112 protein-coding genes, 1 other RNA gene, 1 pseudogene and 1 riboswitch (2 of these 115 only partly in view) are annotated in these 111,218 nt (G+C 63.4%); of the genes and pseudogenes, 63 read left to right on the top strand and 51 right to left on the bottom strand.

Features of this window, described 5'->3' with window-relative positions:
* From pyc to NLY42_RS09620, 4 genes are all read left to right on the top strand, one after another.
* Positions 1–3,090 carry the 3' portion of a pyruvate carboxylase gene (gene pyc / locus NLY42_RS09605; RefSeq protein WP_023755543.1) on the top strand. It extends 369 nt beyond the left edge of the window, so 3,090 of the gene's 3,459 nt are visible here — the last part of the coding sequence; the start codon falls outside the window, past its left edge; the stop codon is at positions 3,088–3,090.
* Positions 3,091–3,240: 150 nt separating this feature from the next.
* Complete coding sequence (locus NLY42_RS09610) at positions 3,241–3,501, top strand: DUF2312 domain-containing protein (protein WP_023668722.1); 261 nt, start codon at positions 3,241–3,243, stop codon at positions 3,499–3,501.
* A 93-nt stretch (positions 3,502–3,594) separates the two neighbouring features.
* A complete protein-coding gene (locus tag NLY42_RS09615) occupies positions 3,595–4,035 on the top strand; it encodes a hypothetical protein (RefSeq protein WP_023688925.1) in 441 nt (146 codons plus the stop codon).
* Positions 4,036–4,042: 7 nt separating this feature from the next.
* The gene (locus NLY42_RS09620) at positions 4,043–4,354 is read left to right on the top strand and encodes a hypothetical protein (protein WP_023688926.1); all 312 of its coding nucleotides are present in this window, start codon (positions 4,043–4,045) and stop codon (positions 4,352–4,354) included.
* A gap of 62 nt (positions 4,355–4,416) precedes the next feature.
* Here NLY42_RS09620 and msrB read toward each other — a convergent pair whose 3' ends face one another.
* The 6 genes from msrB to NLY42_RS09650 all read right to left on the bottom strand — a co-directional run bounded on the left by msrB (position 4,417) and on the right by NLY42_RS09650 (position 8,600).
* On the bottom strand, positions 4,417–4,821 hold the full coding sequence (msrB, locus tag NLY42_RS09625) for a peptide-methionine (R)-S-oxide reductase MsrB (RefSeq protein WP_023688927.1): 405 nt from the start codon (positions 4,819–4,821) through the stop codon (positions 4,417–4,419).
* A gap of 88 nt (positions 4,822–4,909) precedes the next feature.
* Positions 4,910–5,719, bottom strand: coding sequence for an MBL fold metallo-hydrolase (locus tag NLY42_RS09630; RefSeq protein ID WP_023755544.1), 810 nt, complete (start codon positions 5,717–5,719; stop codon positions 4,910–4,912).
* 16 nt (positions 5,720–5,735) lie between these two features.
* Positions 5,736–6,926, bottom strand: a complete 1,191-nt coding sequence (locus NLY42_RS09635; RefSeq protein ID WP_023755545.1) for a vWA domain-containing protein — start codon at positions 6,924–6,926, stop codon at positions 5,736–5,738.
* A gap of 9 nt (positions 6,927–6,935) precedes the next feature.
* Positions 6,936–7,196 carry a type II toxin-antitoxin system HicB family antitoxin gene (locus NLY42_RS09640; RefSeq protein ID WP_050485875.1) on the bottom strand — a complete coding sequence of 87 codons (261 nt, stop codon included), beginning with the start codon at positions 7,194–7,196 and terminating at the stop codon, positions 6,936–6,938.
* 35 nt (positions 7,197–7,231) lie between these two features.
* Positions 7,232–7,678, bottom strand: a complete 447-nt coding sequence (locus tag NLY42_RS09645) for a GNAT family N-acetyltransferase (RefSeq protein WP_023726162.1) — start codon at positions 7,676–7,678, stop codon at positions 7,232–7,234.
* A gap of 58 nt (positions 7,679–7,736) precedes the next feature.
* A complete protein-coding gene (locus NLY42_RS09650) occupies positions 7,737–8,600 on the bottom strand; it encodes a LysR family transcriptional regulator (RefSeq protein ID WP_023737887.1) in 864 nt (287 codons plus the stop codon).
* Between the two features lie 142 nt (positions 8,601–8,742).
* Here NLY42_RS09650 and NLY42_RS09655 point away from each other — a divergent pair, with 142 nt between their 5' ends.
* A complete protein-coding gene (locus NLY42_RS09655; protein WP_023755546.1) occupies positions 8,743–10,281 on the top strand; it encodes an MFS transporter in 1,539 nt (512 codons plus the stop codon).
* 43 nt (positions 10,282–10,324) lie between these two features.
* On the opposite strand, the gene NLY42_RS09660 is transcribed toward NLY42_RS09655, so the two are convergent.
* Entirely contained in the window at positions 10,325–11,164 is an 840-nt protein-coding gene (locus NLY42_RS09660) for an AAA family ATPase (protein WP_023716052.1), read from the bottom strand.
* A gap of 149 nt (positions 11,165–11,313) precedes the next feature.
* Between NLY42_RS09660 and ssrS the strand changes: the two genes are divergently transcribed.
* The 5 genes from ssrS to NLY42_RS09685 all read left to right on the top strand — a co-directional run bounded on the left by ssrS (position 11,314) and on the right by NLY42_RS09685 (position 14,472).
* A non-coding RNA gene (gene ssrS / locus NLY42_RS09665) (6S RNA) lies at positions 11,314–11,469 on the top strand.
* A 92-nt stretch (positions 11,470–11,561) separates the two neighbouring features.
* On the top strand, positions 11,562–12,146 hold the full coding sequence (locus NLY42_RS09670; protein WP_023668732.1) for a 5-formyltetrahydrofolate cyclo-ligase: 585 nt from the start codon (positions 11,562–11,564) through the stop codon (positions 12,144–12,146).
* 82 nt (positions 12,147–12,228) lie between these two features.
* Positions 12,229–12,756 (top strand): DUF3592 domain-containing protein, encoded by a 528-nt coding sequence (locus NLY42_RS09675; RefSeq protein WP_196813862.1) that lies wholly within the window; start codon positions 12,229–12,231, stop codon positions 12,754–12,756.
* 56 nt (positions 12,757–12,812) lie between these two features.
* Positions 12,813–13,637, top strand: a complete 825-nt coding sequence (locus NLY42_RS09680; protein ID WP_023668734.1) for a TIGR00282 family metallophosphoesterase — start codon at positions 12,813–12,815, stop codon at positions 13,635–13,637.
* Between the two features lie 73 nt (positions 13,638–13,710).
* A complete protein-coding gene (locus tag NLY42_RS09685) occupies positions 13,711–14,472 on the top strand; it encodes a TerC family protein (protein WP_023694576.1) in 762 nt (253 codons plus the stop codon).
* A gap of 21 nt (positions 14,473–14,493) precedes the next feature.
* Here NLY42_RS09685 and NLY42_RS09690 read toward each other — a convergent pair whose 3' ends face one another.
* From NLY42_RS09690 to NLY42_RS09700, 3 genes are read right to left on the bottom strand one after another with little or no spacing between them, the layout of a single operon-like run.
* Positions 14,494–14,976 (bottom strand): SRPBCC family protein, encoded by a 483-nt coding sequence (locus NLY42_RS09690; protein ID WP_023755547.1) that lies wholly within the window; start codon positions 14,974–14,976, stop codon positions 14,494–14,496.
* Positions 14,977–15,003: 27 nt separating this feature from the next.
* The gene (locus NLY42_RS09695; RefSeq protein ID WP_023755548.1) at positions 15,004–15,366 is read right to left on the bottom strand and encodes a VOC family protein; all 363 of its coding nucleotides are present in this window, start codon (positions 15,364–15,366) and stop codon (positions 15,004–15,006) included.
* Positions 15,367–15,386: 20 nt separating this feature from the next.
* Complete coding sequence (locus NLY42_RS09700; protein WP_023755549.1) at positions 15,387–15,869, bottom strand: SRPBCC domain-containing protein; 483 nt, start codon at positions 15,867–15,869, stop codon at positions 15,387–15,389.
* 51 nt (positions 15,870–15,920) lie between these two features.
* Here NLY42_RS09700 and NLY42_RS09705 point away from each other — a divergent pair, with 51 nt between their 5' ends.
* The 4 genes from NLY42_RS09705 to NLY42_RS09720 all read left to right on the top strand — a co-directional run bounded on the left by NLY42_RS09705 (position 15,921) and on the right by NLY42_RS09720 (position 18,360).
* The gene (locus NLY42_RS09705; protein WP_023728640.1) at positions 15,921–16,244 is read left to right on the top strand and encodes an ArsR/SmtB family transcription factor; all 324 of its coding nucleotides are present in this window, start codon (positions 15,921–15,923) and stop codon (positions 16,242–16,244) included.
* A 179-nt stretch (positions 16,245–16,423) separates the two neighbouring features.
* Entirely contained in the window at positions 16,424–17,173 is a 750-nt protein-coding gene (locus tag NLY42_RS09710; protein WP_023728639.1) for a YebC/PmpR family DNA-binding transcriptional regulator, read from the top strand.
* A 561-nt stretch (positions 17,174–17,734) separates the two neighbouring features.
* Positions 17,735–18,052 (top strand): hypothetical protein, encoded by a 318-nt coding sequence (locus NLY42_RS09715; RefSeq protein ID WP_348528093.1) that lies wholly within the window; start codon positions 17,735–17,737, stop codon positions 18,050–18,052.
* Positions 18,049–18,360, top strand: a complete 312-nt coding sequence (locus tag NLY42_RS09720) for an Rdx family protein (protein WP_023755551.1) — start codon at positions 18,049–18,051, stop codon at positions 18,358–18,360. The genes NLY42_RS09715 and NLY42_RS09720 overlap by 4 nt, the downstream gene beginning before the upstream one ends.
* Before the next feature lie 33 nt (positions 18,361–18,393).
* On the opposite strand, the gene NLY42_RS09725 is transcribed toward NLY42_RS09720, so the two are convergent.
* Positions 18,394–18,870: an anthrone oxygenase family protein gene (locus NLY42_RS09725; protein ID WP_023755552.1), complete on the bottom strand. Its 477-nt coding sequence runs from the start codon at positions 18,868–18,870 to the stop codon at positions 18,394–18,396.
* A gap of 1 nt (position 18,871) precedes the next feature.
* Positions 18,872–19,700 (bottom strand): annotated as a pseudogene (locus NLY42_RS09730) (NAD(P)H-binding protein).
* A 118-nt stretch (positions 19,701–19,818) separates the two neighbouring features.
* On the opposite strand from NLY42_RS09730, the gene NLY42_RS09735 reads away from it, so the two are divergent.
* Positions 19,819–20,460: a TetR/AcrR family transcriptional regulator gene (locus NLY42_RS09735; RefSeq protein WP_023700270.1), complete on the top strand. Its 642-nt coding sequence runs from the start codon at positions 19,819–19,821 to the stop codon at positions 20,458–20,460.
* Positions 20,461–20,644: 184 nt separating this feature from the next.
* Here NLY42_RS09735 and rpmE read toward each other — a convergent pair whose 3' ends face one another.
* A complete protein-coding gene (rpmE, locus tag NLY42_RS09740; protein ID WP_023668748.1) occupies positions 20,645–20,866 on the bottom strand; it encodes a 50S ribosomal protein L31 in 222 nt (73 codons plus the stop codon).
* Between the two features lie 205 nt (positions 20,867–21,071).
* Between rpmE and NLY42_RS09745 the strand changes: the two genes are divergently transcribed.
* Positions 21,072–22,874: an ABC transporter transmembrane domain-containing protein gene (locus tag NLY42_RS09745; protein WP_023755553.1), complete on the top strand. Its 1,803-nt coding sequence runs from the start codon at positions 21,072–21,074 to the stop codon at positions 22,872–22,874.
* Positions 22,875–22,884: 10 nt separating this feature from the next.
* Here the strand turns inward: NLY42_RS09745 and NLY42_RS09750 are convergent, their stop codons facing one another.
* Entirely contained in the window at positions 22,885–24,372 is a 1,488-nt protein-coding gene (locus NLY42_RS09750; protein WP_023755554.1) for a carboxypeptidase M32, read from the bottom strand.
* Between the two features lie 146 nt (positions 24,373–24,518).
* Here NLY42_RS09750 and NLY42_RS09755 point away from each other — a divergent pair, with 146 nt between their 5' ends.
* Positions 24,519–24,872 carry a DUF1304 domain-containing protein gene (locus NLY42_RS09755; RefSeq protein WP_023668751.1) on the top strand — a complete coding sequence of 118 codons (354 nt, stop codon included), beginning with the start codon at positions 24,519–24,521 and terminating at the stop codon, positions 24,870–24,872.
* A gap of 78 nt (positions 24,873–24,950) precedes the next feature.
* Here NLY42_RS09755 and NLY42_RS09760 read toward each other — a convergent pair whose 3' ends face one another.
* From NLY42_RS09760 to NLY42_RS09790, 7 genes are all read right to left on the bottom strand, one after another.
* Positions 24,951–25,376 (bottom strand): hypothetical protein, encoded by a 426-nt coding sequence (locus tag NLY42_RS09760; protein ID WP_023688945.1) that lies wholly within the window; start codon positions 25,374–25,376, stop codon positions 24,951–24,953.
* Positions 25,377–25,615: 239 nt separating this feature from the next.
* The gene (locus NLY42_RS09765) at positions 25,616–26,647 is read right to left on the bottom strand and encodes a peptidoglycan -binding protein (protein ID WP_023684164.1); all 1,032 of its coding nucleotides are present in this window, start codon (positions 26,645–26,647) and stop codon (positions 25,616–25,618) included.
* Position 26,648: 1 nt separating this feature from the next.
* Positions 26,649–27,674: a MotA/TolQ/ExbB proton channel family protein gene (locus tag NLY42_RS09770; RefSeq protein WP_023668754.1), complete on the bottom strand. Its 1,026-nt coding sequence runs from the start codon at positions 27,672–27,674 to the stop codon at positions 26,649–26,651.
* Positions 27,675–27,853: 179 nt separating this feature from the next.
* Positions 27,854–28,474: a PAQR family membrane homeostasis protein TrhA gene (trhA, locus tag NLY42_RS09775; RefSeq protein ID WP_286489130.1), complete on the bottom strand. Its 621-nt coding sequence runs from the start codon at positions 28,472–28,474 to the stop codon at positions 27,854–27,856.
* Positions 28,475–28,680: 206 nt separating this feature from the next.
* Positions 28,681–29,481: an inositol monophosphatase family protein gene (locus tag NLY42_RS09780; RefSeq protein WP_023684166.1), complete on the bottom strand. Its 801-nt coding sequence runs from the start codon at positions 29,479–29,481 to the stop codon at positions 28,681–28,683.
* Positions 29,482–29,503: 22 nt separating this feature from the next.
* Positions 29,504–30,070, bottom strand: coding sequence for an elongation factor P (gene efp, locus NLY42_RS09785; RefSeq protein ID WP_023668757.1), 567 nt, complete (start codon positions 30,068–30,070; stop codon positions 29,504–29,506).
* Positions 30,071–30,212: 142 nt separating this feature from the next.
* Positions 30,213–31,064 (bottom strand): LysR family transcriptional regulator, encoded by an 852-nt coding sequence (locus NLY42_RS09790; RefSeq protein WP_023755556.1) that lies wholly within the window; start codon positions 31,062–31,064, stop codon positions 30,213–30,215.
* Between the two features lie 113 nt (positions 31,065–31,177).
* Here NLY42_RS09790 and NLY42_RS09795 point away from each other — a divergent pair, with 113 nt between their 5' ends.
* Positions 31,178–32,194: a zinc-dependent alcohol dehydrogenase family protein gene (locus tag NLY42_RS09795; RefSeq protein WP_023711985.1), complete on the top strand. Its 1,017-nt coding sequence runs from the start codon at positions 31,178–31,180 to the stop codon at positions 32,192–32,194.
* 9 nt (positions 32,195–32,203) lie between these two features.
* On the opposite strand, the gene NLY42_RS09800 is transcribed toward NLY42_RS09795, so the two are convergent.
* From NLY42_RS09800 to NLY42_RS09810, 3 genes are all read right to left on the bottom strand, one after another.
* Positions 32,204–33,268: a tetratricopeptide repeat protein gene (locus tag NLY42_RS09800; protein WP_023694591.1), complete on the bottom strand. Its 1,065-nt coding sequence runs from the start codon at positions 33,266–33,268 to the stop codon at positions 32,204–32,206.
* A 46-nt stretch (positions 33,269–33,314) separates the two neighbouring features.
* Positions 33,315–33,962 carry a thiamine phosphate synthase gene (locus NLY42_RS09805; RefSeq protein WP_023694592.1) on the bottom strand — a complete coding sequence of 216 codons (648 nt, stop codon included), beginning with the start codon at positions 33,960–33,962 and terminating at the stop codon, positions 33,315–33,317.
* A 142-nt stretch (positions 33,963–34,104) separates the two neighbouring features.
* Positions 34,105–35,022, bottom strand: a complete 918-nt coding sequence (locus tag NLY42_RS09810; RefSeq protein WP_023755557.1) for a DMT family transporter — start codon at positions 35,020–35,022, stop codon at positions 34,105–34,107.
* Between the two features lie 129 nt (positions 35,023–35,151).
* On the opposite strand from NLY42_RS09810, the gene NLY42_RS09815 reads away from it, so the two are divergent.
* Positions 35,152–35,589, top strand: a complete 438-nt coding sequence (locus tag NLY42_RS09815) for an Lrp/AsnC family transcriptional regulator (protein WP_023704892.1) — start codon at positions 35,152–35,154, stop codon at positions 35,587–35,589.
* Here NLY42_RS09815 and NLY42_RS09820 read toward each other — a convergent pair.
* A complete protein-coding gene (locus NLY42_RS09820) occupies positions 35,546–36,043 on the bottom strand; it encodes a GNAT family N-acetyltransferase (protein WP_023684173.1) in 498 nt (165 codons plus the stop codon). The genes NLY42_RS09815 and NLY42_RS09820 overlap by 44 nt on opposite strands.
* Before the next feature lie 208 nt (positions 36,044–36,251).
* Here NLY42_RS09820 and NLY42_RS09825 point away from each other — a divergent pair, with 208 nt between their 5' ends.
* On the top strand, positions 36,252–37,022 hold the full coding sequence (locus tag NLY42_RS09825; RefSeq protein ID WP_023668765.1) for a sulfite exporter TauE/SafE family protein: 771 nt from the start codon (positions 36,252–36,254) through the stop codon (positions 37,020–37,022).
* Positions 37,023–37,029: 7 nt separating this feature from the next.
* Here the strand turns inward: NLY42_RS09825 and NLY42_RS09830 are convergent, their stop codons facing one another.
* Positions 37,030–37,581 carry a DUF2269 family protein gene (locus tag NLY42_RS09830; RefSeq protein ID WP_023755558.1) on the bottom strand — a complete coding sequence of 184 codons (552 nt, stop codon included), beginning with the start codon at positions 37,579–37,581 and terminating at the stop codon, positions 37,030–37,032.
* 311 nt (positions 37,582–37,892) lie between these two features.
* Here NLY42_RS09830 and NLY42_RS09835 point away from each other — a divergent pair, with 311 nt between their 5' ends.
* The 6 genes from NLY42_RS09835 to NLY42_RS09860 all read left to right on the top strand — a co-directional run bounded on the left by NLY42_RS09835 (position 37,893) and on the right by NLY42_RS09860 (position 42,508).
* Entirely contained in the window at positions 37,893–38,273 is a 381-nt protein-coding gene (locus tag NLY42_RS09835; RefSeq protein ID WP_023668767.1) for a hypothetical protein, read from the top strand.
* Positions 38,274–38,658: 385 nt separating this feature from the next.
* The gene (rcdA, locus tag NLY42_RS09840; RefSeq protein WP_023668768.1) at positions 38,659–39,189 is read left to right on the top strand and encodes a protease adaptor protein RcdA; all 531 of its coding nucleotides are present in this window, start codon (positions 38,659–38,661) and stop codon (positions 39,187–39,189) included.
* A 66-nt stretch (positions 39,190–39,255) separates the two neighbouring features.
* Positions 39,256–39,762, top strand: coding sequence for a crossover junction endodeoxyribonuclease RuvC (gene ruvC / locus NLY42_RS09845; protein ID WP_023668769.1), 507 nt, complete (start codon positions 39,256–39,258; stop codon positions 39,760–39,762).
* A 10-nt stretch (positions 39,763–39,772) separates the two neighbouring features.
* Positions 39,773–40,393 carry a Holliday junction branch migration protein RuvA gene (ruvA, locus tag NLY42_RS09850; RefSeq protein ID WP_023668770.1) on the top strand — a complete coding sequence of 207 codons (621 nt, stop codon included), beginning with the start codon at positions 39,773–39,775 and terminating at the stop codon, positions 40,391–40,393.
* 43 nt (positions 40,394–40,436) lie between these two features.
* The gene (ruvB, locus tag NLY42_RS09855; protein ID WP_023688958.1) at positions 40,437–41,474 is read left to right on the top strand and encodes a Holliday junction branch migration DNA helicase RuvB; all 1,038 of its coding nucleotides are present in this window, start codon (positions 40,437–40,439) and stop codon (positions 41,472–41,474) included.
* 134 nt (positions 41,475–41,608) lie between these two features.
* Positions 41,609–42,508: a metallophosphoesterase gene (locus NLY42_RS09860; RefSeq protein WP_023726179.1), complete on the top strand. Its 900-nt coding sequence runs from the start codon at positions 41,609–41,611 to the stop codon at positions 42,506–42,508.
* Between the two features lie 144 nt (positions 42,509–42,652).
* Here NLY42_RS09860 and NLY42_RS09865 read toward each other — a convergent pair whose 3' ends face one another.
* The gene (locus NLY42_RS09865) at positions 42,653–43,903 is read right to left on the bottom strand and encodes a glycoside hydrolase family 5 protein (protein WP_023700289.1); all 1,251 of its coding nucleotides are present in this window, start codon (positions 43,901–43,903) and stop codon (positions 42,653–42,655) included.
* A 65-nt stretch (positions 43,904–43,968) separates the two neighbouring features.
* Between NLY42_RS09865 and ybgC the strand changes: the two genes are divergently transcribed.
* The 9 genes from ybgC (at position 43,969) to ftsH (ending at position 53,971) form a co-directional block, all read left to right on the top strand.
* A complete protein-coding gene (ybgC, locus tag NLY42_RS09870; RefSeq protein WP_023700290.1) occupies positions 43,969–44,439 on the top strand; it encodes a tol-pal system-associated acyl-CoA thioesterase in 471 nt (156 codons plus the stop codon).
* A gap of 312 nt (positions 44,440–44,751) precedes the next feature.
* Positions 44,752–45,462: a protein TolQ gene (tolQ, locus tag NLY42_RS09875; protein WP_023673844.1), complete on the top strand. Its 711-nt coding sequence runs from the start codon at positions 44,752–44,754 to the stop codon at positions 45,460–45,462.
* A 9-nt stretch (positions 45,463–45,471) separates the two neighbouring features.
* A complete protein-coding gene (tolR, locus tag NLY42_RS09880) occupies positions 45,472–45,924 on the top strand; it encodes a protein TolR (protein ID WP_023673843.1) in 453 nt (150 codons plus the stop codon).
* Between the two features lie 7 nt (positions 45,925–45,931).
* A complete protein-coding gene (tolA, locus tag NLY42_RS09885; protein ID WP_023700291.1) occupies positions 45,932–47,089 on the top strand; it encodes a cell envelope integrity protein TolA in 1,158 nt (385 codons plus the stop codon).
* Positions 47,090–47,127: 38 nt separating this feature from the next.
* Positions 47,128–48,432, top strand: coding sequence for a Tol-Pal system beta propeller repeat protein TolB (tolB, locus tag NLY42_RS09890; RefSeq protein WP_023673841.1), 1,305 nt, complete (start codon positions 47,128–47,130; stop codon positions 48,430–48,432).
* Between the two features lie 249 nt (positions 48,433–48,681).
* The gene (pal, locus tag NLY42_RS09895) at positions 48,682–49,188 is read left to right on the top strand and encodes a peptidoglycan-associated lipoprotein Pal (protein ID WP_027050585.1); all 507 of its coding nucleotides are present in this window, start codon (positions 48,682–48,684) and stop codon (positions 49,186–49,188) included.
* Positions 49,189–49,401: 213 nt separating this feature from the next.
* Entirely contained in the window at positions 49,402–50,484 is a 1,083-nt protein-coding gene (ybgF, locus tag NLY42_RS09900) for a tol-pal system protein YbgF (RefSeq protein ID WP_023726183.1), read from the top strand.
* Between the two features lie 51 nt (positions 50,485–50,535).
* Positions 50,536–51,942, top strand: a complete 1,407-nt coding sequence (gene tilS, locus NLY42_RS09905; protein ID WP_023755559.1) for a tRNA lysidine(34) synthetase TilS — start codon at positions 50,536–50,538, stop codon at positions 51,940–51,942.
* A gap of 103 nt (positions 51,943–52,045) precedes the next feature.
* A complete protein-coding gene (gene ftsH / locus NLY42_RS09910; protein ID WP_023673598.1) occupies positions 52,046–53,971 on the top strand; it encodes an ATP-dependent zinc metalloprotease FtsH in 1,926 nt (641 codons plus the stop codon).
* Between the two features lie 66 nt (positions 53,972–54,037).
* Here the strand turns inward: ftsH and NLY42_RS09915 are convergent, their stop codons facing one another.
* A complete protein-coding gene (locus NLY42_RS09915; RefSeq protein ID WP_023726185.1) occupies positions 54,038–54,406 on the bottom strand; it encodes a winged helix-turn-helix transcriptional regulator in 369 nt (122 codons plus the stop codon).
* 185 nt (positions 54,407–54,591) lie between these two features.
* On the opposite strand from NLY42_RS09915, the gene NLY42_RS09920 reads away from it, so the two are divergent.
* The gene (locus NLY42_RS09920; protein WP_023726186.1) at positions 54,592–55,356 is read left to right on the top strand and encodes an SDR family oxidoreductase; all 765 of its coding nucleotides are present in this window, start codon (positions 54,592–54,594) and stop codon (positions 55,354–55,356) included.
* 28 nt (positions 55,357–55,384) lie between these two features.
* Positions 55,385–56,173, top strand: coding sequence for an NAD(P)-dependent oxidoreductase (locus NLY42_RS09925; protein ID WP_198022218.1), 789 nt, complete (start codon positions 55,385–55,387; stop codon positions 56,171–56,173).
* Positions 56,174–56,332: 159 nt separating this feature from the next.
* On the opposite strand, the gene NLY42_RS09930 is transcribed toward NLY42_RS09925, so the two are convergent.
* Together NLY42_RS09930 and NLY42_RS09935 are read right to left on the bottom strand one after the other, a co-directional pair.
* Entirely contained in the window at positions 56,333–56,785 is a 453-nt protein-coding gene (locus NLY42_RS09930; RefSeq protein ID WP_023726188.1) for a hypothetical protein, read from the bottom strand.
* Positions 56,786–57,024: 239 nt separating this feature from the next.
* Entirely contained in the window at positions 57,025–58,029 is a 1,005-nt protein-coding gene (locus tag NLY42_RS09935) for a hypothetical protein (RefSeq protein WP_023755560.1), read from the bottom strand.
* A gap of 343 nt (positions 58,030–58,372) precedes the next feature.
* On the opposite strand from NLY42_RS09935, the gene glmM reads away from it, so the two are divergent.
* The 5 genes from glmM (at position 58,373) to serA (ending at position 64,949) form a co-directional block, all read left to right on the top strand.
* Positions 58,373–59,725 (top strand): phosphoglucosamine mutase, encoded by a 1,353-nt coding sequence (gene glmM / locus NLY42_RS09940; RefSeq protein ID WP_023704880.1) that lies wholly within the window; start codon positions 58,373–58,375, stop codon positions 59,723–59,725.
* 251 nt (positions 59,726–59,976) lie between these two features.
* The gene (locus tag NLY42_RS09945) at positions 59,977–60,822 is read left to right on the top strand and encodes an outer membrane protein (RefSeq protein WP_023673590.1); all 846 of its coding nucleotides are present in this window, start codon (positions 59,977–59,979) and stop codon (positions 60,820–60,822) included.
* Positions 60,823–61,051: 229 nt separating this feature from the next.
* Positions 61,052–61,912, top strand: coding sequence for an outer membrane protein (locus NLY42_RS09950; RefSeq protein WP_023694608.1), 861 nt, complete (start codon positions 61,052–61,054; stop codon positions 61,910–61,912).
* 201 nt (positions 61,913–62,113) lie between these two features.
* Entirely contained in the window at positions 62,114–63,289 is a 1,176-nt protein-coding gene (locus NLY42_RS09955) for a phosphoserine transaminase (protein WP_023737853.1), read from the top strand.
* 58 nt (positions 63,290–63,347) lie between these two features.
* Positions 63,348–64,949 carry a phosphoglycerate dehydrogenase gene (gene serA / locus NLY42_RS09960; RefSeq protein WP_023699182.1) on the top strand — a complete coding sequence of 534 codons (1,602 nt, stop codon included), beginning with the start codon at positions 63,348–63,350 and terminating at the stop codon, positions 64,947–64,949.
* Positions 64,950–65,013: 64 nt separating this feature from the next.
* On the opposite strand, the gene NLY42_RS09965 is transcribed toward serA, so the two are convergent.
* Both NLY42_RS09965 and NLY42_RS09970 read right to left on the bottom strand, forming a co-directional pair.
* Positions 65,014–65,478 carry a DUF2231 domain-containing protein gene (locus NLY42_RS09965; RefSeq protein ID WP_023755561.1) on the bottom strand — a complete coding sequence of 155 codons (465 nt, stop codon included), beginning with the start codon at positions 65,476–65,478 and terminating at the stop codon, positions 65,014–65,016.
* A 105-nt stretch (positions 65,479–65,583) separates the two neighbouring features.
* Positions 65,584–66,489, bottom strand: coding sequence for a DMT family transporter (locus tag NLY42_RS09970; protein WP_023755562.1), 906 nt, complete (start codon positions 66,487–66,489; stop codon positions 65,584–65,586).
* A 209-nt stretch (positions 66,490–66,698) separates the two neighbouring features.
* On the opposite strand from NLY42_RS09970, the gene NLY42_RS09975 reads away from it, so the two are divergent.
* Positions 66,699–67,997, top strand: a complete 1,299-nt coding sequence (locus tag NLY42_RS09975; protein WP_023684197.1) for an adenylosuccinate synthase — start codon at positions 66,699–66,701, stop codon at positions 67,995–67,997.
* 76 nt (positions 67,998–68,073) lie between these two features.
* Positions 68,074–69,714 carry a hypothetical protein gene (locus NLY42_RS09980; RefSeq protein WP_027050813.1) on the top strand — a complete coding sequence of 547 codons (1,641 nt, stop codon included), beginning with the start codon at positions 68,074–68,076 and terminating at the stop codon, positions 69,712–69,714.
* A gap of 26 nt (positions 69,715–69,740) precedes the next feature.
* On the opposite strand, the gene NLY42_RS09985 is transcribed toward NLY42_RS09980, so the two are convergent.
* The 4 genes from NLY42_RS09985 to NLY42_RS10000 are packed head-to-tail and all read right to left on the bottom strand — an operon-like array spanning position 69,741 to position 72,819.
* Positions 69,741–70,040 carry a CcdB family protein gene (locus tag NLY42_RS09985; protein WP_023673676.1) on the bottom strand — a complete coding sequence of 100 codons (300 nt, stop codon included), beginning with the start codon at positions 70,038–70,040 and terminating at the stop codon, positions 69,741–69,743.
* On the bottom strand, positions 70,040–70,282 hold the full coding sequence (locus NLY42_RS09990; protein ID WP_023693600.1) for a type II toxin-antitoxin system CcdA family antitoxin: 243 nt from the start codon (positions 70,280–70,282) through the stop codon (positions 70,040–70,042). The genes NLY42_RS09985 and NLY42_RS09990 overlap by 1 nt, the downstream gene beginning before the upstream one ends.
* Positions 70,283–70,337: 55 nt before the next feature.
* Positions 70,338–72,158 (bottom strand): ABC-F family ATP-binding cassette domain-containing protein, encoded by a 1,821-nt coding sequence (locus NLY42_RS09995; protein WP_023737032.1) that lies wholly within the window; start codon positions 72,156–72,158, stop codon positions 70,338–70,340.
* Position 72,159: 1 nt separating this feature from the next.
* A complete protein-coding gene (locus tag NLY42_RS10000) occupies positions 72,160–72,819 on the bottom strand; it encodes a thiamine diphosphokinase (protein WP_023737031.1) in 660 nt (219 codons plus the stop codon).
* A 162-nt stretch (positions 72,820–72,981) separates the two neighbouring features.
* Positions 72,982–73,096: riboswitch (TPP riboswitch) on the top strand.
* Between the two features lie 43 nt (positions 73,097–73,139).
* Between NLY42_RS10000 and thiB the strand changes: the two genes are divergently transcribed.
* The 4 genes from thiB to NLY42_RS10020 all read left to right on the top strand — a co-directional run bounded on the left by thiB (position 73,140) and on the right by NLY42_RS10020 (position 78,463).
* Complete coding sequence (gene thiB / locus NLY42_RS10005) at positions 73,140–74,147, top strand: thiamine ABC transporter substrate binding subunit (RefSeq protein ID WP_023754101.1); 1,008 nt, start codon at positions 73,140–73,142, stop codon at positions 74,145–74,147.
* A 219-nt stretch (positions 74,148–74,366) separates the two neighbouring features.
* On the top strand, positions 74,367–75,965 hold the full coding sequence (thiP, locus tag NLY42_RS10010) for a thiamine/thiamine pyrophosphate ABC transporter permease (RefSeq protein ID WP_023754102.1): 1,599 nt from the start codon (positions 74,367–74,369) through the stop codon (positions 75,963–75,965).
* Positions 75,962–76,726 carry a thiamine ABC transporter ATP-binding protein gene (gene thiQ / locus NLY42_RS10015; RefSeq protein WP_027050812.1) on the top strand — a complete coding sequence of 255 codons (765 nt, stop codon included), beginning with the start codon at positions 75,962–75,964 and terminating at the stop codon, positions 76,724–76,726. The genes thiP and thiQ overlap by 4 nt, the downstream gene beginning before the upstream one ends.
* 330 nt (positions 76,727–77,056) lie before the next feature.
* Positions 77,057–78,463: a M48 family metalloprotease gene (locus tag NLY42_RS10020; protein WP_245260137.1), complete on the top strand. Its 1,407-nt coding sequence runs from the start codon at positions 77,057–77,059 to the stop codon at positions 78,461–78,463.
* Positions 78,464–78,555: 92 nt separating this feature from the next.
* On the opposite strand, the gene NLY42_RS10025 is transcribed toward NLY42_RS10020, so the two are convergent.
* Positions 78,556–79,413: an RNA polymerase factor sigma-32 gene (locus NLY42_RS10025; protein ID WP_023685806.1), complete on the bottom strand. Its 858-nt coding sequence runs from the start codon at positions 79,411–79,413 to the stop codon at positions 78,556–78,558.
* 397 nt (positions 79,414–79,810) lie between these two features.
* On the opposite strand from NLY42_RS10025, the gene NLY42_RS10030 reads away from it, so the two are divergent.
* The 3 genes from NLY42_RS10030 (at position 79,811) to NLY42_RS10040 (ending at position 82,166) form a co-directional block, all read left to right on the top strand.
* Positions 79,811–80,584, top strand: coding sequence for an amino acid ABC transporter substrate-binding protein (locus NLY42_RS10030; RefSeq protein WP_023673667.1), 774 nt, complete (start codon positions 79,811–79,813; stop codon positions 80,582–80,584).
* A 137-nt stretch (positions 80,585–80,721) separates the two neighbouring features.
* A complete protein-coding gene (locus NLY42_RS10035; RefSeq protein WP_023754105.1) occupies positions 80,722–81,402 on the top strand; it encodes an amino acid ABC transporter permease in 681 nt (226 codons plus the stop codon).
* Positions 81,399–82,166 carry an amino acid ABC transporter ATP-binding protein gene (locus NLY42_RS10040; RefSeq protein WP_023673665.1) on the top strand — a complete coding sequence of 256 codons (768 nt, stop codon included), beginning with the start codon at positions 81,399–81,401 and terminating at the stop codon, positions 82,164–82,166. The genes NLY42_RS10035 and NLY42_RS10040 overlap by 4 nt, the downstream gene beginning before the upstream one ends.
* A gap of 196 nt (positions 82,167–82,362) precedes the next feature.
* Here the strand turns inward: NLY42_RS10040 and NLY42_RS10045 are convergent, their stop codons facing one another.
* From NLY42_RS10045 to NLY42_RS10070, 6 genes are all read right to left on the bottom strand, one after another.
* Complete coding sequence (locus tag NLY42_RS10045) at positions 82,363–82,944, bottom strand: CarD family transcriptional regulator (RefSeq protein ID WP_023673664.1); 582 nt, start codon at positions 82,942–82,944, stop codon at positions 82,363–82,365.
* Between the two features lie 426 nt (positions 82,945–83,370).
* A complete protein-coding gene (fdxA, locus tag NLY42_RS10050; RefSeq protein WP_013529180.1) occupies positions 83,371–83,709 on the bottom strand; it encodes a ferredoxin FdxA in 339 nt (112 codons plus the stop codon).
* Positions 83,710–83,962: 253 nt separating this feature from the next.
* Positions 83,963–84,349, bottom strand: a complete 387-nt coding sequence (locus tag NLY42_RS10055; RefSeq protein WP_023748301.1) for an RNA-binding S4 domain-containing protein — start codon at positions 84,347–84,349, stop codon at positions 83,963–83,965.
* Positions 84,350–84,424: 75 nt separating this feature from the next.
* A complete protein-coding gene (locus NLY42_RS10060; protein WP_286489252.1) occupies positions 84,425–87,925 on the bottom strand; it encodes a helicase-related protein in 3,501 nt (1,166 codons plus the stop codon).
* Positions 87,926–88,618: 693 nt separating this feature from the next.
* Positions 88,619–89,344, bottom strand: a complete 726-nt coding sequence (gene phbB / locus NLY42_RS10065; protein WP_023698448.1) for an acetoacetyl-CoA reductase — start codon at positions 89,342–89,344, stop codon at positions 88,619–88,621.
* Between the two features lie 129 nt (positions 89,345–89,473).
* The gene (locus NLY42_RS10070) at positions 89,474–90,658 is read right to left on the bottom strand and encodes an acetyl-CoA C-acetyltransferase (RefSeq protein ID WP_023754107.1); all 1,185 of its coding nucleotides are present in this window, start codon (positions 90,656–90,658) and stop codon (positions 89,474–89,476) included.
* Positions 90,659–90,960: 302 nt separating this feature from the next.
* Here NLY42_RS10070 and phaR point away from each other — a divergent pair, with 302 nt between their 5' ends.
* Entirely contained in the window at positions 90,961–91,575 is a 615-nt protein-coding gene (phaR, locus tag NLY42_RS10075) for a polyhydroxyalkanoate synthesis repressor PhaR (protein ID WP_023754109.1), read from the top strand.
* Between the two features lie 45 nt (positions 91,576–91,620).
* Here the strand turns inward: phaR and NLY42_RS10080 are convergent, their stop codons facing one another.
* Positions 91,621–92,076 carry a GNAT family N-acetyltransferase gene (locus NLY42_RS10080; protein ID WP_031244794.1) on the bottom strand — a complete coding sequence of 152 codons (456 nt, stop codon included), beginning with the start codon at positions 92,074–92,076 and terminating at the stop codon, positions 91,621–91,623.
* Positions 92,077–92,126: 50 nt separating this feature from the next.
* The gene (locus NLY42_RS10085; protein ID WP_023754111.1) at positions 92,127–92,546 is read right to left on the bottom strand and encodes a rhodanese-like domain-containing protein; all 420 of its coding nucleotides are present in this window, start codon (positions 92,544–92,546) and stop codon (positions 92,127–92,129) included.
* A gap of 89 nt (positions 92,547–92,635) precedes the next feature.
* On the opposite strand from NLY42_RS10085, the gene ftrA reads away from it, so the two are divergent.
* A complete protein-coding gene (gene ftrA, locus NLY42_RS10090; RefSeq protein WP_023754112.1) occupies positions 92,636–93,628 on the top strand; it encodes a transcriptional regulator FtrA in 993 nt (330 codons plus the stop codon).
* Here ftrA and NLY42_RS10095 read toward each other — a convergent pair.
* Positions 93,625–94,764, bottom strand: a complete 1,140-nt coding sequence (locus tag NLY42_RS10095) for a citrate synthase (RefSeq protein WP_023754113.1) — start codon at positions 94,762–94,764, stop codon at positions 93,625–93,627. The two genes, ftrA and NLY42_RS10095, sit on opposite strands and share 4 nt — an antisense overlap.
* A gap of 93 nt (positions 94,765–94,857) precedes the next feature.
* Between NLY42_RS10095 and NLY42_RS10100 the strand changes: the two genes are divergently transcribed.
* From NLY42_RS10100 to NLY42_RS10140, 9 genes are all read left to right on the top strand, one after another.
* A complete protein-coding gene (locus tag NLY42_RS10100) occupies positions 94,858–95,946 on the top strand; it encodes a citrate synthase/methylcitrate synthase (protein WP_286489134.1) in 1,089 nt (362 codons plus the stop codon).
* Positions 95,947–96,331: 385 nt separating this feature from the next.
* A complete protein-coding gene (locus tag NLY42_RS10105) occupies positions 96,332–97,462 on the top strand; it encodes a patatin-like phospholipase family protein (protein ID WP_023754115.1) in 1,131 nt (376 codons plus the stop codon).
* A 521-nt stretch (positions 97,463–97,983) separates the two neighbouring features.
* Positions 97,984–99,180: an efflux RND transporter periplasmic adaptor subunit gene (locus tag NLY42_RS10110; RefSeq protein ID WP_023754116.1), complete on the top strand. Its 1,197-nt coding sequence runs from the start codon at positions 97,984–97,986 to the stop codon at positions 99,178–99,180.
* A gap of 65 nt (positions 99,181–99,245) precedes the next feature.
* A complete protein-coding gene (locus tag NLY42_RS10115; RefSeq protein ID WP_023737021.1) occupies positions 99,246–102,410 on the top strand; it encodes an efflux RND transporter permease subunit in 3,165 nt (1,054 codons plus the stop codon).
* A gap of 96 nt (positions 102,411–102,506) precedes the next feature.
* On the top strand, positions 102,507–102,665 hold the full coding sequence (locus tag NLY42_RS10120; protein WP_023702789.1) for a DUF3309 family protein: 159 nt from the start codon (positions 102,507–102,509) through the stop codon (positions 102,663–102,665).
* A 348-nt stretch (positions 102,666–103,013) separates the two neighbouring features.
* Complete coding sequence (locus NLY42_RS10125) at positions 103,014–103,430, top strand: DOPA 4,5-dioxygenase family protein (protein ID WP_023712827.1); 417 nt, start codon at positions 103,014–103,016, stop codon at positions 103,428–103,430.
* A gap of 530 nt (positions 103,431–103,960) precedes the next feature.
* Positions 103,961–104,569: a hypothetical protein gene (locus tag NLY42_RS10130; protein WP_023752870.1), complete on the top strand. Its 609-nt coding sequence runs from the start codon at positions 103,961–103,963 to the stop codon at positions 104,567–104,569.
* On the top strand, positions 104,566–104,958 hold the full coding sequence (locus NLY42_RS10135) for a phage holin family protein (protein ID WP_023693628.1): 393 nt from the start codon (positions 104,566–104,568) through the stop codon (positions 104,956–104,958). The genes NLY42_RS10130 and NLY42_RS10135 overlap by 4 nt, the downstream gene beginning before the upstream one ends.
* A complete protein-coding gene (locus NLY42_RS10140) occupies positions 104,955–105,797 on the top strand; it encodes a DUF3618 domain-containing protein (protein ID WP_023752871.1) in 843 nt (280 codons plus the stop codon). Before NLY42_RS10135 ends, NLY42_RS10140 begins: the two co-directional genes overlap by 4 nt.
* 276 nt (positions 105,798–106,073) lie before the next feature.
* On the opposite strand, the gene NLY42_RS10145 is transcribed toward NLY42_RS10140, so the two are convergent.
* The 5 genes from NLY42_RS10145 to NLY42_RS10165 all read right to left on the bottom strand — a co-directional run bounded on the left by NLY42_RS10145 (position 106,074) and on the right by NLY42_RS10165 (position 111,106).
* Entirely contained in the window at positions 106,074–106,319 is a 246-nt protein-coding gene (locus NLY42_RS10145) for a MoaD/ThiS family protein (protein ID WP_023712829.1), read from the bottom strand.
* A 48-nt stretch (positions 106,320–106,367) separates the two neighbouring features.
* The gene (locus NLY42_RS10150) at positions 106,368–108,632 is read right to left on the bottom strand and encodes a xanthine dehydrogenase family protein molybdopterin-binding subunit (RefSeq protein ID WP_023752872.1); all 2,265 of its coding nucleotides are present in this window, start codon (positions 108,630–108,632) and stop codon (positions 106,368–106,370) included.
* Entirely contained in the window at positions 108,629–109,111 is a 483-nt protein-coding gene (locus NLY42_RS10155; RefSeq protein WP_023684040.1) for a (2Fe-2S)-binding protein, read from the bottom strand. The genes NLY42_RS10150 and NLY42_RS10155 overlap by 4 nt, the downstream gene beginning before the upstream one ends.
* Positions 109,111–109,971: an FAD binding domain-containing protein gene (locus NLY42_RS10160; RefSeq protein WP_023752873.1), complete on the bottom strand. Its 861-nt coding sequence runs from the start codon at positions 109,969–109,971 to the stop codon at positions 109,111–109,113. The genes NLY42_RS10155 and NLY42_RS10160 overlap by 1 nt, the downstream gene beginning before the upstream one ends.
* A 178-nt stretch (positions 109,972–110,149) precedes the next feature.
* Positions 110,150–111,106 (bottom strand): SDR family oxidoreductase, encoded by a 957-nt coding sequence (locus tag NLY42_RS10165; protein ID WP_023715050.1) that lies wholly within the window; start codon positions 111,104–111,106, stop codon positions 110,150–110,152.
* A gap of 94 nt (positions 111,107–111,200) precedes the next feature.
* Between NLY42_RS10165 and NLY42_RS10170 the strand changes: the two genes are divergently transcribed.
* On the top strand, positions 111,201–111,218 hold the 5' end (the start) of the coding sequence (locus NLY42_RS10170; protein ID WP_023752874.1) for a LysR family transcriptional regulator. 891 nt of this gene lie beyond the right edge of the window; only the first 18 of its 909 coding nucleotides appear in the window; the start codon lies at positions 111,201–111,203; the stop codon falls past the right edge of the window.

Raw genomic sequence — 111,218 nt, forward strand, 5'->3', positions numbered from 1 at the left:
AAGGTCGCCGCGCGCAATCTGGCCATCGAGGTCGGCGTGCCGGTGGTGCCGGCAACCGAACCGCTGCCGGACGACATGGAAGCAGTCAAGCAGCTCGCCAAGACAGTCGGCTATCCGGTAATGCTCAAGGCATCATGGGGCGGGGGCGGGCGCGGCATGCGCGCCATTCGCGCCGAAGCCGACCTCGCCCGCGAGGTGATGGAGGGCAAGCGCGAGGCCAAGGCCGCCTTCGGCAAGGACGAGGTCTATCTCGAAAAGCTGATCGAGCGCGCTCGCCATGTCGAGGTCCAGGTGCTCGGCGACACGCATGGCAACTCGGTGCATCTGTTCGAGCGCGACTGCTCGATCCAGCGCCGCAACCAGAAGGTCGTCGAACGGGCGCCGGCGCCCTATCTCAGCGAGGCATTGCGCCAGGAGCTTTGCGGCTATGCGCTCAAGATCGCGCGCGAGACCAGCTATATCGGCGCCGGTACGGTGGAATTCCTGCAGGACGCCGACACCGGCAAATTCTACTTCATCGAGGTCAATCCGCGCATCCAGGTCGAGCACACCGTCACCGAGCAGGTGACCGGCATCGACATCGTCAAGGCGCAGATCCACATACTGGACGGCTTTGCCATAGGCACGAAAGAGTCGGGCGTGCCGGCGCAGGCCGACATCAGGCTGAACGGTCACGCGCTGCAGTGCCGCATCACGACCGAGGATCCGGAGCATAGTTTCATTCCGGACTACGGCCGCATCACCGCTTATCGCGAAGCCGCCGGTTTCGGCATCCGCCTCGACGGCGGCACCGCCTATTCGGGCGCGGTCATCACCCGCTTCTACGATCCGCTGCTGGAGAAGGTGACTGCCTGGGCCCCGACACCGGCCGAGGCGATCGCCCGCATGAATCGGGCCCTGCGCGAGTTCCGCATCCGCGGCGTGGCCACCAACCTCACCTTCCTCGAGGCAATCATCAACCACCCGCGCTTCGCCGACAATTCCTACACGACCAGGTTCATCGACACGACGCCGGAGCTGTTCGCGCAGGTGAAGCGGCAGGACCGCGCCACCAAGCTGCTCAACTATCTGGCCGACGTCAGCGTCAACGGCCATCCCGAAACCCGCGGCCGACCGATGCCCAAGACCGATGCGGCAGCGCCTGTCGTGCCCTATCTCAACGGCAATGTGCCTGATGGCAGCAAGCAGAAGCTAGACGCGTTGGGGCCGGAGAAATTCGCTGCCTGGATGCGTGAGCAAAAAGAGGTGCTGGTCACCGACACGACGATGCGCGACGGCCACCAGTCGCTGCTCGCCACCCGCATGCGTACGCATGACATTGCCGGCATTGCCGGCACCTATGCGCGGGCGCTGCCGCGGCTGCTGTCGCTGGAATGCTGGGGCGGCGCCACTTTCGACGTCGCCATGCGCTTCCTGACCGAGGATCCGTGGGAGCGGCTGAGCAAAGTGCGCGAAGCGGCCCCCAACCTTTTGCTGCAGATGCTTCTGCGCGGCGCCAACGGCGTCGGCTACACCAACTATCCCGACAATGTGGTGCAACATTTCGTCAGCCAGGCGGCGGCCGGCGGCGTCGACCTGTTCCGCGTCTTCGACTGCCTGAACTGGGTCGAGAACATGCGCGTCGCCATGGACGCGGTGGGCGCCGAGGGCAAGCTGGTCGAAGCGGCGATCTGCTACACCGGCGACATCCTCGATCCGGCGCGCGCCAAATACGACCTTAAGTACTATGTCGGGCTGGCGAAGGAATTGCAGGCCGCCGGCGCCCATATCATCGCCGTCAAGGACATGGCCGGGCTTTTGAAGCCGGCTGCCGCCCGCGTGCTGTTCAAGGCGCTGCGCGAGGCGACCGACCTGCCGATCCATTTCCACACCCACGACACGTCAGGCCTGTCGGCGGCGACGGTGCTGGCCGGCGTGGAAAGTGGCGTCGACGCCATCGACGCGGCGATGGATTCCTTCTCCGGCAACACCTCGCAGCCTTGCCTGGGCTCGATCGTCGAGGCGCTGAAGGGAACCGAGCGCGATCCCGGCCTCGATCCGCAATGGATCCGCAACATCTCCTTCTACTGGGAAGCGGTGCGCAACCAGTATGCGGCCTTCGAAAGCGATCTCAAGGGGCCAGCCTCGGAAGTCTATCTGCACGAAATGCCGGGCGGCCAGTTCACCAACCTCAAGGAGCAGGCGCGTTCGCTCGGGCTGGAAACGCGTTGGCACGAGGTGGCACAAGCCTATCACGACGTCAATTTGATGTTCGGTGACATCGTCAAGGTGACGCCGTCGTCCAAGGTGGTCGGCGACATGGCGCTGATGATGGTGAGCCAGGATCTGACCGTTGCCGACGTCGAAAACCCGGCCAAGGACATCGCGTTCCCGGACTCGGTCGTCTCGATGCTGCGCGGCGATCTCGGCCAGTCGCCCGGCGGCTGGCCTGCGAAGCTGCAGAAGAAGGCACTGAAGGAAAGCAAGCCGATCACCGTGCGGCCGGGCTCGCTGCTCAAGCCAGCCGACCTCAAGGCCAGCCGCAAGGAGATCGAGCAGAAGCTGGAGCGCAAGCTCTCGGAGTACGAATTCGCCTCCTGGCTGATGTATCCGAAGGTGTTCACCGACTTCGCCGCCGCGCAGGAAACCTACGGGCCGGTCAGTGTGCTGCCGACGCCGACCTATTTCTACGGCATGAAGTCCGAGGATGAGATCTTCCTGGACATCGAAAAAGGCAAGACGCTTGTAGTGCGCTGCCTTGCGATCGGCGACGTCGATGAGAAGGGCATGGTCACCGTGTTCTTCGAGCTCAACGGCCAGCCGCGCCGTGTCCGGGTGCCGGACAGGGCGCATGGCGCCTCGGCGGCCAAGGCTCGGCGCAAGGCCGAGCCCGGCAACGAGGCGCATGTCGGCGCGCCGATGCCGGGCGTGGTCTCCGCCCTTTCAGTTGCCGCCGGCCAAGCGGTCAAGGCCGGCGACGTGCTGTTGTCGATCGAAGCCATGAAGATGGAGACGGCCCTGCATGCCGAGCGCGACGGCACAGTGGCCGAAGTGCTGGTCAAGGCCGGCGATCAGATCGATGCGAAGGATCTGTTGATCGCGTTTGGCTGACGCGCGGATCCATCACACTGGGGACGGCTGGCAGCAGCCGTTGATGGAGCATCGATAATGGCTTGACCCGCCGCGCCTGCTCGGGCATCGAACCCGCTCCCAATTTACGGCGCCAGAATCGCGGTGCTTAAAAAGTAGCGGAGAAAAAACATGGCCGACGACATCACAGATACCAGCCAGACTGTTGCCGCCGGCCAGTTGCGCGCCTTCATCGAGCGCATCGAGCGGCTCGAGGAAGAAAAGAAGACCATCGCCGACGACATCAAGGAAGTGTTCGCCGAGGCCAAGGGCACCGGCTTCGACACCAAGGCGATGCGGTCGATCATCCGGCTGCGCAAGAAGGACCAGGCCGAGCGCCAGGAAGAGGAAACCATCCTCGATCTCTACAAGGCCGCGCTCGGCATGGTGTAAGGCTGTCTGGAAATTCTACTCCGGCTGATATCGCCGGAGCGAATTTCGAAACAGTCTCGGGCCAAGGAATGATGCTGGAACGGGCATCGAACAATGAGCGAATTCGACTTCGGCGCCCGCCGCGCCTCTGAATTCCGCCAACGCAGCTTCTGGGCGCTGTTCGCCGAACGGCATCCGGAGGAACGCGCTTCCATGGCGCGGCGCGGACCCTGGTTCTGGCAGCGCGGGCTGCCTGACTTCGCTCTGGTCCTGTCGATGTATGTCGCGCCGGCGCAAAGCCAAGTTGGCGTCTTTTTCGGCCGTAACGGGAAGTTCGGCGCGACCGGGGTCTGGTCGCGGCTGAAGCCGTTCCAACCGGCAATCGAAGACAGGCTGAAGCTCAGGCCGGAGCAGAGCTGCGAGGGCCTCGGCATCAATTCGATGTGGCGGGTGAACTGCTATGCCGAGGACAACTGGCCGGCCATGGCCGACTGGCTGGTGACGGAATGCTCGCGCTTCGAGCGCGCCGTCACCGACGTGCTGGGAGAGGGATAGCTATCAGGTGTTGGTGCAAAGCATCGGATCCTTCTTCGGCTCGCGCTGGCAAGGCGCGGTGCCGGTCGAGCGGTTGTTCTGGCGCGATCTAGTCCTTGTCGGCACGGCGATCAACATCGCCTCGTCGGTGGCCGCGCTCATTCTGCTCGGCTTGAAGCTGCCGCTCGCCGTCGTCCTGGCGGTGCATTTCGCGCCCGTGCCCTACAACATCTTTCTGACCTTTGCCGTCTGGCGAACCACGGAAAAATCCAGTGGCGCCAAGGCTTCGTTGATGACGCTCGGGGCTACGCTTTGGCTGATCCTGGTGGTGGTTGTCTGAGAAGATTGACACGAAAAAGGGCGGCCGAAGCCGCCCTTTGAAGATGGTGGTCAAGCTGCGGTTTAAGCCGTCGGCTCGAATTTCAGCGCCACGCCGTTGATGCAATAGCGCAGGCCGGTCGGCGGCGGGCCGTCCTCGAAGACATGGCCGAGATGGCTGCCGCAGCGGGCGCAGTGGCATTCGGTGCGGACCATGCCGTAGCTGCGGTCGACGGTGTTTTCGACCGAACCGGGCACCGGATCATTGAAGCTCGGCCAGCCGGTGCCGCTCTCGAACTTGAGCTTGGATTCGAACAGCGGCTGGTCGCAGCCGACGCAGGAAAAGGTGCCGGCGCGCTTTTCGTAGAGCAGGGCGCAGCTTCCGGGCCGTTCGGTGCCATGGCCGCGCATGACCGCATATTGCTCGGGCGTCAGGCGGGCGCGCCATTCAGCGTCGGTGCGGGTGACAGGGTAGGTGTGGGTGTCCATTTGATCTCCTCAGCCTTGGCGGCTTGTTGTTGGTTGCAAGCTATATTCGCTTAGAGATAGGCGTTTGTTACGTGTTTTGCTCGCATTTTCAGCCGAGCTCCTGCCCAATCGCCTGAAGATAGCGGGCGATCGACGCATGAAATGCCGTTCTTGCGCCGCCGATGATGTTCTGCTGCCACCACGCGCCGTAGATGTCGTCGAATTCGAAAGGCTCAAGTGCCGCCGCGATGCGTCGCACGGCCGGCGCATTGAGCGGAATGTAGTTCGGATAGCTGTACATGAAGCTGACATGGCGACGCGTCGGCGTCACCTGCAATATGTCGCCGGACAGCAGGGCGTTACCGTCATCGCGTTTCCAATGCAGCACCTGGCCGCCGGCAAAATGGCCACCGCAACGCACGAGTGTCAGCGACGGGTTTATGGCCAGCGTCTCGCCCGCCCAGCTGACGATGGCGTTGTGCGGCCGCATGATCCACTGGCGGTCGTCGGCATGGAGATAGATCGGCACGCCGCCAAACGCCTCGCTCCACTCGACCATCACCGAATAATAGTGGCAGTGCGAAATGGCGATCGCGGCCAGGCCGCCGCGACGGTTGATTTCGGCTACCGCCTCGTCGCTCACCATCGAGATGCAATCCCACAGCACATTGCCGTGCGGCGTCTGCGCCAGCAGCGCCCGCTGGCCGATAGCAAAGCGCGGCTCGATGCCGAAAGCGAGAACGCCGGCATCGTCCTTCATCACAAGCCTATGCCCGGCAGAGAGTTCTTCCCCAGTGATCCAGGCCTGGCCTTCCCAGCGCACATATTGTCGCTCGTCCTCGCAGATCGGGCAATTTTCTGGAGGGGTCTGCGTTGCCGCGAACTGGACGCCGCATTGCGGGCAAAGAAAGCAGGTCATCGGTTTTCCTCTCATATCAATGCTTGCGTGAGAGCTGCTTCGTCGCGGCTTCCAACCCGGCCAGCGTCAGTGGGAACATGCGGCCGCCGAAGAGATCGCGGATCATCGCGATCGAATGGGTGAAGCCCCAGTTTTTCTGGTTTTCGGGGTTCAGCCAGACCGCATTCGGCCATTGCTGGATGAGGCGGCCAAGCCAGACACTGCCGGCTTCCGGATTCCAATGCTCGACCGAACCGCCGGGATGCGCGATCTCGTAAGGGCTCATCGAGGCATCGCCGACGACGATCACCTTGTAGTCGGGGCCGTATTTGTGAAGCAGATCGAAGGTCGGGATGGTCTCGGCATGCCTGCGCCGGTTGTCCTTCCAGACGCCCTCGTAAAGGCAGTTGTGGAAGTAAAAATATTCGAGCTGGCGGAATTCGGCGCGGGCGGCCGAAAACAGCTCCTCGACGCTTTTGATGTGGTCGTCCATCGAGCCGCCGACATCGAAGAACATCAAGAGCTTCACGGCGTTGCGCCGTTCGGGGCGCGTCTGCACATCGAGATAGCCGTGCTCGGCGGTGGCATGGATGGTGCCGGGCAGGTCGAACTCTTCCTCCGCACCCTCGCGCACCCAGCGGCGCAGGCGCTTCAGCGCCACCTTGATGTTGCGGGTGCCGAGCTCGACGGCGTCGTCGAAATTTTTGAACTCGCGCTTGTCCCAGACTTTCACCGCACGGCGATTTCGGCTTTCATGCTGGCCGATGCGCACGCCTTCGGGATTGTAGCCATAGGCGCCGAAAGGCGAAGTGCCGCCGGTGCCGATCCATTTCGAGCCGCCCTGGTGGCGGCCTTTCTGCTCCTCCAGCCGCTGCTTCAGTTTCTCCATCAGCTTGTCGAAACCGCCGAGCGCCTCGATCAGTTTCTTCTCTTCCTCGGTCAGGTGCTTTTCGGCGAGCCGGCGCAGCCATTCCTCAGGGATGTTGGCGACACCGACGGCATCGGGGCCGGTGAGCGCCTCGATCCCCTTGAAGACATGCGCAAACACCTGGTCGAAGCGGTCGATATGGCGCTCGTCCTTCACAAGCGCGGCGCGGGCGAGGTAGTAAAAACCCTCGACGTCATAGTCGACCAGCCCGGCTTCCAGACCTTCCAGCAGCGACAGATACTCCCGCAGCGAAACGGGAATCCGCGCGACCTTCAGTTCGAGGAAGAAGGGGAGGAACATGGTTGGCCGTTATCTATGCCGAACGGTCACGGCGGAGTCGCCACGGGCACTGTCGATTTCGCCGGATTGCAGAAGATTTGCCACAGTACGTGGGTTGGGCATGGGCAAGTGCTTTGCGATGCGGGCTTCCGCCCATTCGCGCATAGCCGACGCGGCATCGGCTATCGCTTCAGCCGGGTTTGCGCCGGCCCCGTGGCAGCCGGCGAGATCGGGCATCCGCACTCCCCAAACGCCGTCACTGCCATCCAGGATTCCGACATAGCGGATCATTCGGCTCCTTCCGCGTTATTTCGATCGCGCTCGCATCATAGCAGATCATACTCGATAAACCCTGTCCGCCGCGCGACATGGTCGTAGAGCTTGCGCGCTGTGGCGTTGGTTTCGTGGGTCATCCAATAGACGTTCTTGACGCCGATCTTGCCGGCTTCCTGCTTGACCGCTTCAATGAGGGCCGCACCGATGCCCTTGCCGCGCACATCAGGGTCGGCGAACAGGTCCTGCAGGTAGCAGTTGTTTTTCTCCGACCAGCCGGAGCGGTGATAGAGATAATGGGTCAGGCCGACCGCCTTGCCGTCGAGCGTGGCGATAAACCCCTTCGGTTCGAATTCACCTTCCGTGAACAGTCGTTCCCAGGTGATGTCGTAGACCTCGTCCGGCAGCTTGGTCTCGTAGAAGGTGAGGTAGGCAGTCCACAGCCGCCGCCAGTCGGCATGGTCGGCCAGCGCCAGCGGGCGGACGGTGATCTCGGTCATTTCGGTTCCTCCAAAGCCTTATCGGATTCCGGCGGAATCAGATCGGAAACACCATCGCCTAATCCACCGGCGAATTGTACTCGCGAAATGCGGTCGCCAGCATCTGCAGCGCGTCACGCGCGCGCGGCGCCAGATTGTGCGAATGCAGCACCACTTCGGAAGGGTCAAGCGATGGAAGACCAAGTTTGCGGCCAACCTCGATCAGGCCGGGCGGAGCGACGCAGTGAGCCAGCGCCGAAACGGCAAAGCCCGCCGATATCGCAATGTTGACGGCCGCGCCGCCGCCGCCGACGAAGGCCTCCTCCCAGGCGATGCCTGCTTTGTCCAGCGCCTCGACCGCCCGCACACGATCCGGACAGTTGCACACGGTGCTTAAGAGCGCGAGGCGCAACGGCGTTCCGCGCTGCCACTCGAAGGAAGGTGCTGCGAACCAGCCATAGTGGTTGCGCGACAAGGTCCGGCCAGGACGGCTGTCGCCTTCGCGGTGCACGATGACTGCATCGAGCTCGCCGTGATCGAAAGCTTCCTTGAGCACCGTGCTGGTATCGATCCTCAAACTGAGCGTCAGCGATGGATCGTGCGCATGGAGCTGGGCAATCAGAATGGACAGCGCCGGACCGGCGGCATGATCGACAAAGCCGAGCGCAAGCCGGCACGGTGCTGACGCAAACTCCGCCATGGCGCGCTCGTGCGCGGCAAGGAAGTCGCGCGCGGCGGGGAGGAAGACGGCGCCTCGTGCCGACAGGCTGACGCGGCGCGGCGTTCTTTCAATCAATCGCGCGCCGAGCTTTTCCTCAAGACGGCGCAGCTTGACGCTGATTGTCGCCTGGGTGCTGCCCAGCGCCGTGGCCGCCTGGGTGAAGCTCTGCAGATCGGCCACCATCACAAAGGTTCGTACGGCGTCCACATCAAGACTGGTCATCGCAGCACTCCATTGGGCCAATCATTCCGTTTTGTCATTTCTGATATAGCCGAGCATAGCCTTTTTTCATGGTCGAGTCTCCTCTATCTCAAACCGGTCGCGGTTTGAAGAGCGCCTCATGCTCGGATGAAAAGAGATCGATATGCCAATTCAACGAAACACCATAGCGCTCACCGGCGTGTGCCTGGCGTCGCTGCTGTTCGGGCTCGAAATCTCCAGCGTGCCGGTGATCCTGCCGAAACTGGAAAGCGTGCTCGCCGCCGATTTCAAAGACCTGCAATGGATCATGAACGCCTACACCATTGCCTGCACCACGGTGCTGATGGCGACAGGGACATTGGCCGACCGTTTCGGCCGCAAGAGCGTGATGGTGATCACCACCGTCGCCTTCGGCCTCGCCTCGCTGCTGTGCGGCCTGGCGCCGAGTGCGGCGCTGCTGATCGCCGCCCGCTTCCTGCAAGGTCTCGCCGGCGGCGCGATGCTGACCTGCAGCGTCGCCGTGCTGTCGCATCAGTTCCAGGATGGCCGTGAACGCGGCAAGGCTTTTGTTGCCTGGAGCGTCGTCTCAGGCATCGGGCTTGGTTTCGGTCCCGCCATTGGCGGCCTGATCGTGGCGCTGTCGAACTGGCAGTGGGTGTTCCTCATCCACGTGCCGCTGGCGCTCCTGGCGCTCGCCTTTATCGGCGCCGGTGTCACGCAATCGCGCGATCACAACGCCCAGAAGCTTGACTGGGCCGGCATGCTGACGCTGTCGGCTTCTGTGTTCGGCTTCTCCTATCTGATCACGCAGGGTGCGGATCTCGGGACCAGCGCCCGCATCGGCGTGATATCAGCCTCCGTGGCTGCGTTCATCGCTTTCCTTGTCGCCGAGAGGGTCAATCCCTATCCGATGTTCGATTTCTCCGTGTTCCGCATCCGCCAGTTTTCCGGCGCGATCATGGGCGCCATCGGCATGAATTTCAGCTACTGGCCGTTCATCATCTATCTGCCGATCTATTATTCCGGCGTTCTCGGCTACGACAGCACGACGACCGGCCTGCTATTGCTCGTCTACACGCTGCCCTTCATGGTGATGCCGCCGATCGCCGAGCGCATTCGCACGCGCTACCAGGCACGAATTGCCATCCCGCTCGGTCTGCTGACGCTAGGGATCGGTTTCATCGCCATGTGGATCGGCTCCAGGCTCGAGGGCGCCACTTGGCTGACCATGCTGCCCGGCACGCTGATTGCCGGCATCGGCATCGGTCTCACCAATTCGCCGACCACCAATACCACGACCGGCGCGGTATTGCCGGATCGTGCCGGCATGGCGTCCGGCATCGACATCAGCGCACGCCTGATCACGCTCGCTATCAACATCGCGGTGCTCGGCCTGCTGCTGACGCAAGGTATCGTTTCCCACCTGCGGGCCACACTCGGCGCGGCTTTGGAGCCGGATGAGTTGCGGGCACTGGCGGAAAGGGTCGCCACCGGCAATCTGGAGGGCCTTGCGCAGGGGACGCCGAAGCTCGCAGCCCTCGACCCATCCGGCGCCATCGTGCATGCCGCGCTGGTCAATGGTTTCGGCTGGGTCATGCTCTATTGCGGGATCGGCGTTCTCGCCCTGTCGGTCATCGGTTTCGTGATCTTCGGGCCGAAGCGCGTCGCGCCGCAGGAGACAGGGCTTGCGGCGGCCGAGTGATCGGCCGAAGCTCGCTCATAGCGCTCAGCCCGCCCGCCGATCCTTATCCCTTCCGCCTGGCCATGAAAGCAAGGCGCTCAAACAGATGCACGTCCTGCTCGTTCTTCAGCAGCGCGCCGTGCAGTTTCGGCAGCGCGTTCCTGGGGTCGGCGCGCAGATCCTCGGGTGCGATGTCGTCGGCGACCAGCAGGCGGATCCAGTCGAGCGCCTCGGAGGTCGACGGCTTCTTCTTCAACCCCTGCACGTCGCGGATTTCGTAGAACTGGGTCAGGGCAGCACGCACCAAATTCTGCTTTATGCCGGGATAGTGCACGTCGACGATTTTGTGCAGCGTGTCGACATCGGGAAAGCGGATGTAGTGGAAGAAGCACCGGCGCAGGAAGGCGTCGGGCAGTTCCTTCTCGTTGTTGGAAGTGATGATGACGATGGGGCGCACAGCGGCGCGGATCGTTTCGCCGGTTTCGTAGACGAAGAACTCCATTCGATCGAGTTCCTGCAGCAGGTCGTTGGGGAATTCGATATCGGCCTTGTCGATCTCGTCGATCAACAGCACGACCTTCTTGCCGGCCGCGAAGGCGTCCCAGAGCTTGCCGCGCTTGATGTAGTTTTTGATGTCGTTGAATCTGGCATCCCCAAGCTGGCTGTCGCGCAGCCGCGAGACGGCGTCGTACTCATAAAGTCCCTGCTGCGCACGGGTGGTCGACTTGACGTGCCATTCGATCAGGTCGAGGCCGAGCGCCGATGCCACCTGGCGGGCAAGCTCGGTCTTGCCGGTGCCCGGCTCGCCCTTGACCAGCAATGGCCGCTCCAGCGCGATCGCGGCGTTCACCGCCACCATCAGATCCTTGTCGGCGACATAGGCCGCCGTGCCTTCGAAACGCATACTTGCTCCTCGGTTGGTGAGCGCGACCGTAAGGACGCTGCTTGACCTGTGCAAGGGCGAGCCGGCTGCGACCAAAGCGTGTGAGATCGAAATGGAAACATCGGCTCATGTCACTAGCGCTTGACCGACCAGCCGCCTATATTGGGCTTGGCGGTCTGCGCTTCCCGGCAGGAGAACATTTTCCCCGGGGCCTTAACGATCCTTAGGGAGCTGTCCCTGGGAAGACCCGTGGGTTTTCTCATACGGCGCCCACCTACTTTGTAGGTTCCCGGGATCGCTCTCTCCACCGGTTGTGTGGATCGTCACTTACCTGTATCCGCCCAGTTTGGCGGATGATGTGGTAGAAAACGTCGCTCATGAAACGTCACCCAGATCCGACCTTTTCTATCGTCCGCGCATGACATCTCCCAAAGACCTGAAAAAGCAGTTGCGCCTCGAGGCACTCGGCCGTCGCGATGCGCTCGATCCGCTGTGGCGGGTGGAGATCGCGCTTGAAATGGCCGAGACGGCGCGCGACCACCTCGCCATCGAGCCGGGTCAGATCGTTTCAGCTTTCTGGCCGATGCGATCGGAAGTCGACGTCAGGCCGCTGATGTTCGCCTTGCGCGAGAAGGGGGCCAGGCTTTGCCTGCCGGCCATCCTCGACAAGACCACCATCGTCTTTCGCGAACTGGTGCGCGGCGCGCCGATGGTCGAGATGGGTTTTGGCACGGTCGGTCCGCATGCGGAGGCCGAGGTTCTCGATCCCGCGGTGATGCTGGTGCCGCTCGCGGCCTTCGACAGTCGCGGTCATCGCATCGGGTATGGCGCCGGCTATTACGACCGCGCCATCGCCAGGCTGATCGACAAGGGCCAGCCGCCACGACTGATCGGCATCGCCTTCGATTGCCAGGAGGTGGGTCTGGTGCCGGATGAGGCGCACGACGTCATCATCCCGGAAATACTCACCGAGAGCGGTTTGCGCCGCTTCGACATCGCTTAAAAGACCGCGATCCCGCTTAACGCGTTTCCAAGACGTGCCGGATAGTATTCCGGCAACACAGTCCGAGCCGATGGCGGCCATCATGTTTGTCTTCGCACGCTTCCTGCTGATGCCGTTCGTCCTCATCGCGGTAACGCTGTTCGCGATGGCATTGCACATTTCCGGAACGGCCCTGCACCACCAGTTCGCCTGGCATCAGACGGTTGCCACAGTGACGGATGTCAGTTCCTACAGCGAAGCCCAGGGTAATGGCCTCACCGCGAAAGGCATCAACGTCGCTGTCACCTATGTCGCGAACGATGCACCGATGACGTGGTCCGGCAAGGGAAAGGACATCGGCCTCTACACGGCGTCCAAAGGCGACGCGGTGAAGTTGTATTACAACCCTGCCAATCCATCGATCCTCGATACCGCGGCGATGAAGGGCTGGCGCGGCGGGCTGTTGCTCCTGGCCGCTACTGGTGGGTTCACTGTTTTTTACGTGTGGTTCTTCTGGCTGCGCGGACGCACCGCACCGCCGGCGTCACCGATGATGCCTTCGGCAGTTCGCGTTGCGGGCGCGAGCGCCAAGCCGCCTCAACAGCAGCGTGGTACTTTCGGCCGGCGTTAGCGCCAATCGCCCGGGTAGCGCTTGCCTAGCGTCCGTGCCTCTGGATAGAAGTGGGCATGAGACTTCTCTTCCTCGGCGACATGGTGGGCAAATCGGGACGTACGGCGGTGTGGGAACAACTGCCCGGCCTGATCTCGGATTTCAAACTCGACTTCGTCATCGTCAATGGCGAGAACGCCGCCGGCGGCTTCGGCATCACCGAAGACATTTTTCGCGACACCATCGCCGCCGGTGCGGATGTCGTCACCACCGGCAACCATGTCTGGGACCAGCGCGACGCACTGGTCTTCGCGCCGCGCGAGGAGCGCTTCTTGCGCCCGTCCAACTTCCCCAAGGGCACGCCGGGGCGCGGTTCCGGCGTCTATATCGCCAAAAACGGCGCGCGCGTGCTGGTCGCCAACATCATGGGCCGGGTGTTCATGCATCCCGAGCTCGACGATCCGTTCCAGGCCGGCGAGCGCGAGCTGGCCGCCTGTCCGCTGGGCGAGCAGGCCGATGCCGTGGTCATCGACTTCCATGCCGAAGCGACCTCGGAGAAAATGTGCTTCGCGCATTTCGTCGACGGCCGCGCCAGCCTCGTCATCGGCACCCATACGCACCAGCCGACGGCCGACCACCAGATCCTCAACGGCGGCACCGGCTACATGTCCGATGCCGGCATGTGCGGCGACTATGATTCCTCGCTCGGCATGGACAAGGAAGAGCCGCTCAACCGCTTCCTGTCGAAAGTGCCGAAAGGCCGCTTCGAGGCGGCGACCGGACCGGCGACATTGTGCGGCGTCGGCGTCACTATTTCCGACCGCACCGGCCTGACCGAGAAGATCGCGCCTTTTCGTCGCGGGCCGCGGCTCGAAGAAACCGCGCCATCCTTCTGGTCTTGACATTGATATAGTCGAGTAAAGTACCTAACTGGCGACGAAACTGCTCTAGATCGTTAAAGAGGGGACGACCTCCATGCAGCTGATCGAGTTCTTTGCGCCGCATTTTCAATTTGTTTCCGATCCAACCGCGTGGGTCGCGTTGCTGACGCTGATCGTCCTCGAGGTCGTGCTCGGCATCGACAATCTGATCTTCATCTCGATCCTGACCAACAAATTGCCTGAGGCGCAGCGCGCCCGCGCCCGCCGTCTCGGCATCTCGGCGGCGCTGATCATGCGGCTGGTGCTGCTCGCAACCATCTCCATCATCGTGCAGCTGACGACGCCGGTGTTCACAGCGTTCGGCCATGGCTTTTCCTGGCGCGACCTGATCCTGATTGCCGGCGGCCTGTTCCTGGTCTGGAAGGCGACCAAGGAAATCCACCACACCGTCGATCCCGACGACCACAAGGATACGATGATGGGCGAGACGCTGCAGATCTCGCTTGCCGGCGCCATCTTCCAGATCCTGCTGCTCGATCTCGTCTTTTCGATCGATTCGATCATCACCGCCGTCGGCATGACCGACGAGATTGCCATCATGTACATCGCCGTGATCGTGGCGGTGAGCGTGATGATGCTGGCGGCCGGGCCGCTGGCCAATTTCATCGCCAAGAACCCGAGCATCGTCATGCTGGCGCTGGGCTTCCTGCTGATGATCGGCATGACGCTGATCGCCGACGGCATGGGCTATCATGTGCCGAAGGGCTACATCTACGCCGCGATGGGCTTTTCCGCCCTGGTCGAGGGCCTCAACATGCTGGCGCGGCGAAGGAAGAAATCCAGCGGTGGGCATTGAGGCTGGGCGATCGGGGCGATCCTAGCGCCCCGGCACGCCCTTCGGATAACGGTCGCCGATCAGGCCAAGCGACAGGCCCTGTTCCAGCCATGCCTTTGCGCCGGCAAGAACGAGTGCGAAGCCGTCGGTCGAGCCGACCGCCTGCTTGACCTGCTCGTCGGCGGTGCCGGCGAAGCCGAAATTGCTGACCTCAAGAAAGGTCGCACCGTCAGGCGTTTCGGCGCCGGGCATCTCCGTGAATGTCCAGACCACAGTGGTCGGCGGATCGCTCCATTGCATGACGATCTTCTTGTTCTCGACGATCTCGCTGACATTGACCATCGCCGAGGCCCCGTACATGCGCCACTCCCAGCGAACCTCTTTGCGGCTATCCAGCCGGCCGCTACTGTGGGTAAACCAGAATTTCGTGGTGATGGCCGGGTCGACGATCGCCTCGAAGACCTCGGCGACCGGCCGCCTGATCAGCATGCCGGCTTCGGCGGTCGGCGTTTTGTGGGTCTCCATCCCAATGCTCCTTTCAGGTTTTTGCGCTCACCAAGCGTCGGGTTCGCGCACCATGTGGACAATGCTGGCCGGGTTGGCGATCCAGAAGCCGCGGAAGCCTTCGCCCAGCGGCTCGACCGCATCGCAACGGACGACGCCGGCCCCAGCCAGATGATCCGCAACGGCTGCAAAATCGTCGGTGAAAAGCTCAAGCCAGATTTCGGCATGGCTCAGCATCGGCGCCTCGTCGATCCATAGCCGGTTGGGGCCAAGCTCGAAGCCAATGGCCGGCGCCTTGGCGGTGAACGGCTTCAGGCCGACGACGTCGCGGTAGAAGGCGATCGTCGCCTCATACTGGTGCGGCGGCACCTTCATGGCGATGTTGATGCCGCCGGCGATCTTCGCGGTCATTGTGGGCTCCGTTGTGTTGTTCATCTGTTTGTCTCGTCGGCCGGCTCGCCCCTCATCTCGCCGCGGTAGTAGCCGTCACGCAGGTTGATGCCGTATTCGACATAGGCCTTCATGCAGGCCAGCATCTGCGACCAGCCTTCGCAATTGAGGTAGGATTTCTTCAGCCCGACCGCGCCTTCCGGCCAGCCGGATTCAGCAATGGTCACGAGGGTACCGCCATCGTCGAGTTGCTCGAAATTCATCTCGATGCGGGTCTTGTAGGCGGGCCTGCCGTCGGCATCTGTGGCATCCCAGCGCAGCACGATGCGGCTGTCCTTGACCACGTCATCGACCTCGACCGGCACCTTGTCCCACCAGACGACACCGACGCCGGCTTCCAGCGGCGCACTGGCGCCGCCGATGGTGGTGAAATAGCCGCTCAGCTTGTTCGGATTGACGACGGCGTCGAAGACTTCGGCGACCGGTTTGCCGATGCGGCCGGAAACGCTGAATCCAAGAGACATATCCACAGCTCCTTCCTTGATTGGCTCGACGATATGTTATATAAACATAACATGTCAAGCCAAACCGCGGACGACCATGTTTTCAAGGCGTTGGCGCATTCGCGCCGGCGCGAATTGCTGGATCGGCTGAAGGACGCGCCGCAGACGACCGGCATGTTGTGCGAGGCCTTTCCCGACATCGACCGCTGCACCGTCATGCTGCATCTCAAGGTGCTGGAAGAGGCCGAACTGGTGGTGGCGAAGCGCAAAGGGCGCGAGCGCTGGAACCATCTCAACACGCTGCCGATCAAGCACATCCATGACCGCTGGATCAGCCAGTATGCCGGACATGCGCTCAGCATCATCGACCGGCTGAAATCCGATCTCGAGGGCTGAACCGGCGCGGCTGGACGAATTGAGCCGATTTATCTATAAGCCGGCCATTCCGACAGAGAACGCCGTGCATCCATTGCGTTGCACCTTGGACGGCTCTGAAAATTTGAATTCGAGTATCCGGGAGACGAGGTGAGACCACCTCGCTTCGGGATGCTCTAGCCGAAGACGACAGGGGTGCCATGGCTGGCCATTCACAGTTCAAGAACATCATGCACCGCAAGGGCCGCCAGGACGCGGTGCGGTCGAAAATGTTTTCCAAGCTGGCGCGCGAAATCACCGTCGCCGCCAAGAGCGGGACGCCCGACCCATCGATGAACCCGCGCCTGCGCCTGGCCATCCAGAACGCCAAGGCGGTGTCTATGCCGAAGGACAACATCCAGCGCGCCATCAACAAGGCTTCGATGGGCGATGCCGAAAGCTACGAAGCGGTGCGCTATGAGGGTTACGGCCCGGGCGGCGTGGCGCTGATCGTCGAGGCGCTGACCGACAACCGCAACCGCTCGGCCTCGAATGTGCGCGCCGCCTTCACCAAAGCCGGCGGTGCGCTTGGTGAAACCGGCTCGGTGTCGTTCATGTGGAACCGCGCCGGCGAGATTTACTATCCGGCCTCCGCCGGCAGCGCCGACAAGGTGATGGACGCGGCGATCGAGGCCGGCGCCGATGACGTCGAGTCCGACGAGGAAGGCCACACCATCTACTGTGCGTTCGAGAGTATGGGCGAAGTGTCTAAGGCGCTGGAAGCCTCGCTTGGCGAGGCCGAATCGGTGAAGCCGATCTGGCAGCCGCAGAACAATGTCCCGGTCGACGAAGAGCGGGCGCAATCGCTGATGAAACTGGTGGCAACGCTCGAGGACGATGACGACGTGCAGAGCGTCTACGCCAATTTCGAGGTCGACGACGAGACCATGGCCAAGCTCAGCGCGGCATGAGTTTCTGACCGTCACACGGAAGTGTAGGCGAAGGCCGTAGCCAAGGACTCCCCACCCAACGTATAGATCAGTCAGTGATCGACGGGAGGGGAGATGACCGGCGAAGGGATTCCACTTGCCGGTGCGATGGCTTGGCCTCGCCGCGTGGCTTCTGGCGTCGGTTCCTTGCTTCGTTTATCGACTACCTTGTCGTGCTGATACCTCTCTGTTTTCTGGTGGCTGGCTTGTTCGCGCTGACCGACGGTGCGGTGAAAGGTCACTTCTGGCTCTTCCTAAGAATATGCAGCTCGGCCAAGGTGCACGGCGGTCCGTCGCTTGGACGGTACGATTGGCAGGTGTGCAAGTCGTCTCTCTTCGGCTTTCCAGTAGCCGATTGGGCAGTTGGCACTGCGAAGGAAACCCAGTCTGCGAAGCCCGAGACGGTTTCAATCGATCTTAATTCGAAGGGGAATTTTCGACCTACGGCGTTGGATCTGAGTTTCCCTCCAAGTACCCGCTCTGGCGATCTATCTTCTTCTTATGGAGATGGCCTCGGGCCGATCAGTCGGTAAGCGGGCTTTGGTGCTCGTCGTTTATGACGAGAATGAATGGCAGAGAAGAGGCTTGCCCTTGCGAAAGGCGTTTCGTCGACAGGTGATCAAGTTTCTCGGCACTTTCCCCGTCGTACTGACAGGGGCATGGTTTGCCTTTCAGACCTGGGGGAGCTTTCCGCGACCTGCGCCGAGCAATGCCTGGTTGGAATTCGTGCCCGCCTTGGTCGCGATCGGCTTGTCTTTGGTCTGGAAGGTCTGGATCGGAATAACGATAGCGTTGGGCAATGAGCCGATCCATGATCGGGTTGCCGGCACAACCGTTCGCACCCGCGAGACACATGAATGAGCCTCCCTGATAAACCTCGGATCGTCATCACCTATTGCACGCAGTGCCAGTGGCTGCTGCGGGCCGGCTGGATGGCGCAGGAACTGCTATCCACCTTCGGCACGGATCTCGGTGAAGTGACGCTGGTGCCGGGCACAGGCGGCATCTTCACCGTTTCCTGCAACGATGTGCTGGTCTGGGACCGCAAGCGCGACGGCGGCTTTCCCGATGCAGCCAAGCTCAAGCAGCTGGTGCGCGACGTCATCGATCCGGACCGCGATCTAGGCCATTCCGACCGCAAGGGTCACACGCAAAACGACCCCTCTTGAGGCGAGGTCCTTGCGTTTGCGAAGTGCCATTTTTCATAGCAATGCGAAGATGAAACAGGCCATCGACACGATGGCGGTGATGGTGCGGACGTGGTTCCACATCACCCATTGGTTCAGATGGTTCTCCCACACGGCTGCGCCATTGGCGCTGGCCGGGTCGACGGCGGCGAGCGCATCGTTGAGCGGCACATTGAAGACCATGGTCACGATCGGGTTGCCGATCAAATAGATCACGGCACCGGCAAGCAGCCAGTATAAGCCGGACTGGCTCCACCCCATGAGAACGGCGGCGATAAGCACCAGACAGAGCAGGCCGGTGCCGAACAGCGCCGTCATGAAGGTGGGCGTGATCACCGTGATGTTGATCGAATTCATCGCTGCGATGCCTTGGGGGACCGGCAGCCGGGCAAGCGCCGACATGATAAAGTTGGAAAAGGCGAAGAACACGCCGACGACGACGCCCGAGCCGATGGCGGCGATGATGGTGAGGGTGGGAAGAAGCTTGATCATCTCAGTTGCTCCAGATGCCGGTTGCAGCGGTTTCATTTGCGTAGGCGGAAAAGTCTTTCGGCGCGCGGCCGAGCACACGCTGGACGCCGTCGGTCAGCGTCTCGTTGCGGCCGTCAAGCACTTCGGTGAACAGCTCGTTGAGCAGCCAGGCGATTTCGGGCGGCAGTTCGTATGCCGCCGTCGCGGCGGTGAATTCGTCATGCGAGATCTTGATATAGCGGATGTCGCGGCCGGTCGCCTTGGCGATCTCGGCAACCGCGTCGGCGAAGCTTAGCAGCCGCGGCCCGGTCAACTCATAGAGCTGGCCGACATGACCCGGTTCGGTCAGCGCAACGAAGGCAGCATCGGCGATGTCGTCGGCATCGACGAAGGGCTCGCCAACAGGGCCGACAGGCAAGGCCACTTCGCCTTGCAGCAGGGACTCGACGAGAAAACCTTCGCTGAAATTCTGCGAAAACCAGGCGCAACGCAGGATCGTCCAGTCAGCGCCCGAGGCTTTGACCATCTCTTCGGCGCGCTGGGCTTCGGTCTCGCCGCGGCCGGAGAGCAGCACCCATGCGGGTGACGCCATTTGCCACCGCAAGCCTGGCGAAGGCGCCGACGGTCTCGGCGGCGCCCGGCACGGCGATGTCGGGATAGTAACTGATGTAGACGGCGCCCACGCCCTGCATGGCAGGCTCCCAGGTCTCCGGAACCTCCCAGTCGAAGCGGGGGCTGCCGGAACGCGAGCCGATGCGCACGGGAATGCCCTGTGAGGTCAGCCGCTCGGCGAGGCGACGGCCGGTCTTGCCAGTGCCACCGAGGATCAGGACTGGTTTGGTGTCGGTCATGGTGGTTTTCCTCTGTTCATAAACATGAGTAGTCCTCACATTTGCAAAACGTGATAAACCCTCGTATTTTGGGAGTCAAGCCGTCTGTTGGCAGATTTTGTCGAGACCGGAGGCCGTCATGGAAGACACAGCAACGCCCGCATCTGCCCAGGAGCAGGTCGCATCGCCGCGACGGGCGCCCACCCAGCAGCGCAGCCGCGAGCGGGTCGAGCGCATGCTGGCCGCAGCCTCGGCGCTGATTGCCGAGCAAGGCAGCGACGCCATGCGCATGGGCGAGGTGGCGGAACGGGCCGCGGTGTCGATCGGCTCGCTCTACCAGTTCTTTCCCGACAAGCGGGCGATCGTCTGGGCGCTGGCCGAGCGCTACACCGCCGAAAGCCAGGCCTGCATCTCCTCGGCGCTCAAGGATGTCGTCGACGCCGAGGGCCTGCGGCAGGCGTTTTCGGAGCTGGTGGATATCTACTATCAGCTGTTTCTGGCCGAGCCGGTGATGCGCGACATCTGGTCGGGCACCCAGGCCGACAAGGCGCTGCGCCAGCTCGAACTTGCCGACAGCCGGGCGAATGCCGAATTCCTGACCACGGTGCTGAAGCGGCTGCATCCCGGCGCCGATCCGGTGGCGCTGGAGACAACGGCCTTCCTCGTCTGGCAGATGGGCGAGGCTGCCGTGCGGCTGGCGATCTCGGTCGATCGGCAGGAGGGCGACAGGCTGGTCGCCGCCTACAAGCGCATGGCGCTGCGGGAATTGGTGGACGGGTAGGCTCGCACCACTCTGGGAAGGGTAGCTTCGAAGCAGCAGGGTGGAGGCGTCGGACCGCACCCGACCCTTGGGCCGACCTCCCCACAAGCGGGAGGTCGGCGCGTTAGCTTGAAGCGACTGACTTTGACGGCAACAAAAAACCCGCCACAAAGGCGGGTTCTTTATTCAGCGATACAGGTAAACTTTAGAGGCCGAAACCTTCGAAGCGCTTCTTGAACTTCGACAGGCGGCCGCCGCGGTCGAGCAGGGTCTGCTGGCCGCCGGTCCAGGCCGGGTGCGTGGTCGGATCGATATCGAGGTTCATCGTATCGCCTTCCTTGCCCCAGGTCGAACGGGTCGAGTATTCGGTGCCATCGGTCATGACGACCTTGATGGTGTGGTAGTCGGGATGGATATCGGCCTTCATTGTCGTGCTTCCTGGCTTGTGGCGCTACAGACGGGCCCGCGGCCTGCGTCGATGCGCCCCTTTTTAAAACTCGAAGCCGCAGCTATTGAAAAGCCACGGCTTCTAAAACGGTCGGCGAGCCTATACATCAGCCGGAATTGAATCACAAGGCCACGGCAGGCGCATATTGAACGCGCCCACCTGGAAGCGGCCAGAGGAAACGGTCATGGCGGACATCAGCGGCGAGCAAGACGGGCGCAGGCGCTCGCTCGGGCCGCTCAGGCGCCTGTATCCCTATATATTCCGCTACCGCAAACTGGTCATAGGCGCCCTCATTTCGCTCGCCATCGCCGCGGCGACGACGCTGGCGCTGCCGCTGGCCGTGCGGCGCATGATCGACCACGGTTTCAGCGCTTCCGGCACCGTCTTCATCGCCGAGTATTTCGCCGCTTTGGTTGCGATGGCAGCCATTCTGGCGGCGGCATCGGCCGGACGCTACTACTTCGTCATCACGCTCGGCGAGCGGGTCGTTGCCGACATCCGCAGCGACGTGTTTTCGCATGTTACGACGCTTTCGCCTTCCTTCTTCGACACCGCGCAGTCGGGCGAGATCGTCTCGAGGCTTGCCGCCGACACCACGCAGGTGAAATCCGCCGTCGGCGCCACTGCCTCGGTGGCGCTGCGCAACGTCATCCTCGGCCTTGGCGCGGTGGCGATGATGGTCGTCACCAGCCCGAAACTGTCGGGCCTGGTGATCGCGGCCATTCCGCTCATCGTGCTGCCGCTGGTCGCGTTCGGCCGTTCGGTGAGGCGCCGGTCACGGCAGGCGCAGGACACGCTGGCGCAAGCGACCGCCTATGCCAGCGAGCAGATCGGCGCGGTGCGCACGTTGCAGGCGTTCACCAACGAGACGCTGGTCACCGGGCGGTTCTCGGCCGCGGTGGAAGCCGCCTTCCAGGCGGCGCGCTCGTCGATCTTCTCCCGCTCGCTGCTCACCTTCTTTGCCATCTTCATGATCTTTTCCTCGGTCGTGGCGGTGTTGTGGTTCGGCTCGCGTGACGTGCTTGCCGGCACGATGTCGCCCGGCACGCTCGGCCAGTTCCTGCTTTACTCCGTGTTTGCCGCAGGCGCGCTGGGCGCACTGTCGGAAGTCTGGGGCGAGCTTGCCCAGGCGGCGGGTGCGGCCGAAACGCTGACCGAGATACTCGACGAGACGCCGGCGATTCAACCGCCGGCCAATCCGCTGCCGCTGCCCGCCAAGGCGACAGGCGCGATCAGTTTCGACGACGTCTCCTTCTCCTACCCGGCAAGGCCGGACCGTGCCGCCGTCCACGGCTTGAGTTTTCAGGTCAAGCCCGGCGAGACGGTGGCGATCGTCGGCCCGTCGGGCGCCGGAAAGAGCACCGTCTTTTCGCTGCTCCTGCGCTTCTACGATCCAGAAACTGGCCGCATCGCCATTGACGGCGTCGACGTGCGCGAAGCCGATCCGGCTGAAGTGCGGGAGCGCATTGCGATCGTGCCGCAGGATGTCACCATCTTTGCGGCAAGCGCGCGCGACAATATCGGCTTTGGCCGGCCGGGCGCGACGAATGCCGAGATCGAGGCCGCCGCCAGGGACGCGCTGGCCGACGAGTTCATCCTCAGGCTCGACAAGGGCTACGACAGCCAGGTCGGCGAGCGCGGTGTGACCTTGTCCGGCGGCCAGCGCCAGCGCGTGGCGATCGCCCGCGCCATCCTGCGCGACGCGCCGATCCTGCTGCTCGACGAGGCCACGTCGGCGCTCGACGCCGAAAGCGAAACGCTGGTGCAGACGGCGCTGGAACGGCTGATGCAGGGCCGCACCACCATCGTCATCGCCCACCGGCTGGCGACCGTGCTGAAGGCCGACCGCATCCTGGTCATGGATGGCGGCCGCATCGTCGAGGAAGGCACGCACCAGAGCCTGGTCGCCAAGGGCGGAATCTATGCAAGGCTGGCCAAGCTGCAGTTCGAAACCGGAGCAAGCGCCTTCAGGGGTGCCGCGGAGTAGCAACCCGCAATCAGGCGGGACCATACCGCTTGCGGAGATGCTCGGTGAAATGCGCGGCATTCAGTTTCTCGCCGGTGGCGCGCTCAAGCAGTTCGGGCGTCGACCAGCGCGATCCCTGCGACCAGATCTTGTCGCGGCGCCAGTCATTGATGGCGGCGAAATTGCCCCTGGCGAGATCGCTGTCGGCTGAAGGATGGTCGCGCGTCAGCGCAGCCCATTGCTGCGCCGCCATCATGGCGCCCAGCGTATAGGACGGGAAATAGCCGAAGGCGGCGCCTGGCCAATGCACGTCCTGCATCGGTCCGTCGGCTGGGTTGTCGATGGTCGAAAGGCCAAGATACTCCCGCATCTTGGCGTCCCAGGCTTCGGGCAGGTCGGCCGCCTGCAGCCGCCCCGAGACCAGCTCCTGCTCCAACTCGTAGCGCAGGATGACATGCAGCGGGTAGGTTACCTCGTCCGCGTCGACGCGGATCAGGCCGCGCTCGACCCGGTGCACATGCGGCAGGATGTCGTCGAGCGACCAGGCTTCGCCGAGATGCTTTTCGACCACGGGCAGCGCCCAGCGCCAGAATTCGGGGTTGCGGCCGACCTGTTTCTCGACGAACAGGCTCTGGCTTTCATGCACCGCCATGCCGCGCGCCTTGCCGAGCGGCCAGTGCGCCCAGGCCTTCGGTAGGTTCTGCTCGTAGAGCGCATGGCCGGTCTCGTGCAGCACGCCCATCAAGGCCGACAGGAAGTCGGACGTTTTGTAGCGGGTGGTGATGCGCACGTCGCTCGGCACGCCGCCGCAGAAGGGATGGTGCGATACGGACAGAGAACCGTGGGTGAGGTCGAAGCCGACCGAAGCCATCATGGCGAGACCAAGCTCGCGCTGCCGGTCGATCGCATAGCTGCCGGAGAGCGGCTTCACGGGATGCTTGGCCAGGCGCGCTTCCTGCGCGGCCAGGGCTTCCGGCACGAAGCCCTTCAGGAATGTCTTCAGCTCGGTGAAGACCGGCGTGATGTCGGCGGCGCGGTTGCCAGGATCGTATTGCTCCATCAGCGCGTCGTAGGGATCGAGGCCGAGCGCGTCGGCGCGCAGGGCGGCTTCCTCGCGCACCAGCGCGATGACACCTTCGAGCGCCGGTAGGAATCCGGCCCAGTCGTTCTTGCCGCGCAGGTCGCGCCAGAGTTGCTCCGAGCGCATGCGCGCTACCGTCTGGCGCTCGACGAATTCGACCGGCAGGCAGGTCAGGTTGGTGTATTGCCGGCGCAACTCCCGGACCGCGGCTTGCTGCTCCTCGTTGAGCGCTTCAGCTTCTGCAGCGGCGAGCCAGTCGGCGATCTCCGGCGCGGTAGCCCTGATATGCAGCATGCCGGCAAGGGAAGACATCGCTTCGGCGCGCTTCTCGCCGCCGCCGACGGCCATGTGGGTCGCCTCGTCGGCGCCGAGGATGGCGAGCGCATGTTCCAGCGCTTCGAGCTTGTGGCCGAGATCATCGAGCTTCTGAAAAGACATGGCAGGTTCCGCGTTTTGGACCGCGGGAAAAGATACCAACGCGCCAGGATTGGCAACCCTCAAAGGTGGCTATGCAGCTTGCGCCGGTGAGCTGGTGCGTGGAATGCTGGCTGGCGGTGGAACACCGCCATGGAGGGGAGACTAAGATGATCGGCAATATCCTGGTCGGGCTGGTGGCCCTGATCCACCTCTTTATCGTCTATCTGGAGATGGTGGCGTGGGACACACCGCGCGGGCACAGGGCGTTCAACCTCAAGCCGGACTTCGCCAGCGCATCGAAGGTGCTCGCCGCCAATCAGGGGCTCTACAACGGCTTCCTTGCCGCCGGGCTGATCTGGGGCCTCTATCTCGGCGCGGCGGGATTCCAGATCAAGGTGTTCTTCCTGCTTTGCATCGCCGTCGCCGGCCTCTATGGCGCGGCGACTGCCAGCCGGAAGATCCTCTATATTCAGACCGTGCCGGCGGTGCTGGCCCTCGCTGCGCTGTGGCTGGGCTGGTGACAAAAAAGACGCCCTCGGAGCCAGATCCGGGGGCGTCAGACAGTCCCTTCCTCATTCCTGGAGATATCAGAGCGGATCTCAGCCGTTCGGATAATTTCCGCCGTCGGAGCCATCACCGATCATGAAGCCGCTGCCAGTGTCGGACATCAGCCTCTGATCGACATTGTCGAGGCGGCGCAGCAGATCGTGATATTGCGCGGCCGGGATCCGGCCATGGTCCGAAGCGGCGACCCGTTCGGCGGCCTGGCCGATATGCGCAGCACGCAGATGCAGCCACTGCGCTTCCGAGGTCGAGATGCCCTTCGTCTCGCGCGCATCCGTGATGCCCTGTTCGACGCCCCGCACCTGCTCGATCAGGCCGGTCACGCGCGGACCGGTCATGTCGGTCGGGTCGCTGGCGTCGAGGGCGCCCTTGTGATGTCCGGCGGCATAGGCGCCGGCGAGTGGAACAGTGATCAGAAGTGTCGTGAGGGTTGCGGTCCTGAGAGTCTTCAAAGAGCGCATGATGTGCGTCTCCTCCTGCTATGGAAGGGGCAAGCGCTTTCGCTCCGCCTTCCGGAAGCGGGCCGTCCGGTTCCGTCGCGTCGCGATGGGAGGCATCGCCGGCGGTTCTCGGCCCTGCGCGTCAAAGTAGGAGCCCGGAAACGCGAAGTGTAATTAAAGAAAGATAATGTTTTCAGGCCTTGCCGACCTGGCGTTGCGCCCTAGAGTTGAGCCGGCAAACAATTTCGCGTGACTGAAAATCACCGTTCGGTGAGCTTCAGTTCAATGCGTCGGTTCTTGTTGCGGGCGTCTTCGGTGTCGGCGGGGTCGAGCGGCTGGAATTCGCCGAAGCCGGCCGCAACCAGCCGGTTGGCGGGCACGCCGTTCTCGATCAGGAACTTGACCACCGAGGTCGAACGCGCCGTCGACAATTCCCAATTGTCGCGATAGCGGCCGGCGCCGGACAGCGGCTTGTTGTCGGTGTGGCCGTCGACGCGCAGCACCCAGTTGATCTCGGGCGGGATTTCCTTTTGCAACTCGATGATGGCATCGGCGAGCTTCTTCATCTCGACCTTGCCGGCATCGTTGATCACTTCCGACCCGGTCGGGAACAGAACTTCCGACTGGAAGACGAAGCGGTCGCCGACGATGCGGATGTTCTCGCGGTCGGCGAGGATTTCGCGCAGGCGGCCGAAGAAGTCGGAGCGATAGCGGTTCAGCTCCTGCACGCGCTGCGCCAGCGCGACGTTGAGCCGACGGCCGAGATCGGCGATCTTGGTGTTGGAATCGCGGTCGCGCGTTTCGGACACATTGAGGGCGTCCTCGAGCGCGCCGATCTGCTTGCGCAGTGCTGCGATCTGCTGGTTCAGGATCTCGACCTGGCTCAGCGCCTGCTGGCTGATCTGGCGCTGGCTGTCGAGTTCGCCGCCGAGTTCCGCGGCGCGCTGGGTGGCGGCGTCGCCGGCGCCGGCACCTTGCGCCAGCAGCTGCTCGAGCCGGCTCTTCTCAGCTTCGGCGGCCGACAGCGACGCCTGCAGATTGGCCAGCGAATCGTCCTTGTCCTGCGCGCTCGAGCGCTCCAGCGCCAGCAACTGCGTCAGTTCGTTGATCTGCGAGTTGAGGCGCGTGAGCGCCGTATCCTTGCCGGAGAGTTCGCGTCCGAGCAGGAACTGCGCCAGCACGAAAACGGTGAGCAGGAACATGATGGCGAGCAGCAGCGTCGACAGCGCGTCGACGAAGCCCGGCCAATAGTCGATCCGGCGATCGGTGCGCCGGCCCCTGGCGAGAGCCATGCTAGTGGACCCCGGGTTTCTTCAGCGCGTCGGCGATCTTTTCCAGCGTGTTGCGCATCGCCTTCTGCTCGTCCGACTGGGCCTCGACCCAGTCGCGCATGATCTGCTGCTCGGAGCGCATGTTCTTGACCAGGCCGGAAATGCCGTCGGCGAGATTGGCCATGGCGGTGGCGACGCGCGGATTGGAGCCGCCGCCGCTTTCCTGCATGCTGCGCAGCCGTTCCGACAGGACCCGGATCTCGTCGGAGGATTCAGTCTTGGCCGGGTCGGCGACGGCGATGTCGGAGGAGAGATCGGTGACCGAGGACAGCCAGTTTTCAAGCTCGGTATAGAAGCGGGTCTGCGCGCGGCCGGCCTGCAGGTCGAGGAAGCCTAGCACCAGCGACCCGGAAAGGCCGAACAGCGAGGACGAAAAGGCCGTACCCATGCCGGCCAGCGGCGCCGACAGCCCCTGCTTCAGCGAATCGAGCACGGCGGCGGCGTCGCCGGTGCCGGGATCGAGCGATTCGATGGTTTCGCGGATCGAGCCGATGGTGTTGAGCAGGCCCCAGAAGGTGCCGAGCAGACCGAGGAACACCAGCAACCCGACGAGATAGCGCGAGGTGTCGCGGCTTTCGTCGAGGCGGGTGGCGATCGAATCCAGCATGGTGCGCATCGAAGACGTCGAGAAGGCGACCGTCGAGGAGCGGCCGATCATCGCCTTCATCGGCGCCAGCAGCACCGGCTCGGTGGTTTCGGAACCGGCGCGGAAGGAATTGACCCAGCGCACTTCGCGAAACAGTCGTCCGACCTGGGCGAAGGCAAGCAGGATGCCGACCACAAGGACGCCGACGATCAGGCCGTTGAGGCCGGGATTGCTCCCGAAAGCGGTCGAGATCTGGCGGGTGAGGATGGCGGCGATGAAGGCGACGATGACCAGGAAGATGACCATGGTCAGGAGGAAGACCTGCGGGCTCGACAGTTTGTGCGGATCGTACATCAGGACATCAGAACGCCTGCCCACGCCGAAGGATCTGAGAAAAGCCATCCGTGCCCCGTTTCCGATGCTCTATTTGCCTTGACGCAATTCCGAACGGGAAGCCGCTCATACTTCCCTGGAACCGCTCCAGTGCCGCCGATCACGTAATTCGCGACTCTAAACGGAATTGTGACCAAATTGAATGGCGCTTGGCAATATTGCCCGACTGTCGGGCCGCACCACGCCGTTCAGATGCGGTTGACGACCAGGCAGTCGACCATGGCGGCAAGATGCAGCCCGGCGCCGGTGACGACAAAGCCGTGCCAGAGGGCATTGTGAAAGCGCAGGCGTTTCCAGGCGAAGAAGATGACGCCGCAGGAGTACACGATGCCGCCGGCGACAATCAGCGCGATCGAGGTCGTCGGCAACGTCGCCACCAGCGGCTTGACCAGGACGACGCCGCTCCAGCCGATGGCGAGATAGAAGACAATGGCCAGACGATCGAAGCGGCCGGGCAGGAACACTTTCATGGCAATGCCGGTCAAAGCAGCGGTCCAGACAAGGACAATCATCGGCAGCGCCAGCGGCGAGCCGTCGAGCTGGGCCAGAAAGGGCGTGTAGGTCGCGGCGATCAGGAGGTAGATCGCCGCATGATCGAAGCGCCGCAAGATCCACTTCGCCGGCGACGTCACCGGCCACAGATTGTAGGTCAGCGAAATCGACAGCACAGTCAGCAGCGACACCACGAAGAAGGCGGCGGCGATGTATTCGCCGGGACCGGCATGGAAGGCGGCCAGCGCCAGCAACGCCGAGCCGGCGGCTATCGCCAGCACGATGCCGACCGCATGGACGATGCCATCGGCGATCATCTCCGCACGCGAGTAGTGCCAACGCCCGACATAAGGGATTTCAACTGGCTGGTCTGGCTGCGCTTCTCGCGAGGATAGTGAAGGTATGCTCGTCATAAAAAATCCTGCGTCACCCTTATCTGGGCGGCCGCCGGGCAGTATTTCAAGCTTTGATTGCGGTTTTGCGACTGCGGCGCTTCAGCACGCCGCGCCGGCATGCCAAGTGATCAGCGCGCCGAAAGCGGCTTCTTCACCGCCTTGAGCAGCGCGCGCTGTATGACCTCGTTGCCGGCGACGAGCGAACCCGCTTCGAGCATATCCTGGCCGCCATCCATGTCGGAGACGAAGCCACCGGCCTCGCGGATCAGCAGCAGGCCGGCGGCAATGTCCCAGGCCGAAAGGCCGGTTTCCCAAAAGCCGTCCATGCGGCCGGCGGCGACATAAGCGAGATCGAGCGCGGCGGAACCCAGGCGGCGCACGCCCGAGACCTCGGCCATCACATTGCGCAACTCGACGAGGAAATTGCCGTGCTGGCCGCGGCCGAGATGCGGCACGCCGCAGCCGATGACGCAGTCGGTGAGCTTGCTGCGGCCGGCAACGCGCAGCCGGCGATCGTTCATGAAGGCGCCGCCGCCGCGCTCGGCGGTGTAGAGCTCATCCATTGCCGGATTGTAGATGACGGCGGCGACCAACTGGCCCTGTCGCTCCAGCGCGATCGAAATGGAAAAGATCGGAATGCCGTGCAGGAAATTGGTGGTGCCGTCGAGCGGGTCGACGATCCAACGGTGCTGGTCGTCGTCCCCTGCGATCATGCCGCGCTCTTCCATCAGGAAGGCATAGCCCGGCCGTGCCTTCGACAGTTCGGCAAACAGAATGTCCTCGGCCTTGCGGTCGGCTTGGCTGACATAGTCGCCCGGTCCCTTCATCGACACCTGCAGGTTCTGCACCTCGCCGAAGTCGCGCGACAGCGAGCGGCCGGCCTTCATGGCGGCCTGGACCATGACATTGAGAAGTGCGGAGCGTGCCATCGTATCTGTTCCTGCCTACGCGTCAGTCTGCGCGGCGCATGTAGGTGAGTTCGTTGGTGTCGACGACGATGCGTTCGCCAGCGCCGATGAATGGCGGCACCAGCACGCGGATGCCGTTTTCCAGCACCGCCGGCTTGTACGAGGACGCGGCCGTCTGGCCCTTCACCACCGGGTCGGCCTCGGTGATGGTCAGCGTCACCTGGTCGGGCAGCGAAATGCCGATCGGCCTGTCCTCATAGAGCTGGACCGTCACCATCATGCCGTCCTGCAGGAAGGCGGCGCGGTCGCCGACGAAATCCTTCGCCAGCTCGAGCTGCTCGTAGCTCTGCGTGTCCATGAACACCAGTGCGTCGTCCTGGGCGTAGAGGAAGGAAAAATCCTTCAGGTCGAGCCGGATCTGCTCGACGGTCTCGGCCGAGCGGAAGCGCTCGTTGAGCTTGGTGCCGTTGATCAGGTTCTTCAGTTCGACCTGGTTATAGGCACCGCCCTTGCCGGGCTTGACGGTGTTGGTCCTGACCGCCACCCAAAGGCCGCCATCGTGCTCGATGACATAGCCGGGACGGATTTCGTTGCCATTGATCTTGGCCATGATGAGATTGATCCGGGATGCTACCAACGGCTTGGCCGTTGGTATGGGGATGGTCGCTGGACAAGCGATTTCGGGCTCCCAAGACCACAAATCGGCAGGAGAGGCAAGGGGATGCCAGATCGCCCGACAAGGGCTGGTAGCCTCAAACCTGGGCCGCAATGACTCTGCCGACAGCCTCGACGATGGCGTCCGCAGCCTCAGTCAGCCGGTTGAGATGAGGCGAACGAAGTGCGGCGACCTGCAAGGAAAGGTCGACATCTTCCGTGTTGACCAGCATGAGGCCGTCGGGAAGTCCGCGCCTTGCAAGACGCAACGGCACTAGCCCAAGGCCGTGCCCCCGACGGACCCATTCCATCTGCAAGGCCGGATCCTGTATCTCCGCCGCGATCTCGAAATAACGCCTTCCGCCGACCAGAACGGACGTGAGCTTCTGGCGCGCGTCGCAAGGTGCCGGACTAAGCACCCACGGCATGGGTGTCCGGCCACCGTCTTCCGGATCGGCGACGGTGGACGCAGCTATGACGCCAAGACGTTCAGTGCCAAGCGCTTCCGGACCTGGCTTATCCGACGATCGCAGAACAATCGTCACATCGAGCTCGCCGCGTTCGAATTGACCGATTAGTTCGGCGCTCCAGCCCGTCTTGAGCCGTAGCGACACTTTCGGGAACGCCGCCGCGGCGTTGGCGATGGCCCCGGCGATGTCGCGGTCCGAGAGGCCATGGGCGAGACCCAGGCGGAACAGTCCTTCCGGCTCGGTCTTTCCGGCGAAGGATTTCAGCGCTTCTACGGAAGCGATGATATCGCGTCCGCGCGCCAGCACTTCCAGCCCCGTCGGCGTCAGTCGCGGCGGCTTTTGCCGGCGGTCGAGCAGCGTCGTGCCAAGCATGTCCTCCAGCCGCTGGATTTGCCGGGTCACAGCCGGCTGCGTCAGCGGCAGGCGCCGGGCGACCTTCTGGATCGAGCCCTCCTCGGCAAACAGGGCGAGCGTGCGCAATTCCTCAAGCGTAGCTAGAACTATGTTTCGTAAGCATAATCATTGTAAACATTATGAATTTGAAATCCATCGCCTGGCAAGCAATTTTCCTTTCAAACGAAAGGACGACGACAATGAAGGCAATCGAACTGCAGAAGCCGGGCGGCATCGACAATCTCAAGATGGTCGAACGACCAATGCCGGAGCCCGGCCGTCAGGAGATGATCGTCCGCGTCAAGGCGACGGCGCTCAACTATCGCGATGTCGAGATCGCGCGCGGCAGCTATCACACGACATTCCCCTTGCCGCTGGTGCCGCTTTCCGACGGCGTCGGCGAGGTCGTCGCGCTTGGCCCCGAGGTCAGCCGCTTCAAGGTTGGCGACCGGGTCTGCGGCACGTTCTGGCAGCGATGGGTCGGCGGCAGCTTCGCCATGGCCGAACCTTCCTACCAGCGCGGCGGCCCGATCGACGGTTTGCTGAGCGAATTCGCCCGGCTGGACGAACAGGCGGCTGTCATCGCGCCGGCGCATCTCAGCGACGTAGAGGCGGCGACATTGCCTTGCGCCGCCGTCACTGCCTGGCATGCGTTGTTCACCGAGGGCAAGCTCAAGCCAGGCGAAACCGTGCTCAGCCTCGGCACCGGCGGCGTGTCGCTGTTTGCCGTGCAGTTCGCAAGGGCGGCCGGAGCGCGCGTCATTGTTACGTCGAGCAGCGATGAGAAGCTTGCCTGGGCGAAGGGGCTTGGCGCGCATGATGGCGTCAACTACCGCGACGATCCGGATTGGTCGTCGGCCGTGCTGGCGCTGACCGATGGCCGCGGCGCCGATCACATCATCGAAGTCGGTGGTCCCCAAAGTTTCGCGCAGTCGCTCAAGGCGTCGGCGCGCGGCGCCCAGATCAACGTCATCGGTTATCTCGGCGGCAGCGAAGGGGTGATCAATCCGCTCGACATCTTCCGCCGCCAGGTGAAAGCACGCGGCATACCGGTCGGCTCGCGCGAGTCCTTCGAAGCGATGAACCGGGCGCTCGCCGTCCATCGGCTGCGGCCGGTGATCGACCGGGTCTTCCCCTGGGCAGAGGCAGCACAGGCCCTTCGCCATCTCGAACACGGCTCTCCCTTCGGCAAGGTCGTGCTGGATCATACACAGTGACGTTGCGTGTCAGGGCAGGCGGTTGGCCTTCTGCAAGGCTTGCTTTGTCTGGTCGTCGGTCAGCCCTTGCAGGAAATCGTCCATCTCCGGATCGATAAGGCCGGCGCGCCGGGCGACCACATACCAGGCCCCGGCCAGGATCAGGTCGGGGTCGGTGCCGATGCCGCCCATATAGAGCTTTGCCAACCGGTTCTGGGCAGCGACATTGCCGCCTTCAGCTGCCTGCTTCATCCAGTTGAAGCCGGATTTCAGGTCGCGAACACCGCCCCGGCCCTCGATCATCCAGGCGGCAAGATCGATCTGCGCGGTGTCGTAGTTCTGCCTGGCAGCCTGTGCCAGCAAGCTGCGCGCCTTTGCATCGTCCCGCGTCTTGCCGCCGACGCCATTGGCATAGACCTGCGCCATCGCATACTGGGCGTCGGCAAGCCCTGTCGCCGCGGCACGCTCATAATAGGGCACAGCCCGGGCGATGCCGGCATCGCCCGGATCCTGCTGCACGAGCAATTGCGCGAAGTTGAACTGCGCCAGCCGGTTGCCGGCCTCGGCGGCGGCCTGCATCAGCGCATAGGCTCCCTTCTCGTCCTTCTTGACGTAGCGGCCGTCGAGCAGCATCAGCGCATACTGGAACTGCGATTCAGGAATCCCCTGCTCGGCGGCCTGCGCATACCATTTGGCGGCCTCAGCCGGGTTGAGCGGCACGCCCAGCCCGCGCGACAGAATCTCGGCCACGAGCGTTTGCGCCGCCGGGTCGCCATTCTTGGCCCGCACCAACGCCAGATTGTAGGCGGTCTTGTAAAGACCGCGCTGGAAAGCGCCATAGGCGGGGTCCGCCGGCTTGGCGCCGAAACGTTCGGGGTTGATCGCGTCGGCCGACGGCAGCGGCGCGGTTGTCGCCGGCTGCGGCAGCGGGGTGTCGATCGGCTTGTCGATATGGACGCCGGAATCCGTGGCACCGGCTTTTGGGGCACCCGCATCGGGGGCGACCGCATCCGGCACGCTGAGGGCGGGCGCGCTGGTGTCCGGCCTCGGCTGCGGCAGCGGAACGGTCTCCGCCGCGATCGCTGCCCCGCTCATCAAGGCCGCAACGAGAACCGCGAGAGGAAGTCCAGGTCGGCCCACGTCAGCCCTCGAAGCGCGGCGCGGTTTGGTCGAGCAGCGCATTGGCGGCAGCAATCGCCGCCTTCGGATCGGCGCCTTCGGCAAAGACGGCGCTGGACAGCGCCACGAACTCGGCGCCAGTGGCGGCCACCGCTTCTACCGAAGCGATGGCGGAACCGGCCATGACGATGCAAGGGATCTCAATCACGTCCGCCCACCATTGCCCGAGCGACAGGTTGCGCGGATGCGGTTCCGGCTTGTTGTCGTAGTCGAAGCGGCCGAAGAAGATGTAGTCGGGCCTGGTTTCGCCGAGTTCCAGCGCGTCGTCGCGCGTCTTGGCGCCACCGGCGCCGACCATCATCTTGCCCTGGAAGTGTTCGATGGTCTCGGCGAGCGCGTCCTTGGAAACCTCGACATGAATGCCGTCGGCCTGGACACGGCCGGCAATGCGGGTATCGCCGGCGATGATGACGGCGATGCCGGCCGCTTGCGCGGCCGGTACGATCTGTTCTGCGAAGGCCTGGAAGGCAGCCTCGTCCATGCCGTTCTCAGGCAGGATCAGGGAAGCGATATCACCGCCGTCGAAGGCAGCCGCAATGCGCTGCGCCGGAGCGTCCTTGGGTGCGATCAGCACGATGCGGCAGCGGTTGGGGGGTGTTGCGTCGTTCATGGCTTTCGATCCCGGGTTTCGCCTATGCCGGGCGAAGATGGTTGCATTGCGGCATAGAACAAAGCGCCCGCCTTGAACAGGCGGGCGGGGATCGATGAGATGGCTTTGGTTTACGATAGCCCGCAAGAAGACGGTCTGCCGCTCATTTGACGGCTTGCGGGCTTTCGACCGTTGGTTTGGCTTTCCACAAAGTCCAGCCGAGGTTCATGCCGGCGGCGGCGACCAGGATCGCGGCGGCGCCGACGAGCTGGGCCGGATGCAGCCGGTGGCCGAAAGCCATGACATCGACCAGGATCGCCACGACAGGATAGATGAAGCACAGCGACCCCTGCAGATGCGTCGGCAGTTTCTGGATGGCGGCGTACATCAATATGTACACCAGGCCGGTGTGAACGACGCCAAGCGTGGCCAGCATGGCCCAGCTCCAGGCATCGGCGGGCAAATGCGAGAGGTTGGCGAAGGGCGCCAGCATGACGACGCCGACGCAGACCTGGATCAGCGCGATCAGATGCGGCGGGGTGCCCTTGAGCTTCTTGGCGACGATTGCCGCGACAGCCCAGAAGAAGGCCGCTCCGAGCGCCATGACGATGCCGATGACATAATCTGTGCCGGTTATGCCGGAACCGACACCCGCATCGGGCCCTGTCTGCACGATCAGCAGCATGCCGGCGAAGGCGATGCCGAGCCAGGTCAGCTTGGCCAGGGTCAGCCGCTCGCCGAAGAACAGCGCGCCGAAGCCGACCAGCATGAAGGGCTGCGTGTTGTAGACCGCCGTGGCAATCGAGATCGAGGCGCGGGAGAAGGCGCTGAACAGCAACAGCCAGTTGATGACAATGGCCGCGCCGCCAAGAGCGGCGATGGCAACAATGCGCAGCGTCAGCCTGCCGCGCAGCAACCCGAGTGCCGCGCAGGTGATCAGCAGCGCCACCGCGCCGAAGGCGCAGCGCCAGAACACCACGTCCATAACGGGCTGGCCCGACATGACGACAAACCAGCCGATCGTGCCGACGATCGTCATCGCCGCCGTCATCTCGATCGTGCCGCGTACCGTGTTGTCCATGACAATACCTCTATCTGTTGAGGCCATAATCTCATGCCGCCTTGAGGGTTTATATGCCCTATGAAAGGTGATAAGGGCACAACACCTTATTTAATAAGGCGCGCGCTGCCCTTTTGCGAGGAGATGAAAATGCTGGACGAGTTGGACAGAAAGCTTCTCGACATCCTGATCCTGGATTCGCGGACTTCGTTGAAGGATCTGGCGCAGCAGGTCGGGCTGTCGTCGCCGAGCGTCTCGGAACGGCTGCGGCGGCTCGAGGAACGCGGCGTCATCCGCGCCTTCACCATCGAGATCGACCCGGAAGCGCTGGGGTTTCCGTTGCAGGCGATCGTGCGGGTGCGGCCACTGCCGGGCAAGCTGCATATCGTGCAGAAGCTGATCGAGGAGATCCCGGAATTCGGCGAATGCGACAAGGTCACCGGCGACGACTGTTTCGTGGCCCGGCTCTACGTGCGCTCCATCGGCGAGCTCGACAAGCTTCTCGACCGCATCGCCGACAAGGCGGAGACCAGCACCGCCATCATCAAGGCGCAGCCGATCCGGCGCCGTCCGCCGCCACTGAATTAAGCTCCAGCTTGTAGCCGATGTGGCTGGCCTTGAAGCCGAGCCGGTCATAGAAGCGATGCGCGTCCTGGCGGCTCTTGTTGGTGGTCAGCTGGACAATCTTGCAGCCGCGTTCACGGCACTGTTCGATCGCCCATTCCAGCAGACGCTGTCCCAGCCGTTCGCCGCGGCGGTCTGCGACGACGCGCACAGCCTCGATCTGGCCGCGCAAGGCGCCCTGCAGCGACAGCCCGGCGAGATAGCTGATCTGCAACGTGCCGATGACGCGGCCGCTATCCGTCATCACGGCAAGAAACTGGTTGGGGTCGGCGTCGATGGCGGCAAAGGCGTCGCGATAGGCCTTGGCGAGTGGTTCGGTCGCATCCTCGCGGCTGCGGCCAAGCGGATCGTCGGCGAGCATGACTACGATGGCAGACAGGTCGGCCGCTTCGGCGCGGCGGATGTGGGGTTCGCTCATTGTCAAAAACCTGGGGGTCAAAAACCTGGGGCCAAAACCTGATGCAGCGGGGACGGCGCCCTTATGCATCGGCGGCGATCTTGCCGCAAATCCGGAACCGTCGCTTTACGCACAGTTGATCGACCCGGCCCGGCATTTTCCCGGTCGCGGCGCAAGGGTTTCTGGGCTATTGCAGGGCAACCGTCTTCCCTCCAGCCATTTTCAGCTCATGTCAGGTCTGCTCGCCGATCCGTGGTTTTATGCCGCCGCCATTCCGGCGGTGATACTTGTCGGGCTGTCGAAAGGCGGCTTCGGCGGCGCTGTAGGCTTCGTTGGCGTGCCTTTGATGGCGCTGGCCATGCCGCCGGTGCAGGCGGCGGCCATCCTGCTGCCGATCCTGTGCCTGATGGACATCGTTTCGGTGTGGACGTGGTGGGGCGTCTACGACAGAAAGATGCTGGTCGACATGATGCCGGGCGCGGTGATCGGCATTGGGCTCGGCTGGCTGACGGCAGCGCTCGTCACCGAAGAGATGGTGCGGCTGATCGTCGGCGCTGTCGCGCTGATCTTCGTGCTGCGCTGGCTCTATCTCCAGTTCCGCCACGGTTCCGACCATGCGGCGGCGCCCAACCGCATCGCCGCCGCCTTCTGGGGCACCGTCGCCGGCTTCACCAGCTTCGTCGCCCATGTCGGCGGGCCCCCCTTCCAGGTCTATGCGCTGCCGATCCGGCTCGATCCGAAAGTGCTGTCAGGGACATCGGCGATCTTCTTTGCCGCCACCAACGCGCTGAAGCTGATCCCCTACTTCGCGCTTGGCCAGTTCGACACCGCCAACCTGACGGCGTCGGCCGTGCTGATGCCGCTGGCGCCGCTGGCCACCATCGCCGGCGCCTGGCTGGTGCGGCGCATGCGGCCGGAGATTTTTTATCCCTTCACCTACGCGACCGTGGCCGTGGTCGCGGTCAAGCTGCTTTGGGACGGGATCGCCGGCCTGCTCTAAATCCCGCTCAGGCGGCTGCCGGTTTGGTTCGCGGGGCGCTCGCAAAGGTCAGCGATGCACCACCAACGACCACGACCGCCATGGCGCCGAGAGTGGCGATGTCGTGCGCGGTCGGCTTCAGCACCATGTCGGCGACGACGACGATCATGATGACGAAATCGAACTTGACGATCCGTATCATGCGGCGCCCAAACGCTATGGCAGCCGGGGTCATGCCGTCCGCGGCAAGCATTGCGGCAAGCTTTTCGAACGAAGGCTTCAGCACGAGGATACCGGTCAGAAACGCGGCGGCGTAGCCGCAAAGGCCGATGACGACCCAAAGGTCGGAGAAGCCGGTCCATAGCGAAGTCAGCACCAGACCAGAAGCCAGGGTCGCGATAGACGCCGGCACGAACAGACGCAAGCCGAGTTTGTCCGTCGTTCTCAGCATGACCATCAGCGTCTCGTCGTCGCCGGCGCGATCGGCGAGTATCGAAACCAGCAGCATGGCGAAACCGCCGCCGAGCCAGAGGATCGCTGCCATGACATGCAGGAATTTGAAGAGAGAATACCAGTCCATTGCCGCTCCTTGTGCATCGTTCCGGGGGTAAACGCTGCTATCGCGCGTCTGCTTCCGAAGGAGGGCGGATTATCTCCGTACATGTATCCAGAAGATGCCGCGTGGGTGCCGGCTTGTTGCGGTGGCGCCGTCGCCGGATTTTACCGCCAGCCCGCACAATACCCGGCATTTGCCGGATAGACGCCGTGTCGGCATTGGCTGGTTTCGCGGCATGATCCTGAAACCTGCGGGGACTAAGCCGCTCGCGACCGACGCTCCATTTTGGCCGCGCGCGGTCGGACCAAGTCTGCAACAACCAACGAGGGTATCCCATGCAAGGCGTAGCACGAAATTTCTTCACCCTGGCCGTCATCTATTCCCTGTGCGGCATGGCGCTCGGCCTGCATATGGCGATCTCCAATGACCATGGGCAGATGCCGACCCACGCGCACACCATGGTGGCGGGCTGGCTGATGTCGGCGGTGTTTGCCTTCTTCTACCACCTGTTTCCAGCGGTCGGGCAAAAGACGATTGCCGTCGTGCATTTCTGGCTGACGGCAATCTGCGGCATCGCACTGATGATTGGGCTTTACTTTGAACTTGCCGGCCATCCGGAGATCGAGCCGGTGCTGGCTTCCTCCTCGATGGGGTTTTATGCGGCAATGCTGCTGTTCGCCTTCATTTCCTTGCCGGCTGTGTGGAAGAAGGCATGAACAAGCCGACGATCAGGCTTAGGGCACCGTTGTGCTGATACGGCACAGAAGGGCAGCGGTCGATCAAGAAATATCCGCGCCGTTAAGGGTTCATTAAGCTTTACAGGTGTTTACTATGTCCATCCAGTGATCTGGATTCTTACCGAGTGGTTGGAGCCACTTCGTTTGACGCCTCCCTGTTAAACTCCTGAGAGCCGCCTTATCCGCGGCTCTTTTTTTGTCTGCTTTTGGTCCGCTTGGCGCCCCTGCGCAGGCGTTAACCGTTTGTTAAACATGTGCTTGCCTTCGCCGGCGGCGAAGCGCATTTTCAAGCTTCAGTCATCTAGGGTGCCGGCGTGACGGCGAGAAGCCGAATCAGCCGACGGGGCAGTGCAGGGGCGTATCGATGAACGAGCCTTCGAAGGGCATCGCGAAAACCATCAAGCTGGCGGAACGCCGGGTTTTCTCCCAATCCTTCAAACCGCTCTACCAGGAAGGCATGGGCCTGGTCGAACAGGCAGCCGAGTATCTTGACGGCAAGGGCCGGGCCGAGGCCAAGAAGCTGTCCAGGCTGGCGGCGACGCTCTATGCGGCCGAATCGATGCGGCTGACCACAAGGTTGATGCAAGTCGCCTCCTGGCTGCTTTTGCAGCGGGCGGCAAATTCCGGCGAGATGACCCGCGACCAGGTCGCTTCGGAAAAATCCAAGGTGCGTCTCGACACCGCCTCGGCGCATGACGAAGCGGTCGGCTGGGGCGAACTGCCGAAGGATTTCCTCGACCTCGTCACCCGCTCGCTGCGCCTGCAGGCGCTGGTGCGCCGCATGGACGAAGAGATCTATGGCGGCGCGTTTGCCGAGACGCCTGCCGCCGCCCGCCGCGCCAATCCGGTTTCCGACCAGATCACGCTGCTGAACACGGCTTTCGCTCGAGGTTAAACGCCTCCGTTTCCGGTTTGTTCACATTTCGCTGACATCGCTGTGCGCCGGAGGTAGACTTCGCGCATGAGGGAAGCGATTCGCATTATCGGTATCGATCCGGGGCTGAGGCGCACCGGCTGGGGCATCGTCGAGAGCCTCGGCAACTCGCTGCGCTTTATCAGCTCCGGCACTGTACGCTCCGACGACAAGGCGGCGCTGGCGACACGGCTCTGCCAATTGCATGACGGGCTGGCCGAGATCCTGCATGCGGCCATGCCCCAGGAAGCGGCCGTCGAGCAAACCTTCGTCAACAAGGATGCGGTGGCGACACTGAAGCTCGGCCAGGCGCGCGGCATAGCCATGCTGGTGCCGGCGCGCGCCGGCCTTGTTGTGGCCGAATATGCCCCCAATGCCGTCAAAAAGGCGGTGATCGGCGTTGGCCATGGCGACAAGAAGCAGATCCACATGATGGTAAAGGTGCTGTTGCCGAAAGCCGTTTTCGACACCGAACATGCCGCAGACGCGTTGGCTATCGCCATCTGCCACGCGCATCACCGGCAAAGCGTCGCCTACAGGATGGCGCTGGCATGAGGGATCACGCATGATCGGCAAATTGAAAGGCACGCTGGACGAGATCGAGGAGGATTTCTGCCTCGTCGATGTGCACGGCGTCGGCTATGTCGCCTATTGCTCGGCGCGCACGCTGGCCGCGCTGCCTTCGCCCGGCGAGGCGGTGGTGCTGTTCATCGAGACCTATGTGCGCGAGGACATGATCCGGCTCTACGGTTTCCAGTCGGTGCTTGAGCGCGAATGGTTCCGGCTGTTGATGAGCAATGTGCAAGGCGTCGGCGCCAAGGTGGCGCTGGCCATCCTGTCGACGCTGGCGCCGGCAGACCTCGCCAATGCGATCGCGCTGCGCGACATCGCCATGGTCAGCCGCGCGCCCGGCGTCGGCAAGAAGGTGGCCGAGCGCATCGTCACCGAGTTGAAGAACAAGGCGCCGGCCTATGCCGGAACCGCCTCCGGCACCATCGGCCTTAAGCAGGAGCTCGGCGAAGGCGTGGCGCCGGCGCCGATTACCGACGCCGTCTCGGCGCTGGTCAATCTCGGCTATTCGCGCGACACAGCAGCCAATGCTGTCGCGGCGGCGCTGAAGACGGCCGGCGAGGACGCCGATGCCTCGAAGCTCATTCGTTTCGGGCTGAAGGAACTGGCGCGGTGAGTGATTGCTTGTCCGGTCCTTTGCCCTGTGCGAGGAAGGCCGCATGAGCCTTTCACCCCGCCTCATTGCCCCGGAAAAGCGCGGCGAGGATGCTGAGCAGACCTTGCGGCCGCAGACGCTCGCCGATTTCGTCGGCCAGGCCGCAGTGCGGGCCAATCTCAAAGTCTTCATCGAGGCCGCCAAGGGCCGCAGCGAGGCGCTTGACCATGTGCTGTTCGTCGGGCCGCCGGGGCTTGGCAAGACAACGCTGGCGCAGATCATGGCGCGCGAGCTCGGCGTCAATTTCCGCTCGACCTCCGGTCCGGTGATCGCCAAGGCCGGCGATCTCGCCGCACTTCTCACCAATCTGGAAGACCGCGATGTACTGTTCATCGACGAGATCCACCGGCTCAATCCGGCAGTCGAGGAAATCCTCTATCCGGCGATGGAGGATTTCCAGCTCGACCTGATCATCGGCGAAGGTCCGGCGGCACGCTCGGTCAAGATCGATCTTGCCCGCTTCACGCTCGTCGCCGCCACCACCAGGCTCGGCCTTTTGACCAACCCGCTGCGCGACCGTTTCGGCATTCCGGTGCGGCTCAATTTCTATTCTGTCGAGGAACTGGAGCAGATCGTGCGGCGCGGCGCCCGCATCCTGCAAATGCCGCTTGGCGACGATGGCGCGCTGGAGATCGCACGTCGCGCCCGCGGCACGCCGCGCATCGCCGGCCGGCTGCTGCGCCGGGTGCGCGACTTCGCCTCCGTTGCCGGCGACGGTCACGTCGACAAGCAGGTTGCCGACGAAGCCCTGACGCGGCTGGAGGTCGACGCGCTCGGCCTCGACGCGCTCGACCGCCGCTATCTCTCGATGATCGCGCGCAATTTCGGTGGTGGGCCGGTCGGCATCGAAACCATCGCCGCCGGCCTGTCCGAGCCGCGCGACGCCATCGAGGACATTATCGAGCCCTATCTGATCCAGCAGGGTTTCATCCAACGCACGCCACGCGGCCGCGTGCTGACCGCCAACGCCTGGCGCCATCTCGGCCTCGACGCGCCAAAGGATCTGGCACAGCAGCAGATCAACCTGTTCCAGGAAGAGTAACGGACATTTGTTCTTCGGAACGGATTTCTGTGCAGAATCTCCTCAAACCTGCCAGCGTGAAGGCGCATTCCTCGATTGTATCGGGCGTCGCAATGTCGGCGCGAACTGCTCCGATCAAGGTCGGAGCCAGAAAAGTGATCACCAGACGCGGGTTCCTGAAATTCGCCGGAGGTTCGTTCCTCTCGCTGGCTTCGCTCAGTGCCTATGCGGTCGGCATCGAGCCGATGCTGTTGACGCATGTGAAGCGCTACCAGCTGACGCCGCCGCATTGGCCTGCAGATCTCAAGCTGCGCGTCGTAGCACTTGCCGATATTCACGCCTGCCGTCCCTGGATGACGCCTGAGCGGATCGCTTCGCTCGTCGAAGATGCGAACGTGCTGAAGCCCGATCTGATCGTACTGCTCGGCGACTATTTCTCAGGCATGTCCCTGGTGACGAACCGGGTGGAGGCCCATGAATGGGCGCCGGCCTTGTCAGGACTGAAGGCGCCGCTTGGTGTGCTGTCGATCCTCGGCAATCACGACTGGTGGCACGATCCTTTCGCGCAGCAGGCCGGAGCGGGGACTGTGGCGCGCAAGGCATTGGAGGAATCCGGCATCTCGGTTCTGGAGAACGACGCCGTGCGCCTGCAAAAGGATGGATACGGCTTCTGGATCGCCGGGCTCGCCGACCAGCTGGCACTGTTACCGAACAAGGCCGCAGGCCGCGACAGATTTGAAGGCCTGGACGATCTCGACGGCACGCTGGCCAAGATCACCGACCAGGCACCGATCATCCTGCTTGCGCATGAGCCTGACATTTTCCCGAAAGTGCCGTGGCGGGTTTCGCTGACGCTGTCGGGCCACACACATGGCGGGCAGGTCAGGCTGTTCGGCTATTCACCGGTGGTGCCGTCCCGCTTCGGCAACCGCTTTGCCTATGGCCATGTCGTCGAGAATGACCGCAATTTGATCGTGTCAGGCGGACTCGGCTTCAGCATCGCGCCGGTGCGCTTTGGCATGCGGCCGGAGATCCTGCAGATCGACCTCGGTTAGGGCATGCCGGTATTCAGGTGATGCCGGCCTGCAAATGAGGTGTTCCTGCGCTTCCGGTAGTCACGGACCAAAGTCCGCTCCGTTCCGGTTTTCGGACCCCTCATTTTCGACTCGGCCTGACCTGAATCTCGACATGCCCTAGGGCTAATGGAGCGAGCGGATCGCATCCATCACGGCGGGTTCGGCCTTTTCGCCGTTGAAAGCGTCGACGATGCCGAAGGCGCCGCCAAAACTCCACACCGACCATGAGAAGCCATGCGCCTCGGCGCGCGCGATCATGTCCTTGACATAGGCCGCGCGGTATTTGGGCGGCATCACATAGGGATTGCCATATTCCTGGCGGATCATGCCGAACTCGCCCAGCGTGATGTTTTCCGGCTTGATGGCGTTGGCCTTCGCCCAGGCCTCGACCTTTTCGAACGGCGCATCCATGACGCCGAGCAGCTTTTCGTCCGTGTCCATGCTGGCGACTTGTTCATCGAGATAGGCGAGCAGGCCGTTCCGTCTGGTCCGTGGCGCCTCGGCTTTTATCTTGGCGCGGATCGCATCCAGCGTCGCATCGAGCTCGGCGCGCGGCACCGCGGTCAGCGGATAGGGCAGGCCGGTAACATAGAGAATGAAATCGCCGGCCCAGGTCGCGCCCTGATGCGTCAGCAGGAACGGGTCGTAGGAGTGGAAGGTCCAGATGATGTTGTCGTCGGGGATCGACTTTGGGTCGATCCTGACCAGCGAAGCCGCACTGGAATAACAGGCGCCGGTCAGGATCAGCGTCAGCCTGGTGGCCGAGGCGCGCGCGGCCGCGAACAGCTTTTGCTGACGCTCCGGCCACAGGCTGGTGCCCTCGCTGTCGCAGTCGACGATAGGCTCGTTCATCGGCTCGAAAGCGACCTGCGCCGGGTCCTCAGTGGCAAGCGTGCGCGCCATTTTGCGGACGACCTCGACATAGGCCTCGAAGGTTGCGGGATCGTCCATCACCTGGCCCATGCCGATCTCGCGGCCGCCGCCGGCCGGGATCAGGTGCATGTCGACGATCACTTTCAGACCGGCCCGGTTGATCATGCGCGCCGAGTCTCGCACGCTGGCATAGAGGTCGTCGCGCAGCGCCAGCGTCTGGTCCGACATAAACGGCGAGGGGTCGACCGGCATGCGCAGAAAGTCGAAACCGGCGGCCTTCAGCGCCTTGAGGTCACCCTCGTCGAGGAACTTGCGCCATTCCGGATAGGGCAGGATGGCTTGTCGGTCGTTCCATTTGTCTTCCCCGACCCAGGTCGTCCACTGGTCGAGGTTGAGGCCGCGCTTCATCGAAAAGGTCGCGGCCTGACCGGGAAGCGCAGACGCCGCCAGCACCAGCAGCGCTGCCATCAAGGTCTTGATCATCGCCGTCAACAGTGCCATCCGGTTTGCTGCGCTGGTGATTTTGGCAAGACAGGTGCCCCGCCGGGGGCAAAAAGGAAAGCGCGATGGACGATCATGGTGAATCGGCGGCGCTTGCTGCCGGGCTTTCCGGAGCCTTGACGGAATTCGGCCATCGGCTGATGGCGCGAGTCTATTATGCCGACACCGATTTTTCCGGCGTCGTCTACCATGCGCGCTATCTCGAATTCTTCGAGCGCGGGCGCTCGGACTATCTCAGGCTGGCGGGCGTCCACCACACAGAACTTCACGAAGGCAAGCACGGCGAACGGATCGTCTGGGTGGTGCGGCGCATGGAGATCGACTTCCGCTCGCCTGCCCGCATGGACGACATCCTGACCATCGACACATCAACGCAGGATATTTCCGGCGCCCGCATCGTCATGGCGCAGCAATTGAAACGCGGGACAGAGGTTCTGGTCGAAGCAAAGGTCGAGGCGGCGATCATTGGCGAGAACGGCCGGCCGAAGCGCTTTCCGAAAGAATGGATCGCGGCCTTTCTACCAGGAGCAAGCTGATATCCAGGCCTGCCGGCCGGCAACGGGCGGCCAATCGGCAGCGCATTCGATTGTGGATGGATGGTCCGCGTCGTCCCTTGGCGCGGCAATGCGCCGCGCCATATTTCCTAACCCATCCTTAACCATAACGGTTCATGAAGAGATCGTTGAAGATTGGAAGAATCCGCGCGCCTTCCTTTCACCAATATTTGCCCTGAAAAGGCCGCCAACGGTGCATTTTGGGGTTAATCCGGAAGCCAAGCGCGAACGGACCACAAGGGATGCCCATGGGCCAGCCGCCAGCGATGCCCGGAAAATCTTAAGGACTGAAGCATGGAAACTACCGCACTCGCCGATCCGGCAGCGCAATTGTCGATTTGGGCGCTGTTCACACAGGCCAGCTGGGTGGTCAAGCTGGTCATGATCGGTCTGCTCTGCGCCTCGGTCTGGACCTGGGCGATCATCGTCGACAAGCTGGTCAGCTATGCCCGCATGCGTCTGTCGCTCAATCGCTTCGAACAGGTGTTCTGGTCGGGGCAGTCGCTGGAAGAGCTCTATCGCACGCTTGCCGACCGCAAGACCACGGGCATGGGTGCGATCTTCGTCGCCGCCATGCGCGAATGGAAGAAGAGCTTCGAGAAGGGGGCCAAATCGCCGCTCGGCCTGCAGACCCGCATCGACAAGGCGATGGACCTGGCGTTGACGCGCGAGATGGAGAAGCTGGAGGGCCGTCTCGGCTTTCTCGCCACCACCGGTTCGGCTGCACCCTTCATCGGCCTGTTCGGCACCGTCATCGGCATCATGACCTCGTTCCAGGCGATTGCCGGTTCGAAGAACACCAGTCTCGCGGTTGTTGCACCCGGCATTGCCGAAGCGCTGCTGGCGACGGCCATCGGTCTTCTCGCCGCCATACCGGCGGTTATCGCCTACAACAAGCTGTCATCCGACGCGAACAAGATCGCGGTGCGGATGGAAGGGTTCTCGGATGAGTTCTCCGCCATACTCTCGCGCCAAATCGATGAAAAAGTAGCGCCTAAGGGCTGAGGTAAGAAGATGGGTATGTCGGTTGGCATGGCAGGACGCGGCGGGCGCGGACACAGGCGGCGCGGCCGCCACCATGCATTGATGTCGGAAATCAACGTCACGCCGATGGTCGACGTGATGCTGGTGCTCTTGATTATCTTCATGGTCGCCGCACCTATGTTGACGGTCGGAGTGCCGGTCGACCTGCCGGAGACGAAGGCCAAGGCTATGAACGCCGACACCCAGCCGATCACCGTTTCGATCGACGCGGCCGGCAAGATTTTCCTGCAGGAGACCGAAATCCCAAGGGAAGAGCTGGTCGCCAAACTGCAGGCGATTTCCAAGACCGGCTACGAAGAGCGCATCTTCATCCGCGGCGACAAGGCGACTAACTATGGCGCCGCGATGGAGGTCATGGCCCTCATCCAGGCCGCCGGCTACAAGAATATCGGCCTGATTTCACTGCAGCAACAGGATCAGTAGACGCACGATGAAGACCGGCCTCACCACATCGGTGATACTGCATACGGTGGCACTGGCTTTCGGCCTGTTCACCCTGTCGGCGCCGGCCGCGCTGCCGTCCACGGATGTCGAGTCGATAGCGGTCGACATCGTTCCCATGGAAGCCATTGCGCAGACGCTGCAGGGCGACAAGAAGGCGGTAATGCACGAAAAGCCGGCGCCGATGCCGACCAAGCGTCCCGACATCGTGCCAGATGCACAGAAAATCGGCGAGAACAGCGTTGATACCGACAAGCCGGTGACGGACGATCCCAAGCCGAAGCCGGTGGAGAAAACAGCGACGGCTGCTCCGGCGCCGACGCCGACCGAAAAGCCGAAGACCGAGGACACGCCGAAGCCAAAGGAAGCGCCGAAGCCGACACCTGCGACGGAGGTGGCGCCGGAGCCGCAGCCGAAGGAAGAGGTCAAGCCCGAGCCGGTGAAGCAGGTTGAACCGAAGCCGACCCCGGTGAAGGAGCCTGCACCAACACCGCAGCCGGACACGACCGCCGCCATAGAGCCGAAGCCACGCGTGAAGCCCGATGCGGTCGCCGAAGCCATATCGGATCAGCAGCCTCTGGAAGAAGCGCAGCTTCCGACTTCCGCTCCTGCTCCCGAAGCACGGCCGAAGCCGCAGCCGGCGCAGGCCGAAAGCGCGAAGGCTCCGGACCGCAAGGACACCGACAAGCCGGTCAAGGAAGCCTCGTCGAAGCCGAAGTCGGATGACAAGCAGTTCAATGAGGCTGACATCAAGGCTTTGCTCGACAAGCAGAAGCCATCCGGCGGCGGCGCCAAGCGCTCGACCCAGCAGGCATCGCTAGGCGGCGACAAGGATCAAGGCCAGAAGCTGTCGAAGTCCGAGCAAGGGGCATTGGAAGAACAGCTCGGTGGCTGCTGGACCCTCCCGGTTGGGCTTGAGGGTTCTGAGGATTTCACCGTGGTGATCCGTTTCAGCCTGGATGCCTCCGGCAAGCTGGAGGGCCGTCCGACCGTCGAGAAGTCCAGCGGCAACCCCCAATTCGACAGCAGCGCGGTTCGCGCTGTGCAGAAATGCGATGTCGCCGGCCTGCAGGTGCCCGCCGGAAAGCATGACATTTGGTCCGACGTTCGCGTCAACTTCGATCCCAGAGCGATGCTTGGCCTGTAGCCTGAGCACCCAGAAATCAGCAAGAGAAGCGAGAAGACATGAAATCCATCCTCAAGCCGCTCCTGATGGTCGCCGCGATGGCGATGGGCATGAACGCCGTGGTCACCTTGCCTGCTCGAGCAACCCTCGAGCTCAACGTCAACAAAGGCAATGTCGAACCGATGCCGATCGCCATCCCAGATTTCCAGGGAGGGCTCGGCGCGCAGATTTCCGAGATCGTCACCGCCGACCTGAAGCGCTCCGGTCTCTTCGCACCGATAGACAAGAACGCCTTCATCGAGAAGATCGCCAATCCGGATGCGCAGCCCCGTTTCGACGACTGGAAGGTGATCAATGCGCAGGCGCTGGTCACCGGCAGCGTGAGCAAGGAGGCGGACGGCCGAATCCGCGCCCAGTACCGACTATGGGATATTTTTGGCAACCAGCAGATAGCCGGGGAGCAGTTTTTCGCCAACGACGCAAATCAACGCCGTGTCGCCCACATCATCGCCGATGCGATCTATGAGAAGCTCACCGGCGAGAAGGGCTATTTCGACACACGCGTCGTCTTCATCGACGAATCCGGCGCCAAGAATGCGCGCAAGAAGCGGCTCGCCATCATGGACCAGGACGGCGCCAATGTGCGCTATCTCTCCGATGGCCGCTCGATCGTGCTGACGCCGCGTTTCTCGCCGAATCGGCAGGAAATCACTTACATGTCGTATGAAAGCGGCCAGCCGCGGGTCTATCTGCTGCAGATCGAGACCGGACAGCGCGAACTGGTCGGCAACTTTCCCGGCATGACCTTTGCGCCGCGCTTCTCGCCCGACGGCCAGAAGGTGATCATGAGCCTGCTGCGCGATGACGGCAATTCCAACATCTTCGCCATGGACCTGCGAAGCCGCTCGACCACCCGGCTGACCAACTCGACCGCCATCGACACCTCGCCCTCTTATTCGCCCGACGGCAGCAAGGTGGTATTCACTTCCGATCGTGGCGGCCGTGCGCAGATTTATGTGATGGGCGCCGACGGCTCGGGCCAGACCCGCATTTCGTTCGGCGACGGCGTCTATTCGACGCCGGTGTGGTCGCCGCGCGGCGACCTCGTCGCCTTCACCAAGCAGACCGGCGGCGAATTCCAGATCGGCGTCATGAAGACCGACGGTTCGGGCGAGCGCATCCTCTCCTCGGGCTTCCAGCAGGAGGGACCGACCTGGGCGCCCAACGGCCGCGTGCTGATGTTCTTCCGCGACTCCGCCGGCGGCCCAAAACTGGTTTCCGTCGATCTCACCGGCCGCAACGAACAGTCGATCCCGACCGCGAATTTCGCGTCGGATCCCGCCTGGTCGCCGCTGCTGGAGTAGGTTCGGCCGAATTGCCACACCTGCTAAAAAGGGGCCCGTTTGGCCCCTTTTCCATTCATTAGTCGCGTTTCGGCCGCATTTCCGCCTAGGGTCCGCGCCAACTGTGACCGTGGATTTGAAGGTCGTGGACGGACGATCGAAACCAAACATTAACCGTATTTCTTGAATGCCGGTTAACCCAAACGTGGTTACTGGGTGATCAACGAAATCACTCGAAATACGATCACTCGAATACGAAGGAGAGGCGGCATGGGCCGTATCGCAGCACTTACCAGAAACCCGGCGATGATCGCCCTGATCGCAATGCTCGCCATCACCGGTTGCGCCTCGAAGAAAACCCCGAACAGCGCTGAAGAGCTCGGCCTCAACGGCGCGGGTGCGGCAACGCCCGGCTCGGCGAAGGACTTCACAGTCAACATTGGCGACCGCATCTTCTTCGACACGGACTCGACCGCGATCCGCGCCGATGCGCAGACGACGCTGTCGCGGCAGGCACAGTGGCTCAACCAGTACAAGCAGTACGCCATCGTCGTCGAAGGCCATGCTGACGAACGCGGCACACGTGAATACAATCTGGCTCTCGGCGCCCGCCGCGCCGCCGCCACTCGCGACTTCCTGGTCGCCAGGGGCGTCTCGGCGAGCCGATTGAAGACGATTTCCTACGGCAAGGAACGTCCGGTCGCGGTCTGCGACGACATCTCCTGCTGGTCGCAGAATCGCCGCGCGGTCACCACGCTCTCCGGCGCCGGCTCCTGATAGGCAAGACGGCGGCGCCTTAGTCGCATAATTGCAACACTTCCATGCGAAAGGCGGCCTTGTGGCCGCCTTTTTCAGTTTCGGTCCCGGAAACAAACCCGGAAACAAAATTTGGCCGAAGTCTCGCCTCCTGCTAAGAGCCGAGGGCGTCGTGCCGGTCCCACTGTGATCGGAAGGCGCGAACAGGCTCACGATATTCACGGCGAGAGGCACATGCATTTCAGATCGGTCTTGAGCGGCACGCTTGCGCTGCTGCTCGTATCAGGCTTCGCGGCTTCTGCGAGCGGCACCGGACAACCCGCGGATAGCGGCTTTTCCTTCCATCTGCCGACGCTCGGCATTTTCGGCAAGAAGGAGAAGCCGGAGCAGCAACAGATCGCGCAGCAGCAGGACGGCACCGCCGCCGCGGGGCTGGAAGATCAGCTCCGGCAGATGAACGGCAAGCTCGAGGAACTCAACTTCCAGATCCTGCAGATGCAGGAGCAGATGCGCAAGCAGCAGGAAGACAACGAGTTCCGCTTCCAGCAGTTGGAAGGCGGCTCCAGCGGGCAGCCGCCGGCCCAGAAGAAATCGGAGGCCGCGCCGCAGGACGGTGGCGCGGGCACCGGCGTCGCCGAGGCCCCGGCAGACCAGGCGCCGGCCGGTGCCGGCGCGCAGTCGGATGGCGGCCAGAGCGTCGGCGAGGTCATCGTCGAATCGCAGACCGGCGATCCCGGCAAGGTGATCAACGGCACGCCGCCCAAGACCTTCGGCACCATTACCGTCGACAAGAACGGCAATGTAATCGACGCCGGCGGCAACACGCAGGCAGCGGCGCCGGCGGAAGGTGCGGCTCCCGCCGCCGAGGCGCCGGCTGCCGGGGCTAAGACCGGCAAGTCGGACGGCACGGTGGTGGCGGCGCTGCCTGCCACCAACAACCCGGAAGAGATCTACCGCAACTCCTACCAGTTCATCCTGTCGGGCGACTACAGCACCGCCGAGCAGGGTTTTCGCGACCACATCGCCCGGTTCCCGAAGGACGCCAAGGCGGCGGACGCGCATTACTGGCTTGGCGAATCGCTGCTTGGCCAGCAGAAGTATCATGACGCTGCCGAGGTTTTCCTCTCCGCCAGCAAGGACTATCCGAAGGCCAAGAAGGCGCCTGACATGCTCCTGAAGCTTGGCGTGTCGCTGGTCGGCCTCAAGCAGAAGGATGTCGCCTGCGCCACCTTCGGCGAGATCGGCAAGCGCTATCCCGATATTTCGGCCGCGCTCAAGGAACGCGTCAAGCAGGAGAGGGCGCTGGCGGCGTGCTAGTCTTTGCCGTGTTGTCCCAGAACCGGGACCACTTTTGCGCGACATGCATTGATGCTCGATACCGAGCCTGACCTTTCGAATTTTTCGCAGATCGACTTTACCAACGGCGCGCTTGCGGCCGTGTCCGGCGGCAGCGACTCGACCGCCCTCCTTCTTCTCCTCAAGGCTCACCTCGACCGCAGCGCCCCGACAGCCCGGCTGCTGGCGGTGACGATCGACCACGGCCTGCGTCCGGAAGCAGCAGCCGAAGCGCGCAGCGTGGCAAAGCTTTGTGCCGAGCGCGGCATCGCGCACCGGACGCTCAACTGGTCCGGCGCCAAGCCGTCGGCCGGCCTGCCCGCGGCGGCGCGCGAGGCGCGCTACCGGTTGCTGGCCGAGGCAGCGCAGGCGCAAGGCATTGGTGTGATCGTGACCGGCCACACCGCCGACGACCAGGCCGAGACCGTCCTGATGCGAGCCGCGCGGAATGACGGGCGAGAGCTTGCAGGCCGAGGTCTCGCCGGCATGGCGCCTGCCACCCTCTATGACTGGCGGATCTGGATCGCGCGGCCGCTGCTCGGCGCTCGGCGCGCGGCGTTGCGCGCCTTCCTGCAGCGCGAACATGTCGGCTGGGTCGAGGATCCGACCAACATCGACACGAATTTCGAACGCCCGCGCATCCGCGCCGTGCTCGGCGAAGACCGGAGCGGGCAGCGTTTTGCCGAAGCGATCGGCCTGGCCAGGCGGGCCGCCGGCGAGCGCGAACAACTCGGTCGCCGCGCCGCCGCCCTGATCGGTGAATTTGCCAGCCGGCCGGCGAGGGGTCTCATCCGTCTCGATCCCGGTCTTGCCGAAGCTGACGACACGCGAGCCTCGGTCTATGCGCTGCGTGTCCTGCTGGCGGCGACGGGCGGCACCGCCTTGTTGCCGGACCAGGCGCGCGGCGAAGCGCTGTTCGAGCAAATGCGGGCCGGTCGGCTTTGCGCCACATTGTCGCGGGCGGTCGTCGATATCAGGCGAAACGGCATCTTCCTGCGCCGTGAATCGCGCGACCTGCCGCGTTCCGCGCCGATAGCTGGCACTCTGCTTTGGGACGGTCGCCGGCGGATCACGCCAGACATCGAAGCCGGGGCGATCACATTGGGCGACAGTCCGGGTGCATGGTTGATCGCGCCGCTTGGCGCCGCTGCCGCCGCCAGAACGCCGATTGCCGGGGATGGCGCGCCGCCAAGCCTTGTGCGCGCCGCCCTGGCTGCGGAACCGGCGCTATGGCGCGGCGGCGAATGCCTTGGTTTTGCAGGGGATGTAGCGGCGGCGGCGGCAATCGCCGTCAGTCCCGCCGTTGCGCCCTTTGCCCGTTTTCTGCCGTGCTTCGATCTGGTGTTGGCGCAGGCCGTGGCCGAGTTGATCGGCGCACCGCCTGTCCCGGCTTGCCCTTTGGCCGCCACAGTGCCGGTTGATCATGGCGCGAAAGCTTAACCCAGACGTGCTGTTATGCTTGGCAAGGGGGGGCGCTCTCCCTATGTTAGGCGCAAGTTTCCTCTCATGACGCGTGTCCCAGCGGGCACCAACGGGACAATTGATGAATCCGAATTATCGCAATCTCGCGCTCTGGGCGATCATAGCGGTCCTGCTCATTGCTCTCTTCAATCTGTTCCAGACGCCGCAGACTCGCGGGGCCTCGACCGACGTTCCCTATTCGCAGTTCCTGCAAGAGGTCGCGGCCGGCCGGGTCAAGACGGTGGTCATCGCCGGCGCCCGCATCACGGGCACCTACGCCGACAACGCCAATGGCTTCCAGACCTATTCGCCTGGCGATCCGCAGCTGGTCTCGCGGCTGCAGGACAAGAACGTCACCATCAATGCGCGGCCTGAGTCGGACGGTTCCAACTCGCTGTTCAGCTATCTGATCTCCTACCTGCCGATGATCCTGATCCTTGGCGTGTGGATATTCTTCATGCGCCAGATGCAGTCCGGCTCCGGCCGCGCCATGGGTTTCGGCAAGTCGAAGGCCAAGCTTCTCACTGAGGCGCATGGCCGCGTCACCTTCCAGGATGTCGCCGGCGTCGACGAGGCCAAGGAAGATCTGGAAGAGATCGTCGAGTTCCTGCGCGATCCGCAGAAGTTCCAGCGCCTCGGCGGCAAGATCCCGCGCGGCGTGCTTCTGGTCGGACCTCCCGGCACCGGCAAGACGCTGCTCGCCCGCTCCGTCGCCGGCGAAGCGAATGTGCCGTTCTTCACCATTTCGGGTTCCGACTTCGTCGAGATGTTCGTCGGCGTCGGCGCAAGCCGTGTGCGCGACATGTTCGACCAGGCCAAGAAGAATGCTCCCTGCATCATCTTCATCGACGAAATCGACGCTGTCGGCCGCCATCGCGGCGCCGGCCTCGGCGGTGGCAATGATGAGCGCGAACAGACGCTGAACCAGTTGCTGGTCGAGATGGACGGATTCGAGTCCAACGAGAGCATCATCCTGATCGCCGCCACCAACCGGCCCGACGTGCTCGACCCGGCGCTGCTGCGTCCGGGTCGCTTCGACCGCCAGGTGGTGGTGCCGAACCCCGACATCGTCGGCCGCGAGAAGATCCTCAAGGTGCATGTGCGCAACGTGCCGCTGGCACCGAATGTCGACCTCAAGGTGATCGCACGCGGCACGCCGGGCTTCTCGGGCGCCGACCTGATGAACCTTGTCAATGAATCCGCTCTGATGGCGGCGCGCCGCAACAAACGCCTTGTCACCATGGCGGAGTTCGAGGACGCCAAGGACAAGATCATGATGGGCGCCGAGCGCCGCTCGTCGGCCATGACCCAGGCCGAAAAGGAACTCACGGCCTATCACGAGGCCGGCCACGCCATCCTGGCGCTCAACGTGCCGTCGGCCGATCCGCTGCACAAGGCGACCATCATCCCGCGCGGTCGCGCGCTCGGCATGGTCATGCAACTGCCGGAAGGCGACCGCTATTCGATGAGCTACAAATACATGATCTCGCGGCTTGCCATCATGATGGGCGGCCGCGTCGCAGAGGAGTTCAAGTTCGGCAAGGAGAACATCACCTCCGGCGCGTCCTCGGACATCGAGCAGGCGACAAAGCTGGCGCGCGCCATGGTCACGCGCTGGGGCTTCTCCGACAAGCTCGGCCATGTCGCCTATGGCGACAACCAGGAAGAGGTTTTCCTCGGCCATTCGGTGGCGCGCACGCAGAACGTCTCGGAAGAGACCGCGCAGATCATCGACGCCGAAGTGCGCCGGCTGATCGACGAGGCCTATGTCACGGCCAAGTCCATTCTGACCAAGAAGAAGAAGGAATGGATCGCTCTGGCGCAGGGCCTGCTCGAATACGAGACGCTTTCGGGCGAAGAGATCAAGCAGCTGATCGCCGGGCAGAAGCCCGCGCGAGATTTGGGGGATGACACCCCCACAAGCCGCGGCTCGGCTGTGCCGAAGTCCGGCCGCCGCAAGAAGGGTCCCGAGCCCGAAGGCGGCATGGAGCCTCAGCCGTCGAGCTGAGCTGACATCACTTGATGCAAGAAAACGCCGCGGCTCAATCCGCGGCGTTTTGCTATTCAGGGTCTCTCAAATAGCATGCGGGACGGATGCATTTGCTTTGCCGGGGCGCACACCGTCAGTCCGGCCAGCATGTTGCTTGCCCCATCTGGCCAGCGGGATCAGGGCATTGTCCAGCTCGATGCCGAATTCGGTAATCGAGTATTCGACCCTCGGCGGCACCTCGGGAAAGATTTCGCGATGGACGATGCCGTCGGCCTCCATTTCGCGCAGCTGTTGGATCAGCATCTTTTCGCTGATGTCAGGCACCAGCCGCTTCAGCTCACCGAATCGTGCCGGCGCCTTGTGAATCTGCCAGAGCAGTAGCGCCTTCCATTTGCCGCTGATGACCTCCAGCGCCGGCCCCAATCCGCAACTATCTGGCTGTTTCTTTCCCATGTTTCATCCAATTCTGAGCAATCGGTGGGTAGCTTACATTTTTGTCGGTACTTGAGAAAAACCAAGCCGGTCCATAGCTTCAAACCAGCTCGCCGGCATCGGCGAACACCACAACATCATATCGGTACCTCGCTTCGACCTGCAAAGGCCGTCGGCGGCCGGATTTTGTCAAAAAGGGATGGATCATGACACGATACGCAAACAAGAAGGCCGTTGTCATCGGCGGGACGCACGGCATGGGGCTCGCCGTTGCCGAAGCCCTGATCGAAAGCGGCGCCGAGGTCCTGGTCACCGGCCGCGACCAGCGCAACATCGAGGCCGCGCGAGTCAAGCTGTTTTCGCGAGCTCATGTCGTGCGGTCCGATATCTCAGACATGGCCGATATCGTCACGCTCGGTGCCGAAGTGGGGCAGAAGCTTGGCCAGATCGACTTCCTTCACGTCAATGCCGGGGTGGCCAATCTCGAACCCGTCGAGCGGGTCACCGAGGACAGTTACGATCGCACCTTCGACATCAACACCAAAGGCGCTTTCTTCACCGCGCAGCGCCTGCTGCCCCTCATCAGGGATGGTGGCGCCATAGTCTTCACCTCGTCGATCGCCGACGAATCCGGCACTGGCGGCATGAGCGTCTATTCCGGATCGAAGGCGGCACTGCGCGCCTTCGCCAAGGTCCTGGCCGCCGAGCTTCTGCCGCGCCGGATCCGCGTGAATGTGGTCAGCCCTGGTTTCATCGATACGCCGACGATGGGTGTGGCCGACGCGTCGGCCGAGGAGCGGGCCGCCTTCATGGCGATCGGCGACGCGGTCACGCCGATGAGGCGCCACGGCACGATGGAGGAGGTGGCGCGCGCAGTGCTGTTCCTGGCGTTCGACGCGACCTTCACCACGGGCGCGCGGCTGACCGTGGACGGTGGCCTTGGCCAGGACCTGAGCCCGACACCGGCGTAACCGCGCAACCAAACCAAGGAGAAGCAGAATGAGCGACATAACAGTGATCGGTCTCGGCGCCATGGGCACGGCGCTTGCCGAAGCCTTTCTGAACCAGGGACATGCGGTGACGGTGTGGAACCGTTCTCCGGCAAGGGCTGAGGCTTTGGCAGCCAAGGGCGCCATTGTGGCCAAGAGTGTCGAGGAAGCCGTCAGATCGAGTCCACTGATCGTGGCGTGCCTGCTTGTCTATGACACCGTTCGTGAGGTGCTCGGCCCAAGCCGAGAGGCGCTGTCGGGCCGCACATTGGTCAATCTCACCAACGGCACGCCCGAGCAGGCGCGGGCGATGTCGGGCTGGGCGGTGAGCCAAGGCGCCAGCTATATCGACGGCGGCATCATGGCGGTGCCGCCGATGATCGGCGGGCCGCACGCACTGATTCTCTACAGCGGTTCGCGCCAGGCGTTCGATGCCTGTTCGGGGCAGCTCGGAGCGCTCGGCACCAGCAAATTCCTCGGTGAGGATGCTGGCCTCGCGCCGCTCTATGATATCTCGCTTCTGACCGGCATGTACGGCATGTTCGCGGGCGTTCTGCAGGCGTTGGCATTGACGGGCGCAGCAGGAATCCCGGCCGGCGAGTTCATGCCGCTGCTGGCCTCCTGGCTTCAGTCGATGCAAGGCCTGCTGCCGAAGTGGGCCGAACAGATCGACAGTGGCGATCACACCAGCAATGTCGTTTCCAATCTGGGCATGCAGGCTGATGCCTACTCAATCTCATCGATGCCAGCAGGTCGGCTGATGTCAGCACCGAACTCGTCCTGCCGATGCAAAGCCTGATGAAGCGCGGGGTGGCTGCCGGCCAGGCCAATGCCGATCTTACAAGCCTGGTCGCACTGCTCCAGCTCTCGAAACAAGGCGCTTGACGGGGCAAGACCCGAGAGAAGGCCCGCCAACCTTGCGGTTGGGGGCCTTCGATCTTCAAACGCTGCTGGTCGATCAGCTCTTCAGCTTGGCGTTGCAGAGGCTGTAATAGCCGCCGCCCTTCTGGATCCAGCGAAGGCCGTTCAACGTACCCGCGTCCTTGTTGCCGTGGTAGCCCTGCAGGCAGGTCTTCATCCGCGCCTTCGAGGGCTTCTCGGTCTTGAATTCGGCGGCGAGGGTGGTCGGGAATGTCACGCCCGTCGGCGCTACAGCGGGGGCGATCCCCGCGCTGGCTTCCTTCTCCGGCTGCGGCTGGGTTTTGACCGCATCCGTACTGGCACTCTCCGCAGCTGACGTCGCGCATTTCTCGGTGCGGAAAGCGGTCCAATCCATGCCGTTCAGAGTGCCGCCTTCCTTGGCTGTGCGATAGGCCTCGCCGCATTCCTTCATCGTCAGTGCGCTTGCAGGGGCGACGCTCCAAGCAATCCATACCGTCACAGCGAATGCCGCCAATTTCAATCTGGACATAAGACCCTCCTGGTTGACAAAAGTTCGATGTCCTTTTGTATACTATTTGTTCTACATATGTTCAATTGGAATCTTGCGAACCACCGATATGTCTGGCGGTGGGCAGTGTGGGCGATAGATGATGCCGACAGCTTCCGCGGTATGTAGACGCGAGCAACTCCGGGTGTGTTCGAGCGCAACAAAAAGGCCCGCGCATGCTGCGATGCGCGGGCCTCTGTCTGGAGAATATGGCTACGCGATCAGCTCTTCAGCTTGGCATTGCAGAGGCTGTAGAAGCCGCCGCCCTTCTGGATCCAGCGCAGGCCATTCAGCGTGTTGGCATCCTTATTGGCGTAGTAGAGTTCGAGGCAGGTGTGCATGCGGCCCTTGGCCGGCGTCTCGCCGGCGTATTTCTTCGAGATCGCGGCCGGGAACTTCACGCCCTTGGGAGCGGTGACCGAGGGCTTCTCGGGCTCGCTGGTATAGGTCGCCTCGCTCGGAGCGGGCACGGTGTCGTCGTCATCTGCGCCTGCGCCGCATTCGGCCTTGCGGAAGTCGTTCCACTTCTTGCCGCCCAGAGTATTGGCAGACTTGGCAGCCTGGTACTTGGCGCTGCAATCGGCCATGCTCAGGCCCTTGCCGCTGCTGTCGGCAGCTGCCTTGGTGGTTGCCTTGGCGGGTGCTGCCGCGGCCGAGGCCCCGGCGGCGCATTCGGTCTTGCGGAAGTCGTTCCACTTTGCGCCATTGAGCGTACCGGCGGCCTTTGCCGCCTGGTACTTGGTGCTGCATTCCTTGGCCGTCAGGCCCTTGGCGCCATCGTCGGTTGTGGCTGCGGCCTTGGTCGTGGCCTTGGCGGGTTCTGCCGCGGCGGATGCGCCGGCGGCGCATTCGGTCTTGCGGAAGTCGTTCCACTTTGCGCCATTGAGCGTACCGGCGGCCTTGGCAGCCTGGTATTTAGCGCTGCATTCCTTGGCCGTCAGACCCTTGGCGCCGTCATCAGCAGCGGCGGCGGCCTTGGTCGTGTCCGTCTTGGCCGCAGCGGCCTTCTTGGCCGCCGGCTTTGCGGTCTCGGTGGTGGCCGCCGCGTCGGTGCCGCACTCGGCCTTCCGATACTGATTCCAGGTCTGCCCGTTCAGCGTGCCGGCGTCCTTGGCGGCATTATACTTGGTACTACACTGGGCCATGGTCAGCGCGCTGGCGGGCGCCGCCATGAACAAGGTTGCGACGGCAAGACCCGTCAAAGTTGCAAGTCGGTGGATGAGCATGGCGTTCTCCCGTTGCTGCGCCCATAGGTTGTACCTGTGTCAATCAATAGCTCTCAACGCTAGGCTGCGCCAGATGCTAAACGGCGTTCTCCCGATAAGGTGATGGACCCTTGCGATCTGCCGCTCCAACAGTCCGGCTTACCGGCCCAATCTGCGCAGTGTGGCCCAGTGTGAATGCTATATTGCGGCAACACCGTGTCATGATACGCTGCCAACGCTCCGAACAGCCTGCTACAATGATTTTCTAAGAATTGGTAATATACAATCACACAATGTGATAGTCGGGCTCGGACCAATTGTGGCATTACGAGCCGGCTGAAAACCGACGGGGATTCTGGCAAGCATGGCAGGACGTTATTTTGGCACCGACGGCATTCGCGGGCGCGCCAACAAGTTTCCGATGACGGCTGAGATCGCGATGCGGGTCGGCATGGCCGCCGGCCTGTCGTTCCAGCGCGGCAGCCATCGCCACCGCGTCGTGCTCGGCAAGGACACCAGGCTGTCCGGCTACATGATCGAAAACGCCATGGTGTCCGGCCTGTGCGCGGCCGGCATGGATGTGTTCCTGCTCGGCCCGATCCCGACACCGGCGGTCGCCATGCTGGTGCGCTCGCTGCGCGCCGATATCGGCGTCATGATCTCGGCCTCGCACAACCCTTATTACGACAACGGCATCAAGCTGTTCGGTCCCGATGGCTACAAGCTCTCCGACGAGATCGAGGAGCGCATCGAGAGCATGCTCGACAAGGATATCGAACTGGCGCTCGCCGATTCCGACGGGCTCGGCCGCGCCAAGCGCGTCGACGGCGTGCATGACCGCTACATCGAATTCGCCAAGCGCACGCTGCCGCGCTCGATGTCGCTGTCGGGTCTCAGGATCGTCGTCGATTGCGCCAATGGCGCAGCCTACAAGGTGGCGCCCGCCGCACTTTGGGAACTGGGCGCCGAGGTCATTGCCATCAATGTCGATCCGAACGGTTTCAACATCAACAAGGAATGCGGCTCGACCCATCCGGCCGGCCTGCAGAAGAAGGTGCATGAAGTGCGCGCCGATATCGGCATCGCACTCGACGGCGATGCCGACCGTGTCGTCATCGTCGACGAGAACGGCACCATCGTCGACGGTGACCAGATCATGGCGCTGATCGCCGAGTCCTGGCACCAGAGCGGGCGACTGGCCGGCGGCGGCGTCGTCTCGACGGTGATGTCCAATCTCGGCCTCGAACGCTTCCTTGGCGACATGAAGCTGCAGCTGCATCGCACCAAGGTCGGCGACCGCTATGTCGTTGAGCATATGCGCGCGCACGGGTTGAATGTCGGCGGCGAGCAGTCGGGCCACATTGTGCTGTCCGATTTCTCGACCACTGGCGACGGGCTGGTCTCGGCGCTGCAGGTGCTGGCCTGCATCAAGCGGCAGAACCGGCCGGTCAGCGAATTGTCGAAGAAATTCGAGCCGGTGCCGCAACTGTTGAAGAATGTCCGCATCGCCGGCGGCAAGCCGCTTGAAGAAGCCTTGGTCAAGGCGGCGATCGAAGATGCGCGCAACCGTCTAGGCAAGGCCGGCCGCCTGGTTATCCGGCCCTCGGGCACCGAGCCGCTGATCCGCGTCATGGCCGAGGGCGACGACCCACAGCTGGTCGAGGCCGTGGTCAACGACATCGTCGACATCATCTCGGAAACGCGCAGCGCCGCCTGATTGCGCTGCCTCCGACGGGAGGGGCGAACTGCCGGCTCAAGACTTCAAGCCCGCCTGCAGGCGGGCTTTTTGTTTCGGCCAGGGTTGGTCCCAGCGTCATGGCGGCGGAGGCCGTTTGCTAAAATGTCGAGAATTCGTGGTTAATCGACAGGGTTAAACGCCTTTTAACTTTTGCAATTCATTATCCACAACTGAGGTCAAACACATTCGAGCGGATTCAAAGTTCCGACGGGTTCTCAGGGGTGACAAACATGTTCAATGCAGCAAAAATGGCTTTCCTTGCCGCGCTGTTCGCAGGCGTGGCCGGGCCAGTATTCGCCGCCGATCTGGCGGAGCCGCCAGTGGTCGAAGAGGCGCCGGCGCCGATCGCCTATGAACAGCCGGCCGATTTCGGCGGCTGGTACATCCGCGGCGATATCGACTATCACTGGTCGAAGTTCCGCGGTGGTGACTACACCACCTACAGCCCGGCACCGCCCCAACTCCCCGGTTCGTTCGCCTCCGGCAAGTTGAAGAGTTCCTTTTCGGCCGGCGCCGGTGTCGGTTACCAGGTCAACCGGTACTTCCGCACCGATCTGACCTTCGACTGGATGGGCAAGTCCAATTTCCGCGGCTCGACCAATGGTTTCTGCGGCGGCGGCATAGCTTGTACCTCCGTCGACACATCGTCCTATTCGGCGATGCTGCTCCTGGCCAATGCCTATGTCGATATCGGCACCTGGCACGGCGTGACGCCCTATGTCGGCGCCGGCATCGGTGGTGCCTGGGTCAAGTGGGATACGCTGCACAATACCGATCTCGATGGCTCCTTCGAGCACAGCGGCGGCAAGGGCTGGCGCTTTGCCTATGCCCTCATGGCCGGCGCCTCCTACTGCCTGACCGACCGGGTCAAGCTCGATCTCGGCTATCGCTACAGCCACATCAATGGTGGCAAGATGTTCAACTACGCCTCCGACAGCGATGTCGGCCCGGGCTTCGATCGCGGCATCAACGTGCACGAAGTGCGCGGCGGCCTGCGCTACCAGTTCGGCCGGTCGGACTGCGCCCCGCCGCCGGAGCCCTACGTTCCCGAACCGGAGCCGGTCTACACCAAGTAGTCGCTTCGAAATCCAGGAATTTGCGAACCGCCCGGCCATGCCGGGCGGTTTTTGTTTGCCGATTGCGGTGCACTTCCAGGCCGCGGCGTGCGGAGAGAAAGCCTATCGAAATCAAATCGGTAACGTCGCGTTATCCTTAACCCGCACTTAACCACTATGGTTAACAATGCCTACTGAAACGGCGCTTGCGATCAAAATGAAGAGCGCCAATTTCAGGAGCCGGGGACCCATGAATTTCAAATTGCTGACAGCGCCGGCACTTGCCGCACTCGCGCTTGCGCTGCTGACGCCGGCGCAAGCCGCGGACTACGATCCGCCGATCTATGTCGATCAGGCGCCGGACTATCAACCGGTCGAGGTCGGCTCGGGCTGGTATCTGCGCGGCGATGTCGGCTACGCGTTCAGCCATCCCTTCGAGCATGAGGAAGCGACAACCGGCCCGCTTAACAGCTTTACCGATGAGAGCAGCCTTTTCACAGGCAGTTTCGGTATGGGGTATCATGTCAACGACTATCTTCGGGTCGAGCTGAACGGCGGGATTCTTCCGACCGACAAATTCGGGGAACACGCCAAGTTGGCAGCCACTTGCGACGGCCATACGCTTGTGGACGACGGTTTTGGCACCATCAATTCCGTCGCGGCTACGCAGGCATGCGATCTTTCCGACAATGCTTCCAACAAAGGCTACAGCATCATGGCCAATGGCTATGTCGATCTCGGCACCTATGTTGGAATCACTCCATATCTTGGCGGAGGGGTCGGTGTCGCATACAATAAATATTACAGGAGCATTGGGGCGAAGGATTGCGTGGAAGTGGCCCCCAATTCGTCCGGCACGGGCGGGTTCTCTTGTGATGATCCGGCCGGTTACGAGGGTGCAACGGATAAGGAGGGCAAATTCAACCTTGCCTATTCGATCGGGGGCGGTCTTTCCTATCAGGTGGCCAAGAACGTGTCGGTTGACCTTGGCTACGAATATTTCTCGGTGCCGGGCGCCAAATACGTCGCTTATGACAGCGGCGCCTTCAACATCCACAAGGGCATCAATTATCAGACGGTCAAGCTCGGGCTGCGCTACGACCTCTGGTAGGCTGGCTGCAGATACGAAACCCGACGGCGGATCTCTTCGATCCGCCGTTTGCGTTTGGGCTCACGACATCCTGATCCCGGACTGCTTCTATCTTGTCAGCGACAAAAACTTTCCTCTTGACGCCTGAGGGCTGAACGCATATCGCCGTCCGTGGGCCACCCCTCCCCAACGAGGGGCCACTATCTGGAAGGATAGACCACGATGACGACGCATACGAAGCCCGGACTCCGTCCGGCAAACCCCAATTTCTCCTCAGGTCCCTGCGCAAAACGCCCCGGCTGGTCGGTCGAGGCGCTGAAGAATGCTGCGCTCGGCCGTTCGCACCGCGCCAAGATCGGCAAGACCAAGCTCGAACAGGCCATCGAGTTGACGCGCGAGATTCTCCAGGTTCCGGCCGATTACCGTATCGGCATCGTGCCGGCGTCGGACACGGGTGCTGTCGAGATGGCGCTGTGGTCGCTGCTCGGTGAACGCGGTGTCGACATGGTGGCATGGGAAAGCTTTGGCTCGGGCTGGGTGACCGATGTCGTCAAGCAGCTGAAGCTCGCCGATATCAGAAAGGTCGAGGCAGGCTATGGCGAACTGCCGGATCTCACCAAGATCGATTTCGACCGCGATGTGGTCTTCACCTGGAACGGCACGACCTCAGGCGTGCGCGTGCCGAATGGCGATTTCATACCGGCGGATCGCAAGGGCCTGACCATCTGCGATGCCACCTCAGCGGCATTCGCGCAAAAGCTCGATTTCCAGAAGCTCGACGTCGTCACCTTCTCCTGGCAGAAAGTGCTGGGCGGCGAGGGCGCACACGGCATGCTGATCCTGTCGCCTCGCGCCGTCGAGCGACTGGAAACCTACAAGCCGGCGTGGCCGCTGCCGAAAATCTTCCGCCTGACCTCGGGCGGCAAGCTGATCGAAGGCATCTTCAACGGCGAGACCATCAACACGCCGTCGATGCTGTGCGTCGAGGACTATCTCGATGCGCTTCATTGGGCGAAGTCGATCGGCGGTCTCGATGCGTTGATTGCCAGAGCCGATGCCAATGCCGCCGTGCTCGATGGCTTTGTCGACAAGTCGTCCTGGCTCGGCCATCTCGCGGTCGATGCGGCGACACGGTCCAACACGTCCGTATGTCTGTCCTTCACCGACGCCGATGTCGCGGCGCTCGACGCCAACGGGCAGGCGGCTTTCGCCAAGGCGATCGTCTCTGTGCTCGACAAGGAAGGCGTCGCGTACGACATCGGCTCCTATCGTGACGCACCTCCCGGTCTGCGCATCTGGTGCGGCGCCACCGTCGAGACCTCCGATCTCGAAGCGCTGCTGCCTTGGCTCGACTGGGCCTTCGCCACGCAGAAGGCTTCGCTGAAGGCCGCAGCCTGAGATTTCGTGGTGGCCTGCGGGCCGCCCTTTCCCGACAATCCAGTTCAAGGAGGCCGCCATGGCGCCCCGCGTTCTCGTCTCTGACAAACTCTCCACCACCGCCGTCCAGATATTCAAGGACCGCGGTATCGAGGTCGACTATTTGCCCGATCTCGGCAAGGACAAGGAAAAGCTGCTCGAAGTCATCGGCCAGTATGATGGCCTTGCCATCCGCTCGGCGACCAAGGTCACGGAAAAACTGATCAACGCAGCGACAAGACTCAAGGTCGTCGGCCGCGCCGGCATCGGTGTCGACAATGTCGACATCCCCGCGGCGAGCCGCAAGGGCATCATCGTGATGAACACGCCCTTCGGCAATTCGATCACCACGGCCGAACATGCGGTGGCGATGATCTTTGCACTCGCCCGGCAGATCCCGGAGGCCAATGCCTCGACCCATGCCGGCAAATGGGAAAAGAACCGCTTCATGGGCGTCGAGATCACCGGCAAGACGCTGGGCGTCATCGGCTGCGGCAATATCGGCTCGATCGTTGCCACGCGCGGCGTCGGCCTGAAGATGCATGTCGTCGCCTTCGATCCGTTCCTGTCGGACAAGCGCGCCGAGGAACTCGGCGTCGACAAGGTCGAGCTGGACGAGCTTTTCGCCCGCGCCGATTTCATCACGCTGCACACGCCGCTGACCGACAAGACGCGCAACATCATCGACGCGGCGGCGATCGCCAAAATGAAGAACGGCGTGCGCATCATCAATTGCGCGCGTGGCGGGCTCATCGTCGAAGCCGACCTGGTCGCGGCGCTGAAGAGCGGCAAGGTGGCGGGCGCCGGCGTCGATGTGTTCGAGGTCGAACCGGCGGAGAACAACGCGCTGTTCGGCATGGAGAATGTGGTGGCAACGCCGCATCTGGGCGCCTCGACAGCGGAAGCGCAGGAAAATGTCGCGCTCCAGGTGGCCGAGCAGATGGCCGACTATCTGATCAAGGGCGCGGTTTCGAATGCCATCAACATGCCCTCGATCACGGCCGAGGAAGCACCGCGGCTAAAGCCGTTCGTCAAGCTCGCCGAAGTGCTCGGCGCCTTTGTCGGCCAAGTCACCGAGGACCCGATCAACGAGGTCGAGATCCTGTTCGACGGCTCGACCGCGACGATGAACACGCGTGCCCTGATCAGTGCCGCGCTTGCCGGACTGATCCGGCCGCAGGTCGCCGACGTCAATATGGTGTCGGCGCCGATCATGGTGAAGGAGCGCGGCATCATCGTCGCCGAGGTCAAGCGCGACAAGTCGGGCGTGTTCGACGGCTACATCAAGCTGACGGTGAAGACCGAGCACATGACGCGCTCGATCGCCGGCACCTGCTTCTCCGACGGTAAGCCGCGCTTCATCCAGATCAAGGGCATCAATCTCGACGCCGAGGTCGGCCAGCACATGCTCTACACAACCAATGCCGATGCGCCCGGCATTATCGGCCTGCTCGGCACGGTGTGCGGCGAGAACGGCGTCAACATCGCCAACTTCCAGCTCGGCCGCAACCGGCCGGGCGGCGACGCGATCGCGCTGCTCTATCTCGACGCGCCGTTCCCGGAGAAAGTGCTGGAACAGGTCAAGGCGCACAAGTCCATCGACTCGGCCAAGCGGCTGCAGTTCGACGTCAACGCAATGTAGTTGACGGCGTGGCGGATGCGGCGGCCCTCCCCCCATCACTGGGGCGGCCGTCGCAGAGCCCGGTTCAGGTCAATTCGTCTGAGCCGTCGGAGACGCCTACGCGATGCCGATAGACCAGTTCCCAGCCCTTCCACCCTGTAAACAGCAGGATCAGAACCACGATCAGCGACAAGATAAAGCCGGTCGGGATCACAGCCGCCGCTCCACCGACATAACGCGAGTACCAGTTATAAAGCTCGATCAGCACGACGAGCACGTTGCCGCCGGCATGGAGCCATGCCGTCGTGAGATTGCGGATCTGAACATCGCCGAGGACATCCGTCAGGCCGGTAAGAGCGGCCAAGGCGCCCATGATCAGGCCGGCGCCGAGAAGCCAAAGCGATCCGGTGACCCACCCGGGATCGGCTGTTTGCCAGAAAATCAGATCGCAAACGAAGGTGCCGACAAAGAAGGCGATCGGAAACGGAATCAGCATTGGATGAATGGGGTGACCGGCAATGCTTGCTGTGCTGCGAGGGTTATGGCTCATCTTGTTGCCTCCCACGCAAGCAAACTCCGCCAGAGGTAAAATGTTCCAGGTCGGCGCGCGGCAGCAGTTATCGCGACGGCGGCGCAGCGCGGCAGCAGCCAAATGTTATCCGCGGCGGCCCGGTGCCGCCATCTTGCGCCCGCTGTATTCGGCGAGCGAAATGCCGCCCAGCACCAGGATGAGCGCCAGCGCCTGGTAGAGCTGGAATGTCTCGCCGACGATCAGCACTGACAGCAGCGTGCCGAAGATCGGCACCAGATTGATGAACAGCCCGGCACGGTTGGCGCCGATCAGTTCGTTGCCCCTGATGTAAGTGATCTGCGAAATGACCGAAGCGCCGATCGCGGTATAGACGATGACAACCCAGCCGCTGATATCGGGGACGATAACCTTGCCGGCGGCGACCTCCCACAGGAAGAACGGCAGCGAGGTGATGAGGGCAGCGATCGCCAGGGACAACATCAGGCTCTGCCAGCGCATCACCGGCTTCAGCCGCAGCCCGACCGAATAACCGCTGTAGAGGACGACCGCGACCAGCATGATGGCGTCGCCGAAATTGAGTTCCAATGTGAGCAGCCGGCGCGGATCGCCGTGGCAGGCAGTCAAGATGACGCCGAAGATGGTCAGCACCACGCCCGCAATCTGAGCCCAGCTCACGCGCAGGCGGAAGAAGAAGAAATTGGCAATGATGATCAAGACCGGCATCGCCGCCTGTTCGATCGAGACATTGATCGCCGTCGTGTAGTTGAGCGCGGTGTAGAAAATGGTGTTGAACAGAGTGAAGCCGCTGGCGCCAAGTGCAGCCAGGACGAACCAGTGTTTGCGCACCACCGGCCAGTCCTCCCTGATCGTGCGCCAGCCGATCGGCAGCAGGATCGCGACGGCCAGCACCCAGCGCAGGAAGACCAGCGTCATCGGCGAGACGTGATCGACCGCCAGCTTGCCGGCGACGGAATTGCCGCCCCACAACAAGGTGGTCAGCAGCAGGAACAGGTAGGCGCGTCGATGCATTGCGGGATTCCGGCCGCCTGGGAAGTTGTGTTTGCCGGCCTATTGCCCCCGCCGACGCAAGTAAATGATGTCAAAGCCGAAAATTGTTGTGCCTCAGGGCATTTTCGGCGGCAAAGAAAGGTCGCGCTTGCGAGGTCTTGACGCTATAGAGGCCTGTCGTTTCGAACCATATCCAGGCCGCCAGGGCGGCATCTCAAGGGAAAAGAAACATGGCCAATGTGGTGGTCGTCGGCTCGCAATGGGGCGACGAAGGCAAGGGCAAGATCGTCGACTGGTTGTCGGAGCGCGCCGACGTGGTCGTGCGCTTCCAGGGCGGCCACAATGCCGGCCATACGCTGGTCGTCGATGGCAAGGTCTACAAACTGTCGCTGCTGCCGTCGGGCGTGGTGCGGCAAGGCAAGCTGTCGATCATCGGCAATGGCGTCGTCTTCGACCCGCACGCCTTTGTCGCCGAAGTGGCAAAACTCAAGGCGCAAGGCGTCGAGGTCACGCCGGACCGCCTGAAAATAGCCGAAAACACCGCGCTTATCCTGTCGCTGCACCGGGAGCTGGACGGATTCCGCGAGGACGCCGCCTCCAATTCCGGGACGAAAATTGGCACGACGCGTCGTGGCATCGGCCCAGCCTATGAAGACAAGGTGGGCCGGCGCGCGGTTCGGGTGATGGATCTGGCGGATTTGGAAACGCTGCCCCTCAAGGTCGACAGGCTGCTGACGCATCACAATGCGCTGCGTCGCGGGCTTGGCCATGGCGAAGTCACGCATGAGGCGATCATGACCGAGCTGACCTCGGTCGCCGATGAGATCCTGCCCTATATGGACCGCGTCTGGAAAATCCTCGACGACAAGCGCCGCGCCGGCGAACGCATCCTGTTCGAGGGCGCGCAAGGCACGCTGCTCGACATCGACCACGGCACATATCCGTTCGTTACCTCGTCCAACACCGTTGCCGGCCAGGCAGCCGCCGGCTCGGGGGTGGGCCCCGGCGCCATCGGCTATGTCCTGGGCATCACCAAGGCCTATACGACGCGTGTCGGCGAAGGCCCGTTCCCGACCGAGCAGAAGAACGAGATCGGCGAATTTCTCGGTACGCGTGGCCACGAATTCGGCGTCGTCACCGGGCGCAAACGCCGTTGCGGCTGGTTCGACGCCGTGCTGGTGCGCCAGGCCGTCGCCGTCAACGGTATCAAGGGCATCGCCCTGACCAAACTCGACGTGCTCGACGGGCTGGATGAGATCAAGGTCTGCACCGGCTACCGTCTCGACGGCGAAACGATCGACTATCTGCCGGCCAGCCAGGGCGCGCAGGCGCGTGTCGAGCCGGTCTACGAGACGCTCGAAGGCTGGAAAGGCACCACAGCCGGCGCACGCAGCTGGAACGACCTTCCGGCGCAGGCCGTCAAATATGTCCGTTACATCGAGGAGCTGATCGGGGCACCCGTCGCGCTCCTTTCCACCAGCCCGGAACGGGACGACACGATACTTGTGACCGATCCGTTTCAAGACTAGTTTTCTGAAGCCTTTCCGGGCATCGCGGCCGATTTGCGGGGGCCGGCGCGGAAACAAAATACAGGTCGACTGAAGCATGGCAGATTTCGTTGCTATTCTGAAAAAGGCGCTCGACAAGCACGGCGACGAAACGCCCGAAAAGCGTACGCGGATCTATGACAGCGTTCGTACCATGCTGGCAAAGAAGCTTGCGGAGTATTCGCCGCCGCTGGCCGCCGAAGCCATAAGCACGCAGAAGCGATCCCTGGAAGATGCCATCTCGAGCGTCGAGCGCGACTATGCCAGGGCGGTGCCGGCATCCGATCCGCTGGCGGAGCTGGAGCACATCTTCTCCTCCATCGACCGCAACAAGAACCAGTCCAGTCATGTAAAGCCTTCCGCCACGCCTGCGCCGGCCTGGCAGCCGGCGAAACCCGTGCAGCCGGCGCCGACCGCCAGGACAGAGCCGAGCTGGCAGAGGCCCGCGCCGACACCGCCGTCGCCTGCGGCGCGTGCAGAAACCATCGACAAGCAAGCCGTGGAGCTGGACGCCGACGACGACAGCGCCGATGTGTTCGCCAATGACGAGCAGCCGGTCGCGGACACGTTCCAGCGCCTGCGCCCAGCCGAGCGCAGGCGCAGCTATGGCGGGTTGATCGCGGCTGTCGTCGCGCTTCTGGTGGTCGCCGGCGGCGGCTATGGCATCTGGCTGAACAAGGATGCCTTTGGCTCGATGCTGGGCCTCGGCGGCGACACCAAGACGGTCTCGACCGAACCGCTGGTAAAGCCGGCGCCGGCCAAGCCCGCGGCCGATGCACCGGCACCGGCCGCTGCCGGCGAGGGAACGAAGTTCACCCAGCGCCTGTCGCCCGAAGGCGGTGAAACCGACCCCGGTCCCGCGGCCGGTCAAAGCGGCATCGGCGAGGGCGAGTCCGTCGCCGCGCTGACCACACCGCCCCCCCCGGCTCCAGCGCCACCTGCGGCTCCAGCGCCTGCGACCCCGCCGGCCGGCGACGCCGCAGCCACGGGCGCGCCCGCCACGCCGGCGCCCGACGCTTCCGCCACGCCACCGGCAACGCCGCCCGCCGATGGCGTCGCACCGCCGGCCAATGGGGCAGCACCGGCTGATGCCGCCGCCACGCCGCCCGCTGCGCCGGCGGCCGCCGCTCCCGCGCCGACCGTTGCGGTCGGCCAGAAGGCGATCTTCTACGAGGAACGCACCTCGACCGCGCAAGGTTCGGCCGAACCCGGCAGCATCGTCTGGTCGCTGGTGCAGGAATCGCCCGGCGGCGACCTGCCGCCCGAGCCGGCGATCCGCGCCGAGGCGACCATTCCCGGCAAGGACATCCAGCTGCGCATGACCATCCGCCGCAATACCGACCAGACGCTGCCGGCCAGCCACATCATCGAGATGATCTTCCTGACGCCCGAGGGCTTTGACGGCGGTGGCGTCGACAACATCCTGCGCGTCGCCATGAAGAGTTCGGAACAGGATGCCGGCAGCCCGCTGATCGGCATTCCGGCCAAGATCGCCGACGGCTTCTTCCTGGTGGCGCTCAACGACACCAAGGCCGACGAGGACGCCAATATGACCTTGCTTCGAGGCCAGGACTGGATCGACGTGCCGGTGGTCTACAAGACCGGACGCCGGGCGCTGCTGACCATGGAAAAGGGCATTCCGGGCGAGAAGGTGTTCGACGAGGCGCTGAAGGCCTGGCAGGCCAAGACGGCAGGTTGACGGGCGGCAGTAGCGGCTGCCTTCGCTCAGAAGCCCTGGAACAGCATGTCGAGGGCGGCGACGATGTCGTCGTGATGTCTAGAAAGGTTTCCCTCTGGCATCCGCAATTCGGACGCGCTGAAGGCCGACACAAACTGTGTGACCATCACAAGATCTTTGCCGTTTATAGCGAAGGTCGGGTTCAGGCGGCGGCCAGGAAGCGGGGCAATCTCGGGCGGCATCAAAGGAACGACCACCCTCGTGCTCAGCCCTTCAAGCATATCTGACTGCACGTCGAGAAGATAACCGTCGCTCTCGGTACTCCGATAGAAATCGTAACGCGCCATCAGAACGGCCGGTGTTTAGCCAATGGCAGTCCGTTCTTTCGGACATATTCGTTGGAGCTTTCGATGGCTTCCCTGTTTTCTTCTTGCCATCGACGCGTTTTCTCCGCCGCAATCGCTTTCGCGATCCCTGCTTCGGCAGCGCGGGAGATGTTGATGCCCAACGCTTTGGCGTCCTTGATCAACTGAGAGTCAATGGACGTGTTGACAGAGGTCCGCTGAGTTTTTGGCGTCGATTGAAGCACGGAGATGCCTCCTTTCATGCGCACAATATACGCGCATAAAAGACCGCAGGCAATGCTACCCCTCCATCTCCTCACGCAGCATTTCCAGTTCCAGCCACTCTTCCTCGAGTGCGGCCAGCGTGGCGCGTTCCTTGTCGAGGGCGGCGATGGTCTTTTGGAACGAGGCCGGGTCGCGCTCGTAATAGGCGGGATCGGCGATGTTGTTTTCCAAACGCGAGATCGAGGCCATTACCGCCTCGATCTTCTTGGGCAGCGATTCCAGGGCGAATTTCTGCTTGAACGACAGTTTCTTCGACGGCCCTTTTGGCGCTGCCGGCTCGCTCTTGCCCGGCGCCGGCGCATCGCTGGCTTCGGCCTTGGCGCGCGCCTTGCGGTCGTCGAGCCGGGTGCCGCCGCGCTGCGCCAGCATGTCGGAATAGCCACCGGCATATTCGATCCAGCGGCCGCCTCCGTCCGGGGCGATGATGCTGGTGACGGTGCGGTCGAGGAAGTCGCGGTCGTGGCTGACCAGGATGACCGTGCCGGCAAAGCCGGCGACAAGTTCCTGCAACAGTTCCAGCGTCTCCATGTCGAGATCGTTGGTCGGCTCGTCGAGCACCAGAAGGTTGGCCGGCCGCGCCAGAACACGCGCCAGGAGCAGCCGCGCCCGTTCGCCGCCGGACAGCTCGCGCACCGGGGTGCGCGCCTGTTCCGGCTTGAACAGGAAATCCTTCATGTAGGACACGACATGGCGCTGCTCGCCATTGATGACGAGGTTTTCGCCGCGCCCGTCCGTGAGATACTGCGCCAGGGTCTCGGCCGGATCGACCGCCTCGCGCTTCTGGTCGAGCGTGGCGATTTCCAGATTGGTGCCGAGCCGCACCGAGCCGGCATCGGGCTTCATCTCGCCGGTGAGCATCTTCAACAGCGTCGTCTTGCCGGCGCCGTTCGGCCCGACAAGGCCGACGCGATCGCCGCGCTGGATGCGGGTCGAGAAGCCCTTGACCACGGTCAGGTCGCCAAAACTCTTCTCGATGTTCTTGGCCTCGATCACCAGCTTGCCGGATTCGGCGGCGTCGCTGGCCACCATGGTCGCCGAGCCCTCGGCGCCGCGATGGCCGCGAAAACGCTGGCGCATGGTCTGCAGTTCGCCCAGGCGGCGCATGTTGCGTTTGCGGCGAGCCGTCACGCCATAGCGCAGCCAATGCTCCTCGCGCACGATCTGGCGGCCGAGCTTGTGCTGTTCGCGCTCTTCCTCTTCCAGCACAAGGTCGCGCCATTCCTCGAAATGGCCAAAGCCCTTGTCGAGGCGGCGGGTCTGGCCACGGTCGAGCCAGACAGTGGCGCGCGAGACGCGTTCGAGGAAGCGACGGTCGTGCGAGATGACGATCAGCGCCGAAGACGTCCGGACAAGCTCTTCTTCCAGCCATTCGATGACCGACAAATCGAGATGGTTCGTCGGCTCATCAAGCAGCAGAATATCGGGTTCGGGCGCCATGACGCGGGCAAGTGCTGCGCGGCGCGCCTCGCCGCCGGAGAGATCGTTGGGGTTCTCCGTGCCGGCGAGGCCGAGATGCTCCATCAGATATGTGGCGCGGTAGGGATCGTCGGCAGGCCCAAGCCCCGCCTCGACATAGGCGCGCACATTGGCAAAGCCGTCCATGTCGGGCATTTGCGGGAGATAGCGCACCGTTGACGAAGGCTGGCGGAAGACCTCGCCGTCTTGCGGCTCGATCAGACCAGCAGCAATCTTCAGGAGCGTCGACTTGCCGGAGCCGTTGCGGCCGACGAGCGCGATCTTGTCACCGGCGGACGCCGTCAGTTCGGCGCCATCGAGCAGCGGCGTGCCGCCAAAGGTCAGTCTTATGCCGTCGAGGTTGAGAAGGGGCGGGGCCATGTCAGCTTTCAGGCAAGGGGTAGGGGTGGGCGAGCAGCAGCGCGCGGCCATGGCCGAGCGCGATTTCGAGGCCGCCCCCGGTCGTGTTGGACTTGACCTCGTTCGAGATGGTCAGCGACGAGCCGAACAAGACCTCGACATGGTCGAGCGGCCACTTCGCGCCGGACACGGTGAGGCCCGAAAGATCGGAAAAGCCGAGCACCGAAAACAGCGTTCCGTCGGCATAGTCGAAGCCGGCCTTGCCATGCAGCAGAGGGGCGCCTTCCTGCGCTCCGCTGGTCAACAGCACTTTTGTGCCGGCCTCGGCCAGCCGCAGGCTGAGCGCCAGATGGAGGAAGGCGTGGTCGGCGCGCTTGCCGCCGAAAGCGCCGGCCAGCACCAGGCTGGTGGCGCCGCGTTCCAATGCCGCCGCGATCGCCAGTTCGCCATCGGTCTTGTCCTTTTCGGGAGGAAACACCTCCCGCGGCACGGCGGCGAGATCGGCAGGCAGGTCCGCCGGCACAGAATCGAAATCGCCGACCCACAGCTCCGGCATCAGGCCGATCAGGCGGGCATGACCGATGCCGGCGTCGGCGGCGATGACGCGCGTGCCCGCGACCTGGCGGTCGAGCCGCGGCGTGCGGACGAGATCGCCGCCAAGCAAGATGGTGAATGTGCTCATATCCGCTGGCCCTTACCAGCCCCGCCGACGAAACGGAAGGCCGAGCGGCACCGTCACTCTTTGTTGGAGCATGATCTTTTTCCGGAAACGGATTCCACTTTCCGGGATCATGCTCGGGCAAACTTCCGCTTGCGTGGCACCTTGGCCGGGCCTATGTGTCGAAACGCTCTAACGGGGTGCCGGACGCGATCTTCGCGGACCGGCTGAGAGGCAGTCTCGCCAACCCGCTGAACCTGATCCGGTTTGTACCGGCGGAGGGATTAGACGCTTCGGACAGCCCGACGCCTCAATTCCTTTCAACACGAATGAAGGAGGCGCCGATGCGCATTTTTTTGTCCCGTCTTGTCCCAGCGCTGGGGCTTGCTGTTTCGCTACTGGCAAGCCCTGCGTGCGCGCAGGAAAAACTCACGATCTATACCTATGAGAGTTTCACTGCCGACTGGGGTCCAGGCCCCCAGGTGAAGAAGGAATTCGAGGCCGAGTGTGGCTGCAGCGTCGACTTCGTCTCGGTCGCCGACGGCGTCGCACTTCTCAACCGCGTCAAGCTCGAAGGTGCCTCGACCAAGGCCGATATCGTGCTTGGTCTCGACACCAACCTCACCGCGGAAGCCAAGGCTTCCGGCCTGTTTGTCCCACATGGCGCGGTGGCTGAAAACAACGTGCCGGGCGGCTGGAGCGACGACACTTTCGTGCCCTACGATTATGGTTATTTCGCCGTCGTCTACGACACCGAAAAGCTGAAGAGCCCGCCGAAGAGCCTGAAGGAACTGGTCGAGGGCGATGCCGCCGACAAGATCGTCATCCAGGATCCGAGGACGTCGACGCCGGGCCTCGGCCTGCTGCTGTGGGTCAAGTCGGTCTATGGCGACAAGGCGCCGGAAGCCTGGGCGAAACTCAAGGGCAAAGTGCTGACGGTGACGCCGGGCTGGAGCGAGGCCTATGGCCTGTTCTCCAAGGGCGAGGCGCCGATGGTGCTTTCCTATACGACGTCGCCGGCCTACCACATGGTGGCCGAGAACACCGGGCGCTACCAGGCGGCCTCGTTCGAGGAAGGCGAGTATCTGCAGGTCGAGGTCGCCGGCATCACCACCACGGGCGCGAAGAACCCGCTGGCGGCGAAGTTCCTGGCCTTCATGACCGGGCCGAAATTCCAGGATGTCATTCCGGAGACCAACTGGATGTTCCCGGCCGGGAAAACCGACAAGCCGCTCAATCCGGCTTTTGATAGGCTGGTCAAGCCGGCGAAGACCTTGCTGTTCAGCCCGGAAGAGGTCGCGGCAAATCGCAAGGCCTGGGTGGATGAATGGCTGGCGGTGATGAGCAAGTAGATTTGGCTGTATAGTCAAAAGATGAGTGCTCTACGGCGCCCCCCTCTGTCCTGCCGGACATCTCCCCCACGAGGGGGGAGATTGGCCTTTACGTTGACTTTCGCCAATCTCCGAAGCTGCAGGAATGAGCGGAGCGCTAAAACCGCCAATCTCCCCCTCGTGGGGGAGATGTCCGGCAGGACAGAGGGGGGCGCGAAGGAACGCGACGCCCGGTAAAGAGTGCAACGCTCTGACCCCCGCATCACGGCCGGCATTGTCGCGCTTGCGGCAATCGCGCTGCTGATCGGTGGCGCCTTCGCCGGCCTTATCCGCGAAGGCGCGCACGACCTTTCCGGCGCCGCGTCCGCCTTTGACCTCTATCTCCTGCGCGTTGTCCGCTTCACGCTCTGGCAGGCTGCGCTCTCGATGCTGCTTTCCGCCGTACCGGCGCTGTTCGTCGCCCGGGCGCTGTCGCGGCATCCGCGCTTCTTCGGACGCGGCTTCATCCTGCAGCTGTTTACTGTGCCCCTTGCCTTGCCGGCGATTGTCGCAGCGCTGGGCATACTGGCGCTCTATGGCCGCGCCGGTTATTTCGCCGCGATCGGTGGCCAGAGCTGGCCCGACATCTATGGGCTGCCGGGCATCCTCGTCGCCCACGTCTTCTTCAACCTGCCGCTGGCCACCCGGCTGTTCCTCGAAGCGCTGGGAACGGTGCCGGCCGATCAATGGCGGCTGGCGAGCCAGCTCGGCATGGGGGCGAGGCCAGCCTTCCGGCTGATCGAGTGGCCGGTGCTGCGCGCCGCGCTGCCGGGCGTCGCCGGGCTTGTCTTCATGCTTTGCATCACCTCCTTCACCATCGTGCTGATCCTCGGCGGCGGGCCGGCGGCGACGACGCTGGAAGTCGCCATCTATCAGGCGCTGCGTTTCGACTTCGATCCGGCGCGAGCGGTGACGCTGACGGTGCTGCAGATCGCGCTGACTTTTGCCGTCATGCTGGCGCTGACGCGGCTCGGCGCCAATGTGACCGGCGACGCCAATTTGCCTGTCGCGCCGCGCCGCTATCACTTGGCCGGCAAAGCAGAAACAGCGTTCAACGCCGTCCTGATCGTGCTCGCCTTGCTGTTCGTCGCCGGACCAATGGCGGCCACCGTCGCGTCCGGCCTCGACGCCGATCTCGGCCGGCTGGCGGGCGAGAGTGCCGTGCGTCAGGCGACGCTGACCAGCGCCGGTCTCGCCTTCTCGGCGGCGCTACTTTCGGTGGCGCTGTCGCTGTCGCTGATCATGGCGCGTCGGGCATTGTCGCTGCGCCGCCGGTCCAGTGCCCGTTCATTGCTCGAGCATGCCACCGACACCGGCGCCGGCTTCGTCCTCGTCGTGCCGCCCGTCGTCATCGGCGCCGGCTGGTTTCTCCTGCTGCGCACGGTCAGCGATGTCTTTGCCATCGCGCCGGTCATGGTCGTCACCGTCAATGCGGTGATGGCGATGCCCTTTGCCATCCGCGCGATGCGCCCGGCCTATGATGCGGCGAGCGAGCGCCATGAGAGGCTGTGCGCGCAGCTCGGGATTGCGGGCTGGAACCGGCTGCTTCTGGTCGACTGGCCGTCGCTCCGGCGGCCGCTGGCCACCGGCTTTGCCTTCGCCATGGCGCTGTCGCTCGGCGATCTCGGCGTCATCGCGCTGTTCGGCAGCGATTCGGTGCAGACCTTGCCCTATCTCCTGCTGGCGCGCATGGGCAGCTATCGCACGGCCGATGCTGCCGGGCTGGCTTTGCTGCTCGGGGCGGTCTGCCTTGCATTGGTGGTCGCGGCAGACTGGCTGGGACGGGGAGAGAGATCGTGACGTCCGCTGTGGAGAAAGGCACGACTGTCCGGCTGGACACGGTCTCGTTCAGCTATGGCGAAACGTCATTCCTGTTCGATGTCGAATTCGATACATCGAAGATCACCGCCATCATGGGGGCAAGTGGTTCGGGCAAATCGACCTTGCTCAATCTGGTGGCTGGTTTCGAGACGCCAGAGTCCGGTCGTGTGCTGATCGGCGGCGCCGATGTCGGCGCCGAGCCGCCTTCGGTGCGGCCGGTGTCGATGGTATTCCAGGAAAACAATCTGTTTGCTCATCTCTCGGTGGAGAGGAATGTCGGGCTCGGCCGCTCGCCATCGCTCAACCTGACCGACGCCGATCGCGCCGCAATCGCCGAGGCGCTTGACCGCGTCGGCCTGGCCGGCAAGGAAATGCGCCTGCCGCGCGAACTCTCCGGCGGCGAAAGGCAGCGCGTGGCGCTCGCCCGCGTTCTGGTGCGCGACCGGCCGGTGCTGCTGCTCGACGAGCCGTTCGCTTCGCTCGGGCCAGCGCTGCGCGACGACATGCTCGACCTGGTGGCCGGCGTTCATGCCGAGCGGGCGATGACGGTGCTGTTCGTCACGCATCAGCCGGAAGACGCTCGCCGTATCGGCGAGCAGATGGTTTTTCTGGACAATGGCAGGGTTGCCGCGACGGGACCTGCCGCCGATTTTTTCGACGGCACTGGCCCTGAAGCGTTTCGGCGCTATATCGGCGCAAGTTCGGGCGGATCACGCGATATTGCCCGGAAGCGGACATAATTTACGACCAAACCGGCTACAGGTGATGTGGCGCTTGCTTGCCATGGTCCAGTCGATGTGGCTAGGTCCGCTTAGTACTGGTCCGGCACGAGCCGTGATTTGCCCCTACAGCGCCGCACCCGGCCGGATGCGTAAACGCTGTAGGTTTTTTGATGTGTGCAGGATTGCCAACGAAAACCGATTTTTCGCTGGCGCGGACCCCGGTCCAAATCATGCGCCGAGAGCTGAAGGAACGCCGTGCTGCCGACCGGCACTGACACTTTGAAACGCAGACCGCTGGTGCGCTTCCTCGTGCTGGCCGGCCTTGCCGTGGCGCTGGCCAGCTGCCAGATGTTCACGCCTCCCGAAGTGCAGGAATCCGGCTTCCAGCCTTCCGACAAGCCGATCACGGTCGACAATGTCGCCGCCAACAGCAAGCTTGCCGAACTGGCGAAGGCGCAACATCCGCGCATCCTTGCCACCTATGGCGGCGAATATTCCGATCCCAAGCTCGAGCGCATGGTGGCCAAGGTTGTCGGCAGCCTGACCGTGGTGTCGGCCAATCCGACCCAGACCTATCGCATCACCATCCTCAATTCGCCCAACGTCAACGCTTTCGCGCTGCCGGGTGGCTATCTCTACGTCACCCGCGGCCTGCTGGCGCTGGCCAATGATTCGGCCGAACTCGCCGCCGTCATCGCGCATGAGATGGGCCACGTCACCGCCAATCACGGTCTGCAGCGACAGCAGCTCGAGGCCGAGGAAGGCCTGGCGACCAAGGTGGTCTCCGATGTGCTGGGCGACAGCCCGACCGCCAAGCAGGCATTGATCCGCGGCAAGCTGAGGCTGGCGCAGTTCTCGCGCAACCAGGAGCTGGAGGCAGACGCCATCGGCATCAAGTCGATCGGCGAGGCGGGTTACGATCCCTATGCCGCCGGGCGTTTCCTGCAGTCGATGTCGGCCTACACCGATTTCCGCTCGATCAGCGGCGCCACCGACGCCAGCCTCGACTTCCTGGCCACGCACCCCAACACGCCGCAGCGAATTGATCTGGCGCAGCGCCACGCCCGCCAGTTCGGCGCGCCGGGCATCGGCACCCGCGACCGCGATTCCTTCCTGGCCGGGATAGACGGCCTGCTCTATGGCGACACGCCGGAAGAGGGCTATGTGCGCGGCCAGACCTTCCTGCATCCGGGCCTCGGCGTTTCGTTCACGGTGCCCGACGGCTTCATCATCGACAATTCGGCGGCGGCGGTGACGGCGACCGGTCCCGGCGACATGGCGATCCGCTTCGACGGTGTGTCGATCGACAAGGATCGTGCGCTGACCGACTACATCAGAAGCGGCTGGGTGGCCGGTCTCGACGAGACCAGTGTGCGCCAGGAGACGATCGACGGCAACCAGGCGGCGACCGCGCACGCCGGCGCCGATGGCTGGCAGTTCGACATTGCGGTGATCCGCGCCGGCGGTCAGGTCTACCGGCTTTTGACAGCGGCCCCCTCGGCCAGCACGACACTCGATCCGGTGGCACGCTCGGTCAGCGGTTCGTTCCGCGTGCTCAGCCCCGCCGAGAAGGCGGCACTGAAGCCGCTGCATATCCGCGTCGTCACGGTACAGGCCGGGCAGACGATGGGCACACTTTCGGCGCAGATGGTCGGCGTCGACCGCAAGCTCGATCTGTTCCGCGTGCTCAACGCGATGTCGCCGGGCGCCTCGGTTTCGGCCGGCGACAAGGTCAAGATCGTCACGGACAGATAGCGCCGGTCTTCGTCAGAAACCCCAGCCTTCGTAGTGCTTTTTTCTGAGATAACTTTTCTGAGATAACTCGGGGTACCCCGTTCCTGGCAATCTCAGGCCGCCATGAACTCCGGATTCTGCTTCACCAGCGCGAGCTTGAGCTTTTCCATGGCGCGGGCCTCGATCTGCCGGACACGCTCCTTGGAAATGCCGAGCGTCTCGCCAAGCGCCTCAAGCGTCGCACCTTCGTCGCTCAGCCGGCGCTCCTCGATGATCCTGAGTTCGCGGGCATTGAGCGCGCGGAGCGCCGTCTTCAGCCACATCAGGCGCCGTTCGACGTCGATGGTGTCGCCGGCGACCTCGTCAGGCAATGGATCGTCCGAAATCAGGAAGTCCATCCGCTCGGTGGTGCCAGCTTCGTCGGCGAGCGGTGCGTTGAGCGAAGAGTCAGGTGCTGAAAGCCTGGAATCCATCTTCGCGACATCGGCCTCGGAGACGCCTAGGGCTACCGAGACTTCGCGGTAGAGCGTGGCGTTGGAGATCGGCTCGGCGCCATTGGCAAGACGGGCGCGCAGGCGCCGCAGGTTGAAGAACAGCGCCTTTTGCGCCGAAGAGGTGCCGCCGCGAACGATCGACCAGTTGCGCAGGATATAGTCCTGCATCGAAGCGCGGATCCACCATGTCGCATAGGTCGAGAAGCGCACCTCGCGCTCCGGCTCGAAACGCGCGGCTGCTTCCAGCAGCCCGACATGGCCCTCTTGGACCAGATCTCCGAGCGGCAGGCCGTAATGTCGGAACTTCGAAGCCATGGAGATGACCAGCCGCATATGGGCGACGGTGATCTGATGCAGCGCCTGCTGATCCTGGTCCTCCTTCCAGCGCAAGGCGAGAACATGTTCCTCATCGCGCTCGAGGTAGGGGGCTTTCATTGCCGTGCGGACCATGGTCCGTCCTGCCGTGTCTTCGATCATGCCGCGCTCCTGCTCCCGGACATTTTCGGACGGCCTGGCGGCCGTTATCTCTGTTTGACGCAATTCCGAAGGAAACCGCTTTCCCACTTTCCTGGAATTGCTTCGGGCCTAGCGCAGCCAAGGGTTCTTGAAATGGAAACGCGGCGCCCTACAACAAGCCATGAACGTGCCATACCGGGGATTGGTTCCGCCGCCGAGGGCGGTTGTTTTGTGCGGTCCGACAGGGCGCATCGACACCGCAGATCGGGACTATTGGCACCGATCGGAGCTGCTTTGAGAATCTGATTTCTGGATCGCCGTTTTTTTGAAATCTGGTTCCTTATTTTGCTGCGCTGTATCTGTCAGTTTCCGGCTCTCACAAGCGCCGGACACCGGCCAAGGACGGGATCACATAGAAATGAAATGGCTCAATTCGCTCATCATCGCCGGAACGCTGCAGGTTCTGGCTGTTACATCAGGCCACGCCGGCGCCAATCTCGACCAGATCAAGCAGGCCGGCACACTCAAGGTCGGCACCGAAGGCACCTATGCGCCCTTCACCTATCATGATGCTTCCGGCGCGCTGGTCGGCTTCGACGTCGAGATCGCCAAGGCGATCGGCGACAAGCTCGGCGTCAAGGTCGAGTTCCTCGAAGGCAAATGGGACGGGCTGATCGCCGGCCTCGACGCCAACCGCTACGACGCCGTGATCAACGAGGTCGGCATCACCGACGCGCGCAAGGCCAAGTACGATTTCTCCGATCCTTACATCGCCTCCAAGGCCGTGCTGATCGTGCGCGGCGACAACACCGACATCAAGACCTTCGCCGACCTCAAGGGCAAGAAGTCGGCACAGTCGTTGACATCGAATTTCGGCAAGCTCGCCGAGACCAACGGCGCCGAACTTGTCGGCACCGACGGCTTCGACCAGTCGATCCAGCTGCTGCTCACCGGCCGCGCCGACGCCACCATCAATGACAGCCTGTCTTTCCTCGACTTCAAGAAGCACAAGCCGGACGCCAATGTGAAGATCGCCGCGCAGGAAGAGAACGCCGACTATTCCGGCGTCATCGTGCGCAAGGGTGATCCGGAGCTGGTCGCGGCGATCAACAAGGCGCTGGCCGACATCAAGGCCGACGGCACCTACAAGAAGATCGCCGATACCTATTTCGGCCAGGATGTCTCGCAGTAAAGACCATCTCCCGGCGGTTTGCCGGCAATGACAAATAGCGGCGGGCCGTCTTTGACGGCTCGCCGTTATTCGCATGATATGAGAAGCACACAATCGCACTGCCGTCACCGCGGCGGTCTGTGAGGGAGGAGCCGTTCGTGCCGCACTGGCTACACCTGATGCTGGACTCGTTGCCGACACTGCTGTGGGCGGCGTTGATCTTCACCGTACCGCTGACATTGCTATCGTTCGCACTCGGCCTGTTCGTCGGCCTGGTTGTCGCCCTGGTGCGGCTGTTCGGCCCCAAGCCTCTGGTTGCCGTGGTCCGCTTCTATGTCTGGATCTTTCGCGGCACGCCGCTTCTGGTGCAGCTGTTCCTGATCTTTTACGGCCTGCCTTCGGTCGGCATATTGCTGGATGCTTTTCCGGCGGCGCTGATTGGCTTCACCCTCAACATAGGCGCCTACAGTTCGGAAATTATCCGCGCCGTGATCGGCTCGGTGCCGAAGGGCCAGTGGGAAGCGGCCTATTCGACCGGCATGACCTGGAGCCAGGCGATGCGGCGCACCATCCTGCCGCAAGCCGGCCGCGTCGCCGTGCCGCCGCTGTCCAACACCTTCATCTCGCTGGTCAAGGATACGTCGCTGGCCGCCGCCATCACCGTGCCGGAGATGTTCCAGGCGGCGCAGCGCATCGTCGCCACCACCTATGAACCGCTGATCCTCTATGTCGAGGCGGCGATCCTTTATCTGGCGATGAGCTCGGTGCTTTCGGCCTTGCAGACGCGGCTGGAGGAGCGGCTCAACCGCTATGGCGGCTTCCTGGAGGCGCGCTCATGATCGGCCTCACCGATATCGAAAAGCGCTTCGGCGACAATCTGGTGCTGAAGGGCGTGACGGTCACCATTGCCGAAGGCAGCGTCACCGCGCTTGTCGGTCCCTCCGGCGGTGGCAAGAGCACTCTGCTGCGCTGCATCAACCTGTTGGAGATCCCGACCTCGGGCATGGTGCGCATCGGCGACGAGACGCTGGAATTCCGTCCCGGCATCAAGATCCCCAGCCGCGACATCCAGCGCCTGCGGCTGCAGACCGGCATGGTGTTCCAGAACTTCCAGCTGTTCCCGCATCGCACCGCGATCGAGAACGTCATGGAAGGCCTGGTGACGGTGCTCAAATGGCCGACGGCAAAGGCGCGCGAGCGGGCACTGGCGCTGCTCGAGAAGGTCGGCATGGCGCACAAGGCGGACGATTGGCCGGCAACGCTGTCGGGCGGCCAGCAGCAGCGTGTGGCCATCGCCCGCGCCCTGGCGCCGTCGCCCAAGGTTCTGCTTTGCGACGAGCCGACCTCGGCGCTCGATCCGGAACTGGCGCAGGAAGTGGTCGACGTGCTCGGAAAACTCGCCAGCGAAGGCACCACCATGGTGATGGCCACGCACGACCTTCGCCTTGCCTCCAAGATCGCGCAGGAGGTGGTGTTCCTCGATGCTGGTGTCGTCGTCGAGAAGGGGCCGTCCACCGTGGTGTTCAGCAATCCGGAGCGGGAACGGACCAAGCGTTTTATTGCGACGCTGAAGCAGGAGGCGGAGAAGGAAGCCGGCGGCTGAGCCTTCTACGTTCCCCTTGTGGGGAGGTCGGACGGAAGGTCCGGGTGCGGTCTGGTGTCGTCCCCATCCTCGCTGCTTCGCAGCGACCCTGCCTGGGCGAGCCACGGGTCTCGCCCGTCCTTGGAACCCCACAAGGGGGTAAAAACAAAAACCCGGCACAAGGCCGGGTTTTTCATGATTTCGACGGTGAAAGCGATCAGGCAGCTTCTTCCTGCTCGGCTTCCTCATTGTCGGCCTTGGCGCCGCGCTTCGGGCCCTTGTTGAGGTTGACCTCGATCAGGCGCACGGCTTCGGTTTCCGACATGCGGTTGACTGCCGCGATCTCGCGCGCCATGCGGTCGAGTGCCGCCTCATAGAGCTGACGCTCGGAATAGGACTGTTCCGGCTGGTTGTCGGCACGGTAGAGGTCGCGCACGACTTCCGAGATCGAGATCAGGTCGCCCGAATTGATCTTGGCATCATATTCCTGCGCACGGCGCGACCACATGGTGCGCTTGACGCGGGCGCGGCCCTGCACGACCTTCAGCGCGCGCTCGACATAATCCTCTTCCGACAGCTTGCGCATGCCGATGGAGGTCGCCTTGGCGACCGGAACCTTCAGGCGCATCTTGTCCTTCTGGAAGTCGATGACGAACAGTTCCAGCTTGTGGCCCGCAACTTCCTGCTCGTCGATCGAGACGATCTGGCCGACGCCGTGTGCCGGATAGACGATGTACTCGCCGGTCTTGAAACCGTGGCGTGCCGAGGTGGACTTCTTCTGCGGGGTGATCGTTGCCATTACGCCCTGAACTCCTTGTTGTGGCACCGGCGGCCTGCCGGTCCGAACGCATGCGACCGGGGACACCGATCGTTAGCCGCACAACAGATGAACCCATCGGAAAAAGCCGGGACCGGCAAACCGCATACATAGCGACTGCCTGGCCCAGATCGCTCTGGTCCGATTGGGGATTTCACCTTTCAGTGATTTGGGGCGCTTGCGCCATAAATCGACGTTGTGTCACCGGCATGTTTCAACTGGTGTAGCACAAAAAGTCGGAAGAATCAAGGTTTTGCTGCAAACGCGAAGGTCGAGCGCCATCGCCGCCTGTCAAGGCAGTTAATGTATGATGCGCGTTACGCAGCGTTATGACGATCCAATAGGCCGCACTTTTTTGCTTTGCGCATCACCCTTTCCGAAATCGATTCCGATTCCAGCGTCATGTGCTCAGTCGCCTTCGCCGGGCTCGGCGGAGAAATATTTCTCGAACTTGCCGGCTTCGCCGTCGAAGCTCTTGGCATCTGCCGGAGGCTCCTTCTTGGCGGTGATGTTGGGCCATTTCTCGGCGTATTCGGTGTTGACCTGCAGCCATTTGTCGAGGCCCGGCTCGGTGTCGGGCTTGATTGCATCGGCCGGGCATTCCGGTTCGCAGACGCCGCAGTCGATGCACTCGTCGGGATGTATGACAAGCATGTTCTCGCCCTCGTAGAAGCAGTCGACCGGACAGACCTCGATGCAGTCCATGTACTTGCATTTGATGCAGTTGTCGGTCACGACATAGGTCATTGGTCGGCTCCGGGACGTCCCGTTCTTGCTAGAGCGACGTGCGTCCACTTGGACGCATAAAGTACGCTCTGACACTTTGAATCTGCGCATCGTGCCTTCCGAAAAATCGATTTCCGATTTTCGGGCCGATGCGGCGGCTTTTTTGGTGAGGTAACGCCTTTGCCTGCCGCTTGCAAGGGCAGCCATTGCAGGCGGGGCCCGCGTGTCCGGAATGAAATTCCAGACCGCCGGCATGGCGCAGACAGCCAAGGCTTCAGTCTTCGCCGAACAGCCGGTCGGTTTGCCTGCGCTCTTTCTTGGTCGGCCGGCCGCTGCCGGCGTCGCGCAGCGCCGGAATGGCATCGGCAACAGCCTCGCCTTTTGGGACCGGCGGCGGGGACATGTCCTCGTAGAGCGTGCGCGCTTCCTCGGCCGGACCGCGCCGCACGCCGGTGCCAAGCACCTTCCAAACGAAGATGCGGCGCTCGTGCGTAATGGTCAAAACGTCGCCAGGCTTGACCAGATCGGAGGCCTGCGCTGCTTTGTCGCTGTTGATGCGGACGCGTCCGGCGACGACCAGCTTGGCCGCCAGCGAGCGCGATTTTATCGCGCGCGAAAAGAACAGCCACTTGTCGATGCGCTGACGACCTTCAGCAACCATCGCAGCGAGTTATCTCTTGTTGGAGCATGATCTTGTCCGAAAACCGGTTCCACTTTTCGGGATCATGCTCAGAGCCTACTTCTTCAGCTGGTCGCGCAAGGCGGCGAGCTTGGCGAAGGGCGAGTCCGGATCGAAGCGCGCCGGGCGTTCCTCGCGTGGCTTGGCCTGGAAAGCCGGCTTGGCGCCTTGCGGTCCGCCTTTGCCTTCCGGCCTGCCGCCTTTCCAGTCAGGCCGGCCCTCGCGCGGACGCTCGCCTTGCGGCTTGCCGTCGCGGCGCTGTTCGCCCTCGGCCTGCGGCTTGGGCTTGAACTTCGAACGGTCGAAGCGTGGCTTGGCGGCACCGTCGCGCTGGTCGCGCCGGCCTTGGTAGGCCGGCCGCTCGCCCGTTGCGGGCTGTCCGCCGGCGGCATCCGCGGGTGCATCCGTGCGGGCAGCCTGGCCGTTGCGCGGGCGATTGTCTCTGCGGTTGTCTTGCCGATGGCGCGGGCGCTGTTCGAAACGGCCCTGGCGCCACAACAAGATGGGCTTTGGGGCTTCGGCCTCGGCGCTTCCACCCTCCCCCTCGTGGGGAGGGTCGGCGCGCAGCGCCGGGGTGGGGGCAGCGCCGGCGTCGGTGGTTGCACCTGCATCGGCTACGCGGTCTGCACTATCGGTTTCGTCAGCGCTGTCACCCCCACCCGCGTCGCTTCGCGCCGCGACCTCCCCCATCGAGGGGGAGGTAAAAGCGTCGGCGCTTTCGGTGACAGTGTCGTCAGCCTCTGCAACGGCCGGAGCGTGTTCTTGCGCTGCAGGCTCTGCAGTTGTTTCGTCGATGGCTGGGACCTCGGCGGTAGCTTCAACGGCCGCAGCTGGCTCCGAACCATCGGCAGGCGCTTCCGGCTGAGCGTCTGCAACAGCCTCCGATGCGACTTCGGCAACGGGCTCCTCAGCCGCAACCTCAGTGGCGGAAGCCGCATCCGGCTCCGAACTGTCGGTCGGCGCTTCAGCGACAGCTTCGCCTGCAGCGGCTTCCGCCGTCTGGGCCTGCTCGGCCTTCGCTGCCGCTTCCGCCAGCTTTGCCGCCGCGGCTTCGCGCGCGGCATTGTCCTGCGCTTCCAGCCGCGCCTTCACCTCTGCGGGCGGCTTCGGCTCGGCGCGGTAGCCGAGGCCTTTCAGGATCTCTTCCATGTCGTCGGCGGTGGCGCCGAGGATGGACATCATCGGCGGCGTCACCATGAAGGACTGGCCGTCATAGGCGCCGTCCGGGCGCTGTCCCAGACCGGGCTTCCAGTTGGTCGCAGGCCGGATCAGGTCGGCCAGCCGTTCCAGAATGTCGATGCGCACGGCGCGGCGGCCGAGATTGCGGTATCCGGCAAGCTTGTAGAAGCTCTTGTCGAAAGCAGGATCGATGACCACCGAGGTGCGGCCGGAAGCCAGGGCGTGCACCACGTCGCCAAAGCCCGGCTTGTCCTTGCCGTCGTTCTTCAGCGCCCACAACAGCGTAATCAGTCCGGCGGGCGCCGGCTTGATCAGCGCCGGCACGAAGACGTGGTAGGCGCCGAAGCGCACACCGAGCCGGCGCAAGGCGGCGCGACCCTCCTGATCGAGCGACTTCATTTCCTCGGCGATGTCGCGGCGGTTGATGAGGCCGAAATGCTCGACGAGCTGGAAGGCGATGCCACGGCCGATGCCGGCGATCTGCTCGGCATTCTTCAAGTCGACCAGCGGCTTCAGCAAGGATTCGATCTGGAAATTGACGAAGCGCTCGGCGCGCGCGGCGACCTTGTCGCGGGCGGGACCGGTCAACTGCTCGTCGGCCAAAAGCACCAGGCGCGGCTTCAGCGCGTCCTCGCCGGCAACCAGCGTGCCGATCGGCGCGCCGATCCAGCGCAGCGTGCCGTCGGAGCCGAGCGCAAGGTCGCCATTGGCGCAGGCGCCGAAGCGTTCGGCACGCGCCTCGAACTCGGCGGCCAGCGCTTTTTGCGCTGCCGTACGCACGGCCTTGGCGTCTTCGCCGCCGGCGCTCTGATCGGCGGTGAAGCGGAACCCTTGCAACTCGCCGACATGATGGCCTTCGACAAGGACGGTTCCGGTAGGACTGATTTCGGCTTCAGGCATTGTATTTTCTCTAAGGCGCCGCATGAGGACGGAAGTCCTGCGGTCTACAAACCGTTTCGTCAACCGCTCATGCAGCGCATCCGACAATCTGTCTTCGATTTCGCGCGTCTTTTCCCGCCAGTGTGCCTGATCGGCCAGCCAGCCCGGCCGGTTGGACACGAATGTCCAGGTGCGTATCTGGGCAATTCTGTGCGACAGCGTGTCGATATCGCCTTCGGTGGTGTCGGCGCGGCGCACCTGCTCGGCCATGTAGTTCTCGTCGACATGGCCGTGTTTGGCGAGGTCGGTGTAGATAGAAGCGATCAGGTCGGAGTGCTGGGCCGGCGCGATCTTGCGGTAGTCCGGCAACGCGCAGGCTTCCCACAGCAGCGCGACGCGCTTGGCATTGGTAGCCAGCGCGCGGATGTCCTCGTCGCGGGAGAGATGTTCGAGCGCCTGCGCATCGACCGCCGGCAGCGCGCGCGTCAGGCCTTCGACCGGCGCGTTGGCCTCGATCGAGCGCTTCAGCGCGTCGAGGCTGGCGAAGTCGAAATGCGCGGTGCGCCATTGCAGCACCTTCACCGGATCGAACTCGTGCCCCTCGATGCGCTTGACCAGTTCCTCGTCCAGCGGATCGACCTGGCCGGTGACGCCGAAGGTGCCGTCGCGCAGATGCCGGCCGGCGCGGCCGGCGATCTGGCCGAGCTCGGCCGCCGTCAGGTTGCGGTACTGGTAGCCGTCGAATTTGCGGTTCTGGGCGAAGGCGACATGATCGAGATCAAGGTTGAGGCCCATGCCGATGGCGTCGGTGGCGACGAGATAGTCGACGTCGCCTGCCTGGAACATTGCCACCTGGGCGTTGCGGGTGCGGGGCGACAGCGCGCCGAGCACGACCGCCGCTCCTCCTTGCTGGCGGCGGATCAGCTCAGCGATGGCATAGACCTCGTCGGCGGAGAAGGCGACGATGGCCGTACGCCGCGGCAGGCGGGTCAATTTCTTCGAACCGGCATAGGCCAGGTGCGACAGGCGAGGGCGCGTCACCACCGAGACGCCTCTCAGCAGCTTTTGCAGGATGCCATGCATGGTGGCCGCGCCGAGCAGCAGCGTTTCCTGGCGGCCGCGTAGGTGCAGGATACGGTCGGTGAAGATGTGGCCGCGCTCGAGGTCGCCGGCGAGCTGCACCTCGTCGATGGCGACGAAGGCAACGTCGGTCTCGCGCGGCATGGCTTCGACGGTGCAGACCGAATATTTCGCGCCGGGCGGCTGGATTTTTTCCTCGCCGGTGATGAGCGCCACCTTGTGGGCGCCGACCTTTTCGCAGACGCGGGCATAGACCTCGCGCGCCAGAAGGCGGAGCGGCAGGCCGATAATGCCGCTCTCATGCGCCACCATGCGCTCGATGGCGAGATGGGTCTTGCCGGTGTTGGTCGGACCCAGCACGGCAGTCACGTCGCGGCCCGACAGGATCAGCGGCTCGGTGTGTTTCGGCTGGATGTTCATCGGCCTGGAGATGAGGCTTTCTGCATCGTGTTGTCGGGAGCGCGCCTCGCGTGGCGCGTATGACAGGCGACACATAGGGATTTCAGGCGCGAAGCGAAAGCGGAATGTTCCGGCCGGCAATCCCACGGTTCGTCTTTGAGGTCTCAATTAACAGTTGGAACGAGTCTGGAACGAATCGGCGACGAATCAGTGACTCCGGTAGATTCAGCTTTTGTTCACGGCTACATGTGGATTTTGCGAGCCTGAGTCTCACCATATGCTGAATCGCGGAAACTGGCCCGATTCCTGCAAGGCGACCATTGGCGTTAACCTTTGCCGGTGGGGCATCGTCGTGATCCGATACGCCTCGGCCAACATTATGAAATTGTTGAATTTTCTTAATCGGCCTTAACCAGTTTCCGGTGGTTTTCGGCCTTGGTCGTTAACGTTCCGCTCAAAGCCGGAACGAATGGGTGACGAATCAGCGATGGCGGGATTTTCCTGGTTTGTTCACCCCAACATGTTGTGTTATCCACAGCTTGCCCACCGAGAATTCACAGCTTGCGAACCGGGTTTGCACAGGGCGCCTGGAAATCGTTAATCTTCGCGTGCCGGAACGGGTCAATGTCTCGCGCGCAGCCCGGGAACATCGCCGGCCGGCGATGAAAAAACGGGCCATAAGCCGGCCCGTCCTACCGGGCGAAATGCTGTCGTTCAGGCGAAATACTGGCCGCCATTGGCTGTGATGGTCGAACCGGTGATGAAGCCGGCGTCTTCGGAAGCGAGGAAGACGACGCAACGCGCGATCTCTTCCGGTTCGCCGAGGCGGCCGACCGGAATCTGCGGGATGATGCGTTCATTCAGCACCTTCTCGTCGATCGCCTTGACCATCTCGGTGGCGATGTAGCCGGGGCAGATGACATTGACTGTGATGCCCGCGCGCGCGCCCTCCTGCGCCAGCGCCTTCGAGAAGCCGATGTCGCCGGCCTTTGCGGCGGAATAGTTGACTTGGCCGGCCTGGCCTTTCTGGCCGTTGATGGAGGAAATGGTGATGACGCGGCCGAATTTGCGGTCGCGCATGCCGCCCCACAGCGGATGCGTCATGTTGAAGACCCCAGACAGATTGGTGTCGATGACTTCCTTCCACTGCTCGCGCGTGAGCTTGTGGAACATGGCGTCGCGGGTAATGCCGGCATTGTTGACCAGCACCGAGACCGGGCCGAGATCGGCCTCGACCTGTTTGATTCCGGCGGCACAGGCGTCGTAGTCGGCGACCGACCATTTGTAGGCCTTGATGCCGGTTTGTGCGCTGAACTTCCCCGCTGCCTCGTCATTGCCGGCATAGTTGGCTGCAACGGTGTAACCGGCATTCTTCAGGCCGATCGATATGGCGGCGCCGATGCCGCGCGATCCACCGGTGACGAGCGCTACTTTGGTCATTGAAAGTTCTTCCTCCCTTTGGTCGGAAGAAGGGAATAGGGAGTAGGGAGTAGCGAGTAGGGATCGATATCCCGCCGCGCTGCTCCTTCTTCCCCATTCACTACTCCCTATTCACTACTCACTTCTCTTTCACAGCGCTTCCACGCACAGAGCGACGCCCATGCCGCCGCCGATGCACAGCGTGGCAAGGCCCTTCTTGGCGCCGCGGCGGCGCATCTCGAAAACCAGCGTGTTGAAGACGCGGGCGCCCGACGCGCCGATCGGATGGCCGATGGCGATGGCGCCGCCATTGACGTTGACGATCGACGTATCCCAGCCCATGCCCTTGTTGACGGCGCAGGCCTGCGCGGCGAAGGCTTCATTGGCCTCGACAAGGTCGAGGTCCTTGACCGACCAGCCGGCCTTCTCGAGCGCCCGCTTCGAGGCGGGAATAGGTCCGGTGCCCATGATCGCCGGATCGACGCCGGCCGTCGCCCATGAGGCGATGCGCACCAGCGGGGTGATGCCGCGCCTTGTGGCTTCAGCCTCGCTCATCAGCAGCGCGCCGGCGGCGCCGTCATTGATGCCCGACGCGTTGGCGGCGGTCACGGTGCCGTCCTTGTCGAAAGCCGGCTTCAGCTTGGACATGGCGTCGATGGTGGCGCCGTGGCGGATGTACTCGTCCTGGTCGACGACAGTGTCGCCCTTCCTGCCCTTGATCGTGAAGGCGACGATCTCGTCCTTGAACTTGCCGGCCTTCTGCGCGGTCTCGGCCTTGTTTTGCGAGGCCAGCGCAAACTGGTCCTGGTCGTCGCGGGTGATCTGGAACTGGCGGGCGACGTTCTCGGCGGTGTTGCCCATGTGGTAGCCGTTGAAGGCGTCCCACAACCCGTCCTTGATCATGGTATCGATCATCTTGTAGTCGCCCATCTTGACGCCGGCGCGCAGGTGCTCGGCGTGCGGCGACAGCGACATTGATTCCTGGCCGCCGGCGATGATCACGGTGGCGTCGCCGGCGGCGATCTGCTGCATGCCGAGCGCGATGGCGCGCAGGCCAGAGCCGCAAACCTGGTTAAGCCCCCAGGCGGTGGTCTCCTTGGGCAGGCCGGCATTGATCGACGCCTGGCGGGCGGGGTTCTGGCCCTGCGCGGCGGTCAGCACCTGGCCGAGAATGACCTCGTCGACTTCACCCGGCTCGACGCCGGCGCGCGCCAAAAGCTCCCTGATGACGACGGCGCCAAGTTCATGCGCCGGGGTGGCGGCGAAGGCGCCGTTGAAAGAGCCGACAGCCGTGCGTGCGGCGCTGGCAACGACGATTGAATTGGAAGCGGACATTTTTCTCTCCAGACTTCGAGGTGTCGTGTTCTTGGGGGCTTGTTGGGACTTTTCTTGCCCGTTCCACACCCCAAGTCAAACCGGAAATGGGCATGCCGGCCAAGCGCCGCAAGCAGGGCGCGGGCGGCCGGCGGGATCGCCCAACCTTTGCTGCGCAGCATAATTGGCCGGCCATGCAGCAATAAATGATGCCGCACTGCACAAAGCGCTTGGAATTATAGAGCTTTTGCGCATATCCTTAAAAATGGCGCAATCGTTACCGGCGGCTTACTCAGGCGCGCCGGTGTCCCGGGAGGATGCTGATGGCCGCGAAAGACGACCCTATCATTATCAAGAAATATGCCAATCGCCGGCTCTACAACACCGGCACCAGCACCTATGTCACGCTCGAGGATCTGGCCGAGATGGTAAAGAAGGGCGAGGAGTTCACCGTCCAGGACGCCAAGACCGGTGACGACATTACCCATCCGGTGCTGACGCAGATCATCTTCGAACTGGAGAACAAGGATGGGCAGAACATGCTGCCGATCCCGTTCCTGCGCCAGCTGATCGCTTTCTATGGCGACCAGATGCAGCAGATCGTGCCGAGCTTCCTCGAACAGTCGATGATGGCCTTCTCCAAGGAACAGGAGCGGTTCCGCGAGCAGATGAAGGGCGCGATCGGCAAGTCGCCGCTGGATGTGATGAAGATCGCCACGCCGATCAAGGCGCTGGAAGAGCAGACACGCCGCAACATGGAAATGTTCCAGAACGCGATGCGCCTGTTCACGCCCTTCCCGACCGCCGCCACAAATGCTGCGGCCGCGGCTGCACCCGAGCCGGCCCGCAAGGATGGCCCGGAAAAGAGCGGCGACGACCTTCAGGAACTGAAGCAACAGATCGCCGCCATGCAGCGCAAGCTTGACACCATGTCGTAAGCGACCGCCGCATGGGCGACCGCCCTCAGTTTGGTGAGGCGGCTGTCACGGGTCGATTTTCAGCTGCCACGGTTCCCAGATATCGTCGGGCTGGCCGTCGAGCGAGCGGTAGAAGGCTTTGGCCGGCGAGTTGGATTTCAGCACCGTCCATTTGATGGCGGAGGCGCCAATGCTCAAAGCGTGTTGGCGAAGCTGTTCAACAAGCGCATGGCCGACCCCCATCCCGCGCGTCGCTTCGGTGACGTAGAGTTCCTTCAGCCAGACAACCGGCTTCAGGTCGTAGGTCCAGGGGATGAGGTAGTGGACGGCGATGCCGACGATCACGCCCTCTTGCTCCGCCACCAACACGCCGAACCGGGGCGATGGTCCCAGCCCGTGCTCGATGAGGTTCGCTTTGGTGACGCGAAGCTTGTCGTCATAACCCTCGAAGACAGCTAGCGCCCGCATGAGGGCGAGCACCGCACCGACATCCTGGCGCTCGAATGGACGAATTCTAACCATCGCCTTCTGCATGCTTGCTCAGTCTTCAAGGCCGACCATATCGCGTGGCCTCACGCGTGCAAGACACCGGGCTCCTTGCCTGAAGCGAAAGGAAGGTCCTCGTCCTGCCAACCGGTTATGCCGCCGATCATGATCTTCACGGGACGACCGAGGCTGGCCAGCTTGAAGGCCGCCTGATCCGCGCCATTGCAATGCGGTCCCGCGCAATAGACGACGAACAGCGTCTTTTCGGGCCATTGCACCATCCGCCCGGCCGATATTTCGCGGTGCGGCAGATGCAGCGCGCCCGGCACATGGCGGCGTCCATAGGCTTCCGCCGAACCGACCACATGCAGGAGAACAAAGTCCGGCTCCCCGGCACGCATTGCGGCGGCGACGTCGGAACAGTCGGTCTCGACGGAAAGCCGGCGCAGAAAATGGTCGCGGGCGATATCCGGCGATGCCGCCGGAATGTCTGTCACGTGGCTCATCCTCGTATCTCCATTGCTGATGCGACGGAGAGATAAGACAGGAAGCAGGGCGATTGCAGCTGGCAGCTTTGCCATATATCGTCAAGATCATGCCATCCTCTGCCAATCCGCGCCCTGCCAACCCTCTTGTCGTTGCCGTTGCCTATGACGGGCTGTGCACGTTCGAGTTTGGCGTGGCGGTTGAGATCTTCGCCTTGCCCCGGCCGGAAATGGGTGAGGATTGGTACCGTTTTGCGGTTGCCGGTATTGATACCGGTGAAATGCGCGCGCTGGGCGGCGTGCGTATTGTTGCCGACGGCGGGATCGATCTGATCGGCCAGGCCGGCACGGTGATCGTACCGGGATGGCGCGGGTCGGAGGCTCCGGTGCCGCCGGCGCTGATCGAGGCGCTGCGGAAGGCGAGCGAGCGCGGCTCTCGCATTCTTTCGATCTGTTCGGGCGTGTTCGTGCTTGCCGCCGCCGGCCTGCTTGCGGGCAAAAGGGCGACCACGCATTGGCGCTACAGCGAGAAGCTGACGGAGATGTACCCCGACATCACCGTGATCCCGGACGTTTTGTACATTGATGAGGGCAATGTGCTGACATCGGCAGGCAGTGCCGCGGGCATCGATCTTTGCCTGCATCTGGTTCGGCGCGACTTCGGCACCAAGGCTGCAAACATGGTGGCGCGCCGTCTGGTGGTGCCGCCGCATCGCGACGGCGGCCAGGCGCAGTATGTCGAGAGTTCCGTTCCCGAGCCACATGAGCGCAGCCGGCTTGGACCGTTGATCGACAGGATGCGCGCCGATATTGCCGCCGACTATCCCGTCGCCATCTTGGCCGAGCTTGCCGGTATGAGCGAGCGGACGTTCCTGCGCCGGTTCGCGGCCGCAACCGGCGTCACGCCGGCGCGCTGGCTGCTGTCGGAACGGCTTTCGCGGGCGCGCACGCTGCTGGAAGACACCGCCATGCCGATCGAACGGATTGCCGAGACTGCCGGCTTTGGCGCGGCAGGCACGCTGCGGCATCATTTTCGTCAGCAGTTCGCCACGACGCCCGTCGCGTACCGTGCGCGGTTCGGGAACACGGCCAGGTCGGCTTAAGTCACGCGTTCCTCATAGCGGCCACGCGGCCTGATGATGCTGCCGCTAATGATCTGTTCGACCATATGCGCGGCCCAGCCGACACTGCGTCCGAGCGCAAACAGCTGGAACGGTGCATCGCGCGGCAAGCCAAGGCCGCGCGTTAGTGCGGCCAGGGCGAAGTCGATGTTGGGCTGGGCACCGACCGCCGCCATGGCGGCTTTTTGCAGCTGTTGCAGCGTCTCGTCGACAGGGATGACTTCCAGAAGTGCGGTGGCACGGGGATCGCCGTCGGGATAGAGCGGATGGCCGAACGCCGGCAAGGGCCGATCATGGCCGAGCCAGCGCCGGATCGCCGCATCCGCGCCGTGGGCTGCTGCATCTTCAGCCAGTTGCATCACCGCTTCGCCGGCGCCACCGTGGCGCGGGCCGGACAGCGTTGCCAGGCCGGCCAGCAGGCATGCGGCAGGCGAGGCGCCTGTGGACGCTGCGACGCGGGCGGCGAAGGTCGATGCGTTGAGTTCATGATCGGCGAGCAGGACGAGGGCGCAGCGGATCGCTTCCGCGCCGGCATCATCCACCGACCAGCCCTGCGCCAGGCGCTTATGGACGGGCGCTGTGCCGGCTTCAGCGCCCAGCGACTGCGCCAGCGCTCCGACTGTGCGCGCGGCCTCGGTGCACAGCGAGGCGGCGCTGCGTCCTAGCGAAGGCCGCCCGTGGCCTGCAAGCATGGCAAGCTGCGCAAAGGCCGAGGCGCGGCCGACTGGATGAGGCGCTTCAGGTGACGGAGCTTTGAACGTCACCGGTTCGGCCGAGGCCCACAGCAGAGCGGCGGTTTCCTCCAGCGTCGCCGATTTGGAGAGCGCAACGGCGTCTTGCCCTCGGTAGATGAGGCTCCCGTGCAGAACGGTCGAAATTGCTGTTGCGATCGAGGGTTCGCCCCAGGCGATCGCACTCTCGGCGATGGCCGAGGGACTGCGGCCGCGCGCCCGGCGGGTCGCCAGTGCGGCGATGTCGTCGGCGCGGTACTGGCTGCGGCGCGGGTCGCTCTCATCCGGCCGCATGCCGATGCGGCCACGGCTGACATAGGCGTAAAGCGTCTGCGGCCGCACCTTGAGCCTTTCCAGCGCCTCTTCCCGCGACAGCCATTCGGACATTTTTAGCCCATACATTGATTATATTGATCAAGATTGATCGAGGCGCAGCCTAACCCTTATCTCCCATGCAGAAAAGCTGCAAGGAGATGAGATATGGCGAACGGGCTCGATGATGTGGTGGCGGCGGAGACCGTGCTCTCCGATGTCGATGGCCTTGGTGGCCGCCTGACGATCCGCGGTCATTCGCTGCCGGAATTGGCGGGACGCTGGCGCTATGCGCAAGTGGTTCGCCTGTTGCTCGACGGCTTCTTCGACGGCCTTCCCGGCGATGCCGAACTGGCAGCGAGGCTGGGCAAGGCTCGCGTCGAGGTGTTCGAGCGGCTTGCGCCCTCGCTGCCGCTGCTCGCACCGCTTGAGATCTATAGCGCCATGCGCGCCGGCATGGCGCTGCTGCCGGATGGCGAGACGCTGACGGACGCCTTGCGGCTGATCGCGGCGCCCGCCGTGCTGACGCCGGCTCTGCTGCGGCTGGCGCGTGGCGAGCAGCCGATCGCACCTGACGCGAAGGCCGATCATGCCGCCGACATGCTGAGGATGCTCGAGGGATCCATCCCGTCGCCGGCGCTGGCAAGGGCACTCGACACCTATCTGGTGACCGTCTGCGATCACGGCCTCAACGCCTCGACCTTCGCCACCCGCGTCGTGGCATCGACGCTGGCCGGGCTGACATCGTCGGTGCTGGCCGGGCTCGGCGCGCTCAAGGGGCCGCTGCACGGCGGCGCGCCCGGCCCGGTGATCGAGATGCTCGATGCAATCCAGGCGCATGGCGACGCGGCCGGTTGGCTGCGCGAGAAGGTCGCGCATGGCGAGCGCATCATGGGTTTCGGCCATCGTATCTACCGCGTGCGCGATCCGCGCGCCGATGTACTGAAAGCCGTCGTGCGGCAGCTCGGCAGCGAGGGCGAAGCCGGCCGCCGCCTGGCCTTCGCCGAACAGGTCGAGCACACGGCGCTCGAAGTGTTGCGGATCGCCAAGCCGCAGCGCTCGCTGCAGACCAATGTCGAGTTCTACACCGCGCTTGTGCTTGAGGCGGCTGGCTTTCCGCCACAGGCGTTCAGCAATGTCTTTGCCGCCGGACGTGTCGCCGGCTGGATCGCGCATGCGCGCGAACAGCAGACCACGGGGCGGCTGATCCGGCCGCAGTCGCGCTATATCGGGCCGGTGCCGGACCTCGTGGCCTGAGGTTCCAAGTTCAGATTGTTGCGAAGAGGACCCCACCCTAGCTTGCCGGGGCGAGCCACGGGTCTCGCCCGTCCTTCGGACCCCCACAAGGGGGAGGGCAGCTGGCGCGCGCCGCCGAAACGTCAGTGGTTTGCTGAGATCAGCGTCTACCAAGTCTCCCTCCCCCTTGTGGGGAGGGATCAAGGGTGGGGGTATTCGTAGGGCGAAGACCTCGGTGTGGAGGGCCATTCCCCATGACCAAATTTCATGTGATCACGCGACCGTGTTCGTGTTCTTGCCTTGGTCATCCCTTATATGCTGCACTGCAATATAAGTCCGCTGCAGTCGAACCCGCCCGATTCCCGGGCGGGATGAGGCAGCAGTGACCAAACCGAACAGGAACGCCATGACCAAAAACGGCAAGGCGGAGGAAACGAAGAAGATCAACATTGCGCTGCAGGGAGGCGGCTCGCACGGGGCTTTCTCCTGGGGCGTACTCGACCGGCTGCTGGAGGATGGCAGGCTCGACATTTCAGCCGTGTCCGGCACCAGCGCCGGCGCGATGAATGCGGTGGCGCTGGCCGATGGTTTTGTGCGCCGCGGCGTCGAGGGTGCACGGCAAAAGCTCGACGACTTCTGGCGCGCGGTGGCGGCCAAGGGCCGCTTCAGCCCGGTGCAGCGCATGCCGTGGGACGTCGCCTGGGGCAACTGGTCGATCGAGAACACCCCCGGCTATTTCTTCTTCGACACCATGTCCCGAGTGTTTTCGCCCTATGTCGCCAATCCGCTGGGCTTGAACCCGCTGCGCGACGTGGTCGAGCAGGAGATCGATTTCAAAAATGTTCACGCCTGCAAGTCGATGGAGCTGTTCATTTCGGCGACCAATGTCGAGACCGGCCAGCTGCGCGTCTTTTCCGACGGCGAGATCGACCTCGACACGGTGATGGCCTCGGCCTGCCTGCCGCAATTGTTCCGCGCCGTCGAGATCAAGGGCGTGCCTTATTGGGATGGCGGCTATGGCGGCAATCCGGCGCTGTTTCCGTTCTTCAAGACGGCGGCGACGGAGGATGTGCTGCTGGTGCAGATCAATCCGGTGGTGCGCGAAGGCACGCCGAAAAGCGCCAACGAGATCCAGAACCGCATCGACGAGATCACCTTCAACGCCGGGCTGCTGAACGAATTCCGCTCGATCGCCTTCGTCAAGGAGCTGATCGCCGCCGGCCGGCTGCCGCGTGGCGAATACCGCGACATCCGCATGCACCGCATCGATGCCGACGAGGCGTTCAAGGATCTGTCGGCGTCGTCCAAGGTCAACGCCGAATGGGCTTTTTTGACCTATTTGCGTGACCTTGGCCGCATAGCGGCGAGCGACTGGCTGGAGGAGAATTACGACGCCGTCGGCAAGCGGCCGACGCTCGATCTTTCCGGCGAACTCGATGACGGCTTCAAACCGGTGCGCGGGCCGGCACCGGGACGGCGGGTGAAGGAATTCCTCGCCGCCCGCAAGAAGCCGGAGGCGGAACGCCGGCGGGCCTGAGTCCGCCCGGATCGATCAAGACGATCAGCGAAGTGTTCGGCAAATCGGAGTAGCGCCGATGACTTTCCGTCCCGGAACAACCGTTGCGTGTGACGGTATACAAAATCATACTGACGCCTGCTGCCATTCACTGAGTGGCTACGCAGGTCGCGCCCACATTTGAGCGTCAAAAACTAGTGGGGGCACAGGGTGATGTCAGCGCTCGTAACGCCTTGAAAACAAGTCGGCTCCAGCATCCGTGCGGCGCCGGGGCTGCGGTTCCGTCGAATGACGGGGCGCCGACAAAACCGTTTCTCGTTGGCCACACTACATCGCCTGGCACAATGTTCCTGCAACTTTTCGACTGTATTGCGATGCAACTTTGATGTAGAAGCGCGGCTTCGCCGTTCACGGCAAATTGAACACGGCCTGGCGCGCACCCATATCGGCGACGCGCCCGAGTTGGAAGACACGGTAGCTGTTAGACGACGGACACCCTGTTGGATAACGACTTGGCCGAACCCCGCAGTGGAAAAACAATGATGCCGAAGATCAGGTTTCACAAGCTTGCCGCTATTGTCGTGCTCATCGGCTTCGCCGCCTGGATGGGAACAGGCGCGTTCTCGTCCGTCGGCAGCGCCGCTGTCGAAGGTGCTGGCAAGGCAGGCGATCAGGCCAAGACAAGCGATCAGGCCAAGACCGGCGATCAGGCCAAGGCGCCGGATGCAGCCAAGGCGGCCGAGGCCGAACCGAAGGCGCCGCTGCGCACCGTCGCTGTGGTGACGCCGCCGCGCAAGACCTATGCCCGCGCCATCCGCATTTCCGGGCTGACCGAGGCCGACAAGCGCGCCGTGCTGGCGACGCGCGTCGCCGGCGTCATCGAAAAGCTGCCGGTCAAGCAGGGCGATCACGTCAAGACCGGCGACCTGGTGCTGATGCTGGCGGCCGAAGAAAAGATCTCGATGGTCGACAGTGCCAAGCAGCTCGTCGCGCAGCGCCAGGCTGAACTCGACGCATCGCTGCGGCTCATGAAGACCGGCAATCTGCCCAAGCTGCAGCTCGACACGGCGCGTTCGAACCTGACCGCTGCGCAGTCGCAGCTGGAAACGGCGCAGGCCGAACTCGACCGCAATCAGGTCAAGGCGCCCTTCGACGGCGTCATCGACCGGGTGCCGGTGGAGCTCGGCAGTTCCATCATGCAGGGCGGCGAGGTGGCAACCATCCTCAAGCTCGATCCGGTGATTGCGCGCGGTGAAGTCAGCGAACGCGACCTCGGCTATCTCAAGCTCGGCGACAAGGCTGCTGTGCGGCTGGTCAGCGGCCAGACCGTCGAAGGCACCGTGCGCTACATCAGCCGCGACGCCTCGTCGGCCACCCGAACCTTCCGCGTCGAGATCGCCGTCCCCAATGCCGATGGCTCCGTGCCGGCGGGCATGACGGCCGAGATTTCGCTCAGCGCGCAGCCGACCGATGCCGTCATGTTGCCGCGCTCCGTGGTGACGCTGGGCGACAAGGGCGACCTCGGCATCCGTGCCGTCGACAAGGACAACAAGGTGGTATTCTTCCCGATCGACCTCGTTGACGACTCGCCGAAGGGCCTCGTGCTTGGCGGCATTCCCGCCGATGCCCGCGTCATCGTCGCCGGCCAGGAACTCGTCAAGGAAGGGGACGTCGTCAAGCCGGTCGAGGCCGACCAGGCGACCATCCAGAAACTGTTGGGCGAAGCGACAACGCAGTAGCGCCAGGTGGCCCCGGGCGGGGACAACCGGCCGCCATGCGGCTCCTGAAATCTTGAGAACAGGCCATGGATATCGTCAAACTCGCGATCAACAATGCCCGGCTGACCATTGCGGTGCTGGTCTTCCTGCTGCTGGCGGGCTGGGTCGCCTATCAGTCGACACCGAAGGAAGCGGAACCCGACGTTCCTACCCCTTATGTTTATATAAATGTTGCCTATCAAGGCATCGCGCCCGAAGACGCTGAAAGACTTCTGCTTAGGCCTCTGGAGGCAAAGCTTAAGAGTCTCAAGGGGTTAAAGGAGATGAAATCATCCGCCTATCAGGGCGGTGCCTTTGTCTTCCTTGAGTTTCTGCCGTCTATAAAAGTCGACACCGCGGTGACTGATACACGCTCGAAGGTTCAGGACGCGAAGGCTGACCTTCCCCAAGCGGCAGAAGAACCGGTTGTTACCGAGGTCAACATTTCCGAGTTTCCCGTCCTGGTCGTCACGCTGTCCGGCGATGTGCCCGAGCGTGTGCTTACGGCGGCGGCGCGCGAACTGCGCGACCGCATCGAGGAAGTACCGGGCGTTCTTGAGGGCACCATACAAGGCGCGCGCGACGATCTTGTCGAAGTCGTCATCGACCCGATGAAGCTGTCCTCCTACGGCCTGCAGCTCGACCAGTTGATCGGCGCGGTCGGCGCTTCCAACAGCCTGGTCGCCGCCGGCAATATCGAGGGTTCGGAAGGCAAATACGCGGTCAAGGTGCCGTCGCTGATCGAAACACCAGAGGATGTGGCGTCGCTGCCGGTGGTTGCCGGACCCAATGCCGTCGTCCAGGCCAAGGACATCGCCACGATCCGGTCGACCTTTGCCGATGCCACGACCATCACCCGCCTCAACGGCAAGCCGGCCATCGCCATTGAAGTCAAGAAGCGCATCGGCGCCAATCTGATCGACACGCTGGCCAAGGTGCGGGAAGTGTCCGACGCCTACGTCAAGACCATGCCGGAAGGCATGAACATCACCTACACGCAGGACAAGTCCGTCTTCGTCAACCAGCTGCTGGGCGACCTGCAGAACCACGTGATGATCGCCGTCATCCTGGTGTTCATCGTCATCCTCTATGCGCTGTCGGGCCGCGCCTCGCTGCTGATCGGGCTTGCCATTCCGTCATCCTTCCTGATCGGCATCCTGCTGCTTGCGATGATGGGCTACACGATCAACATGATCGTGCTGTTCAGCCTTATCCTGGCGGTCGGCATGCTGGTCGACGACGCCATCATCGTCACCGAATTCGCCGAACGGCGCATGGGCGAAGGCATGCCGAAGGCGGAAGCCTTCACGCTGGCCGCCAAGCGCATGGCCGGTCCGGTCATCGCCGCGACGATGACGCGCATCGCGGCGTTTTCGCCGCTGCTGTTCTGGCCCGGCATCATCGGCGACTTCATGAAATACATGCCGATTACGCTGATCGTCACGCTGTCGGCCTCGATGCTTTATGCGCTGGTGTTCGCGCCGACGCTGGGCGCGCTTTTCGCCAAGGCGCCGGAGCATCACGAGGAACACAATCGCGACGGCTGGTACATGGCGCTGGTCAAACAGGCGGTGCGCTTCCCCATCACCGTGCTGGTGCTGACCGCCGTGCTGCTCACCGGCGTCGGCTTCGCCTATTCGAAATATGGCGCGGGCGTCGAGTTCTTCCCCAGCGTCGAGCCCGATTACGGCCTGCTCTATGTGCACGCCCGCGGCAATCTCTCGCTGGCCGAAATGGATACGGCAACCAGGATCGCCGAAAACCGGCTGCTCGGCTGGCCCGGCGTGAAATCGGTTTACACCCGCGTCGGCAAGACGCAGGGCGGCGGCCAGGATGTGCCGGAGGACGTCGTCGGCGTCATCCAGTATGAGTTCATCGACTGGCGCGAGCGCAAATCGGCCAACCACATCCTGGACGAGCTGCGCACCGTCATGGCCGGCATTCCCGGCGTCGATGTCGAAGTGCGCGTGCCGGAGGCCGGTCCTCCCACGGGCAAGGCGGTCCAGCTCCGGCTTTCGGCCATCGATCCCAAAGGGCTCGACGACCAGGCCCGCGCCGTTGCGGCGCGCATCGCCAAGGTGCCCGGTGTCATCGACGTTTCCGACGGCCTGCCGCCGCCCGGCGTCGACTGGGCGCTCGAGGTCGACCGCGCCAAGGCGGCGCAGTACGGCATCAGCCCGACCGCCGTCGGCACGGTGGTGCAACTGGTGACCAATGGCCTGAAGCTGTCCGAGTACCGGCCGGCCGGCGCCGACGATGCCGTCGATATCCGCCTGCGCCTGCCTGAAGACCGGCGCACGCTGTCGACGCTCGACGAGCTCCGGGTGCAGACTGCGCAAGGCTCGGTGCCGATCTCGAACTTCGTCGTGCGCAAGCCGGAGCCGACGGTCGGCATCCTCAACCGCATCGACGGCGCGCGCACCGTGGTCGTCCAGGCCAACGTCGCCGCCGGTAACCAGGTTGCGGCGGTGCAGGCGGAGGTGACCAAGGCGGTCACCGACATGAAGCTCGACAACGGCATACGCTGGAAGCTCGCCGGCTCCAACGAGGACAGCGCCGAAGCCAGCGCCTTCCTCGGCAAGGCGTTCGGCGCGGCGATCTTCCTGATCTTCCTGGTGCTGTTGATGCAGTTCAACAAGTTCACCAGCGTGCTTCTGGTGCTGTCCTGCGTGGTCATGGCGACGATCGGCGTGTTCCTGGGGCTGCTTCTGACCGGTGAAGCCTTCGGCATCGTCATGTCGGGCATCGGCGTCATCGCGCTGGCCGGTGTGGTGGTGAACAACAACATCGTTTTGATCGACACCTATGACCGGCTGCGCGAAGAGGGCTGGGACAAGATGGAGGCGGTGCTGCAGACCTGCCGCGAGCGCGCCCGCCCGGTCGTGCTGACGGCGGTCTCGGCCATCCTCGGCGTGCTGCCGATCGCCTTCGGTCTTGGGTTGGAAATCTTCCATCACGAGACGACGATCAACGCGCCGTCGACGCAATGGTGGATTTCATTGTCCTCGGCGATCGTCTTCGGCCTGTCCTTTGCCACGCTGCTGACGCTGGTGGTGACGCCGTCGATGCTGATGATCTTCACGCGCAGCAAAAACAGCCGCTTCTACGCGTTCTTCCGCCGGCTGTTCGGGCGCGAAAAGAAATGGGATGCGTCCACAGGGCCGAAGCCGCTCGACGAGCCGGCAATCGCCTTCCCCAAAGCCGCGGAATAGCCCAGCTTTCCCCAGGCAGACAAAAGGCCGTCCGGAACAACCGGGCGGCCCTTTGCATTGTCCCCTCGCATCTGAAGAGCAAAGCGAGGGACTCTTATGACCGTCAGCACCATTCTCATCATAGTTCTGATCCTGATCCTGATCGGCGCCGTACCGGCCTGGCCGCATTCGCGCTCCTGGGGTTATGGGCCGTCCGGAATAGTCGGCGTTGTGCTTGTGGTGCTGCTGATCCTGGTGCTGATGGGCAGGGTTTGATCGTGGCAGGAGACCTCTGCGATCAGCGTTTCCTCTCCCGATGAAGCGCTGGCAATAAGCACACGGCGGTGCCAACCCCCACTCCGGCCGCTGCGCGGCCACCTCTCCCCATGTCCATGGGGGAGAGGAAATGCCAAGCTTTTCAAGGCAGCGACCTCGGCGGTTAGCATTTCCTCTCCCCCACGAATGTGGGGGTAGAGGTGGCTCGGCGAAGCCGAGACGGAGTGCGGGAGCGCCATATGCGATTGGCCCGAAATCGAGATGACGAGCACACGCTGTGCCCCCTTGGCCACCCCGCACCCTTGCGTATACGCTGCCCGCACGACAATCACCGAGGGAGCCATCAAGGTGAACACCGCCAGCCCGCCAAGGCCTCTCGCCGAGATCGCCAGCTATCACGCCCACATCTACTATGACGGGCAAGCCGAGCGGCAGCACGCCGAATGGCTGCGCCTGCGCATCGGCGAACGCTTCCGCGTGCGCCTGGGCAACTGGCGCGACGAGCCGGTCGGCCCGCACGAACAGGCCATGTACCAAGTCTCCTTCGCCACCGAGATTTTCGCCACACTCGTCCCCTGGCTGATGCTGAACCATGGCGGCCTGAGCATCCTCATCCACCCCAACACCACCAACCCCAAGCGCGACCATCTGGTCGATCCGATCTGGATCGGGCGGCCGCTGGGGGTTCATGGCGAGGTGCTGGGTGAAGAGGATGAAGCGGAAGAGGCGCTGGAGGTGAACACGGAGCCGACGCTGGGGGCGTAGGGAGGCGTTCTGCAAAGTAGAGACTTGGCCTTGGAGACGCGTTCGCCAGTAGCCTAGCTCAGGCATGCATGACAAGCCGCTTTGCCCCTCAAGCCGTATCCTATGCCTTCATCATTGCTTCGTTGAAGGTGCCGAACCAGCGCGGGGCCGTTGGAGCGACGGACCGTCAATTGATGGCAAGGGAGAGTTCTCCTTGGTCGCCGGTACGCCGAGGCGGGGTCGCCGAATAGGCAAAGATTGCAATAGAGGAGGCAGCCGGCACTCGTTCCCGCAGGGTCGGGCGCACCCGTTCGGACGGAGCAACTGGCGCTCCGCACGAGGGACAGGGCAACTCACTGGTGACTGGGTGCGTGCCTGACGAAGCTCTTCGTTTCGGCTGAGATAAATGCTCTCACTTACGGAACATCGCAGGTTCGTCGAAGTTGGAAAGCTACGGAGGACGTGCACATGAACAGTGTAATCTATCTTATCGGCCTTATCGTCGTCGTGCTCGCGGTCCTCTCCTTCCTCGGTTTTCACTAGGTGGCCTCATGCAGCATGAGAAGGATCAGGGCGGACAGCCCACCGAATTCGACAAGGCGCAAAGCGACGTCTCCGAAAGACTTCGCCAGGAAAATGAGCGTGCCAGCGAGTTGCTTCACGACGCGCGGGACGAGGTGACCCGTAAGGCTGGCGACTATGCATCTGAAGCCACGCAGGTCATCTCCGACAAGGCGGAGGAGGCGCAGCGCGACATCGGATCGAGCTTGGCGGCGTTGGGTGGTGCACTGCGAGCGGCCAGCGATCACCTTGCCAGCAACGATGAAAGGAACGCATCGAAGTTCGCTTTGGATGCTGCCAGTGGCCTTGAGCGGCTTTCATCGTCCTTGAAACAGAAGCCCTTTAGCCAAGTCCTTGATGACGTGCAGTCCTTCGGCCGGCAAAATCCCGGTGTCCTGCTTGCGGGATCGGTGTTGGCCGGATTGGCTCTCGGGCGGTTCATCAAGGCTTCTCCGCCGGCAACGCCCGATTCTGAGGCCGCTCCGGGAGGCCTCAGATCACACACCGATCAGCCACAGGGTTGGTCCGCTGATCGTCCACAAGATTTTGGCGTGGTCGGCGATGATGGGGCCACGCAGATCGCGGAGCAGGACAGATGAACAACCAGGACAATCCCAGCCTTGCCGGGCTAGTCACCGATTTGGCCCAGAATGTCACCACTCTGGTGCAAACCGAGGCGAGGCTGTTTCGGGCCGAGCTCTCTGAAAAGCTTACCAAAGCCGGAGCAGGTGCCGCGGAAGTGCTGGGCGGCGCGATTTGCCTGCTCGCCGCGCTCTTGGTGTTGCTGCAGGCGCTCATTATCGCGCTGACGCGGGCAGGGCTTGGCGCGGGGTGGTCTTCCCTGCTGGTCGGTGTGGTCGTGGCGGTCCTCGGCGTCATCCTGCTGCGGACCGGGACGGCCAGCATGGCGCCTTCGGAACTTACCCCCGACCGGACCCAGGGACAGCTCAAGCGCGACGCGAGCGCGATTAAGGAACAGGTGAGATGAACGAGAAATCCGCAGCCGAACTTGAACGCGAGGCCGAGGCTGCTCGCGCTCGGGTGATGGAGACCGCCGAATCCATTCGAGGCAAGATGACGCCTGGACAATTGCTGGATGAGTTCACCGGGCTGTTCTCGGGAGGGGAGAGCGCGGCCATGCTCAGCAATCTCAGAACGCAGGTCCGAGATAATCCTTTGCCGGTCACCATGGTGGGCGCAGGTCTGGCCTGGCTGATGTTCGGCAGCGGTACCTCAAACACCGCCCACCGTTCGGCTGGCTATCCATTGCCTTCAGCGCCAGGACGACATGATGTAGCAGGGGAGCGCGGCGGCTTGGGCGGCACGCTCTCCGACGCCGCGGAATCGCTCTCCTCGAGCGCTGCCAGCGTCGGCGACACCATATCGAGCACCGCAAGAGCCGCTGCGGCGGGTCTGACGGGAAGCGCTGCCAATGCAAGCTCGACGACTGGGGACATGGCGGCGAAAGCCAGCCGCTCCGCGCAAGATCTGTTGGAGGATCAACCCTTGGCCGTAGCGGCCGTCGGTCTCGCCATCGGCGCCGCTATAGGTGCAATGCTGCCCCATACCGCAACGGAGGACGAGCAACTAGGCGCCTATGGCGACAAGCTTCGCGATTCCGCCGAAACTTTGCTCGACAGGGGCCTCGATGAGGCCAAGCAGGTCGCCGCCGACGCCTATGAGACCATCAAGCAGGAAGCTGGCCGGCAAGATATGGAAGCAGACACGATAGCCGATCAGCTCGGCGAGATCGTGAAGTCCACAGCAGACAAGACCGAGCATGCCGTGCGCGAACGAATTTCCGATACGTCTCAGCGCCAAACCTAGCTTGATGATCCTGGATCAACGATAGCCGGCCTCTCCAGAAAGGGGCCGGTGTTGTCCGTCAAACGGTGACCCGCTCGAGTCACTTCAGAGCCGTGTGCGGACTGATGTCCCTTGTCGATAGTAATCCAGCGGATCAGGTTCTCTGGATTGTTGGCCAACCCGCCGCCGATAAGACGCGGTCAGCAAAACTGGCATCTAGGCGAGGACCGACATTGCACTTGAAGTTCGCAGACCGAGGATGCCGGTCCGCTCTGGGACGTAGGGCGACACCCCCCGTCACCCCCCAGCCAACCGCGGCAGCAGAAAAATCTCCGCCCCCTGCGGCAGTTCCTTCGACCACGTATCGCGATAGATGGTCCCGTCGATCGCCACCGCGATGCCCTTCTCGATCCAGGGCTCGATGCCGGGATACTGTTCAGCCAATTTCCTGAACAGCTCCCTTATGTCCTTGGCTTCGACCTCGACCTTGCTCTGGCCGCCGGCGAGCTGGCCGAGCGCGCCCCAGAGCGTGACTTCGACCATCAGAGCCTCATTGGAGCGTGTCCGAAACCGCTGCGCACTTTAGCCCCCTCATGCTCCCCGTTCCGCCTCGATCGCGGCGAGGACCCTTGGCGGCGACATCGGGATGTGGGTCATGCGCACACCGGCTGCGTTCGACACTGCGTTGGCGATCGCTGCCAGCGGCGGCACGATCGAGGTTTCGCCGACGCCGCGCACGCCATAGGGGTGGTTGGGGTTGGGGATCTCGAGGATCTGCGTGTCGATCATCGGCAGGTCCGAGCAGACCGGGATGCGGTAGTCGAGGAAGCCTGCGTTCTGCAGGCGCCCGTCCTTGCCGTAGATATACTCCTCGTTGAGCGCCCAGCCGATGCCTTGCGCGGCACCGCCCTGGTACTGGCCCTCGACATAGGTCGGGTGCACCGCCTTGCCGGCATCCTGGATCACCGTGTAGCGGATCACCCTGGTCGAGCCGGTATCGGGGTCGACCTCGATGTCGCATATATGGGTGGCGAAGGAGACGCCGGCGCCGTCGGCGACGAGCTCGCTGTGGCCGGCGATCGGCCCGCCGGTCTTGCCGGAAGCAGCGGCGATCTCCTTCAGCGACAGGGCTGCAAGATTGCCGTATTTTTCGCCCTTGGCGATGGCGTGGCCGTTTTCCCAGACCACGTCGTCGACGGGGATGTCCCACGTCTGGGCGGCGCGCTCACGCAGGATCTTGATCGCGTTGCGGGCGGCCGAGATGGTCGCCATCGAGGACGAGAAGGTGCCCCGGCTGCCGTCGGTCATGTCGTTGTAGCCAAGCGAGGACGTGTCGGCGACCACCGCCTTGAGCTGGGCATAGTCGATGCCGAGCTCCTCCGCCGCCACCAGCGACAGCGACGCACGCGAACCGCCAACGTCCACCGTGCCGACGGCCAGCGACACCGAGCCGTCCATGCCGATGTTCAGGTCCACGCAGGTCTGGCCACCGAAATTGAACCAGAAGCCGCAAGCCATGCCGCGTCCCTGGTTCTTGCCCAGCGGCGCCTTCATGTGCGGATGGTGCTTGGCCGCCTCCAGCGTCGGGCCGATGCCGATCGGGCCGTAGACCGGGCCGTAGGAAGAGCGGGTGCCTTCCTGCGCGGCGTTCTTGATGCGGAACTCGACCGGGTCCATGCCGAGTTCCTTGGCCAGCTCGTCGACGGCACTTTCCACCGCGAAAGCCGCCATCGGTGCGGAGGGCGCGCGGTAGGCCGCGGTCTTCGGCCGGTTGACCAGCACTTCGAAGCCGACCGTCTTGACGTTGTCGAGCTTGTAGCAGGCGAATGCCGTCATGGCGCCGATCTCGGCCCAGGTGCCGGCATAGGGACCGCTGGTGTAGCGCAGCGTCGCTTCGGCGGCGGTGATGGTGCCGTCCTTGCGAGCGCCGATCTTCACGTCGATCGAGGTGGCGCTGGTCGGACCCGAGGCGCGGAACACCTCGTCGCGGGTCATGACGAGCTTCACCGGCCGTCCCGCCTTGCGCGACAGCGCCAGCGCCACCGGTTCGGCCCAGACGTGGGTCTTGCCGCCAAAGCCGCCGCCGATTTCAGACGAGGTGACGCGCAGCTTCGAGGCTTCCAGCCCGAGCAGTTGCGCGCAATGCTGGCGGTAGACGAAATGGCCCTGCGTGCAGACCCAGAGGTCGGCGGTGCCGTCGGACGAGACGCTCGCCACGCAGGCATGCGGCTCGATATAGCCTTGATGCGTCTGCTCGGTCTTGAAGGAGCGCTCGACGATGACATCGGCGTGGCCGAAACCCTGATGGACATCGCCATGGCCAAACTGGCTTCGCTTGGTGACGTTGGACGGCTTTGCCGGCTTTTCCTCGAGACCCTCGGTGAAGATCGTGTCGTTGATCAACGGCGCGGTGTGCTTCATCGCCTCGTCGACATCGGTGACATGCGGCAACAGCTCGTACTCGACCTCGATCAGCTTCAGCGCCTGCCTGGCCGTGCGGGCATCGACGGCGGCGACCGCGGCCACGGCGTGGCCGTCATAGAGCGCCTTGCCGCGCGCCATGCAATTGTCGAGGACGTCGTACATGGCGGCGTCGCCATCGGTGAGATCGGGCAGGTCGGCGGCGGTGATCACCGCTTTCACGCCGGCGAGCTTTTCCGCTTTCGAAGTGTCGATCTTGAGGATCCTGGCATGCGCATGTGGGCTGCGCAGGACACGCCCGACCAGCTGTCCCGCCATGTTGAAGTCGGCGCCGTAGCGGGCGCGGCCCGTCACCTTGTCGACGCCGTCGGGACGGATAGGCCGCGTGCCGACGGAGGAGAATTTGCGGCCCGAAAAGCGTGGATCGAAGTTCATGCGTGCGCTCCCTTCATCACATTGGCCGCGTCCTGGACCGCGCGCACGATCTTGTCGTAGCCGGTGCAGCGGCAGAGGTTGCCGGCGAGGCCGAAGCGGATTTCTTCCTCGGTCGGATCGGGGTTCTTGGCCAAAAGGTCCTTCGCCGCGATCAGGAAGCCCGGCGTGCAGATGCCGCATTGCAGCGCTGCATGCTCAAGGAATTTCTGCTGCAGCGGATGTAACTGATCGCCATGCGCCATGCCCTCGACGGTCTCGATATGCCGGCCTTCGGCTTCAGCGCCGAGCACCAGGCACGAGCAGACCAGCCGGTTGTCGAGGATGATCGAGCAGGCGCCGCAGTCGCCCGTGCCGCAGCCTTCCTTGGCGCCGGTCAGCCCGAGGCGATCGCGCAGGACGTCGAGCAACGTCTCGTCGGGCTGGCAAAGGTATTCGACGTGATCGCCGTTGATTGTCGTTGAAACTGCTACACCGGCCATCATTTGCCTCCTGCGCGTGCGTAGGCGGTCGTCGCGGCCCGTCCGGCCAGCACGCCCGCAACTTTTCGTCTGAACTCGATCGTTCCGCGCTTGTCGTCGATGGGGCGGCAGGCCCCGGCGCAGACCTTGGCGAGCCGCTCAAGTGCCGCCTCATCCAGCTTCCTGCCGATGAGAGCCTCGGCTGCTTCTTCCACCAGAAGCACGGTCGGGGCCGCGGCGCCCAGCGCGACGCGCGCGGCCGTGATGACGCCATGCTCGTCGAGCGACAGCTTCACGCCGGCGCTGACCACGGCGATGTCCATCTCGGTGCGCGGAATGAACCTGAGATAGGCGTCGCCCGAACGCGGCTCCCGCTTGCCGAGCAGGATCGCCTCGACGATCTCACCCTTGGTGAGCGAGGTCTTGCCGGGCCCGATCGGCACGGCCTCGACAGGAATGGTGCGCTTGCCCGAGGGACCGGCAACCACGGCCTTTGCGGCGGCGGCCACCAAGGCCGGGACGCTGTCGGCGGCCGGCGAGGCGTTGCACAGATTGCCAACGATGGTGCAGCGGCCCTGGACCTGTTTCGAGCCGATCAGCTTCGACGCTTCGACGACACCGGGCCAGGCCTTCTTCAGAACCGAGCTCTCGCCCAGGACGGCGCAGGGGACGGTGGCGCCGATGCTGAAGCCGTCGGCCGTCTCCCTGATCTCGCTCAAGCCCTCGATCGCCTTGATGTCGACGATCAGGTCGGGATCGACAAACCCGCCCTTCATCCGAACGAGGAGGTCACTGCCTCCAGCGAGAATGGCTGATGTGCCGGAAGCGTCGGCCAGCAGGCCAACGGCGTCTTCGATTGAAAGCGGACGTATGTAACGCATCGTCTCCCCTTGGTGATGGTGATCTCGCCGACCGTTATAAACAGTCTCCTCATAATGACCATCCGGTTGCTGATTTCCAGCGATTGGGCCAGCACCGCGAGAGAGATTTTTGTCTAAAGTCTTTGTTTTGATGCATGTCGTTGTCCCAGAACCGCGCACACTTCTGGGCGACATGCATTTAAGCGGCGTCTTTTGCACGGTCGAGGCTGATGCCGATGTCCTTCAAGGCCTCGGCCACGGCCTCGTCCAGCGGGGTGTGCGGGACTTCGCCGATGATGCCTTCCAGCCGGTCGGACACGAGCCGGTGCGGTTCGAAGCGCAGATAGGACATCGAGACGATCTCGCGCCACATCGCCACGAACGGGCTGCCGGCGCGCAGCACCCACCAAGGCATGAAGGTCAGTTTCAGCGGACGTCCCAACGCTTTCTCGGCCGCGGCCTTTATGTCCATGTCGGTGACGGCGTGGCCGGGGAAGTTGAGCGCCTCAAAGAAGCCGAGCTTGCCCTGATTACGCGCCAGGCCGACGAAGCCGATGCCGAAGTCCGGCAAATAGGCCCATTCGTGCACGAGGTTGGCAGGGCCAGGCGCGGTGTAGACGCCCTTGCTCATCTTGGCGGCGACGACGAGGTCGAACCATGATCCGCTGCCGGTGCCGCCGAAGAAATCGCCGGCGCGCAGGATGATGGTGCGGACGCGGCCGGCATCGGCCTCGCGGCGAAACAGCGCTTCCATGGCGCAGCGGATGCGGCCCTTCTCGGTAGTCGGACGGAATGGCGTGTCTTCGGTGACCACCTCAGGCATCGGCGAGCCGTAATTGTAGACAGTGCCGGGGAAAAGATGCAGCGCGCCATTGGCATGGCAGGCGGCCATGACGTTCTCCGCCATCGGCAGACACTTGCCCCAGTCGGTGTAGATCGGGTTGAGGCCGTTGAAGATGATGTCGACGCCTTGCGTGGCGCGGATCAGCGCCTCGCGGTCGAGCGCATCGCCGGCGACGGCGGTGGCGCCCTTGAGTTCGGCTGGGACCTTGCCGCTGCGGGTGACGGCGCGGACGTCGAAACCGGCGTCGATGAAGGCCTTGCCAACCACGCGGCCGAGCCGGCCATTGGCGCCTAGAATTGCGATCTTGGTCATTTTCTTCTCCGTGTTTGTGTTTGCACGGCGAATATGATGCCTCCATATGCGAATGAAAATTGACTAGGGATGCAGCTTTGTTATTCATAATTGAATGGAAGATATCGACTGG

Origin of the sequence: Mesorhizobium sp. C372A (genome assembly GCF_030323245.1) — a bacterium.
In the GTDB taxonomy this organism is placed as follows: Bacteria; Pseudomonadota; Alphaproteobacteria; order Rhizobiales; family Rhizobiaceae; genus Mesorhizobium.

Bases quoted from the DNA above. Each gene is read 5' to 3' on its own strand.
- NLY42_RS09610 (WP_023668722.1), top strand. From the start codon at position 3,241: ATGGCCGACGACATCACAGATACCAGCCAGACTGTTGCCGCCGGCCAG.
- NLY42_RS09615 (WP_023688925.1), top strand. From the start codon at position 3,595: ATGAGCGAATTCGACTTCGGCGCCCGCCGCGCCTCTGAATTCCGCCAA.
- msrB (WP_023688927.1), bottom strand. From the start codon at position 4,821: ATGGACACCCACACCTACCCTGTCACCCGCACCGACGCTGAATGGCGC.
- NLY42_RS09630 (WP_023755544.1), bottom strand. From the start codon at position 5,719: ATGACCTGCTTTCTTTGCCCGCAATGCGGCGTCCAGTTCGCGGCAACG.
- NLY42_RS09635 (WP_023755545.1), bottom strand. From the start codon at position 6,926: ATGTTCCTCCCCTTCTTCCTCGAACTGAAGGTCGCGCGGATTCCCGTT.
- NLY42_RS09640 (WP_050485875.1), bottom strand. From the start codon at position 7,196: ATGATCCGCTATGTCGGAATCCTGGATGGCAGTGACGGCGTTTGGGGA.
- NLY42_RS09645 (WP_023726162.1), bottom strand. From the start codon at position 7,678: ATGACCGAGATCACCGTCCGCCCGCTGGCGCTGGCCGACCATGCCGAC.
- NLY42_RS09650 (WP_023737887.1), bottom strand. From the start codon at position 8,600: ATGACCAGTCTTGATGTGGACGCCGTACGAACCTTTGTGATGGTGGCC.
- NLY42_RS09655 (WP_023755546.1), top strand. From the start codon at position 8,743: ATGCCAATTCAACGAAACACCATAGCGCTCACCGGCGTGTGCCTGGCG.
- NLY42_RS09660 (WP_023716052.1), bottom strand. From the start codon at position 11,164: ATGCGTTTCGAAGGCACGGCGGCCTATGTCGCCGACAAGGATCTGATG.
- NLY42_RS09670 (WP_023668732.1), top strand. From the start codon at position 11,562: ATGACATCTCCCAAAGACCTGAAAAAGCAGTTGCGCCTCGAGGCACTC.
- NLY42_RS09675 (WP_196813862.1), top strand. From the start codon at position 12,229: ATGTTTGTCTTCGCACGCTTCCTGCTGATGCCGTTCGTCCTCATCGCG.
- NLY42_RS09680 (WP_023668734.1), top strand. From the start codon at position 12,813: ATGAGACTTCTCTTCCTCGGCGACATGGTGGGCAAATCGGGACGTACG.
- NLY42_RS09685 (WP_023694576.1), top strand. From the start codon at position 13,711: ATGCAGCTGATCGAGTTCTTTGCGCCGCATTTTCAATTTGTTTCCGAT.
- NLY42_RS09690 (WP_023755547.1), bottom strand. From the start codon at position 14,976: ATGGAGACCCACAAAACGCCGACCGCCGAAGCCGGCATGCTGATCAGG.
- NLY42_RS09695 (WP_023755548.1), bottom strand. From the start codon at position 15,366: ATGACCGCGAAGATCGCCGGCGGCATCAACATCGCCATGAAGGTGCCG.
- NLY42_RS09700 (WP_023755549.1), bottom strand. From the start codon at position 15,869: ATGTCTCTTGGATTCAGCGTTTCCGGCCGCATCGGCAAACCGGTCGCC.
- NLY42_RS09705 (WP_023728640.1), top strand. From the start codon at position 15,921: ATGTCAAGCCAAACCGCGGACGACCATGTTTTCAAGGCGTTGGCGCAT.
- NLY42_RS09710 (WP_023728639.1), top strand. From the start codon at position 16,424: ATGGCTGGCCATTCACAGTTCAAGAACATCATGCACCGCAAGGGCCGC.
- NLY42_RS09720 (WP_023755551.1), top strand. From the start codon at position 18,049: ATGAGCCTCCCTGATAAACCTCGGATCGTCATCACCTATTGCACGCAG.
- NLY42_RS09725 (WP_023755552.1), bottom strand. From the start codon at position 18,870: ATGATCAAGCTTCTTCCCACCCTCACCATCATCGCCGCCATCGGCTCG.
- NLY42_RS09735 (WP_023700270.1), top strand. From the start codon at position 19,819: ATGGAAGACACAGCAACGCCCGCATCTGCCCAGGAGCAGGTCGCATCG.
- rpmE (WP_023668748.1), bottom strand. From the start codon at position 20,866: ATGAAGGCCGATATCCATCCCGACTACCACACCATCAAGGTCGTCATG.
- NLY42_RS09745 (WP_023755553.1), top strand. From the start codon at position 21,072: ATGGCGGACATCAGCGGCGAGCAAGACGGGCGCAGGCGCTCGCTCGGG.
- NLY42_RS09750 (WP_023755554.1), bottom strand. From the start codon at position 24,372: ATGTCTTTTCAGAAGCTCGATGATCTCGGCCACAAGCTCGAAGCGCTG.
- NLY42_RS09755 (WP_023668751.1), top strand. From the start codon at position 24,519: ATGATCGGCAATATCCTGGTCGGGCTGGTGGCCCTGATCCACCTCTTT.
- NLY42_RS09760 (WP_023688945.1), bottom strand. From the start codon at position 25,376: ATGCGCTCTTTGAAGACTCTCAGGACCGCAACCCTCACGACACTTCTG.
- NLY42_RS09765 (WP_023684164.1), bottom strand. From the start codon at position 26,647: ATGGCTCTCGCCAGGGGCCGGCGCACCGATCGCCGGATCGACTATTGG.
- NLY42_RS09770 (WP_023668754.1), bottom strand. From the start codon at position 27,674: ATGGCTTTTCTCAGATCCTTCGGCGTGGGCAGGCGTTCTGATGTCCTG.
- trhA (WP_286489130.1), bottom strand. From the start codon at position 28,474: ATGATCGCCGATGGCATCGTCCATGCGGTCGGCATCGTGCTGGCGATA.
- NLY42_RS09780 (WP_023684166.1), bottom strand. From the start codon at position 29,481: ATGGCACGCTCCGCACTTCTCAATGTCATGGTCCAGGCCGCCATGAAG.
- efp (WP_023668757.1), bottom strand. From the start codon at position 30,070: ATGGCCAAGATCAATGGCAACGAAATCCGTCCCGGCTATGTCATCGAG.
- NLY42_RS09795 (WP_023711985.1), top strand. From the start codon at position 31,178: ATGAAGGCAATCGAACTGCAGAAGCCGGGCGGCATCGACAATCTCAAG.
- NLY42_RS09800 (WP_023694591.1), bottom strand. From the start codon at position 33,268: ATGAGCGGGGCAGCGATCGCGGCGGAGACCGTTCCGCTGCCGCAGCCG.
- NLY42_RS09805 (WP_023694592.1), bottom strand. From the start codon at position 33,962: ATGAACGACGCAACACCCCCCAACCGCTGCCGCATCGTGCTGATCGCA.
- NLY42_RS09810 (WP_023755557.1), bottom strand. From the start codon at position 35,022: ATGGACAACACGGTACGCGGCACGATCGAGATGACGGCGGCGATGACG.
- NLY42_RS09815 (WP_023704892.1), top strand. From the start codon at position 35,152: ATGCTGGACGAGTTGGACAGAAAGCTTCTCGACATCCTGATCCTGGAT.
- NLY42_RS09820 (WP_023684173.1), bottom strand. From the start codon at position 36,043: ATGAGCGAACCCCACATCCGCCGCGCCGAAGCGGCCGACCTGTCTGCC.
- NLY42_RS09825 (WP_023668765.1), top strand. From the start codon at position 36,252: ATGTCAGGTCTGCTCGCCGATCCGTGGTTTTATGCCGCCGCCATTCCG.
- NLY42_RS09830 (WP_023755558.1), bottom strand. From the start codon at position 37,581: ATGGACTGGTATTCTCTCTTCAAATTCCTGCATGTCATGGCAGCGATC.
- NLY42_RS09835 (WP_023668767.1), top strand. From the start codon at position 37,893: ATGCAAGGCGTAGCACGAAATTTCTTCACCCTGGCCGTCATCTATTCC.
- rcdA (WP_023668768.1), top strand. From the start codon at position 38,659: ATGAACGAGCCTTCGAAGGGCATCGCGAAAACCATCAAGCTGGCGGAA.
- ruvC (WP_023668769.1), top strand. From the start codon at position 39,256: ATGAGGGAAGCGATTCGCATTATCGGTATCGATCCGGGGCTGAGGCGC.
- ruvA (WP_023668770.1), top strand. From the start codon at position 39,773: ATGATCGGCAAATTGAAAGGCACGCTGGACGAGATCGAGGAGGATTTC.
- ruvB (WP_023688958.1), top strand. From the start codon at position 40,437: ATGAGCCTTTCACCCCGCCTCATTGCCCCGGAAAAGCGCGGCGAGGAT.
- NLY42_RS09865 (WP_023700289.1), bottom strand. From the start codon at position 43,903: ATGGCACTGTTGACGGCGATGATCAAGACCTTGATGGCAGCGCTGCTG.
- ybgC (WP_023700290.1), top strand. From the start codon at position 43,969: ATGGACGATCATGGTGAATCGGCGGCGCTTGCTGCCGGGCTTTCCGGA.
- tolQ (WP_023673844.1), top strand. From the start codon at position 44,752: ATGGAAACTACCGCACTCGCCGATCCGGCAGCGCAATTGTCGATTTGG.
- tolR (WP_023673843.1), top strand. From the start codon at position 45,472: ATGGGTATGTCGGTTGGCATGGCAGGACGCGGCGGGCGCGGACACAGG.
- tolA (WP_023700291.1), top strand. From the start codon at position 45,932: ATGAAGACCGGCCTCACCACATCGGTGATACTGCATACGGTGGCACTG.
- tolB (WP_023673841.1), top strand. From the start codon at position 47,128: ATGAAATCCATCCTCAAGCCGCTCCTGATGGTCGCCGCGATGGCGATG.
- pal (WP_027050585.1), top strand. From the start codon at position 48,682: ATGGGCCGTATCGCAGCACTTACCAGAAACCCGGCGATGATCGCCCTG.
- ybgF (WP_023726183.1), top strand. From the start codon at position 49,402: ATGCATTTCAGATCGGTCTTGAGCGGCACGCTTGCGCTGCTGCTCGTA.
- tilS (WP_023755559.1), top strand. From the start codon at position 50,536: ATGCTCGATACCGAGCCTGACCTTTCGAATTTTTCGCAGATCGACTTT.
- ftsH (WP_023673598.1), top strand. From the start codon at position 52,046: ATGAATCCGAATTATCGCAATCTCGCGCTCTGGGCGATCATAGCGGTC.
- NLY42_RS09915 (WP_023726185.1), bottom strand. From the start codon at position 54,406: ATGGGAAAGAAACAGCCAGATAGTTGCGGATTGGGGCCGGCGCTGGAG.
- NLY42_RS09920 (WP_023726186.1), top strand. From the start codon at position 54,592: ATGACACGATACGCAAACAAGAAGGCCGTTGTCATCGGCGGGACGCAC.
- NLY42_RS09925 (WP_198022218.1), top strand. From the start codon at position 55,385: ATGAGCGACATAACAGTGATCGGTCTCGGCGCCATGGGCACGGCGCTT.
- NLY42_RS09930 (WP_023726188.1), bottom strand. From the start codon at position 56,785: ATGTCCAGATTGAAATTGGCGGCATTCGCTGTGACGGTATGGATTGCT.
- NLY42_RS09935 (WP_023755560.1), bottom strand. From the start codon at position 58,029: ATGCTCATCCACCGACTTGCAACTTTGACGGGTCTTGCCGTCGCAACC.
- glmM (WP_023704880.1), top strand. From the start codon at position 58,373: ATGGCAGGACGTTATTTTGGCACCGACGGCATTCGCGGGCGCGCCAAC.
- NLY42_RS09945 (WP_023673590.1), top strand. From the start codon at position 59,977: ATGTTCAATGCAGCAAAAATGGCTTTCCTTGCCGCGCTGTTCGCAGGC.
- NLY42_RS09950 (WP_023694608.1), top strand. From the start codon at position 61,052: ATGAATTTCAAATTGCTGACAGCGCCGGCACTTGCCGCACTCGCGCTT.
- NLY42_RS09955 (WP_023737853.1), top strand. From the start codon at position 62,114: ATGACGACGCATACGAAGCCCGGACTCCGTCCGGCAAACCCCAATTTC.
- serA (WP_023699182.1), top strand. From the start codon at position 63,348: ATGGCGCCCCGCGTTCTCGTCTCTGACAAACTCTCCACCACCGCCGTC.
- NLY42_RS09965 (WP_023755561.1), bottom strand. From the start codon at position 65,478: ATGAGCCATAACCCTCGCAGCACAGCAAGCATTGCCGGTCACCCCATT.
- NLY42_RS09970 (WP_023755562.1), bottom strand. From the start codon at position 66,489: ATGCATCGACGCGCCTACCTGTTCCTGCTGCTGACCACCTTGTTGTGG.
- NLY42_RS09975 (WP_023684197.1), top strand. From the start codon at position 66,699: ATGGCCAATGTGGTGGTCGTCGGCTCGCAATGGGGCGACGAAGGCAAG.
- NLY42_RS09980 (WP_027050813.1), top strand. From the start codon at position 68,074: ATGGCAGATTTCGTTGCTATTCTGAAAAAGGCGCTCGACAAGCACGGC.
- NLY42_RS09985 (WP_023673676.1), bottom strand. From the start codon at position 70,040: ATGGCGCGTTACGATTTCTATCGGAGTACCGAGAGCGACGGTTATCTT.
- NLY42_RS09995 (WP_023737032.1), bottom strand. From the start codon at position 72,158: ATGGCCCCGCCCCTTCTCAACCTCGACGGCATAAGACTGACCTTTGGC.
- NLY42_RS10000 (WP_023737031.1), bottom strand. From the start codon at position 72,819: ATGAGCACATTCACCATCTTGCTTGGCGGCGATCTCGTCCGCACGCCG.
- thiB (WP_023754101.1), top strand. From the start codon at position 73,140: ATGCGCATTTTTTTGTCCCGTCTTGTCCCAGCGCTGGGGCTTGCTGTT.
- NLY42_RS10020 (WP_245260137.1), top strand. From the start codon at position 77,057: ATGTTCACGCCTCCCGAAGTGCAGGAATCCGGCTTCCAGCCTTCCGAC.
- NLY42_RS10025 (WP_023685806.1), bottom strand. From the start codon at position 79,413: ATGATCGAAGACACGGCAGGACGGACCATGGTCCGCACGGCAATGAAA.
- NLY42_RS10030 (WP_023673667.1), top strand. From the start codon at position 79,811: ATGAAATGGCTCAATTCGCTCATCATCGCCGGAACGCTGCAGGTTCTG.
- NLY42_RS10040 (WP_023673665.1), top strand. From the start codon at position 81,399: ATGATCGGCCTCACCGATATCGAAAAGCGCTTCGGCGACAATCTGGTG.
- NLY42_RS10045 (WP_023673664.1), bottom strand. From the start codon at position 82,944: ATGGCAACGATCACCCCGCAGAAGAAGTCCACCTCGGCACGCCACGGT.
- fdxA (WP_013529180.1), bottom strand. From the start codon at position 83,709: ATGACCTATGTCGTGACCGACAACTGCATCAAATGCAAGTACATGGAC.
- NLY42_RS10055 (WP_023748301.1), bottom strand. From the start codon at position 84,349: ATGGTTGCTGAAGGTCGTCAGCGCATCGACAAGTGGCTGTTCTTTTCG.
- NLY42_RS10060 (WP_286489252.1), bottom strand. From the start codon at position 87,925: ATGAACATCCAGCCGAAACACACCGAGCCGCTGATCCTGTCGGGCCGC.
- phbB (WP_023698448.1), bottom strand. From the start codon at position 89,344: ATGACCAAAGTAGCGCTCGTCACCGGTGGATCGCGCGGCATCGGCGCC.
- NLY42_RS10070 (WP_023754107.1), bottom strand. From the start codon at position 90,658: ATGTCCGCTTCCAATTCAATCGTCGTTGCCAGCGCCGCACGCACGGCT.
- phaR (WP_023754109.1), top strand. From the start codon at position 90,961: ATGGCCGCGAAAGACGACCCTATCATTATCAAGAAATATGCCAATCGC.
- NLY42_RS10080 (WP_031244794.1), bottom strand. From the start codon at position 92,076: ATGGTTAGAATTCGTCCATTCGAGCGCCAGGATGTCGGTGCGGTGCTC.
- NLY42_RS10085 (WP_023754111.1), bottom strand. From the start codon at position 92,546: ATGAGCCACGTGACAGACATTCCGGCGGCATCGCCGGATATCGCCCGC.
- ftrA (WP_023754112.1), top strand. From the start codon at position 92,636: ATGCCATCCTCTGCCAATCCGCGCCCTGCCAACCCTCTTGTCGTTGCC.
- NLY42_RS10095 (WP_023754113.1), bottom strand. From the start codon at position 94,764: ATGTCCGAATGGCTGTCGCGGGAAGAGGCGCTGGAAAGGCTCAAGGTG.
- NLY42_RS10100 (WP_286489134.1), top strand. From the start codon at position 94,858: ATGGCGAACGGGCTCGATGATGTGGTGGCGGCGGAGACCGTGCTCTCC.
- NLY42_RS10105 (WP_023754115.1), top strand. From the start codon at position 96,332: ATGACCAAAAACGGCAAGGCGGAGGAAACGAAGAAGATCAACATTGCG.
- NLY42_RS10110 (WP_023754116.1), top strand. From the start codon at position 97,984: ATGCCGAAGATCAGGTTTCACAAGCTTGCCGCTATTGTCGTGCTCATC.
- NLY42_RS10115 (WP_023737021.1), top strand. From the start codon at position 99,246: ATGGATATCGTCAAACTCGCGATCAACAATGCCCGGCTGACCATTGCG.
- NLY42_RS10120 (WP_023702789.1), top strand. From the start codon at position 102,507: ATGACCGTCAGCACCATTCTCATCATAGTTCTGATCCTGATCCTGATC.
- NLY42_RS10130 (WP_023752870.1), top strand. From the start codon at position 103,961: ATGCAGCATGAGAAGGATCAGGGCGGACAGCCCACCGAATTCGACAAG.
- NLY42_RS10135 (WP_023693628.1), top strand. From the start codon at position 104,566: ATGAACAACCAGGACAATCCCAGCCTTGCCGGGCTAGTCACCGATTTG.
- NLY42_RS10140 (WP_023752871.1), top strand. From the start codon at position 104,955: ATGAACGAGAAATCCGCAGCCGAACTTGAACGCGAGGCCGAGGCTGCT.
- NLY42_RS10145 (WP_023712829.1), bottom strand. From the start codon at position 106,319: ATGGTCGAAGTCACGCTCTGGGGCGCGCTCGGCCAGCTCGCCGGCGGC.
- NLY42_RS10150 (WP_023752872.1), bottom strand. From the start codon at position 108,632: ATGAACTTCGATCCACGCTTTTCGGGCCGCAAATTCTCCTCCGTCGGC.
- NLY42_RS10155 (WP_023684040.1), bottom strand. From the start codon at position 109,111: ATGGCCGGTGTAGCAGTTTCAACGACAATCAACGGCGATCACGTCGAA.
- NLY42_RS10160 (WP_023752873.1), bottom strand. From the start codon at position 109,971: ATGCGTTACATACGTCCGCTTTCAATCGAAGACGCCGTTGGCCTGCTG.
- NLY42_RS10165 (WP_023715050.1), bottom strand. From the start codon at position 111,106: ATGACCAAGATCGCAATTCTAGGCGCCAATGGCCGGCTCGGCCGCGTG.